We start from the raw sequence: 115,343 nt of genomic DNA, 5'->3' as shown, positions 1-115,343 counted from the left end.
GACAGCCGATCACCGCTTCCTTCTTCTCTTCCAGCGGCGGCTATACAGAGAACTCCGAAGAGTATTGGTCGCTGAAAATCCCATACCTGCGGAGCGTGCCTAGCCCATGGGACGCGGCGATCAATCCCAAAAACCGCGAGACCGTCGAGATGCCGCTAGCCCAGCTATACGGCAAGCTGGGGCAGAAGGTGCCAGAACCGGTGCAGACGGCATTGGCTGCCCTGAACGAAGGGGATAATCATGCAAAGAAGACAGCCGGGGCGGTGAAAGCGAAGGCGGCAGCGGAGCTAAACGCAGCCAAGTTATTCAAGACGCTTTCTTGGACCTCAGGACGCCGGGTCAAAGAGATTCGCATCGGCGAACAGGTCTACACCGGCCGCGAAGTCCGGGAGAAGTTGGACCTTCGTTCCAGTCAATTTACACTGGCGGTAAACGGAGATTCCGTGAAGATCACGACCTACGGTTATGGACACGGAGTTGGGATGAGTCAGTGGGGAGCCAACGGCATGGCGAAGGAAGGATATACGGCGACCCAAATTCTCAAACACTACTATACGGGGATCTCGTTTCAGCAGGCCTCTCATTTTATCAAGTAAACGCATGTAAAACGGCCATTCTCTTTTTCTGAAAAAAAAGTATAGAGCCGAAGTATAAAAGAGTTCGCCCCGGTAACACTGGTTACTGAGGTGATGAGCAAATGAATGAAAACCAGAAAAAAACAGGACACGAGGAATCTCCTAAAATTGGATTGGGAGAGCCGGTCAAACCGGTATCCGCGTGGAAGAGACTATTGTCGAAGAGATGGGTTTACCCGGCAGCGTATGTGGCGGCAGCGGCAATTATACTAACCTTAGTGTGGGTCTACCAGGATGCGAGCAACAAGCCTTTGGACTCGACCCCCGCCAGCGTGACCGACACTGTAAACTTGTCCGGCGAAGAGGAAGCCGCAACCGAGGAGGGAACGAAAGGGGAAGAAGCGACCGAAGTCATCGCCTCCTCCGAAGATCTCACTTGGCCGGTGGCGAATGTCGCCGATGTGGCCGTCGTGAAGCCGTTCTATGAGAAAGAGGGTTCAGCCGAGGAACATCAGGCCGCCCTGGTACAGTACAACGACACGTTTACGCCGAACACCGGAATCGACTTGGCTCGTGAGGACCGCAAGCCATTCGAGGTAACGGCCGCCATGAGCGGGAAAGTGACGCGGGTTGAAGAAGTGCCGCTGCTCGGGTATGTCGTGGAAATTACCCACGCCAACAACCTGAAGACCGTGTACGAAAGCTTGGGCGAAGTGAAAGTGAAGAAGGATGCCGAAGTGAAGCAAGGCGACACGATCGGCAGCGCCGGCCGTAACGAAATGGAGAAGGACCTCGACAACCATGTCCATTTCACGATTTACGAAAACGGCGAGCTGGTCAACCCGGCAACCGTACTTCCGAAAAACTAACGGTAACCCATCCATCCAACTTATGGGACTGCAAGCCGATCCGGACATCCGGATAGCTGCAGCAGACAAGCGGAGAGCGAAGAGCTCTCCGTTTTTTTCTGTTGGTGGGGTAATAGCGTTATTAAATCATCTTATTTCGCGGAAACTCAAGATGAACATGGGAATAGGGTAACTTTTTAACGTTATTCCTCAAAATTATGCTCATATCTACACTAACGAGCGAAATAAGGTGATCGAATAACGTTATTTCACGAGAGTAACTCAAAAGCGGTGTAATAAGGTGAATAAATAACTCTATTTCACCATTTTGCGAACTTGTCCAATCTACAACGGACTACCCGGGCATGCCTCATGTGAATCCGCCACTCCCTCCCGAGTTCCCTTCCAACCTCCGTCGTTCACGCAACAGATTTGAGCTTGTCCCGCCCTGCTGCACCTTCCCTCGAGGTGACCGAAGGTAAAATAAATGGCCTCGCCCAGGCTTGTCAGGCTTGGAAACAAAGAATATCTAGGCCCGCCCCTCATATAATGTACCAAACTATCTCGAGTTGAGGGAGGCGGGAGCGTGCACGATTACATCAAGGAACGGACGATAAAGATTGGGCGGTGCATCGTGGAGACACGGCACACCGTTCGAACCATCGCCAAGGAATTCGGCGTTTCCAAAAGCACGGTGCACAAGGATTTAACGGAACGTCTGCCGGAGATCAATCCGGATTTGGCGGATCAGGTTAAGCACATTCTCGAATATCACAAATCGATCAGACACCTGCGCGGCGGGGAAGCGACAAAGATCAAGTATAAGAAAAAAGGTCAATCCAAACGCGAGGTGATTAGCTCGGTCAATTAATGGGTAATTATTTAGTTCACCCGTCGAACGATTATCATTGTATCATTCCCCTAAAGTATGGTATTTTTAAATATGGTATAAGATGCGATATTTATGCGACTTATGTCGATCATCAAATTTCCGTGATTAAAAAATACGCTTTGGGGGATCGAATGATGGGCAAGGATATTGGGATTGATTTAGGCACGGCCAATGTGCTGATTCATGTAAAAGGAAAGGGAGTCGTTCTTGACGAACCTTCCGTTGTCGCGATTGACAGCGACGGAAGACGGGTGCTGGCCGTCGGTGAAGAAGCAAGACGGATGGTGGGCCGGACGCCCGGAAATATCACTGCAATTCGTCCCCTGAAGGACGGAGTCATTGCCGATTTTGAAATTACGGAAACGATGTTGAAATACTTCATTGATCGGGTGGGCGGCAGAAGCTGGTACAGCCACCCGAGAATTCTGATCTGCGCGCCGACGAACATTACCTCGGTGGAGCAGAAATCGATTCGCGAAGCCGCCGAACACAGCGGCGCCAAAGAAGTGTATCTGGAAGAAGAACCGAAAGCGGCCGCAATCGGAGCCGGCATGGATATTTTCGAACCGAGCGGCAACATGGTTGTCGACATCGGCGGCGGAACGACGGATGTGGCGGTGCTCTCCATGGGGGACATCGTCACGGCTTCGTCGCTTAAAGTCGCGGGGGACAAGTTTGATGCTGCCATTATTAAATACATTAAAACGAAGTACAAGCTATTGATTGGCGAACGGACCGCGGAAGATATCAAGATCGGGATCGGAACGGTGTACCCGAACGGACGGATAGCCGAGATGGATATCCGGGGCCGGGATATGGTGTCCGGGCTGCCACTGACCGTGACGATTACGGCAAACGAAATTCAAGAGGCCTTGGCCGATCCGGTATCCTCCATCGTCGCCACCGCCAAATCGGTGCTGGAGCGCACTCCGCCGGAATTGTCCGCCGACATTATCGATCGCGGCGTGATTTTGACCGGGGGAGGCGCTCTGCTGAACGGACTGGACGAGCTTCTCGCCGAAGAGCTTCGCGTACCGGTGCTGATCGCGGAAGATCCAATGCACTGCGTGGTGAAGGGAACGGGCATCATGCTCGACAATTTGGACAAGGTGCTAAGAAGAAAGTTCTAATCGTCCGATATAATAAGAAGGAATGTGTTGCCCGGTGAGTTAGGGCGTTGAATATATAGCGTTTGGAGGTAAGGCCATGCTAAGAGGTCTCTATACCGCGGCGTCCGGCATGATCGCCGAGCAGCGGCGGCATGATACGGTCACGCAGAATATCGCCAATCTCAATACACCGGGCTACAAATCGGTGAATACGGTGGCGCACTCTTTTCCTGAAATGTTAATTTCCCTGATGGGGGACAAGCAGTCGGGAGCCACTTCGCGTATCGGGAAGTTGGTAACCGGGGTGTTTGCAGAAGAGAGTATGCCGGCGTTTACGCAAGGGGATTTGAAGGAAACCGGGAATGGGACCGATTTTGCCTTGATCTCGCAGCTGAGCCTAACCGACCCGGCAACGGGCCAACCTTATGCTTTTGATGCTTCAGGTAAATTCGTCACGGAGGACGGCGAGGTGATTTATCAGCCTCAGGCTTTCTTTGCCGTAGAGGATAACGAAGGCAATGTGCGTTATACCCGGGACGGCAGCTTCTCCGTGAATACGGCGGGGGAACTCCGAACATCCAGCGGTTATCGGGTACTGGATAATGCGGGCAATCCGATCATCCTCAACCCCGGTTTATCCGTGGATACGCTGACCAGCGATGAAGCCGGGAATTTGACGGCGCTCGACAATACCGGTGCCCCAGTGAATCTGGGTGCTCTGGGACTTACGGTGGTCGAACAACCTTATCAACTGGTTCGGGAAGGCAACGGAGTCTACCGCGTCGCTGACGAAGAGGCGGCGGGCGTGCGCGAACTGGTTCAGGGTACGGATGTGGCAGGGGTACGCCAAGGCTACCTGGAGGTATCCAATGTGGATACTGCTCAATCGATGGTGGATTTGATGGCAGCCCAGCGGGCTTATGAATCCAATCAAAAAATGATCCAATATTACGATCGCAGTTTAGATAAAGCGGTGAACGAAGTCGGCCGCGTGTAAGGTAAGCGAATGGCTATAACAGGAGGTGCGGCATGAATAATACCATCATCAGCGCGATGGTTTCGATGAGCGGGATTCAGCAACGTCTGGACTTGCTTGCCGACAACATCGCGAATGTGGATACGGCAGGGTACAAACAGAAGCAAGCTAACTTCGAAGATACGTTGACCCGGGTACAACAGCAGACTTCCGATCTGAATTTGCCCGGCCGCGCCACGCCGTCCGGCTTCACTCTCGGCTTTGGTTCGAGAATGTCGCAGGTGACGGTGAATTATACTCAAGGCTCCATTAAAGAGACCGGAAATCCGACGGATTTGGCGATTGAAGGGAACGCGATGTTCAGCGTATTGACGCCGGATGGCGTTGTGGCTTATACCCGGGGCGGGGATTTTCACGTTCAGCCGGATCCGGCCGATGCCGGCGCCGCTTTTTTGGTGAATAAGCAAGGTTATGTTGTTTTGAACGCCGATGGGGATCCGATCACGTTCCCATCCGATGCAAAGATTAGTGTGGATGCGGAGGGAAATCTCCTTGCCACGAACGGGGAAGGAACGACCGAAGTAGGACGAATCGCTTTGCTGACGGCTGAACGGCCGGAGGTGTTGGTCCAGAAAGATGGCAACTTGTTTGTCCTGGCAGCGGGTGTTGATCCGGCTCAGGCTATGGTCGATACGATGAGCCTACCGCAGGATCAGCGGGCAAGCCTTCGCCAAGGGGCGCTCGAGGCTTCCAACGTGGATTTGACCGATGTAATGGCGGAAATGCTCCAGGTGCAGCGGGCCTATCAATTGACGGCTCGTGCGCTGACCTCCGGCGAAACGATGATGGGCTTGGCCAACAACTTGCGCGGATAGGTGGGAAGCTTCATGACTGAAGACAATCAACCGGTTGCCAAACGGCCCGCCTGGATCGTAATCCTGCGTATTGTGCTCGTGTTGCTCGTTCTCGTTGTAGCTCTGGCGGCAGGTACCGTCGTAGGTTACGTCGTTTTCGGCAAGCAGGATGCTTCGGATATCTGGAGCTGGTCGACGTGGCAGCATGTTTTCGATTTGGTGTTTGCTTCGTAAATGACGCATATATAATAGAAGAAACAGAACGAATTTAACAGAAATGTCCACAAACTCTCGGCTGACGGGAGTTTTCTTTTTGTATGCGAAAAATGTATAATGATGGGGGACTCTACGGCAATAGCAAGTCAAAAGGGCTTTATCCGTAAGCGACCGAGAGGTCATTTGCGGATAAGCCCCTTATCTTAACCTTCGCTTCTGCAGAGGCGAAGGATAACTACAGTGTGACCGGAAGCCTGCGTTTTTATTCAGCTTGAAGTGAACCGTGCAGGATCGGAACCTATGCGCTAAATCGAAAGGAGATTACATATGTTAAACACGAATGAAATCCAGGAGATTCTTCCACACCGTCCTCCGTTCTTGCTGGTGGACCGCATTATCGAGCTCGAGGAAGGCAAACGGGCTGTCGGCATCAAGAACGTGACGATCAATGAGCCTTTCTTTACCGGACATTTTCCCGGATATCCCGTCATGCCTGGCGTACTGATTACTGAAGCGTTGGCGCAGGTTGGGGCTGTGGCGATGTTACATGTGGAGGCGAATCGCGGCAAAATCGGCTTCTTGGCGGGTTTGGATGAATTCCGCTTCCGCGGCCAAGTGGTTCCGGGGGATACGCTGCGTCTGGAGGTCGAAATTACCCGCATGAAGGGTTCGATCGGCAAAGGCCATGCCATCGCCAAGGTGGACGATAAGATTGTCGCTGAGGGAGATATCATGTTCGCCTTGTCCTAAATGGGCTAAAGAGAATACTGAGGAGGAGAAACAACCAATGACTGAAATCAGCATGGCTGTACGAGAGAAGCTGGAAGGTTGGCTGCAAGACCCATCGATTGATGAAGCGACCAAACAAGAGTTACGCGATTTGGAAAATAACCCGGCCGAACTCGAAGACCGATTCTATCGGGATTTGGAGTTCGGTACGGGCGGTTTGCGTGGCGTGATCGGCGCCGGGAGCAACCGCATGAACCTTTATACGGTAGGCCGTGCTTCGCAGGGCTTTGCCGAATATATTCTGGAAGCGCATGCCGGCCAATCGGGGGCGCCTTCGGTCGTAATTGCGCATGATTGCCGTCACTTCTCGCCGGAGTTTGCGCTTGAGGCGGCTTTGGTGCTGGCCGGCAACGGGATTGTCGCAAAGCTGTTCCCTTCGCTTCGCCCAACGCCACAGTTGTCGTACTCCGTGCGTTCGCAGAAGGCTACCGGGGGCATCGTCGTTACGGCGAGTCACAATCCGCCGGAGTACAACGGCTACAAAGTATATAACTCGACGGGTGGACAGCTGGTACCGCATGAAGCGGAACAGGTCATTGCCCGGATTCAAGATATCGCCTCTTTTGCACAGGTCAAGCGGTTAAGCCGCGAGGAAGCGGAAGCGAAGGGGCTGCTCGTATGGCTGGGGGCCGCCGAAGATGAGGCGTTTGCGGAGACGGTGGCGAACACCAGCGTTAACCGCGAACTAATGGCATCCGGTGCGGCTAAGGACCTCGTGGTCGTCTTCACTCCGCTGCACGGAACAGGAAATCTTCCCGTTCGCAGCGCATTGGCGAAGATCGGGTTTACGCAAGTACACATCGTGAAGGAGCAGGAATTGCCGGATGGCGATTTTCCAACGGTGAAGTCTCCGAACCCGGAAGAACGGGAAGCCTTTACGATGGCAATCGAGCTGGGCAAGCAAGTGGGCGCTGATTTGCTAATCGGCACGGACCCCGATGCAGACCGGATGGGTGCGGTCGTGCGGACGCGAGATGGTGAATATGAAATCCTTACGGGTAACCAATCGGGCTCCTTACTCGTCCATTATGTATTAAGCCAATTGAAGGAGAGAGGAGCGCTACCGACCAACGGCGCGGTCGTCAAGACGATCGTAACCAGTGAATTCGGCGCCGCCATTGCCCGTCATTACGGAGCTACGGTGTTTAACACGCTGACCGGCTTCAAATATATCGGCGAGAAGATGAATGAGTTTGAAGCCTCCGGCAAATTTACTTATTTGTTCGGTTATGAGGAAAGCTACGGATATCTGGCGGGTAACTATGCGCGAGACAAGGATGCCGTCGTGGCTTCCACGCTGATCTGTGAAGCGGCTGCTTATTATAAACGCCAAGGCAAGACGTTGATCGACGTATTGGAAGAGCTGTACGGGCAATTCGGCTACTACCGCGAAGCGTTGGCATCCCGGACGTTAAAAGGGAAAGATGGTTTGGCTCAAATCGGCGCGCTGATGGAAGCGTTCCGCAGCAATTCGCCGCAAGAAGTCGGAGGCGTACGCGTATCCGAAGTGCTTGACTACTCGCTTGGACTTGACGGTTTGCCGAAGGAAAACGTTCTGAAGTTCTTGCTGGAGGATGGTTCGTGGTTCTGTCTGCGTCCATCGGGTACGGAGCCGAAGATCAAATTCTACTTTGGCGTGTGCGGGACTTCTACGGAAGACGCCAAGTCTCGATTGAATCGGATTCAGGACGATGTGCTGGCTCGCGTCGATAAGTAAACGGATTTTTTAAGTTTGGGGAAACAAATAACAGATGTGGATTGATGCATTTTTGAGGAGGTACCTTAGTGATTCGAAGTTGGCAGCGGTGGAATAACGCTTCCCGCAAATGGTTGTGGGTTTTGGTGATAGTCGGAATCCTGGCATCCGTGCCGGTGATCGCACAGCGGGTTCAAACGGAATCGTCCGCGAATAAGGTGGAGTTCGTCTTTAATTATCGAGGTTTGGTGGATATCGCTTCGTATCAGGCGGATCCGCAGGCGTATCTGGACGAACAGCTGGACCGGTTGAAGGAAGCCGGCGTAGGCACGATGGCGATGTTTGAAAGCACGCTCGACGAATTGTCGAAGACGCGTCGAATTATGGTGTTTAGTTCCGTGGAGGCTGCGAAGCTGAACGGGGCCGTCATTACGGAGAACGGGAATTACACGTACCTGGCTTTTACCAATGCGGAGAACGAAGCGCAGTTGAAGCCGATGATCGAAGCGGCGTTCCGCAAACTGGACGTGCCGGTGGCGAACTGGCAGTATCAGGATCAAGGAGGTCTCGTGATCGGCATGGGGATGGAGGAAGCGGTCATAAAGCCGTTGCCGCTGGATCCCATCGCGTTCGCTATGCTGCGGGAGAAGGGCTTTACGATTCTACCGCGGCTATCTGACAATATCCCTTATGATCAGGAAGAGATGGATCAGGAGCTGGCCCTTTTCGCCGAGAACGGGGTCACCCGCATTTTGTTCGATGGGGAAGCCGTTAAAGGCTATACGGATAACGAGTCGAAAAACAGCCTGCAGGGATTTGCCGATTCGCTGAAGAAACACGGCATTGGTATCGCGGCCATCGAAAACCTGAAGGCCCCGCAAAAAGGCTTCAACAAGCTGGCCTATTTGATCGACTATAATGTGGTGCGCCTGCACTCTTTAGCCGATACGGAAGCGACCCAGGAAAAGGCGACGCTGGCCGACCGGTTCGTGCTCGCTACCAAAGACCGGAATATCCGGATGGTGTATCTCAACGCATCCGCTTCTAAGGACTTGGCAAAAGCTGCGATTACGAATCCAATCGACAATTTGATCGGTTCGCTGCAAGCTCCTGGTAAGGCCATTGAGCGGATCGAAAACAATGGGTTCGAGTTGGGACAGGCAGAAGCCTTTTCGATTCATGACGCAAGCTGGCAAAAATACCTCAAAGCGTTGGTCGTTCTCGGAGGCGTAGCGTTTGTAGCGCTGCTGATTTCCATCTTCTTGCCATCGCTCACGCTAGCGGCTTTTGTGCTCGGATTGATCGGCTCGGCCGGACTTTACGTGCTGAAGCCGGTATTAATGGAGCAGGCACTGGCTCTGTTCGTCGCCATCAGTGCTCCGACGATCGCCATGATCCTGGCCATTCGCAAGGTGCAGGAACTGCAAGAGAAGCATTCCACCCTGCTGCCTGGCGGACGCCGGTTGACGCATACGATCGTGTTGTTTATTAAAACGTCATTACTATCGCTGACCGCCGTACCATTCGTCATCGCCCTGCTGAACAACATTACGTACAGTTTGGTGCTGAATCAGTTCCGCGGCGTAAGTTTGCTGCATCTGGGACCGATTTTGCTGATCGCGATCTACGTGTTCCTGTATCGGGGGAACTCGGTCTGGGAGGAATTGCGGAAATGGCTGAGCATGCCGATTACGGTATTATGGGTAGCCGTTGCTGCGGTGCTTGGGATTGCGGCTTTGTATTATTTATCCCGGACCGGCAATGCGGGAACGCTGCTGCCGGGCGAGGCGGCCTTCCGCTCCTTCCTGGAGAACGCCTTTGGCGTGCGGCCGCGGAATAAGGAATTTTTGCTGGCGCATCCTTTGTTTATTGTAGGTTTGTTCGCGGCCTTCCGCTATCGTTGGGCGATGTTCGCGATGATTATTGCGGTGATGGGCCAGCTGTCGATGGTCGACACGTTTGCGCATATTCACACTCCGGCAGTGCTTTCTCTGATTCGCGATGTACTCGGCTTGGGACTGGGACTGGTGATCGGTCTGATCGCCGTTCTGATTTGGCAAATCATTGAAAGGTGCTGGGATAAATGGTCGCCACGACTACTAAAACTTTAGTCCTGTCGGGGTATTATGGATTTCGCAACAGCGGGGACGAGGCGGTACTTCAATCCATCTTGCTGGCGCTTGAAGAGGAAGGGCTAACCACGGGCGTGGATATTAAGCCCATCGTGTTGTCGATGGATCCGGAATGGACGAGTCGGACGTACGGCGTGGAATCCGTTCACCGGATGAAACTTGGCGAGGTAAGGAAGGCTATAAAGAGCAGCGACGGTTTGATCAGCGGAGGCGGCAGCCTGCTGCAGGATGCCACGGGAATGAAGTCGATCCCGTATTATCTGGGTGTAATCAAGCTGGCGCAATGGTTCGGTAAGCCAACTTTCGTCTACGCCCAAGGCATCGGACCGGTGAACCGCAAGCTGTTCCGGCCGCTGATCGCTTCAGTGTTCCGGCGCTGCCACTATATTTCCGTGCGCGATGCGGAATCGGCGAGTTTGCTGCGGGACATGGGACTTCGCGGCAAGGACGCCGTTCAGGTCGTGCCTGACCCTGTCATGGGATTGGCGTTGTGGGAGCATGTCGCTGCGCCGGAGGGGAACGGCGGCGTTTCGGGCGAGTCCGCCTCGGAGCTGCCGGTGGTTGGCGTGTCGGTTCGCTTCTGGAACGAATCGCGAACCGAGCTGACGCAGCTGGCCGAGGGGCTCTCGTTGCTCTGCCGCCGCAAACCGGTGCATATCCGGTTCCTGCCTTTTCATTTCCCCGGTGACGACGAAGCTTCGCGCTTCGTGATGGAACGGCTGGGAAATGTGGCGGAACGCGGCTGTACCGTGAGCATCGCGTCAGAGACGGAGCACCCGCAGGATATGCTGCGGGAAGTGAGCCGGTGCAGCCTGCTGGTCGGCATGCGGCTGCACAGCTTGATCTACGCCGCCTCGCAGAACGTCCCGCTGCTCGGCGTCTCGTATGACCCGAAGATCGACCATTTCCTGGGTCGTATCGGAAGCGTCCCGGTCGGGACCACGGAGGAGCTGGATCCGCGGATTCTGGCCGCGGAAGGGGAGCGCCTCCTGCAGGAAGTCGGGACATGGCGCAAGAGCCACGCCGCGCAAATCGCGGACTTGAAGCGGGAAGCACGGGTGCCCGCGCGGCGGATCGTTGAATTTTTACGAAAGTGATGGGTGAACAGGTGATGACCAAGATCAAGGAAGGTATCCCGACGGTTTCGGTATTTGGCGTACCCGTCTGCAAATGGGGAATGAAAGACACAGTCGCTCATTTAACGAATGCGGTTGCGGACAAGGCGCCGCATCATGTGATAACGGCGAACCCGATCATGATGATGGCGGCCATCGAGAACCCGGAATACAAAGCGATGATGCAAACCGCTGAATTGATCGTAGCGGACGGAACAGGCCTGGTCTGGGCCGCGCAAAAAGGCGGCGATCCGGTTGCGGAACGCGTGCCGGGGTACGAGCTGCTGCTTGAATTAATGAAGCAAGGGGAACGCCGGGGCTGGAAGGTGTACTTGCTTGGCTCAGCGCCGGACGTTGTGAAGGAAACTGCCCGCCGGTTGGCGCTACAATATCCCGGTACGACGATTGCGGGATACCGCGACGGTTATTTTGGACCCGATCAAGACCAGGAGGTCATCGATGAGATCGTCAAAGCTGCGCCCGATCTGCTGTTTGTCGCCCGGGGGGCGGACACGCAGGAGCCTTGGATCGCGAAATACAAAGACGTCTTGCGCGTCCCTGTCATGATGGGGGTCGGCGGCAGCTTTGACGTCATTTCCGGACGCACCAAAAGAGCTCCCATGGCGTTCCGGAAGCTTCGACTGGAGTGGCTGTACCGGTTGCTAAAGGAACCTACCCGCTTCCGCAGAATGCTTGCGCTGCCGAAATTCGCCGTGCGCGTGCTGCGGGAGAAAGAAAACCTTACGAAAATGGGCTAAATGTCTCGATTTCCATGAATAACTGCGGTTTTTTGCACAAATACGGGGTTGGTGTTTCTCCTCATTCGGAGTATAATCATTCCGGTGCAGAACAATTGGAGGTCGAAATGTAATGTTGATGATTTATATCATCGGGTTCATCGTTTCACTTGGCTTGGCTTTGGGCCTAACGCCGCTCGTTAAGAAGTTTGCAATTAAGGTCGGTGCTGTGGACGTACCCAATGCGCGCAAAGTGCATACACGAATTATGCCGAGACTCGGTGGTTTAGGGATTTTCTTATCTTTTGTCATCACGTTTTTTCTGCTTCTCCCGTTCCTTCCGGACGTATTTTCGGTACGCGAGGTGAACTTCATCAAAGCTTTCCTGGTTGGCGGAACCATCACCGTGCTGCTGGGAGCTTTCGACGATCGCTTCGATTTACCGGCCAAACTTAAATTTGTCATTCAAATCGCAACGGCCTGCGTGGTCGTGTTCGTGTTCGATATACGTATTGAATTCGCCAATATTCCGTTCCACACGTATGCCGCAGTGGAGACCTGGGTGGCGATTCCGTTTACCATCCTGTGGATCGTTGGCGTAACGAACGCCATTAACCTGATCGACGGCTTGGACGGACTGGCTGCAGGGGTTTCCGCTATTGCTATCGGTACGATCGCCGTGATGTCGTTCCTGATGGGTAACGTGATGGTGGCGCTGCTCTGCTTGTTGCTCCTGGGCAGCATTATCGGATTCTTGTACTTCAATTTCCACCCGGCCAAAATCTTCATGGGCGACTCGGGCGCCCTGTTCCTGGGCTTCAGCTTAGCGCTGTTGTCGCTGCTCGGCTTTAAGCAGATCGCGATCGTGTCGTTCCTGACGCCGCTAATTCTGATCGGCGTGCCGCTCTCGGACACGATGTTCGCCATCGTCCGGCGCTGGATGCAGAAGAAGCCGATCTTCTCGCCGGACAAGGGTCACTTGCACCATTGCCTTCGCGAGCTTGGATTCAGCCACCGCCAGACGGTGCTGATCATTTACGGCATCGCCGCCTTCTTTGGCGTGCTGGCCGTCATCCAATCGTCGGCCGCGATGTACAACGCCAACTGGGTGACGTTCGTGGTCATCTGCGTCATGGTCTTCTTCCTGCAAATCGGCGCCGAGGTCATTGGCCTGATCGGCAAGACCAAACGCCCTGTGCTCGACTTCCTCGCCCGCTTGCGCATGAAGGCTGGTGCTGAACGCGGCACGAAGTAATAGCAACAAGTAAGCAACAGTACGAAATTATAGCATCCCTAAATGCAGGATGATTATGCATTTCTTGACTTGATGAGTGGACAACCCCTGATTGGCTTGGTGAAGCCGCAGGGGTTGTTTTTTTTGCATGCACGCCTGCCGCCTACCGTGGGGGATCTGACGTAACGGACACCAGAGCCGTTAATTGCACGGAAAAGCTTGGGTTTGAATTCTAACGGACCGAGGAGACCTTATTCCGGTCAAGTACGGTGTTTGCGCGTTAGAAAGAGCCGAATAAGGTCTCTGTAGTCCGTTAGAACGGGAAATGTCCGGGAAATCGGCGATTAAGGTCATTGGAGTCCGTTACACACCCAGAGAGGAATATCAATCCGCTTACCCCCGTCGAAAACGCCGAGGTTTTTTCTCGTCCCGCGATTTTCATTGGATTCTTCTTCATGTTTTCCTAAAATTCTTCCACTTTTCGACCGATAACATATGTAAGTGACGCTTTTGGGCAGTCCCTGCCGATCTTTGACGGGGACATCAACACACACTACACGACAAAGGAGAGATTAAATCCATGCAACGTTTTAGGAAGCCGTTTCTATGGCTGGCTTTGCTGTCTTTGATTGTTACGCTGATTCCAGTGGGGCTGACTTCCACGGCTTATGCAGCAACAACTTATTTTGCGCCGGATGATCGGGATATCCTGAAAACGGCGAACTACGAATTGAATGCCATTGGCAATGATGCAAACTTGAGAACGAAGGTTAAGGTGACGAATAGTCCAACCATAACGGTTTCGGGCGCATACTCCAAGGTTTCTGGCGACACCCTTAATGCTCAGGTAGATCTGTTGGCCTGGGACAACGCAAAAGCCACTTGGGTCGTTGACAAGGTCCATACAGCTCCAGGGATCGTCGCGAAGGACCCGGCTAACGAGAATCGGTTTATCGCTTCCAACCTGACCTTGTTCCCCGGGTTGAACCGGATTACCTTCAAAGGAACGTTTGGTAACGTGGAAGGCTCCGAGACCTTCTTCGTCTTGTATGATAAAATTCCTTATTACTCGAATTTGGCAATCTCGGGTAGCGGCTTCCTTTCGGATATCAGCTTGAATGAAGGGACGCGCGTTGTCGTGAAAAGCCCTCAGATTTCCTTGGTGGGGCAAGTCTTCAATACAACAAAAGCGACTGTAACGATCGACGGGAAGGAATTGTCGACGGACATTTATAACAATCAGTTATCCACTCCGGCCTTGAAACTATCACCCGGGTTGAATAAACTGACAATCAAATTCACGAACGGTTCCGACTCGATTGAAATCGCCCGTGACGTATATTACTTTACGGATACCAATCCGTTCATCGATCTCCATGTCGTGGACAAGAATAATAGCTCGAAGGCATATGACCTTTTGAAAACCATCCCGAGCTTGCGCGGCGGGACAGTTGACAATGATATTATCGTGCAAGTGATGGTTCCATTCAGTGCAGGCAATAAGGAATTTAAAGACGATTATGAAGTGTCCGTGGATGATACGGTTGTTGCCGCGGCCAACATTAAAATGCTGGCTCCAAACTTATACGATACCGCAGGAAACTTCGTGATTCCGACCGGAACGGCCGAAGAAGTAATTATCGAAGATTCTACGGGTCCGGTCTACCGGCTCGTTACGTTCCAGATCACTGGAGTACCGACCCAGAAAGAAGCCGACGGAACTACTACGAAAGCTACTCAGGCACCGAAGATTGATGTGAAATACGGAAAGTCGGTTACGACGGATACGCCTCCGGTCACGAAGTGGGCGTTTAGCACGTCTTATACACCAGTCTACCGGGTTTCCGACAAAACAACGATTAAGAGCATAAAGTATCTGCCGGATTATGTGGCTGGCGATGCAGGCAAGCTCGACAATCGAACCCAGCTTCCATTGGGGACTGTAGATAAAGGCGACTTTTATATTTTGGTTGAAACGGATGGCGGTATCGCCACTACGGATGCGTTGACAGGGAAATACTTGCCGCTTGGGACTAAAAACTTGACGATCTCGACTCCTGGGGTCCAAGCAACCTTGGGTGGAACTGCCGTTGCGAATACATTTATTTATCAAGTCACCGGCTTCGCAACAGGAAGTCAAACGGTACGTTTCGAGTACACGGGTAAGTCGAATCCTTTTGACGCCACGATCTCCTATTCCTCAGTTAGCGGGATATTGGTAGACAATCTGGTGGATGGTCAAACGTATTACTTCAATTCGAAAAACTCTGGGACCGGGAAAACGGATTTTGTGGTTTCCGGGGAATACTTCGGGTTCAAGGCGTCATCGGACGCTGAAATCACTACTCTGAACCCTGAGTATTTCGTGAACGGGATTAATGTGGGTAAGCTAACCACGGCCGAACAAGCCAACTTCGGTAAGGATACGACATTAGTCCAAAAAGGCGTACTGGGGAAAGCGGAATTCCCTAAATTTGATTTGTCATTGTATATATCGGCGAGCGGTCCGCTCGTTGCTGGTGAGAATACCATCGAGTTTAGAGGGCAGTATATCGATGCCGCCGGCAACCGGGTTCCGGTGTCCAAGAAGTTGCGCATTTATATTGTCGACGAGAATGTAGCGACGATCACGCAATTCCATCCGGGCAAAGTTCCTCAAACATCCGTAACCGGCGATATCCGGGCTCCGTTCCCGGCGCAGGACGACTTCCTTCTTCCGACTAGCACGACCGTGAAGGATGCTGTTGAAGAAGTGGTGGGGAAAATTACGCAGATTCCTACTGAATTTACGCCGAAGGATAATGGGACGTATACTACCAGTGAACTGAGTTACGATATGGTGATTCGCGGCAGCGGCGCAAGCAAAGTGAATTTGTATCTGGGTTCGCAATCGATCTTTTCGCTTGAAGTACCGAAAAGCCCACTTAAATTTACTGCGACGAACGGTTATTATCCTGCCGATACGAAGAAGTACTACTATGAAGTTGTCGGGAACAGCAACGATTTCTTGCTTCGGATCATGAACAACGTTCAGACGGATGCCAGCGGGAATGTAACTTATTTAGGCGACTTCCAATTTGAAAAAGATACGACGGGCACGCATGTGTACAACCTGGAGCTGATTAACGAAACAGGTGCCCGCACAAATCAGCGGGTAGAAGTGACTCGTGAAGCGGCGCCATATCGCCTGTTGGCACCTCAACCTACTGTTGGCGACCAGTATGTGGTGAACAAGAACTTCGTTCGCTTCGATATCGAAGCCGAAGGCGCAACGAAGGTCATCATCGGTAAGGAAGAGGCCACGCGCCGCACTGAACCGGATAAACAAAATCGTTTTGTTTACGATTATGTTGGTTTGAAGCCGGACAAATCGAACACGATTAAAATCCAGATCGTTCGGGGCAACGATACGATCGATGATAGCATCAATGTCTACTACACCAGCCAGGTTACTACCGATACGCAATTCATGGCTGAAAAGACGGCAACGAAATATTCCGTATTTAATAAACAATTAGAGTTGTCCTTCCCTAAAGGAACGATTATGAGATCGGCTACGGCGGCCGGAAATACTGTCGCCAAGTTCTATCCGGATACGAAGCTGTTGTTTGGTATCGCGGATCCGAAAGACGGGGTCGTTGAACGTAGGAATGATTACGGCATTTATTTCAATAACAACACCGAAATCAACGGCAACAATAACTTGTTGGATTCGCTAAAGAGCAATTTTACGTCGACCGTCGATACTTTTAACTTCACGCGGATCTCGAATATTTATTGGATCAGCGGCGGCGTAGGCGAATTAGGCGATAAAGGCACCACGGGTTATAAGTCAGCTACGAACGGCTTAGCACCCTACTCGGTCGAAGGGTTCTTCACGAAATTCGAACCGGAACGGAAAGTCGTCCCTTCGCAGCGCGGGACACTGGAACTGACTTATGACAGCAATGTCGTAGATGATGCAGGCACACTGGTCACGGTATTCAAATATACGGAGGTTGACGGTGTCGGAAGATGGACGAGAGTTCCTGGCGAAGTCGATACGAAATCCCATACGGTTTCGGTTCCTTTCGATGAATTTGGGTACTACGCGGTTTATAAACTGAACCGAAGCTTTACCGACATTACGAACCATCCGTGGGCGCGCAACATTCTGAACGGTTTGTATTCAAAAGGGATCATGGAATACCTTCGTTCTGACGCATTCGGCGCCGACGACCTGACCACGCGTGGTGAATTCGCCACCTTGCTTGTTAAGGGGTTGAGCTTGCCGTTGGTACCAGACGATCAGAAGCAAACGTTCTTCGATGTTCCTTATGGCGCGAAAACAACGACCTGGGATTACAGACATTTGGAGACCGCTGCGAGAGCTGGTATTATTACAGGCCGGACGGAAGGTTTCTTCTCCCCGAACATGACGATTACGCGTCAGGATGCTGCGGTCATGATTGCCAGAGCGCTCAAGTTGAAGCTGGCTCTGAACGATCAGAAGCTGAAGGATAGCATGGCCAAATCGTTCTTGGATGCAGGTAGAATCGATTACTACGCTCTGCCTGCTGTCCAAGCCGTAACGAAGGCCAAAATCATGTCCGGAAGCCCGGTCACTCTGCCGGGTGCAAAGAAAGCTTCCTATAACTTTAATCCGACCAGTGAAATGACCCGGGCGGAAGCCGGGAAAATCGCGGTTGAACTGTTGAAGAAGAGTACGAGTATCTTCCCGAAGACCTTTAGCTAATTGATCTTCGCCAAAGAAGCGGCCGGAGTCGATCCGGACCGCTTCTTTTTTTCCAATTACATCTTTTTGTAATTTCATGAGCTTTACGTTAAAATAAGCAGAGTAATAGACAATACGCAAAAGGGTGAACTTGAACAGATGAAACCGATCCTATCTAAACCGCAGTTGGGTTATTCGAAAGCAAAGCGCAAATTTGAGGATAGATCCAAAGTTTTAGAGAAGCGCATTGAAGAAACTGCGAAGCTGCAAGAAGTAACCCAGGAAGTCATGGAAGGACTAGTTATTGAAACGGGCTTCCATGATGCTTTCACCGAGCTGCGCGAAGCTGAGAATGAATTGATCGAGTGGTCTCATATCACCATGACGCATGAGAAGACATACAAGGACAACAAGCAAGCGATCGATGAAATGTATGAGAAACTGAATACCGATCCGCAAATGCGGGCTCGTATTATCCAATTGGCCATGAGAGTAAGATAACTTCAGAAGCCTATTGGTACGAGATTACCTATAAGGCGTCCCATTTAGGACGTCTTATTTGTCGTGTCCGAACATACAATGGAGATAGCGTGAAAATGGGAAAAGTTGCTTAATGACTGACATATTCCGGCATGATATACTAATTTCCGTCAGGCGGCAAGGGAGTCAAAAAGGCGTAACTAAGGGGAATCTTAGAAAAAGTTACAATCTCGCAATTTTTTTTAAAACCCCCGCAACTTTTTGAAACCTGCTGCGTTTAAGATGTAGAGCATTGACAATGGCGACCAAATTAGACATGGCAAGGTGTTCCTCATAGGGAAACTTGTCTATCTATTAGAAAAATTAGCTTTACGGCTCTAGGGACCCATTGTATAATGTTTAGGTAGGATTAGGAAACTAGTCTATTTCTACATTCTATCAAATGAATGAGGTTACAAGTTTCTGCAGTTTTGCTGCAGACCTAATTTATAGGAAACTTGCTCAAGCTCTGGAAAGGGGGTGCAATGGCTAATGAGTAACACGAGCTATTCATTTAAAGAAAACTCTCATGTGATAGTTAATCAAGGAGGAGAAAAAAAGGTTATGAAGAAAATTTTGTCCGTAGCTTTGTCTACAGCAATGGCATTCTCCATGTTTGCTTCCGTAGCATTCGGTGCTGATGCCAAATTGACTCCAGAGCAACAATTCAACACATTGAAAGAAGCAGGTATCGTATCTGGCTTCCCAGACGGCCTGTCCCACTTGGAAAAAACGTTGACTCGCGCTGAACTCGCGAAAATCATCGTTAACTCCCTGAGCTTGGAACCAGTTGACGCTACTTCTTACAACGATAAGAACTATGCGAACCACTGGGGCCGCACTTACATTGAAGCTGCTACACAAGCTGGCATCCTCAATGGTAAAGATGCAGCTAAGAAATTGTTCGATCCGAACGGCGCAGTAACTGTACAAGAACTGGCTAAAGTTCTGGTAACTGCTCTGAAACTGGAAGTTCCTGCTGACGCTAACAACACAGCATCCGCTTGGGCTAAAGGTTATGTAGCAGCAGCGGTTAACGCTGGTTACCTGGCTGACGGCATCAACTATCAAGCTCAAGCAACTCGCTCCCAAGCAGTTGTAGCAGCTTTCGCTATCTACGAAGCAGCTCAAGTTCCAACAGTTAAATCCTACAAAGTAGTTGACAGCAAGAACGTTGAGTTCACGCTCTCCAACGACGAAGTAGTGAAAGTGACGCTGGAAAAAGAATTGGAAGCTAACAAAGAAACTGAAGTTACTTTCAAAACAGCTGCTGGCGAAGAAGTTAAAGCTAAGATTACTTGGGTTGTAACAGCTGCTACGAAAGTAGAAAGCGTGTCTGCAGACAACCTGAAACAAATCACGGTTAAGTTCGACGGTGAAGTTGAAGAAGCTTCTGCTGAAAAAGTGGAAAACTACAAATTCACAAGAACTATTAAGTCTGCAGAATTGTCTTCCGATGGAAGAAGCGTTCTCTTGACATTGGACAAAGAATACTACACTGACGGTAACAAAATGGATAACCAAAAGGAAACCAAAATTACCGTTGATGGTGTAAGAAGCTCTGACAAAACAAGAACGCTGAAACAAGAAGTTAAATTCACTCCAATCGACGTTACTACTCCTACAGTTAAAGAAGTAGTAGGCCTTGGAACAAAAGCATTTAAAGTTGTATTCTCCGAGCCGGTTGATCGTGCAACTGCAATTACTACATCTAACTACAAAATCGATGGTAAAGTAATCGCTGGTTCTGTGGAATATGCATTCCCTAACACCGTCATCATTACTACTGAGTTGGCTACTGGTGCTCACAAGCTTGCAGTAAGCAATGTTCAAGACTTCTCTGGCTTGAAAGTAGTTCCTGTTGACAACGATTTTGAAGTAGCTGTTGACACTGAAGCTCCAACTGTGGTTTCTTCGAAATCTACAGATCTTCTGAAAGTTGAAGTTGAATTCAACGAGCCACTGAAATCTGTAGGCAAAGTATACAACGGCGTATCCTCTAAAACAGGTACAGTATCGTTGGATAAAGCTAGCAACAAAATTACGGTTACATTCACTAAAGCTAATGCTCTGAGTGTGAATGAGAATACTATCGTAATTGAAAGTGCTACAGACTACAGCGGTAACAGCGCTACTCGTGAAGTTAAAATCACTCCAACGCTGGATACAGTTCGTCCAGAAGTTGCTAGTGTAACTTCAGAACTTGACGCTACTGGCAACACTCATGTATTGAAAGTGAAATTCAGTGAAGCTGTTTCTTCTGCAGACAACAAGACTGGTGCAGACAGAAGTAACTACACTGTTAAGGACAAAAATGGTAAAGTTGTTGTTGGTAAAGGTTTGGACGGGAACGGCCATCCTGTAAGAGCTATTACTTTTAACTCTGATAACAACGAAGCTACTATTTCCCTTTCTGGAAAATTGGATGAAGGTACGTATACTTTGGAAGTAGCAGGCGTGCAAGACAACGCTTATGTTCCAAATACTATCCTGCCAGTATCCACAACTTTTGAAATTGGTAACACTGCAGTGTTCCAAGTTAATAAGTTCTGGGCTGAAGTACAATCTACAACTAGCACCAAACGTGATGTATACTTCTATGTAACATTCAGCAAACCGGTTGCAACTGAAGGGACTGGTAATGCATTGGATATTGCGAAGTATAACATCGACTGGAATGGTACTGCTACTGGTGGGTACGAAGCTCTTCCGACAGATGCTTATGTTGAACTTGTGACACCGGAAACTGTCAAAATCACTGTGCCTTACACTGATAAGGTAGTTGCACCTTCCACTGATCCTGCTGCAAACCAACCAATCCTTCGTGTTACATTGGTTGCTGATCAAGATGGCAACTTTGCTTACAAAGGAACTGGTTATGTGGGTGACTCCATCGTTGCACAATACAACAAAATTGGTGTAGTTGCTGCAGATGTTAAAGCAACTGCTACTGATAAATTGTCTGTTAAGTTTGCTGGTAAATTGACAAGCGTTGATGCAAACGACTTTGTAGTTGTTACTGCAACAGGTGCAACGTATTCCCTGGCTCTTGATGGAAACTACACTTATGACGGTGGTAACACCATCGTGAAATTTGCACTTCTTAACGATAAGAAGCTTTCCTCTAATCCAACAGCAGATAGCTTCACAATCAACACTGCTCCAGGTACAACTATTAGCACTCAAGATGCTTTTGGTGTGAAGGTTGATTCTGCAATTAGCGAGAACCTTGTTGACGAAATTAGACCGGAATCTGTTGATCAGGCTAATGGTGAAGAACTCAGACTTACTGGTACGGGTACATCTTACACTGCTATCGTTTCCTTCAATGAAGGTATTGCTGGTGTAAGTGGTACTAATGTCATTGATCTTACTGCAACTGGTGTAGACGTATCGAACGTAGCATACACAGTTGCTGGCACTGAAATTAGTGTAACCTTTGACACATCTGCACCACTTGCTCTTGATGCTGTAATCACAGTCTCGTTGAATGCAAGTAACGATAGCTCCAAAGTTATCAAAGATGCAAACGGAAATGCTGCTGTTAGCTTCACGCGCTCCGGCGTTGTTGACGACATCAACTAATTCCCTAAAAAAGCCCCTCTTATGAGGGGCTTTTTTTATATATAAAAATATATAGAAATATTAATCAAGTCTTAAGTCATCTTTCAGGAATCTATGTTAAACTTAGGAAAATTCCTTCTCGTGGCTGAGTTAGTAACCAAGAGATATGACAATATAGTAAAATTACGAAACATTCTGCTTTATTAAACGTTATAAGCTATAGAACTATTCTACATAGGAGGAAATAAATTGAGAAAAGTCTCAGTTACAGCTGCAGCACTAGGTGTGACATTGCTGGTAAGTGGTGCTCATGGAGCTCTGGCCGCCGCAAGTACAACAACTAAGACGACTAAAACAACAACACAACAAACTAAACCAGTTGTACATACTTTAGCTAATCTAAACCCGGTAAAGATTTCGGCGAAAAGTACGGTGCGCTTGACTGATGTTAATATTTTGAATCTTGACGAGGAAAGTATACTCACTTACACACTAACAGTCAAAAACGGTGATAATAAGACACTAGATTTATTGGATTATTGGTCAAAAGTGAAGACAACGAGTGGCACCACGTACAGTACATCATTGATGACCAAAGATAAGGAGAAAAAGAAGCTGTCAGCCGGCTCATCAACTACATTAACGTATGTAGCAAAAGTGGGAAAAAATATTAAGATTAGCAGCCTCTTATTTCAGGTAATTAAGTGGGATTTCAGTCAAGCCAATTATGAAAGCTTGAAAGGGCAGTTTAAAGTTCCCGCATCCTACATTACTTCAACACCTGCAGATCAATCCAAAACTTTACGTGTTTTTGATACGCCCGTGAAGACTATGATTAATCAAGTCGCAGCTTATACCTCGGGGGATTATAATTACGTTAGTGTGAACCTTGATTTGAAAAATATCGGGTACAAAATTTTCGAAGATCCTAAAGTAAAATTCGTAATTAAAGCAGCATCCGGTGCGAGTTATCCAATGTCAGTTGATTCTACTAGTACTGATTATAAAATCCAGCCCCAAGACAGCAAAACGTTAAATTTGATGACTTCCATACCCAAAAGCGTGAAATTATCGAATATGGAACTACAAATCGTTCAAGATGATGAAACATCAAAGTTAAGTTTGCCAATTGCGACAATGCAATTACCTAATGTAACGAATAAATCGCTTGCTATCGAGACAAATGTTGAAAAATTCATTCCACTTGGTACTGGGAAAATTGCTGTAAAACTGACGAGTGCTTCACTATTACAAAGCTTTGATGAACATGATCTATCCGTACGCTTGAATTTTAGAAATACTAGCGGTTCTACTATTAATATTCCTAAATATCAATTCGAAATTCAAACTTCGGATGGTTATCGGTTGCCTATTTCAACGCAAGTAATGGATAATTTAACTTTGCAACCACTTGAAGAACGTGTCTTGAATCTTAACGTAACTATTCCCGCAAATGTTAGTGCAACTAAGCCTCAATTATTTATGAGCTTGCCTGCTGTAGCAGATTCAAAAGAAACTTTTTCGTATCCTGTAGGCATCTTTGCGGTTCCTGAAGTTCAACCAAGCTCAAATATGATCGGTCAAACGCAGTTTGTTCAAACGAAAAATGGCATTTTAGGGGCTACTTTATCCTCAATTCAAAGATTGCCTTGGAGTGATGGAGATTTAGTATCCGCAAAGGTAACAATAAGAAATACAGGATTTAAAACCATCTTGTTGCCCGGAATGGCTGGGCAATTGAAAGTGGACTCTGCAAATATGACAAATGATACAAAGCTCATTTCAACACAAAGTATTGGCTTGTTGGGAGCAGGAATGGCAACGGATCTTTACGTTGTATCGAGAGTACCAAGTTATCTAGACTTTAGTCAACTTCAAGTATCCTTGCTTGAAAAGATCGGGGAGACAACGACATCTGAATGGGTACAATTCGGGCATGCGGGTGCAATACCTGAACTGCAATCAGTTGCTAAAGGTGATCCTTATAAAATCGATACACCTGATCGTCAAGAGGAACTGAAAGTGTTGCGTTCTTTGGTTTATAGCAGTTCCTCTTCTGATCTGATTTACACTGAATTAGAAGTTACAAACAATGAGAATCATCAAATAGATCTGTCCCAATTTACAGGGGCTTATCAAAGTTCAAATGGACAAAGTTATAAGGCAAGTGCTAGTCAAATTGAAACTTCTGCAGCACCCGATCAAAAAAGTATCGTTTCATTATGGGCTAGAATCCCCAAATCGATTTCTACAAGCGACATTAAACTTATCGTTGGTGAAGGAATTACTGATAATAAATTGACACCAATAAAAGGAGAGCCAAACGGTTATGTAAATGCTGCTGCATTGGAACTCGGAGGTACAACTTCTCCGACACTCTCGACGACTTTAGAAAACATGGATATGTTGCCCTACAAGCTAACTGTCAAAAATGCAAAAGCTTCACTTACCGGCTCCTCCTCAGTTCAACTATCGTTTGATTATACTCAAACACGGAACATGGACTATGCTATAGGTGAGTATGGTCATAAATATTTATTTGAGGTAATTGACTCGAGTGGGCATACATTTGAAAAAGAGTTTACTCCAGAAACGGACTTAAGAGTAACTAGCGGAGGAAGTGCAAGCTTTAGCATTAATGATATCATTTATGAAAATAAAAGGTCAGGAACCTTCCAACTTAATGTTTATGACCTGTTTGATGGTCATAAAGTTAAGTTGGGTAGTAAGAGTTTCTACTATACGACAGCATCGTTAGAGTAGCTTACCACAACAAGCCCAAATCCCCTCCGGATTTGGGCTTGTTCCTTTCTACCAAAACCTCTATCATAGACTGTAACAGAGTCATAGAGGAGGAACATGATGAAGACGGGTTGGAAAATAGCAACGGCCGTGGTATTGGTTGGCGGCAGTGTTTGGGCAGGTTCGCTGCTGAGTATGCAAGCGGAAGGTGCGGGAACGACGCCAGGTACTGCGGATGATCCGGTAGTTACCAAGAGTTATGTGGATCAGGCGATCCAACAGGCGATTGGTGGCGGGGGAAGTTCGACTGCGCCAAGCACACCTTCTACTGGAGGTTCTGGGGGCAGCAGCTCTAGCGAAGCTGGAATTCAAATCGTGGATGTCAAACCAGGGAAGATCCTTGTTGCTGCTGCAGGGGCGGAGTTTATTGTTCGTTCCGGGAAAGCCGTTATTTATAGCGCTGACTCCAATGGGGTAGCGGATCTCACAGATGGGAAGGATATACCGAATGGAGGCGCCGTGGCGAACAACCATTTGTTGTCTTTTCCTAGAGAGGGCCGGGGGATTCAAGTACAGGATGGGGATACCCACAATCTAACGGTCATGGTGCGGGGCGGATACCAAATTAAATAGTCAGCTTGTGGATTGGCATGATTGGGCAGAAGAGACAAACATTCCTGAGCGTAGCAAAGGAAGAGGGATGCCATACTACCTCTTGAAACCAACTTATCAGGAGGTGTCTGGAATCATGACAAGAAGCAATCGGAAGATCGTACCGGAGAGTCGTCAGGTGTTACAACAATGGAAATACGAAATCGCTGCTGAGTTTGGGTTGCCTGTAGGATATGGGGCAACAGGCGCAGCAGATACGGAATTCGCTGGAGAGCTTGGCGCTTTAGGTGGCGGGCAAAGCAGCGGCGGAAGCTGGGGACATCTGACATCCCGTGAAAACGGCTCCGTCGGCGGTGAAATCACAAAACGCTTGATCGCTCATGCGGAACGGAACTTTATTCTATAAGTGAAAAGTTCAAAAAGAAGGTTATCAGGACCGAGAAGGTTGGATGAAGTTAGGGACTGAGTAGCGGAGCGTAGACAGATCTACGTGAGCAACGCAAGGCCCGACTGATTTCAAGATTCGACGTCGAATTTACTTCAAGTGCTCTGCCTCGTCATGATAAGATGACTTTTTGAACAACCATTATAAATTATTCCACAAAAGCCATGAATTATTTTGACATGACTTGGCAAATGCGATACTATTTCCTTTGAGGATGCTAATCCAACCTTTTCCGATTTGGGAAAGGTTCATTTTTTGCTTGGGCTTTATATTGTATTGGATAGACAGGCTGCAGCCATACTATCCATGGGAGGTTGAAATTATGTCCGTACAAGGGCGACACCTGTTTACTTCCGAATCCGTAACCGAAGGGCACCCGGATAAAATTTGCGACCAAATTTCGGATGCGGTGCTTGATGCTTTTTTGACGAATGACCCTTATGCTCGAGTTGCTTGTGAAGTATCAGTAGCCACGGGCCTGGTGCTCGTGATCGGGGAGATCAGTACGAAATCCGAGTATGTCGATATTCCAGCCATCGTGCGCAAGACGGTCAAGGAGATCGGTTATACGCGTGCTAAATATGGTTTTGATTTCAATACCTGCGCGGTACTTACTTCGTTAAACGAGCAGTCGGCTGACATCGCGCAAGGCGTGAATGCCGCTCTGGAGCATCGGGATCCGGCTCAGGTCGATAAGGAAACCGAAAATATCGGGGCCGGCGATCAAGGCTTGATGTTCGGGTTTGCTACGAATGAAACGCCAGAACTGATGCCTCTTCCAATTGCACTTTCCCACCGGATCGCACGCCGTTTGTCTGAAGTGCGCAAGGACGGCACGTTGGAATATCTTCGTCCCGATGGCAAAACGCAGGTGACGATTGAATATGTTGACGGCAAGCCCAATCGAGTGGACACGATCGTCGTATCCACGCAGCATGCCGAAGAGATCAGTTTGGAGCAAATCCAAAAAGATATTAAGGAACAAGTGATCCTTCCCGTTGTTCCGGCCGAGTTGTTGGACGGGGATACGAAATATTTTATTAACCCAACGGGTCGATTCGTGATTGGCGGGCCTCAGGGAGATGCCGGTTTGACTGGACGTAAAATCATCGTCGATACGTATGGTGGTTACGCCCGTCATGGCGGGGGTGCCTTCTCGGGTAAGGACCCAACGAAGGTGGACCGTTCCGCAGCTTATGCCGCTCGTTATGTAGCGAAGAACCTGGTTGCTGCCGGATTGGCCGACAAGGTAGAAATCCAACTGGCGTACGCCATTGGGGTAGCGAATCCAGTTTCCATCAACGTGGATACGTATGGAACCGGTAAAGTATCGGAAGAGAAGCTGGTGGAGCTCGTTCGCGAGAACTTCGATCTTCGCCCGGCGGGAATCATTCGTATGTTGGATCTGCGCCGTCCGATTTATCAGCAAACCGCTGCTTACGGACATTTTGGACGTACGGACATCGACCTTCCTTGGGAAAGAGTGGACAAGGCGGAGGCGTTGAAGGTGCAAGCGGGACTTTAATTGTTGTATCATCATCTTAAAGGATACTCGAACTCACTTCGTGAGGGAGTATCCTTTTTTTGTTGCTCTGATTTCTAAACTCGAAGGGAAAATCTGCCGTTAATAGATATAGGTATGCGCTTCGTTGCCGATGAGGCTGACTTATATACAGAACTTGGCTTCAGGGAAGGGGAAAGTTACTAGACATGAAAAAGAGATCATCCGCAGTTATAGCTATCTTACTGGCGGCGAATTTATTCGGTGGTGCTTTAGCAGGAGCGGCTTCCGGCGTGACAACATCTTTTACGAATCTATCTTCAAAGACGGCGGTGGCTGCTTCGAGTATGATCGGAACGTCCACTGTCACCCCGGGGAATGGTGATCGAGGGGTTCCAATCAATACATCGATCAAACTCGAATTTGCTAAAAGGGTGACATTCACCTCTCAAGACATCACAATTACGGATACGGCTTCAGGTTTGCTTTATGACCAAATTCAATTGCGTCCGGCTACAGGGGTGAGTCAGGATTATCAAGAGCTGAATTTGACGCTGCCGCACACTCTAGCAAATGGCAAGGAATATAAGATCTCAATTCCGGCAGGAACGTTTATCGAAGTAGATGGGAATAATCCGCTTCCTATTATGGAATGGACGTTCACGACCGTATCCTCAAGTAATATCGCTCCAACGGCTGATACATTTACGCCGAATAATAAGAGCGAGCCATTGGCCGCAGGGAATCTGCTGACCTTGAGTGCCACGTTCAGTGAACCGATTGAGGCCGGCAGCGGGAGAATTCTGATCAATCGGGTTTCCGATAATAGAACGGTGGAGACGATTTCGGCCTCGTCCGTAACTCAACCGGATTCGCAAACGATACAATTCACGACAACGAAACTATCGGCTGGCGAACGATATTATGTCCTGATCGAAAATACGGCCTTTCGCGATTCCGATTGGACGCCGTATGCCGGTATCAATAACGCTAACCTGTGGACGTTCTCCGTTAAAGGAGCTCCTGTCACGGTTTCGCAATACGCGCCAACAGGAACCGGCATAAACCCGTCGGCAGCGTTACAGCTCAATTATAGCCGTAATGTGTATCCGGTTGGCGGCAACATCACGATTAAAACGGGAACGGTCGTGCAGCGTACGATCAACGTCACCTCTACGGAAGTGACCGGAGGCGACTCCGAAACGATCGTCATCCAGCCGACAGCGGCTCTCAACATGAATACAACATACACAGTAGAGGTTCCGGCGGGGGCATTTGCGGATAGCGACGGTAATCCGGCCCCGGCAGCCACTTGGTCATTTACGACGGGAACCACGACGTCGACGACGTTGGCCGTCAGTTCATTGTCTCCGGCCGATCGCAGCACGAATCATCCAGTAACGGGTAATTTGATTGCGACATTTAACCGGAGTATCGCACTGAATAATGCGTCCGGGATTAGCTTGTACAAGCAAGGAACTGCGACTTCTGTACCGGCGACCGTACAAGTGAACCCTTCGAACAACCGTCAGTTGATCATTGATCCGACGGGTAATTTGCAAGAAGGGGCGACCTATTATGTGAACATCGCTGCCGGTGCTATCGTGGATTTAGCGGCAGGAGGAACCTCCTTTGGGGGACTGACCGGGACGAGCAGCTGGACCTTCCAGACGGTTAGTGCGGATAATACCGCGCCGACCTTGCAAAGTGCAACGATGTACAGCAACTCAGTCATTCGTCTCCTTTACAATGAATCCCTGGACTCTTCGATTAGCTTGCTGACGTCCAGTTTCTCCGTCACCGTAAACGGTGAGACGCGCCGATTGAGCAATGCTTATGTCTCCGGCGACAGCGCCTACGTGACATTGGAAACTGGCGTAGCCGTCGGTCAGAAGGTGACCATCGCCTACACCGGAAACAGTGTCAGACCGATCCGGGATTTGGCGGGTAATGCAGCCGCTTCCTTTTCCAGCAGGGAAGTGACAAACGGCGTTGATTCGGTTCAGCCCAAACCTAAGGATGGTTATGTCTCCGGAAGTACGCTGGTCTTAAATTTCAGCGATACGTTGAAGAGCGTGTCGAGCTATGCTTATCAACAATTTTCAGTAACAGCCGATGGTTACTCTAAAGGTATTAACAGCATTTCTCAAAGCGGGACGACGGTAACCTTGTATCTTTCCGGTTCCGTATCCAATGGAGAAATTGTAAAAGTCTCCTATTCTCCAGGGTCTTACCCGCTGCAGGACTACCGGGGGCAGAACATTCCAAGCTTTTCCGATTACTTCGTAAGGAACTACAACGATACCCGTCCTCCCGAATTTACGGGGGTAGAGGGTTCGGGGAACAAGCTTGTACTGACATACAACGAAGCATTGCGTACGACGAGCATTCCGATGAAAAGTCAATTTTCGGTGCTTGTGAACAACTCGCCTGTTTACGTGACGAATGTAGAAATCGTAGGGAGTCAGGTTTACTTGACACTTGCCTCCTCATTTACGCAAACCCAAGCCGTGACGCTCTCTTATGTGTCCGGGGTAGGTGGTATTGCCGATTTGAATGGAAACTTAGCGGGATATATCAATCTGCAGCCAGTTACCTACAGTACCATTACGGAAGGCATTCGTTCCGCCATTGTACGCGGGGACACTCTCACGGTAACGTATAATACGTCACTCATGGCGTTGAGCTATATCCCAGTCAATCAGTTTTACGTAGCCGTCGATCAGACGGCACGTGGCCTGCAAAGTGCTTCGATCAGCGGGGATACTTTGACGCTGAAGCTGACTTCGGCGGTCACGCCAACGCAAGCCGTCAAGCTATCTTATATGACAGGGGCGGCGCCTTTATATGATTATCTGGGGAATATCCTAAAGAGCTATAGCGAAATGCCTGTTCAGAATTTGACGGGAACGGGAACCGGCACTCCAGGAACCGGGGGAGTGAACGGTCAGCCTTCCTATCTCACGACGTTAGCTGCTGCCGATTACGGCAAAGCTGGGTTCGTCCTGGGATCCGGTGCGGCTCAAGTTTCTGGGGCCAGCACGCAGCACGGCCAAATCGTGAATAAATACACCCTGGATAATGCGAAGCTGCAAGAGTCGTTCAAATATTTGGCTAATAACAACGTCAACAGTCGGATGTTGGTTTTCGAAGTGCCGTCCAGCGAGAAAGCGGCGCTCGTCGCGGCACCGATGGCCGGATTCATGGATCTGTACAATAGCGGAAAAACGGGTTCTTTTGCCGTAAAATATGGAAACGTGCTCTATGAAGTGCCGGTAGAGAAAATCCCGTATACTGAGCTTTCTCGCTCGTTAATGGCGGATATGCTGAATTCCGTTAACCTGCTGATCGAGTTGGAGACCGTTTCACGGAATCAGTTGCCTTCGGCAGGCGCTACAGGTAGCGTGACCTTAACCCCATTGGCCGACCCGGTTCAGGTTAGCGTGTCAGCCTTCAACACCTCGTCTCCACAAAACGATGTGGATGTCTCCCATAAGGGTCAAATCCACTATCGTTTATCAGGACAGGCATCGGTAGCGGACCAGGCCTCCTTAGTTAAATACGATGTGACCAATCGGACGATGGCCCATTTGCCTTCCAGCACGACCGGCAGCGGCGGGACGCTTTTGTTTGAAGGAACAACATCCGGCAATGCCTTGATTGGTCCGGCCATCGGTTATAGCTATTTCACGGATACGACCAAGCATTGGGCGAAAAACGATATCGCCGAGTTAACCAACAAGCTGATTGCGAGTCCAAGATTGTCCGGCTCCAACTTCGAACCCGACAAGAGTATTACCCGCGCGGAGTTCGCGGTGTTTATTGCGAAGGGGCTTGGCTTAGCAGGGGATGAGGCGAATGCCCGCCGCTTCCCGGACGTGTCGTCCGGAACGACGGCGGCATATATCGGGGCGGCGGCGAAGGCCGGGATCATTAACGGGAACGCCGATGGCACGTTTAAGCCGAATAGCAACATCACGCGGGAACAAATGGCGCTGATGATGGTACGGGCGATGGAATACGCCGGGTACGATACGTCGATGAACGGTGCAAGTACGGCGACGTTAACGAAGTTCAAAGATGCGGCGAAGATCCAATCCAAGGACACGGTGGCCAAAGCCGTGAAGGAAGGCATCATCCAAGGCGTGACGACGAATACGTTCCAGCCGCAAGGCAATGCGACGCGCGCACAGGCTGCGGTCATGCTGAAGCGTGTATTGGATAAACTGAACTACATTTAATCCACAACTTTTCCCGGCACTGGGGTGCTAAACCTGGTGTCGGGATTTTTTTGCACACAAGTTATCCACGGAATTCACATTATCCACAATGCACGACGTCTCCGATTGAGAGAAATGAAAAAAGTTATCCCTGTTTTCCACAGCTTTTATCCCCGGATTCCACATTATCCACAACGAAGATCTTCCGGAATTCAACGAATGGATACATTCCTTCAACAAAATTGCTATTTTTCGTAACTTTTCCGGCTAAAAGTAGTCTATTAATAAGAGGTTCCTAATAATAGAAGCACGTTAAAGAGGTAACTAAAGATGGGAGAGTTGTCTAACAAAATGGTAGTCAGAAGAGAGGAAACCGGAAGAAATCAAGCCGATACTGATGTGAAAGTGGTCGTGCGTCAAAACTCGAAATTGGCCCACCTGGTGGCAAAGAGCGGCAAAAGAATCGCCCTCGTCACGCTGGCGGGTTTGATATGGATTCAGCCTGTGATTGGCGTTGGGCCGATTGCAGGCCCGGCTTTAACCGCAGAAGCGGCAGCAAGCCAAACCGTTAAGCTTGGGGAAGAGATGATCACGTCCGGAGCCAAGCTCGTGAAATACGAGTACACGGTGACTCGGTCGGGTAAGCCAGTGAAAGTGCTGGCCGATGTGATCGAGGTGGATTTGGCGAACCCTTACGTCCAAATGGATGTGATGACTGGCAAAGGGGGGCAAGTAACGACCAGACAAAGCGTGGAAGGCATGGCCAAAGAAACGGGCGCCGTTGCCGGCGTGAACGGCGATTTCTTTGCGACTGCCGGCCAGGGCGTCCCGATGGGGGCGGCCGTCACGAAAGGAACCGTGGTCACCAGCCCGGCGCAGCTGCAGGGGATGTATGCTTTTGCCGTGCGGAATGACGGGACTCCGATGATCGACCGTTTTGGCTTCAATGGCACGGTATTCGCCGAGGACGGCTCGACGTTCCCGCTCACCGGGATCAACCAGGAATCCTATATGACAGAACCGGACAAAGCCTACAGCCATGTCAATAATATGTTCATTTATACCAGCGCGTGGAAAGCGGAGGAACGTCCGGCTGCCAGTGCGACAACGCCAACTGAGGTTTTGGTGCAAGGCGGCGTGGTTACGCAGATCTCCATCAAAGCGGCCATTCCGGGACCGGTGCCAGCTGACGGGTTTATTTTGCGTGCGCATGGTACGGCGGCCGATTATGTGGCTACGCACCTGCAGGTGGGTCAGCGCGTTGATGCGACCTATGAGCTGCGCTCTTTAACGGACGGGCAAACGGTGAATCCAGCAGACTTGAAAATGATGATTGGCGGACACACCCTGCTGGTCGACCAAGGTCAGGCATCGGCGTTTACCCGTTCGATTACGTCTATTAGCGGCGGCAGCGCCGTCGCACGGACGGCGGTGGGTTATTCCAAGGACGGGAAGACCGCCTATATCATTACCGCCGAGAAAAACAGCAACAGTACCGGCCTCACTCTAAAGGAGTTGCAAGGTTTCATGACGGGGATCGGCATCTGGAAAGGGATGAACCTGGACGGCGGCGGCTCCACGACGATGGTCACGCGTCCGTTAGCGGAAACGTCGGCGCAACTGACGTTTACGACGTCGAACGGATCGGCGGGGCAACGCGCGGTCGCCAACGGACTTGGCGTATTTACGAACGCTCCGCAGGGTACGCTGCTCGGCCTCAAAGTCAGCGGCGCTTCGACGCTGTTCATCAGCCAAACCGTACCTTACGCTTTGAAGGGATACGATACGTACTACAACCCGATCGATACGAGCGGCCTGCAAGCCTCCTGGCAAGCCAGCAACGGGAATTTGGTTTGGACCGAGGGCGGCTTTAAAGGCGTGAAGGCAGGGACTACCAAAATCACGGCCTCCAGCGGTCAAGCGAAAACTAGCATGGACGTGAAGGTGCTGGGGGGAACCGATCTGGAGAGCCTAACGGCGGGAACGACGTTCGCGCCGCTGCAAGCGGGTACCAGTGTCACGGTGGCCGTGACCGCGAAGCTCAAAGACGGACGCACCGTGGACGTTCCGGCGGAATCAGTGAAATGGGCGTTCAGCGGGATGAAAGCCAGCGTGCAAGGCGGCGTGTTGACCGTGCAGTCCGTCAACAACGGCGCGAAGTTCGCGTATGCGACGCCATCCTATGACGGCTTTACCGGAACTCCGGTCGTTCTGTCGGCTTCGACGGAAACGATCTGGGAAAGCTTCGAAAACATCGCTTACCCGATCTCCTTCACCGGCCTGCCGGCTGAAGCAACGGGAACGGTATCCATTGTGCAAGGGGATGGCGAGCGCGCGAATTCCAAAGTGCTGAAGCTCGATTACGACCTGACGGGCGGCAGCGGCAGTAAGTTTGCTTACGCACAAATCAACGGCACAAGCGGCAAAGCGATTCCGGACAACGCGACTACCCTGACGGTCGACGTGTTGGGAGATGCCAGCCTGAACTGGGTACGGGCGGAGTTGTCCGATGCCGATGGCAAGCCGGTTTACATCGACTTGGCTCGCCCGATGGACTTCACCGGTTGGAAGACGCTCACCGCCGATCTGACGGCAAGCAACATCAAGTTCCCGGCCAAGTTGAAGCGGCTGTATGTCGTCAACGTGGAGGAAGGGCAGGATGAACGTGCGCTGACGGGAAGTGTATCTTTTGACAACGTACGGTTCACGGCTCCTGCGGCCGGCGGCGGCAACTCCGACTTCCCGAGCGCAACAGCCGTGATGGTTCTTGGTCAGAAGTCGATGACGGTCAACGGGAAGAAGCAAGATCTAGAGGTTGCACCGCTGCTCAAAGACAACACGACGTACGTGCCGATCAAGTACGTGCTGGATGTGTTTGGCGGGAGCGCGGCTTGGAACGGCGCGGCTAAGAAAATCACCGTGACTCGCGGAGCCACGATTCTGGAGTTGACCGTCGGACAGAAGGCATTTTTGCTTAATGGGGTGTCTTCCAAAGCTGAGGTTTCTCCGATTATCGTTAACGGAAGGACTTTGGTCCCATTACGTTTGGTCTCCGAACAGCTTGGAATTGGCGTAAATTGGGAGAAGAAAACCAAATCCATTACCCTCGAATCATGATATGATTAGTCTGGGACTATTCGGACTAAGGAACGGAGAAGGATTGCGTGGATTTTCAAGCGGATGCCATAGATCGCGTTATTCATAATGCCGTAAATGTGTTAGAAAGCAGCAAGCTGCAGATCCTTGAGATACTAGACTCGGCCCGTAATGAGCTCAAAACGCTCAGCAACGAGCTGCAGAATGTCATGAAGGAAACAGCGGAAACGGTAGAGAAGGTCGACCAGCTCGAGGTAAACTACCGGAAATCTCGCATCCGGCTGACGGAAGTCAGCCGGGACTTCGTGCGTTACAATGAAGAGGACATCAAGCAAGCCTATGAAAAGGCAACCCAACTCCAGCTGGACCTGCTCATCTACCGCGAGAAGGAGATGTATCTGAAGGCCCGCCGCGACGAGCTGCAGAAGCGAGCGCGCAATGTGGAGAAATCGGTGGAGCGTGCCGAAACGATCAGTTCGCAGATGAGCGTCGTGCTGGAGTATTTTTCTGGCGAACTAGGACAAGTGACCCGGATTTTGGAATCCGCGAAGAATCGTCAGTTGATCGGATTGAAGATTATTTTGGCCCAGGAAGAAGAGCGAAAGCGCATTTCCCGGGAGATTCATGACGGTCCTGCCCAGCTTCTGGCGAATCTAGTGCTTAGGACGGAAATTGTAGAAAGAATGCTTGCTAAGCAGGAATTTAAGCTAGTGCAGGACGAAATAGTAGATTTGAAAGCGCAAGTTCGCTCGAGTCTGGAAGAGATGCGTAAGGTGATTTTTAACCTGCGACCAATGGCTTTGGATGATCTCGGATTGATCCCGACGCTGCGCAAGTATGTGCATGATTATGAAGAAAAGACGAAAATTAGGGCAACCTTCGAAACCCGGGGCAAGGAGCACCGGATGTCCTCTCCAATGGAGGCGGCGGTTTTCCGGCTGGTCCAAGAAGCGTTAACGAATGCGGCGAAGCATGCTTTTCCGACCTATGTTGGCGTCGAAATAACGTACCAGGCGCAAATGATCCGCATCGTGGTGACGGACAACGGGCTGGGCTTCAAGGTGGAGCAATTGGAACAGAAGACGAAAGAGCATACGCACTTTGGATTAATCGGCATGCGGGAGAGAGTGGAACTGCTCGAAGGTCGGATGGAAATTGAATCGGCCGCCAACTTGGGCACGAAAATCATCATTCATATCCCAACCAACTCAGATAAGAGAAAGGAGTACCAGGATGGATAGTCTTACTAGCGGAACCAGACAAGTGATTAAAGTTCTCTTGGCAGATGATCATCAGTTATTTCGTGAGGGTCTGAAGCGGATTTTGAATATGGAGGAAGATATCGAGGTCGTTGGCGAATGCGGGGACGGCACCCAGGTGCTGGAGAGCTGCTTGCAGCTTCATCCGGAAATCGTTCTGATGGATATTAACATGCCCCTGCTCAACGGCGTGGATGCTACAGCCGAGCTGCGCGAGGCGCTGCCCGATGTGAAGGTCATTATTTTATCGATCCATGATGATGAGAGTTACGTGTTTGAAACGCTGCGCAAAGGCGCTACGGGTTACCTTCTGAAGGACATGGAGGCGGAATCCCTGATTAATGCGATTCGGACGGTAGCGGAGGGCAATGCGTTCATTCATCCGAAGGTGACGGGCAAATTGATTCAACAACTTCGCCGGATGGAATACCTGAGCGAGACCGGAGCGATTGCGGAAGATACCGCGATCCGTGAAGCGGGCGTGAAATTCGTAGCCGGCGACGACAATCCACTGACCCGTCGGGAAGCTGAGGTGCTTCGTTTGATGGCGGAAGGCCGCAGCAACAAGATGATCGGCGAGCATTTGTTCATAAGTGAGAAGACGGTGAAGAACCATGTCAGCAGCATTTTGCAAAAAATGGATGTGGACGATCGCACCCAAGCGGTTATTAATGCGATTAAGTTTGGCTGGGTCACCCTGTAAGAAATTAATTTTGCATTAACGTCCCGCGGCCGTGTCCGGAGTGCTTCGCGGGATTAGGATCAAAGGGCTTTTGCTGCCCGAGGTTACCATATTATTCATGATCTTGAAAAGTGAGGCGGGTGCCTCGTTGGCGCATGAAACGCCTTACCCGGAAAACGGCACCAGCCAAATACATAGTTGGCGGAACCCCGGCCCTCGCGCCGATGCGCCTTGCCATGCGGTTCCATCCGTAGGAGCCCAGTAACCGACCTTTGTGCGGCGGCATATATTGTCGCTATAAGGGAGGGTTCGGAATATGACTTTTGGACCCTTCTCTAATGGGAGGTGGGTACGGTGGTTCCTTATATTGGCTGGATCTTGCTGAGCTACGGGATGGCCGCAGCGCTGGTGCATGTACTGCACAGTCTGTATCTGCAAGGGAAACGGAAGGATCAAGCGATTCATTATATTCTCGTCACGAGCAATCATGAGAATCAAATGGAATGGTACTTGCGGGCACTCTCCTGGTATGCACGGTTGCGCGGTTTACCTCTGAGGGTGACAGTACTCGACGAGAGCTCGCAGGATGACACGCTGGCGATCATGCGAAAGCTCGAATCGCAAGGCGAGATGGAGCTGACCGTGATCGGCTTGGCGGTGGTGCGGCAAGAGGATGTGGAAGCGCATGCGGCTTTGTTGAACGAAGAGACGCCTGTCTGCATCGATCTTCGCATCCCGCGGGAGGCGGACAAAATACCATATGTCCATGTGTAACACCCTTTCCGGGGCGAAGGGTTCCGGAGCTGATGACCGGCAGTGGATGCAGGAAGGACAACCGCATATGACTAGGCTGGCGCATAGCAATGCGCAGTGTAAAGTGTGAAGCACACTCTTGATGGCGATAAGCCGGGGAGTGTGCTTTTTTGCATTCTGGGGAGAAACGGAGGAGATGGAAAGAGGACATGGGAAAGGTAAAGCTGGCTGACTAGTGGAGGAGGAGTAATGGGTTCATAGTGATGGAGTAGCGGAGCGCTAAGAGGGGAGAGTGCTGTTTGCTTGAACAAGGTGGGAGAGCGGGGGCGGATGGAAGATGATGGAGCGGAGTAATGGGTCGTGCGAGAAGTTGGTTTGCGAGAGGAAAGTGAGAGTGAGGGGGAAGTTTGAGGGGGGTCAACGAGAGGTTACTGATGATTGCGGTTGAGGGGCAGAGAGTAATTAGAGAGTGGAAGAAGCCGGTGTATGAGGGGAAGGAGGGAGTGCGCGAGAGGAAGCTTACGTTGCGGTTGAGGGCAAGTGAGTAATGAGAGAGTGAAAGAAGTGGTAGGGGAGAAAGGTGGGAGTGAGCTGATGGGATTGAAGCTGAGGAGTAGGGGGTATCAGTATCCATCGGAGTTGTTGTTTTCTTCAAGTTCGCGTGTGTTGGCAGCTCTAACGGAACTCAGGGACGTTATTGCCTAGGAACGCGAGGATATGGATTGTAACGGAACGAGAAACCCTTATTTGTGCAGAACTTGGGTGATTTGCCTGCTTTATGGCCGAATAAGGTCTGTAGGTTCCGTTAGCTTGGGAAATAGCCGGGAAATTAGCGAATAAGGTCTCTCAGTTCCGTTACGATGGTTAACGCCTAAGTAGGCATGATGGAGGCCGTTATTGAGGTGTTTTAAAAGACAAGATGCGACATGAAGTGTGAGGATTTTGGGGAATCAGGTCGAAGAAAAGGGGCGAAATAAGAATTCCAAAAAACAAATATCAGAAAAAGAGGAATTATCTGATAATTGTTGAAATATGGATAATACTGCTAGATTTTGGGAGGAGAGTGGTAATGTGAGGGGGAGTTTATATGCGGTAAGATCCAAGTCAGGATGGGAGCTACGAGTAAGCTTGGATCTGAAGGTTGATTTGTCTTGGTGGATGGATAGGAATTCCGAATCTATTTATTTGTTATCCGACGGAATGCCGCTGGGGTGGGCTGTTGAGGTGAGGGATCACTTCAAGTTGTTGGACGAGATGGATCGTTGGTCCGATCGGCAATGGGATCAAATGTTGGTAAGAGAGCTGCAGGAGGAGTTGCGGATCGAGGCGAGGTTGATGAGTTCAGAGAAATCAAGAGATCTGGGGGAGTTGCTGAAGAGAAGTTCCTTGTTAGGCGAGCGTCGGGGTTGGTTGTGGAAGGAAGGCCGGTTGACGGAATTAGGGCGGGAGTTCACGGAGAAGGGGGCGTTTAAGATGGAGCGAAACATTTCGGGACCTATGTTGGTAGGGAAGCTTCCCGCAGACAAGGTTGGAAAAACGAGCGAGGTTGAAGCAGGCGAAACTAGCATGTGGGGCAGAGCGGGGGCGTGGGGCGAAGCCACGCCCCTAGTGGAAGCCGCGCAGCGCCTTGCGGCTGCGCTGGAGGGCCGCTCGCTGCTGGAAGCGGAGCTCCAGCAGCTGCTGGCGGAACGCCTGCCGGGCTTCGCCCCGGCCTGGCGTTCCGCCGTCCAGCACGCGCACCTGCAGGGGCGCGTGCAGCTCACGGCGGGCGTGGCCTCCGCCCGCCGCCGTGATGCGGGCCCGCGCTGGCGCCGGGCCCGGGCCCCACGCTGCCGGCGCTGCGGCAGCGAAGTGCATCGCCGCACGCCCTGCGGGTCGTGCGGCTCGCGCGGCTGCGCCTACTGCGAGGCGTGCCTCGCGCTCGGGCGCAGCCGCTCCTGCGCGCTGCTGCTGCGCGGCAGCAGCGCGGGGGCCGTGCCGCCGCCGGGGGCGGGAGGCGGCACAGCCGCGGGCCTGGCCCCCACCGGGTCCCTGCTGGACCGGTGGGGGCTGAGCCCCGCCCAGCGCAGCGCGGCGGGGCGCTGCGCTTCCTGGCGCAAGCGCAGGAAGCTCCTTTACCTGGCGGGGCCCGCAATAGACCCGCCCTTGTCCCAGCTCTGCGACGCTCGCACCCTATGGTTTCCCACCCGCCCCGCTTCCTACTCTGGGCCGTCACCGGCGCCGGCAAAACCGAGATGATCTTTCCCCTGTTGCGCTATGCACTGGACCGAGGGGGGCGGGTCTTGGTCGCCACGCCACGGCGCGACGTTGTGTTGGAGCTGGCGCCGCGGGTGGCGAAGGCTTTTCCCGATGAGCCCCTGGCCGTCCTGTATGGCGGGAGCCCGCAGCGCTGGGAGGATGCCCGGTTGATCCTAGCCACAACCCATCAGTTGTTGAGGTTCTATCATGCGTTTGATCTGGTCGTGATCGATGAGTTGGATGCGTTTCCGTACCATAATGATCCGATGCTTGGCTTCGCAGCAGAGGCCGCCTGCAAACCGAAAGGCCGTTTTATTTTCCTCTCTGCAACGCCTCCCGTACGCTTGCAAAAGGAGATCCGAGCCGGTCGTCTGCCGCACGCCAAAGTTCCGGCGCGGTATCACGGCAGTCCGCTGCCGGTCCCGGAACGGATCATAGCGGCAAACATTGAGCTTTGCCTGCGGCGTCATTCTCTACCCCCCGCACTGTTGCGCCCTCTCCGGCATTCGGAACAGCGCGGGGCACAGATTTTTATCTTCGTGACACGGATCCGCCAGATACCGGGTTTCTCCCAGCTCCTGCGTTCCTATTTTCCCGGTATCCGTATTGAGGGAACATCCTCCACGGATCCGGACCGGAACGAGAAAGTGTTGGCTTTCCGAGAAGGAAGGATTCGAATGTTGATTACTACGACGATTCTGGAGCGCGGCGTGACCGTGCCCAAAAGCGATGTATACATAGTAGACGCGGACAGCGACCTGTTCGATGAAGCTTCTTTGGTGCAAATGGCCGGAAGGGCCGGTCGTTCCAAGGATGATCCGAATGGGAAAGTCGTATTTGCTGCCCCGGCTTGGACCAAATCGCAGCGAGGCGCCATCCGGCAAATTCGGATGATGAACGCCGCTGCTTATAAAAACGGGTTTTTAAAGGTAAAGGAGGGTCAATAATATGATGAAGTCATCCCTGAGTGTTGCGAATCGCGGGCCACGGACGAGAGGCCGTAATTGGGATCGGGCTAAGGTTTCCCGGATTCCCCAGCAAAGTCCCTATGTACGGTCCGGCGGCAGGTTTTTCCCGGGTCAAGTGGATGGTGATGCGTTTGCCGAGAATAGGTACATCCCGAATCGAGCGCTACAGGGCGGGAGGTCTGTTTCAGCAAAAAAAAGGGGACAAACGGCGAATGGCGTCCATTCTGCGGATGATTTCTTATCAAATTCCTTGTCCTCGAGTATTTACAGCTTCTATGAGGGGAAAGGCTTTACCTGGACCCGCTTATTATCCCCGCTACATCAATTGCTGGCGCCACCCGCAATTCCCTGTTTGGCCTGTGGCAAGACGATTTCCGACCGCGTGCGGGGCTACCCGGAAATTTGCTTGTCCTGCTATATCTCGATTCCGTGGATCAAATGCCCTCGCTGCCGAATCTGCGGCCGACAAGTGGGCTGCCCGGACTGTACCCGTTCGGGTCAAGCTCCCCGCAGTTTTGTGATGAATCGGAGCGCTGTCGCCTACAGTCCGGCCATGCGCGAGTGGCTTGCGCAATACAAATACCGCGGCAATGAGGCGTACGGTGCTGTCCTGGCACGAATGACAGGAATGGCTTACCGGCGGATGATCAAAGAACTAGATGAAGCTGGCTATAGTGGCAACGGGCATGGCAACAACGGAACTCCCTTTCGTTTCCATGCCGTAACCGCCGTCCCGGTCAGCAACGACCGTATGCAGGAACGGGGGTTTAATCAAGCCGCCCGGTTGGCCTATGGGGCTGCGTCCGCAGGACAAATTCCCCTGTTGAACCTGCTGGAACGTTCCCGGCATACCGAAAAGCAAAGCTTCAAAACCCGCTGGGAACGCCTGCACGATCTGCATGATGTGTTCCAGCCTACAGCCCAGGCAGCGGACAAGTTGTTAGCAGCAGTAGATGCCGTGAAACGGAATCGGAGTAACCCCTCCGCTTGGTCGGTAACCTGGCTTCCTCAAGCTGTGAAGCCGGATCCTTTTTCCCGAATTTTGCCCGATTCTTCACCCGAACCGGTACGTCTGTTGCTGGTAGATGACGTATATACGACAGGGAGTACGCTGGAGGCCTGCTCCCGGGTACTGCATGAGATCTGCGAGCGAATCGGGCGACGCGCCGAAATTTATTGTTTGACTTGGGCCCGATCTTAACCTAATTTCTTACAAATTTCTGCAATTCTGTTGACAAAGATATAGACGAATCCCCCTCAAATAAGGTAATCTAGCATCAAATGATGATTTAGAGAAAGGACGTAAGAGCATGGGGTTGAATCTTGCGAATTGTCCACGTTGCGGAAGATTGTTTGCCAACAATTTCAGAGACATTTGTCCTTCTTGCATAAAAGAAATCGAAGATGAGTACGAGAAGTGCTTGAAGTTTTTGCGTGAGGAGAAGCTGGCTACGATTCAAGACGTCTCCGACGGTACGGGAGTTTCCATCCGACAAATCACCAAATTCATCAAGGAGGGGCGTATTTCGGTTGCCAACAACCCGAATATGATGTACCCCTGCGAGGTGTGCGGCGTGCTGATTCGGGACGGGAATATGTGCGATTCCTGCCGTAACCGGTTAACCCGTGATCTTGCGGCCGCTGCCAAGGATGAATCCGGGAAGAAGTCGGGTCCCGACGATAGAACCGGTAGCGGTGCTTATAGCGCCGTCGACAAATTCCGTAGTCCCAAATGACTAAAACCGTGATTCTTTGGCATAATATTCTCAAACATCCAATGCTTCGCTATTAAAAATGATTTCAAAGCCGCCGATAAACTTAGTAAAGATTATCGGCTTTTTCTATTTGGAAGGAAGGTGGAACCCATGAAAATTAATGAAACCGGACGGGTTGGAGCCATCAATAACTATCAACGCCAGGTTGAATCTCAACATAAAGATACAGGCAGCAAAGCTCGCCGTAAGGATGAAGTATCCATTTCGGCGGAAGCCAAGGAACTGCTGAAGGCGCAGGAGGTTGGATTTAATCCTGAGCGGGCTCAGCGGATCGAGGATTTGAAGACGCAAGTCTCCTCGGGAACTTATCACGTGGAAGCCGGCAAAATCGCTGACAAGCTTGCTCCGTACTTCAAGTCTTTTCTGAACGAGTAATAGGAGGCGGCTATGGCTATAAAACGACTGATTGATGCGTTGAATCAACTGGTTGATGTCCATCAAACCATGTTAGCGTCGGGACAGGCCAAGAAGGAAGCCATCATGAAGGACGACATCGAGTCCTTGATTCAAATCATGAATCAGGAGTCCCGGGTGATGAAGCGGATTGCCGCTTTGGAGGAAGAACGGGTTGCTGCCTGCCAAGTTTTTTTGCAGGAAAAGGGGATTAAGTCGGCGCTTAACTTGACTATTACGGAGCTGGCTCGGCTTGTTTTTGATCCCGAGGAGAAGAAGGCTCTATTGCATACTCAAGAAGCGTTATCCAAGACGCTGAATGAGTTAAAATTCATTAACGATTTGAATCAGAAGTTGATTGAGCAATCGCTCGCATTCGTCAATTATTCGATGGATTTGTTAGGGGCTTCGCCGATGCAGGAGGCAACCTACAAACCGCCGACAGATAAACCGACAGGCTCCAAGGGGCCGGGCTTTTTTGATGCTCGGGCTTAGCAGTAAGCCGACAAGGAGGAACTTATGACATCGACATTCCATTCGCTCGAAACCGCGAAGCGAAGCTTGTTTACACAGACGATGGCTCTAAATACAACCGGCCATAATATCGCGAACGCCAACACGGACGGTTATTCCCGACAAACGGTGAAAATGAGCGCGGCCCGTCCTTTGGAAGCTTACGGAATCAACCGTTCTGTAAATCCGGGGCAATTGGGTACCGGGGTGGAAGTCGTTTCGGTTGAACGGATCCGGGAACAGTTCTTGGATGAGCAATTCCGCAATGAAAATAAATCGCTTGGCGCTTGGAATATCCAATACGACACGCTCGATAAGCTGCAAACGATTATTAACGAGCCTTCCGATACTGGAATCAGCGCACTCGTAAATAATTTCTGGAAAGCATGGTCCGACTTGAGTAAGGACCCTGAGAACATCACGAACCGGAAAATCGTCAAGGAAACGACCCTCGCTCTGACGGATGCATTGAACCATACCAGCAAACAGCTTAGCGATTTGAATTCCGACTTGACGAACAACGTCGCAGTGAACGCGTCTGATATGAACTCGATCCTCTCTTCGATCGCTGACTTGAACCGGCAGATCACCCGGATCGAAAGCTTGGGCGATAAAGCTAACGACCTTCGGGACCAACGGGATTTGCTGACGGATCAACTGTCCAACTTGGTCAATGTCGAGGTGACCGAGCTTCCGGAAGGCTATCAGATTACCATGGGCGGACAAGTATTGGTTGCGGGTGAGAACCCGACGCCAATCACGGCTGACTTTTTGCAGAATGCCTATGCTGCGGGAACACTAAACAACGGCGAGATTTATGGGATGATCTATTCCCGCGACACCTATGTACGGGATTATCAGAGCCAGCTTGATCAATTTGCGAATACGTTGGTCAACGGGGATATTACCGTTACGATCCCGGCGGGGGCGATCCTACCGGAAGGTACGGTCATCGGGAATCAAACCTTCTCGGGACCTACCCGCACACTGGCTACAGACCTGACTGTGACCATTAAAGGCATTAACGCACTGCACAAGCTTGGCTACAGCGCGAATGATGGAGTTCCTGTCCCTGGTGGCGATTTCTTTGCAGCCAAAGACGGAGGGACGGCGATCACGGCCGGCAATATCACCATGAGTCAGGCGATTTTGGACGATCCCAGCTTGATTGCAACCTCACTGAGAACCACTGGTTCCGGCACCACGGAAACGGTGGTCAAAGGGAACAACGGTCTGGCGTTGATCATGGCCGATCTCAAGGACGTGAAGTTCACCTTCGGTGGCGGCCAAACGGCAACGTCCACGATTGACGACTACTTCAAGGCCATCGTTGGACAAGTCGGTGTACAAGCGAATGAAGCCAAACGACAAGCCGACAACGCGCTGATCCTAACCGACCAGGTGAACGCCAAACGCCAATCGGTCAGCGGCGTCTCCCTCGACGAGGAAATGTCGAACATGATGATGTTCCAGCACGCCTACTCCGCAGCCGCGCGCTTCATGACAACCTTCGACGAAGTATTGAACAAGCTGATTAACGGCACCGGTGTGGTAGGACGCTAAATGATATAAATGATTTTTGATAGTATTCAAGCCTAACATGTTTCGCAAGCTAAGGAGGTTGAATCAATGGCTTTACGCGTCACATCCAATATGATGAGCAACCAGGTGCTTCGCAACCTGAATCGCAACCTAAACAAAATGTCCGAACAGCAAAATCAGCTGTCCACCGGACGTAAAATCAATAAACCTTCCGACGATCCCGTCGGCGTAACCTACGCGCTCCGCTATCGTTCCGAGTTATCGGCGAACGACCAGTACAGCCGTAACGTCGACACGGCTTTGGGATGGCTGGATACGACGGATTCGGTGATGTCTCAGGCGGAAGACGTTATGAACCGGTTAAAGGAATTAGCCGTGCAGGCAAGCACAGGGACCAATCCACAAAGTGCTTTGGATAGTATCTCTTCGGAGTTTCAGGAATTAAAGAAGCAGCTCTCCGATTTGGGCAATACTCAGATTAATGGTAAGTTCATTTTCAATGGGCAAACCTATAATATTGAGCCATATGACTCTAACGATCCGGCTTCGGCTGAGACAGACTCTGGAGCCGTCGAGTATACCGTTGGCCAAGGGGTTACATTCCAAATAAATACATCAGGGAATGATTTTTTTGGTGAGAAGAATGGTACGGATAATGTATTCAGCATTATTGACCGTATGGTCACTGCGATGAGTACCAGCAGTTTTCCTGACATCGCCAAGGAAGTGGAGAATATCGATAACCGCATGAATAAGATGGTGTCGGTTCATTCTGAAACAGGCGCACGAACGAATCGTGTCGAACTGATGCAGACGCGACTTGAAAATGAAAACCTGGGATTGACTGAATTACAGTCTAAGACCGAAGATGCTGATATCGCAGAGCTTATGATCAAATCCAATGTGTCGTCTAATATTTACCAAGCCTCGTTGTCTGCAGGGGCCAAAATAATTACACCGACATTAGTTGATTTTCTTAAATAACTTAATAGTATCTAAAAAAGATGCAGTCTATAATGAAGCTGTGAACTTGAACGTTCATGGCTTTTTTATTACAAGGAGGATTATAAAGCAATGGATGCTCTGATGAAAAATGATTGGGATATAAACGAAGAAATGGTGTTTACCTTTAACAAAGGGATACCCGGATTTGAACAATATACGAAATTCTTTTTTATCAAGCATGATGATAGCTTCTATTTACTTCAATCGGTTGAAAACGAAGAACTCGCGTTTATAGTTACTAATCCCTTCATCTTCTATTCTGAATATGAGTTTGCACTATCAATGCAAGATCGAGAAGAGTTGCGAATTTCGGACCAAAGCGAAGTTGGTGTTTGTACTATTGTTACCTGGGGAGATGAACTCACTCAAATAACAACTAATTTGGTGGCGCCTCTCGTATTGAATATGAAGGAACGCCTTGGGAAACAGGTGGTGCTAGTGAACAGCAGTTATGCCACCAAACACCCGTTATTGAAGAAGAAGTCGTTGTTTGTGAAGGAGGATGGGCCTCGTGCTAGTGTTGAGCCGTAGGAAAGGCGAATCTATCATGATTTCAGATACGATCGAGATTGTTGTTTTAGAGACAGAAGGGGAAACCGTGAAACTGGGAATCAAAGCTCCGAAAAACGTGGAAATCCATCGTAAAGAAGTATACATGGCGATACAAGAAAGTAATAGGGAGGCCTCAAGCGATAAGGCGGCCCTTCTTCAGAAATTGGCGGGTTGGGAAGACGATAAGTAGAGAGTTTGTTTGCGGGGGAAGCTAGATGAAAATTGCTTATTTTATAATGGCTCATCATAAGCCTTCTTTATTGTTAAGGTTATTAAATGCAAACTACACTGAAGAAAATGTGTATCTTATTCATATTGATTCGGGTGCGGAGACGGAGATGCATGAATTAGTCCGTAATCTGAGTGAAAGTAACTCGAATATACGAATTCTACCCTCGCGGTATTTGTCATGGGGGGGATGGTCTTTAGTTCAGGCAGAATTAGATGCCATGAGCTATTTAATAAATTGGGATTCGGATTGGAGCTACTATATCAATTTAAGCGGACAAGACTTTCCTCTTGCAAAGCAAAGTGTTATTCATAATTTTCTATCGCGATCCAATGCAAACTATTTAACAGCAAGAGCGATAAACTTGGAACCAGCAAAGAAAAAGTATACTCAGTCATATTATAGGGTTGAGGATTGCGGAATGTTATTAAATATGGGAGATCGAAAACCATTTGAGGAGTACTTTGCTTCTCATATCACACCTTATTATGGATCCCAATGGAAAATGATTACACGTTCTTTTGCTGAGTACTGCACAACATCCCATCTCTCATTCGAAATGCAGGATTATTACAGGTATACTTTTATACCTGATGAGGCTTTCTTCCAGACTTTGTTGATGAACTGCGAGTTTAAGGATACCCATATTAATAATAACTATCGTTATTTTCAAATGCAGCGGTCTGAAGAGGTTTTCCTACGTCCTAGGATTGTTAACTCAAGCGACTGGCAGGCTTTATTCAAAAGCGAAGCCTTATTTGCCAGAAAATTTGATGACAGCGTGGATTCACAAATACTGTCGATGATTGAAATGGCCCTGGGTAATAAAATAGATTCGAAATTAAAAGAACTTTGAAAAAAAACGTTATCCCTATTAACTATTAATTTAGGACTTCCGATATAACATATAGAAAGGTTTGAAACGGGCGGCCGACCTTCGAACCTATCACCACATGGACGTGGGTTAATTTAAATTCAGGGAGGAAATATCTAATGATTATCAACCACAACATTCCAGCTTTGAACACACACCGCAACATGGGCTTGAACACAACAGCAACAAGCAAAAACATGGAGAAATTGTCTTCTGGTCTTCGCATCAACCGTGCTGCTGACGATGCTGCCGGCTTGTCCATCTCCGAATCGATGCGTGGTCAAATCCGCGGTCTGGAGCAAGCACAACGTAATGCTCAAGACGGTATCTCTTTCGTACAAACGGCTGAGGGCGCGATGAACGAAGTAAGCTCCATGCTGACTCGTATGAAAGAACTGAATGTTCAAAAATCGAGTGGAACTTACAGCTCCACAGATAAAGCGAACATCAATGAAGAACTGAAAGAACTTGGCGCACAAATCGACAACATCATGACAAAAACAACTTTCAACGGCATCAGCATTACGAAAGGTGCTACGATCACGGTTAATGATAAAGCGACAGGTTCGATCACAATCGGTACTATTGCTACTACTGGATTCAGTAGCTTGGGTTCCAGCAGTGGTCTTAGCGCTATTGAGACTGCAATCAAAAACGTATCCACTCAACGGGCTAAACTCGGTGCTGTACAAAACCGTCTGGAGTATACTTCCAACAACATCGGTACTGTTGTAGAAAACCTGACGGCTGCCGAATCCCGTGTCCGCGATACAGACATGGCAAAAGAAATGGTGGCACTGTCGAAAAACAACATCTTGCTGCAAGCTTCCCAATCGATGCTGGCACAAGCAAACTCTGCCCCACAAGGCGTATTGTCTGTTCTTCGTTAATCTTTACTCTTTCAAAAAAGAGGCCTTGTTTATCAAGGTCTCTTTTTCTATTTCTCTTAAAAAAGAGCCGGGATAATCCGATATAAACAATAACAACTAAGCGAACAGCAGCATAGACCGTTCCAATTTATAAAAGAGGAGGGGCAGCGGTGAGTAATAGAATTTCAGGGAATGGACCTGTATTCGGAACTAATGCTGGTATATCAAAAAACTTCAGTGATAACTCGGGGGATGCTGCCACGATAAGCCCAACAGTAAGTCAACCGAGTTTTTCACAAGAACAACAACAGGCCGTTGATCAATTGGAAAAGATGATACGAGCTGTACAAGGGCCGGAAAAATCATTTAAAATTTCAATTCACCAAGAAACACATACCATTATGGTTAAAGTATTCGATAAAGATTCAGGGGACTTGATTAGGGAAATCCCACAGGAGAAACTGTTGGACGTAGCAGCAAGCCTGATGGAATTAAATGGTCTGATTATAGACAAAAAGGCTTGAATAGGAGGGTAATGGTGCAATGAGAATTAGTGGATTATCTTCAGGGTTAGATATCGATGCAATAGTAAAACAGCTAATGACGGCACAAAGAGCTCCGTTAGATAAGCTGAATCAACAAAAGCAGCAAACGGAATGGAAAAGAGATGACTACAGAGAGATCAGCACTAAATTAGTTAGTTTTAATGAAAAGTTGTCTAGTCTAAGCTTAAGCAGCGCGATTGATGCGAAAAAAGCCACAGTTAGCGGTGCATCTGTCGTTACTGCTACGGGAACAGGAGCTGCTACTAATTCGGTCTACAACATTCAAGTGAAGAATATGGCTTCGGCCACTAATGTTATCTATCAGGGAACAGTAGGAGCCACGAAAATATCTGATATTTATAGCGGTTCCCAAACAAGTCTTACCATTGGTTCAGCAACAATTGATTTTTCGTCCAGTGACTCTATTGATTCTTTAGTAACTAAAATTAATAATAATAAAGATGCCGGGGTAACGGCAGTCTTTGATTCGACGACTGGGAAGTTGTCTCTTACAAGCAAAAAGACGGGTAATGATCCAATTGTTTTGGGGGGAGATTTCTTTACTGCAACGAATACGAAGTTGTCAACTTCTGGACAAACGCTTGGAGAAGATGCGACGGTCATTATTAATGGAATCGAAACCAAACAAGCCTCAAATCGGTTTACAGTAAACGGGGTGGAGTTTACAATAACTGGCGTGACCCCCACCGGGCAGTCCTCACAGGTCGAGGTTACACAGGATACCGATAAAATGGTAGACACCATAAAGAAATTCGTAGAGGCTTACAACGAATCGTTGGCACTGCTTAACAAGAAGACGGGGGAAGAACGGTATAGAACCTTCTTGCCGTTAACGAGTGAGCAGAAGGAAGCCATGACAGATGATGAAATTAAGCTCTGGGAAGAGAAAGCCCAAAGTGGCTTGCTTCGTAACGATTCGATATTGAGTAAAGCCGCTAGTGACATGAGAACAGCTTTGTTTGCCGATTTTACTCTTCCTAATGGAACAAAGATGAACTTAACACAATTAGGTATCACCTCAGGTTCCTACAGTGAAAAAGGGAAGCTCTATATCGATGAAACAAAACTGCGGGAGGCGATAGAGTCAAATCCTGAGGGAGTGCATGCTTTCTTTGGTCAAACGGATTCTTCGGCAACCGTGAGTAATAATGCCCGTAATGGTATCTTTAATAGAGTCAAGAAAATTAATACGGAAGCTCTTCAAAGCCTATATGATCGTGCTGGTACATCCAAATATAGTAGTGACTTGACTACAGCTTTTCTACCGGAAAGTGAAATTGGGAAACAACTAAGAGATTTCGATACCCGAATTAGCGACATGAACAGTAGGTTAGCGTTGATTGAAAATCGTTACTATAAACAATTCACTGCGATGGAAACGGCCATGAACAAATATAATAGCGTTTCTAGTAGTTTGTTTAGCTCATAAGAAAGGGAGTAGACAGAATTGATTAACTCACCTTACCAAAAGTACCAACAAACTCAACTACAAACTGCTCCACCTGCTCAACTGCTGCTAATGTTGTATGATGGAGCGATTCGTTTCATAAAAACGGGGATATCTGGTATTGAAGAGAGAGATTACGAAAGGACCAATACCCATTTATGCAAAGCCCAGGCTGTGATTCATGAGCTGATAGCTTCATTAAATCATGACTATCCTATAGCTAAGAATCTGTTGCAGATCTATGAATATATGCTTCATCGATTGATTACGGCCAATTTGAAAAAGGATACTGCACCTGCTCATGAAGTTCTGTCCTATTTGATCGAGTTGAGAGAAGCATGGGATACAGCGGCGAAATCTATTGCCGGTAGCCTAGAAAAGGGTACTGACCGTGGTTAAGGATTATATTCTACAATTAGAGGAATTAACGTTAAATGTAGTGAAAGAAATTGATCAGATTGGTTACGAAGAACTAGCCTTCTTTTCAGATCGAAGGGAAGAGTTGGCTAGTTTTATCCTTGAATCAAGGGAATCTCTTAACGATCAAGATAAGTATCGGCTTCAAAGCTTAAGACAGTATGATAAAGCGATTCTATCTCGTATGGAATATTTTAAAGTAGAGGCAAGCGATTGGTTGCTAAAACGAAAGAATATCAAGACTCAAGCCTCAGCCTATAATGTTGGCTACACCCCCGACAGCATGTTTTTTGATCATAAGAAATAACTTGAAGGGCTGACTCGAATGAAGCGACTAAGCGTTTGCATGATCGTTAAGGATGAAGAGAGGTTATTACCACGTTGTTTAGACAGCATACGTGGTTTAGCCGATGAAATTATTATCGTAGATACGGGTTCTACGGATAGAACCAAAGAAATTGCGACCGAGTATACGAACCAAGTGTTTGATTATACTTGGTCGAATGATTTTTCTGCAGCTCGAAATGAATCTATTCGCCATGCTACCGGTAAATGGATTTTAATCATGGATGCAGATGAATATTTATCAGTTGAAGATCATAATAAATGGTTAGCTTTCTTGAATCATGAGGAGCCTTTGGAGCATCTGGCTTATACTTTGCCAATCATTAATTTTACTGGGAGTAATGAATACGAGGATGAGATTAACACCTCGCCAGTAACTCGGCTATTCCCAAACTTTAAAGGGATTTATTTTGAACGACCCATCCACGAACAGTTGACCCGCGGATCCCAAGGTGAATTGTTCCATAAGAAGCTGGATTTGAATATATACCACACGGGCTACCAAAGTCTTCGTGTTGATGAGAAAAATAAGCATGAGCGAAATATGCGCATCTTTAGACAGATGCAACAAAATGGTGAATTGAGCCATTATGATTGGTTTACACTAGGTAATCAATATCGGTATGCCAAAGATGAGATCCAGGCGCTTGCTTGTTATGAGCGCGCGATCAAAGGAGCAACGGCGAATCTCGCCTGGTACACTCACTGCCTTGTTGGATTAATAACGTTGTACTACAAACAGAATAAGCTGGAACAGTCTTGGGAATGGACGGAATCGAAGTTATCCGAGTACCGTGACTATGCTGAATATCACGCTATCAGAGGCGTTCACTACGAAACAATGGGTTTCTTTGATGAAGCCATAGCTTGTTATTTGAGGGCTATAGAAACGGCTGAATTAAGAGCAAAAAGAAATCAGGAAATTTGGTTAGTGGATCCCATGTACAGCTTCGATATGCCAGTGCAGCAACTGATTGAGGTTTACTTCCGGAAAAACGATAACCAACAAGCTATTTATTGGCTTTCAAAACTGCTAAATAAGAATAAGAAAAACCCTCAAGTGCTACTAAAGCTAGTTGAATGGCTATGCCATAATGATACGCCAGAATCGGTAATTCGAATGTTGAATCAAACTTATGATTTAAGCGATCCTTCCGATGCAACTTTATTATTCAAAGTCTCCTTAGCCTTAGGTAGAGAAGAACTGGTGAATTATTACCAATCTTTTGTGAGTTTAAAAGAAGATGAGTCGATTGCTGATCGGATACGACTCTCTCTCATACAGCAAGATAGACAAGGATGGCAGAAAAGTGTTCAAGGGAACTATGAAATGGCCGAGGATAGTCCATTCTACGTGTGGCTGCAAGGCCTGATCGGGGCAATGGTGTGGGATGAGTATAATTTACTTGAACAGCTTGCTTTGAAACTTAAGGATAAGGATGTTCAACGGGTACATCGAGTTATCGTCCAAATCCTTCAGGATGATGAGATAACTGAGAAGGATCATCATGAAATCGATTCAGATCAATCGTTTATTATTGCAAGACAGTTGTTTTTGCTCAAGCGATACGAACAGTTCGATATCTTTGTAAAAAGGTTTCAAACTATGGAGCTAGTCAATCGGTTAGCCAATTACTTCTACAGTATTAATCTGATCCATTTGGCGATGGATTATTATTCTATATTGTTATCCCAAGAGGCCTTGAACTTCAACAGCTTGGAGAACCTAGGTTTATATCATGTGTATCAAAATTATCATGAGGAAGCTGTGGGATTCTTGGGTGCTGCTCTGCGAGAGCAACCTCAAGCAAGACACTTGTATTACTTTCTTATCAGTAATGCGGGACAGGAAGAAAAAGCTCAGTATATAGAGCTGTTTAAAACAGAGTTACCGAGCTTCACCACCATTTCGTTCGTCACCGATTTCGTGAAAAAACAAAGTCGTTCATAAATAATGAAGGGACTTCCTTTAGAGGGAGTCCCTTCATTATTAGAATCTTTGTAAGTTGGTTTTGATGGATGTCGTTGAGATATCAGGTGTTCTTGGAAGATAGACGACTTTGCATAAGGCACTTAAGTCATCGAATTTCCCTCGCCAGTCATCTCCCATTACGAACACATCGATATTATGTTGTTGTATATCCGTACTCTTTTGTTCCCAGGTGCACTCTGGTATGACGTGATCCACATATTTTATGGCTTCTAGCATCATCTTTCGCTCCTCATAGGAAAAGTAGGCCTGCTTATCCTTAATTGCATTAAAGTCATCTGTTGACAGGGCTACCGTTAAGTGATCGCCAAGCTCTTTGGCACGTTTTAGAAGAAGAATATGTCCATAATGCAAAAGATCAAAGGTTCCATAGGTGATTACCTTCTTCAAAGCAACAACCTCCTAGTTATCAGTGGATAAGGCTGCTATTCTTTCATCGAGAAGAGCGAGCAACTGCGACTTTGTTGTTTGTTGTCTAGCTCGAATATAATGTTGGAGTGCTGAATGATCATCGCCTAATGATTCATATACGTAGCCAAGATTATAGAGGAGGTCTTCATCCCAAGGGAAGAATTGATATCCTCTTTCAAAGGTTTGTATCGCTTCATGGGGATTTCCAGTTAATAAATGAAGCATTCCGTTCATCGCGAAAATATCAGAATCCGCTTCGTTGGACTCAAGATACTGATTTACTGCCTTGTTCGCTTCTGCTAAATGCCCCTGTTCAATCATCCCATTGATTTTTTGCTTAATTTGTTGTTGCATCTTTTTGTGGGCATGAAAGGTTTGCCTTCTCTCTAGGACAACGTTCAAGTGTTCCTTGATGTAGTCGTCGATCAACCCCCAAATACGTTCGGATGATTTATTATCCTGGTAGGAATGGCATAATTTCAGAATGGTGTGACGCTTGTCTGCATAATCATCTTGGCCGATCAGGACTTGATGAATGGCATGCTGTAGTTCCTCTTGTCTATATACCTTTGGGCCAGGTGTCCAGAAATCATAAGGTTCAAATAATAACCCGCGGTTTCCTTTATATTCTTCCAGATCAGTTGGCAAAAATATTATGGGGCGGTTTAGCAGTAAATAATCAATATACACCGATGAATAATCAGTAATCAAAAGATCTGCCGCACCTAGCACATCGTAAAGATCCATATTTGCATTGCCTAACATACCGTCGTTAAGAATAAGAATTTTCGAGGATTTCAACTCTTCTAGTTCTTTAGCAAAATAGGATTCTTCAAATGGGTGAAGTTTGATCACTAACGTAATTTGGCTCTGTTCTAGGAAATCCAGCAACTTCTTTTTTTCAAGCTCAGGAAGTCCGAATATATTACTAAAGTTTTTCGACCCTTCAATTTTATTGGGAGTCACTACGGACTTTCGGAAAGTCGGCATAAAGAAGGCAATTGTTTCTTTTTCAGCATCAAGTTGAGGATATAGAACCTTTAGTCTGGCATTGCTTTCACTCGAGAAGAGGGCATCATTCCGCGGTACACCAGTTATGCGGTATTGTCTGATGTTGGCGCCGTTACAAGCGTTCATCGCTGTATTATACAGCGGAGAGTAGGACATGATCATATCCATTTTCGCCCAATGCTTCTGAATGTCCTCATTCGCAGCCTGTTCTTGCTTGTCCATTTTGGCCATTCCCTTTAAAGGGAAGCCGTGCCACAGGTCGATATTGATTTTATCGTAAGGAGATAAATACTCGCCATGAGTTGTAATATACACGTCACTCTGATCGATATATCGGCTATGACGGAATTGTTCTTCTGTTAGTAGTTTGATATCGTATTTTGCTCTCAGCTCATCCGAAGCAGCATGGTATAAGTGATAGTTGTTTGATCCTGAAGAGGAGAGGTGGAATAGGGTGATTTTGATTTTATCTTGATTTATCATATGGAGGTCCTTTCTTTTCATGGATCAAAAGGTATATTTATATTATCGGAATACATGCGAGAGGTGTAAAGGAAAATGGCTTAATTCAATTTGGAAAACAATTCTTGCCTTATATTTAGGGAGAACTCTCTTTGAAAGACATTAATTAGCCGATAATATACATAAAAGATGGTTTGAATTGAGATTAACAGTATCGAACATGAGAGGGAGTCTCGCAATGCAAAAAACAAGCATTATCATTTCTTGCTCTTCTATGGATGTTGAATATACGAAGGCTTTAGTTGATAGCTTACGCCGATATACATTACGTGGTTCTTACCAATTGATTATTGTAGAACACGGAAATTCAACATCTGCAAGAAATTGGTTGATTGAACAAGTTGATATTCTTACATTATTTCATGAAGAAACATTAACTCAAGCTCAAGCATGGAATATTGGTTTCAATGCAGCTACTGGGGATAATGTTCTTTTTTTGCATAGTGATGTCTTGGTAACAGAAAACTGGCTATCTTATATGGTTCAATCTCTTTATCAGGATGAGGATATTGCTGGAGTAGGCCCTGTTACCAATTTTGCTGAGGGAGAGCAACAGATCCCAGTGCAATTTATGTCAATTGAGGAGTTGCTTTCGTTTGCTCGGGAAAACAGCCGACGTATTCAACAATCTCAAAAACTGACTCTATCTGATTTTTGTATGTTATTTAAACGGGAGGTAGTTGAGCAAATCGGCCCGTTTCAAGAACAATTATCCGGTATGGCACTAGGAATCGATTACTCATTGAGAATCATTCAGTCCGGACACAAGTTATTGCTTAATAAACATGTTTTCTTGTATCACTACGGTGAGAAAGATAATGACTTGATATCGAATAGTCGGGAATTCAGAAAAATCTGGAGATTTGAAATTATTGATACACAGGAATGTATAAATCTATTGCCCTTTTTGCCTGATTCGTACGAGAGTCCACTTCGGATTTTACATATTGGGAGCGGTTGTGGGGCGACTTTACTGAGTTTGAAACATAGTTATCCGCAAGCCGAATTATTTGGAGTTGAATGTAATAAGAAAGCCGCTTCAATAAATATTGAATTTGATAAATCGACAAAAAGCACAATTGAAGAACATCAATTTGAAGAGGATACTTTTGACTATATACTTATAAGCACTGTTAAGGATCCAATGGAAACACTGTCCGTCTGCGCTAACCTGTTGCATGCTGGCGGCCAAATAATCTTAGATTTTCCAAACGACAATCATTTTTCAACAATCCAAAGAATGCTTAAAAATGAACCGGTTTTATCAAGAGGAACTTCCGGATTTAACCTTCACGAAATGTCCCGTATTTTTGAAGAGGCTGGATTTGATGAACTCCACATTGACTACTTAAAGAAAGAGATGACATCCTCGGATCTACAATTCACGAGAGGATTAAGGTCTCTGGTGGATCATGAGCTTCCAGAACACTTTGATGTTACGAATTTTATAATAAGAGCAACCAAAAATGTTAATCCTGAGACACTGCATGAGAAGTTCAATAGGTTGTTTCAAGCCCCTTCGGATGAGATGTTAAATCAAATCCTACTTCATTCCACTCAGACTATTCTCAGCGCAGTTGATAGTTATAGCGGTCCGTCTCTTTTATTGCTGAATTATTTGGCTATCTCGAATTATGAAAGAAACCAGATGGATCAGGTACTTCCTTTTCTTAATAAAGCGTATGATATGGAGTCTAAAGATCCTACAACATTGCTTAACTTAGGAACTGTCTCTTATGGACTTGGAAGAGAAGAGGACGCGCTTCATTGGTTCAAAAAGCTTCCTGAAAAAAATGAACAAATCGAGAAATGGGTTTATGAGCTTGAGGAAGTGGTTTCTTTAAAGACAAACCCCAAAAAATGGTTGAAGTTTTTGATTCTCCGCGTTGAACATAATGTTCAACGTGAGGACTCTCTCAAAGAAATTGTAGAATTCATTAATAAGGACCAAAAGACTCGATTTAGCTTTATTGAAGAAATAATTATTCATGATATCATTGATAAATTGACTACCATAACACTTCTGATAAATGCATTTTATGAAAATCAAGACTTGGGGGAAGTTATAGCACTATTAGGTCTGTCTGAGAAGCATGGTGCTGACCCGAATGAAGTTTCGAAATTAACCAAAGCTATTAGACTCAATTATAGAACACTGTAAGGAAGTGAAAAAAGTGGGAGAGTTAAAGCCTAAAGTATCAGTGATCGTACCCATGTATAATGTGGAGGAATATTTGCAGGAAACCATTGAGTCTGTTTTATCGCAAACTCTACAAGAAATTGAAGTCATTTTGGTGGATGACCAATCATCAGATACCACTTATCAAATAGCTAGTCAGTTTGCTGCTTTGGATCAGCGGATCGTGTTAATTCAACTAACAGAGAATAAAGGTGTGTCTTCAGCAAGAAATGCAGGGTTGAGCAAGGCGCAAGGGCACTACATTTTTCTTATTGATGGTGATGATACAATCCCTGAAGATACACTTGAACTAATGTATTCAGCAGCTATTCAAAAAAGGGCGGATTTAGTCACAGGTATTTATCAACGCTTCGATAGTCGAGGATACAGTACTATGTCTTTTTTTGATCAATTTCCCGAATTAAGAAAAGAAGGTTATATAGATATTAATGAGCGATCTGAGTTTCTATATTCAGTTTACTGTTGGGGGAAACTCTACAGGCGAGATATCGTTGAAAAGATGAAGTTTTCAGAGAATTTATCGTTTGCGGAGGATCATGTATTTACAATAGAAGCTATTTTGCGATCAGAAAATATTTATAATTTGGCAAACGTAGTTTATAACTACAGAAATAGAGATAGAGAAACTGAGTCGGTTACACAAAAAATTTACAGAGATCCGATGAATAACTTATTAAACTTAATAAGTGCCATTACCGCTGTAAAGGGGATATTCGGTAAAAAGTCGCCTGATAGCGAGAATCTGTTCGCCACGTATTTTACTAGAGTTATACACTGGAATGTTTGGGCATCAGTAAGTAATGGACTCCTCTCGTTGAATACGTCGAACCGGATACAGACTATAGTGATATTTATAGATTGGTTAGGGCATTTAGATAAAGCGGTATACGTAACCAATAAAGAGGATTTCCAGTTACTTAGTTATAGAATAAAAAAGATCATGGACGTTCTTGACATTAGGACAATCCAAAAGTGCAAGGAAGCCATTGCATTAATAGAACAATCTTTAAGTAATACAAATATGCAATCTCTGAAAACAGGAGAAACAAATGATAGATAAATTAAGATACGAAGAACTTAATAAGAGGATGTACCGTCTCAAAACTGTTAAAGAACAGCCGCTAATTAATTCTGATAATTTTACCGTGACTCATGTAGTTTATGTAATGGAAACTGTTAAAGTATGCGGTGGCGTGAAAATTATCCTTCAGCATGCAGAGAAACTTGTTGAGAGAGGTATAAAAGTAACTTTAGTTGCACATTTTCCGATGCCAACTTGGTTTTCTGTTAAGGCAGATTTTATTCAAGTTCCTTTTGGTATAGAACTAGCGGCAGGCATACCAGAGTGCGATCTAATAATTGCAAATTATTATAAACATATCCATTCTTGCATAGAGACAGGATTAGCGCCTGTTGTTTATTTTGAACAGGGTGATTACCATCTTTTTGAATTCGAGAATTTGGATTCTAGAACTAAGGCTTTTGTTTTTAGACAATTTCAATTGCCTAAGTTTATCCTTACTGTGACCCATCAGGCTGCGGGATTCATAAAACATCATTTCGGCAGAGATGCTGATGTTATCCCTATCGCCATAGATCAAAAAGTATTCAATACAAAAGTCATTCCGTATGAATATAGTAAACCGTATATTCTGATGATGGGATTAGAGGGGACATTCAAATGTATCGAGGATATTATTGAAGCGGTTTCTACTTTGAATGATAAAGGTATGGATTTAGATATTCTGTGGATTACTCCGGAACAGCCAAAGCATGATGATAGTTACTACAAGAATGTTATCCGAATATTTGTTAATCCTCCACAATCTCAAATAGCAAGTTTATATAGAGGGGCACGATTGTTTGTCTCTGCCTCCCAGTATGAATCATTTTCACTCCCTGTACTTGAAGCAATGTCCTGCTATTGCCCTGTAGTTACTACTGGTAACGCCGGGGTACTAGAATATGCCCAAGATAGTTATAATACTTTAATTGCTAACATCAATGATCCCAAGGACTTAGCGTTAAAAATAGAACGTGTATTAACTGACACCAGATTATCGGAAACGATACGAGAACACGGTTTAGTGACTTCTCAACAATTTTCTTGGGATGAAACTATGAACAGACTCGTTGATTATTACAATGAGTGTAGTGGATATACAGTAATTAATAAATCGAGGCTGGAAGATTGGGATTTATTGGTTTCTGATAAGAAGTTTGTGAACCCTCAAGAATACAATAGGTTAATATCATTAATACTTAACTGTGAGGCTGATTATATTCAACTCCCCCATCTAAATCAACTGATTGAGGGACATCAAGTAGCGATATGGCAAACCGTCGCCATAAGAAAAGAACGGAGCAACAATAAAATTGAGCGCTTTCTTATTTATGTTCATGGGGATCGAAAAGTGCCCTCTGTTTATGAACAAGCGTATGAATATTTCATGAGTGGATCTTTTGACTATGCCTTTAAGTTATTTACTAATCTATTCAAATTAGAAGAAGATAATTTAGAGAGAGCAGTTTATGCAAAATGGATGATATTATGTTTAATTGGTTTGGGGAAAGTAATAGATGCGGAGAAGTTAGCACATGATTTTTTAGAAGCTTACTATGATTTAACGGATGTATATTATTTGCTTAACTATATTCACTTTGTTCAATTTGGTAATACACATTCGGATTATGAGAACATCATATCAGTTATTGGTGAAGCTACCGCCTATCCTGAGTTTCTATATTTTGGTTCTAACTAATGGATGAAAGTAGGAGAAAAAGTGCCCAACACTGAAGTTGTTACAAGTATAGTTATATTAACTCTTAACAAACTTGAATATACGATGGACTGTATTCAAAGCATTAGAGAGTTTACTAGTAATATACAGTATGAAATTATTGTTGTTGATAATGGATCTACAGATGGGACTAGAGAATGGTTACTAACCCAAAATGATATTATAACAATTCTTAATGATAAGAATGTCGGCTTTCCCAGTGGTTGTAATCAAGGAATTGAGATAGCCAAAGGAACAACTGTAATGATATTGAATAATGATGTGATTGTAACGGAAAACTGGTTAGCCAATCTTCTGAATTGTCTGTATAGTTCGGAGGAAATTGGTGCGGTTGGACCTGTTACTAACAGTGCATCTTATTATCAGGCGGTTCCAGCAAATTATTCAACCATTATTGAAATGCATAATTTCGCTAAAGAATATCATGAAGCAAATAAAGGTGAATGGGAGCAAAGGTTAAAACTAATAGGGTTTTGTATGCTAATAAAAAAAGAAGTCATAAATAAGATTGGCATGCTAGATGAAGTGTTTACTCCAGGACACTATGAAGATGATGATTATTCATACCGCATGATGCAAGCGGGGTTTAAGTTAATGCTCTGTAAGGATGTTTTTATTCATCACTATGGACATATCACGTTTAATGATCAAGGGACACCTTCAAGTCCTATTATTATAGCTAATCGTGAGAAATTTAGTAATAAATGGGGATTTGACTCTATATACTCTTCTTATATTCGTGGAGATGTAATAAGTTTGATCAATACAGAGGATAAAGATGCACGCATAAAGGTTCTCGAGATAGGATGCGCTTGTGGCGGAACATTGCTTGGAATAAAAAATAAGTATAGGAATGCTGAACTTTATGGGATTGAACTAAATCCAAACTCTGCAGCAATAGCGTCGTTGTTTGCAACTGTAAGTGCTTCAAATATTGAGAAGGAGATGGATTTTGAAGAGGAATTTTTCGACTATATTATTTTTCCTGATGTTTTAGAACATTTAGTTGAACCATGGCTTGTTCTTGCCAATATGAAAAAGTATCTCAAACCAAATGGGAAAGTACTTTCGAGCATACCTAATATCATGCATCATTCAGTAATAAGAGGACTTCTTAACGGAAGATGGGAGTATGAGGATGCAGGTCTCCTGGATCGGACGCATCTTCGTTTTTTTACTGCTTTTGAAATTAAAAAAATGTTTGAAAATGCTGGGTATCAAAAGATAGAGTTTAGTACTAATATGCCCGCGACTTCAACTGAAGATGAGGCTTTTATTGATGGTATAAGTCGGCTGGGGAATCCGGAACTAGCAACTCAATATAGAGTGTATCAGTATTTGGTTAGAGCAGTTAAGGACGACAATTATAATTTACTATATTCACTGATCGCTTCTATTGATCAAAAATTGGATTATAAAAATGAACTTAGTAGTATTATTAATTTCGTTGCGACTAATCAAATTACATGTGCTGATATTATTCAGGTTATTAACGAACGCTCGATGAATAAGCAAGATAGCTTGAATTTATTGGCTTGTGTTTTTTATGAAGAGGGACTTCATGATCATGTCTTGCCACTACTTTCGCACTCCTTGTCTATTGATGATACCCATAGGGATACATTGTTCAATCTAGGGTATTTTCTCTACAAAGCAAATGCTGTTGATTTAGCAATAAATTATCTTCAACAAATTGAAGAAAAGGATAATACAGCAAAAGAATTATTGGATTTATTATCAAGAAGTTAAGCGGGGTTATTAAATGAACAAGAAAAAAATATTTTCAATAAGTATGATCAAAAATGAAGCGGATATCATAGAATCATTTGTCAGATATAATGCCAATATTTTTGATGGTATGGTTATTTTGGATAATGGAAGCACAGATAACACTTTAAATATTTTAAATAGCCTTATTCAAGAGGGTTATTCATTACAAGTTCTTCATGATGATACTGTCCAATATAATCAGGATGTGAAAACGAACAAGTTATTAAAATATACTTTTGATATGTATAACCCTGACATTATAATGCCGCTCGATGCTGATGAATTTGTTGTATGCAATCAAATGGTGAATCCACGTGTTTTCATGGAAAAGCTCGATCCTGATAAAGTTCATTATATACGTTGGAAGACTTATGTTCCTAATCAGGAAGATAATACAGAAGAGTTGTTTATTCCCAAAAGGATAAGACACGTTAGAGAAGACAAGCTTGACACGTTCTACAAAGTTATAATAACGAAAGAAGTAATTAATTCCTTTAAAATAGAACTTACAATGGGCAATCATGATGTAAGGGTCGGCACAAATATAATTATCCCCCCCGAAGCTCTTAAGCATGATGTGTTGCGGTTAGCTCACTTTCCAGTGAGGTCGCTTGATCAAATTGTTTCAAAATCAATAGTCGGCTGGTCAAACTATCTAAGTACACCTGACCGAGGGAAGGCTTCTGGAAAACAATGGGAGGATCTTTATGTAAAGTTTAAGGAAAATCATAATATAAATTATTCTGATTTAATTGATATCGGAAAGAATTACGCTGTTTTTACTGAGGTTGAAGAAATAAGCAGCGAGTATGATATTTTGGATACTTCCTTTTGCTCGAGGATTGATATTAAATATACATCAAAAAAAGAGATTAACATCTTCAAAAATATATTGAATAACTATGAGAATATAATTGATAAGTATGTAACTATATTAAGAGATAGTAGTAGTGCCATGGAATATCAGAAATATTTAAAGGTAAACCAATACATTCAAAATATAAATGATCAGCTAAGTATGAGCGAGTCTTTAGAAGGAATTAAGTTTCTAGTGGCCCATGGAGATGTTGATAGTAAGATTATTATCAGATGTATAGAGAATTTACCTAACAATAAGCATGCTGTTTATAATTTAGTAGCACAACATTTCTTTAACTCCGGACTGACCGACTATATTATTCCCTTACTTTATCAATCATTGAAAATCAATAATAGGGACACAGATACATTGTATAACCTAGGATATGTTTTATATAGGTTTGGTGAATACAAGCAGGCGATTTCCTACCTGGAGCAAATCGATAATAAAGATGACGATGTTAAAAATCTCATTAATGATATTTTAGTCAATTTATAATTATAGTTTATTGTTAATGGGACAATGGAGTTGTTTTCGGAAAAGGAGGGGAATTATGAATAGTGGAGATCAAAATATAGAACAAATAAAGTTAAGGATAAAGACAGATATATATTCATTAATTGAAAGGGGATTTTATAGTGAAGCACTTAATACATTATCTGAATATAATAAAGCGGTAATTGATGATCCGGATTCATTTGTTTTGGAAGGGATAATTTATTACTCAATGAAAGAACAAGAAAAGGCACTTGCTGCAATCCAAAATGGGTTGAGAAGATATCCTTTTCATAAAGAACTTAGATTTAACTTAGCTTTTCTTTTTGAGGAAAGGGGATATATAGAACAGGCTGCTTATTTCTATTACCTTGCTTTACTGACTGATACTGATAATGAGTGGAGTAATAATGTTAATGAAAGAATAAAAAATCTTTCTCAAAAAATTGGGGAAAACTATAGTGATCTTGTAACCTCTTGGCAACAGCAATTCCCTAAAATAAGTGTCATTATCCCGGCATATAATCAAAAAGTATATCTAAAGCAAACAATAGATAGTTTATTAGAGCAATCTTACCCTAATGTTGAAGTGATTGTAGCAGATGATTGTTCAACTGATGGAACAGATCAGATGATGAGTGAGTATTCGGAAAACTCCAAGATAGTTTATAAACGTAATGAGGTTAATTTAGGCCCAGGAAACAATGGCAGCCATGCTTTTTACCATTATGCTGACGGTAAATATGTACTAATTATTAATCATGACGACTATCTGATAGATCCTCACTATTTTTTTAAGGCTATTCTCTTGATGGAGGAAAATCCAGACCTATCCATGGTAAGTGCAAACGTTAAGCGACTTGAAGTGCAGACTGGCAACTTAACAAATGTTGAAAATATTATCATGGAACCGACCATCAATGGGGAGAATTATTTTTTGAAGTATGAGACGAGGGATTATCCGCATTTATATATTCTTTCAACAATATTTAAAAGAGAAAATGCGACTCGGATGGATTGTCATACTGAAAAAACCAAGTGTAGAGATCTATTCATTATACTAAAGCTAATGTTAACTGGTGACGTGGGCTTTATTAATGACTACGTTGGGGTTTATCGGGTTCATCCAGGAAGTATCTCATTTAGTTTACCCCCTGAGTTTGATTATCCAACAATAAACGAGTTGGAGAAATTGAGGGACGTAGCTTATGAAAAATTGTCGTCTAAAGAAAAACTTAACGGCTGGTTAGAAGATCGTGTTTATAGATATCTTAGATGGAGACTCCAGATGTTAGTGTCTCAAGATGACTATACGGGTATTCAAAACATAATAGTACTATCCTCTAAATATTATCCCGAAATATGTAATCTTTTACTACAAAATATAGTTCATGGAAGATTGTAGTGTGAATATCAGTGAATATTATATTGTCGATTCAAACCTACTTTATTACTTATTAATATTAGACTTATAAAAAGGATGTGGGTTAAATGGGATGGATTAAAAAGGGGTTAATATTTTCTGTAGATAAAATCTCGGATTGGTCTTATAGTCATTGTCATAAGCCAACTCCTTTATTGATTGATAATCAAACGCTTAGGGTATATTTTGGTGTTCGAGATAAGAATAGAATAACAAGAACAACATTCGTGGATATAGATATCACTGACATTAATCAATTCATAGTTAAATCCTTTAATGACCAACCAATAATTAATCCAGGTAAAATAGGGGCATTTGACGATTCAGGTGCTAATGTTTGTTCAGTTGAAAGAGTTGGTGGATTACTATATATGTATTACATTGGTTGGAATCCTAGTACGACGGTTCATACAAGAAACTCAATTGGATTAGCTATAAGTGAAGATAATGGTTCAAGCTTCTATAAACCATATGATGGACCTATATTAGATAGAAATAAAGAAGAACCTTATTATACGGGAGCTGTTGATGTTAAACGGTACAACGATTCATGGATAATGTACTATACATCCGGAACAAGATGGAGCATTGTTAATGGGAAACCCGAGATTTGTTACCATATTAAGTATGCTACATCAGATAATGGGATCGATTGGGTCCGAAATAATACTGATAGTATAATACCAGAACATGAGTATGAAGCAATTGCACGTCCATCTGTGGTAATCGAAAATGATGTAATGAAAATGTGGTACAGCAAGAGAAGCATTAACGGATTTAGGGACAATCCTGTTAACGGTTATAGAGGGGGCTATGCTGAATCTTATGATGGGGGGATCAGGTGGATAAGGCAGGATCATAAATTTGGTTTGGATACTTCTGAAAGTGGATGGGACTCTGAGGCTATAGCATACCCATATGTAATTAAAATAAGAAATAAATATGTGATGTTGTATAATGGGAATGGCTTTGGAAAATCAGGATTTGGATATGCTGTATATGAACCATAATGAGTCTTGTGTTAGGGAGATGAAAATTATAGAACAACCAGGGTTAATTATCTTTTCCGGATTTAATCAACGAGCAATTATTGCCTTTTGTAGAGTCTTGAAGAAATATAATGTTAATTTCTACATTATTGCACTTTCTCTCGATGATGAAATATTTTTAAGTGAGTACAGTAAGCATGTGGTGGGTGTAAGAAAACATAAAAAACTTAACCTTACAGATATGCTAAAAGAAATTGATAATGTTTTGAAAATTAGCAGTAATTCAAGACATTTTATTTTACCCAGCTCTGAAGCGCTTAATCGATTTTTGTTAGAGAATAGGCGCGATTTTGAGGAAAAGAAATGTTTTATTTCTTTAGTAGAGAAAAACTTGTATTATAGACTTTCTGACAAATATTCATTTGGTGAATTATGTAAAAAATTCGATATTAGTGTACCAAATGAAATTGAAGTACCTAAGAGATATCCAGTAGTCATAAAGCCTAAAAGATATGAAACCACTGATGGAGATGTTATTGCTCCCTTATTAATTCAGGAAGAAAGTGAGTTTGTAAAATTTTTTAATCATCACAATCGATCTGACTTCTATGTTCAGGAATATATTTCAGGGGATTCTTACTATTTAATGTATTATATTTCAAAAAGCCATGGATCACTATCCTTTTCGCAACAAAATCTAGTTCAACAAGGCGGAGGGAAATCAATTATCGCTGCAAGTCCAGCAGATATTCATAATCAACAAATTGGATTGAAATTTTTAGAACTCTTCTCCAGCCTTAACTTTCATGGATTAATTATGGTTGAGGTTAGAAATAGTAAAGATGAGTATGTGATGATTGAAGCCAATCCACGTTTATGGGGACCTTCACAATTATTTGTTGATGCTAATGTGCCCTTTTTTGAAATGTACTTAAAGGATTTAGGCTTTAATATCCATATTGACGATATGAAAATCAGTAATGAAGTATATTACTTTTGGCTAGGTGGTTTCTTGAACTCGATGAAAGAGGAAAACATTACCTTCCATAGCATAAAAGAAGAGGATTTTTTAGACGACATTTCAAAGTTTTCCTCTAATGATATATATCTAAGAAGGGATACTTTTCATATTGCTTTAAAAGAATTAATTAAAGTCGGACAATAAAAAAGGTGAGCATTATGAACTTAAAAGAAAAATTGCAGGAACTTTACAATAATGAATCCAAACATTATAGGTATCAAAATATACCTAAATTCGTACAAAAAGAACTAGGTTATTATGAAAAAATTGATGAAAGTTGGAGGGGGGATTCTGCTAGGTATGAGTATATAATGCATAAACTGACTGATATTAATTTTTCGAGTATGGCAGACATTGGGGCTAATACAGGTTTTTTTACATTAAGCCTTGCAGATAAAATGAAGAAGAAGAAATTTACAGCGTTTGAACCTAATGAAAGCCAAAGCATTTTTATCGAAACAGTAAAAAACTATTTTGATTTAGATAATATACTGGTCCTAAATAGAAGTGTAGGACTATTGGACTTAAAGGAGATCGACTTTTACGATTGTGTGCTATTATTAAACGTTCTCCATCATGCCGGTGTGGATTTTGACTTGGATCTGGTGAGGGATAACTTAACAGAGTTTAAAAAGTATTTTATTGAATATATGGGTGAGTTAAGGATGAAAGCAAAGCTTGCCATTTTTCAATTGGGGTATAATTGGGGAGGAAATAAACTAAAGCCGATAATTCCCACGAATTCAATTGTGGAAATGTTATTTTATCAGGTAGATGCCGTTATAGATGCAGGATGGAAGCTAAAAGATATAGCTCTTTTCACTAGAAAAAGTACGGATTCTATAGGTGCCTATATAGATTTACCGCGGGATATAATTCAAAAAATTGCTCTACGTGATACCGATATTATAGATGAATTAACCGATATTGTGGAGAATCTTGGTGTGGCTTATTTTAGCGAGTTCTACAAACGTCCTATGATTGTTTTAGAAAATCCAGATTGGGATTAATAGAACTTTATTTTTGCAGGAGCTTCTCCGTTAATAGGATTTTGGATAATCGGCAAGTAAGGAACCCTCTATTAAGAGAGTTCCTTTTTGCTAGTTGTGTATGGTTTTAATGTCGTCCAGTGCTTGATTATGAAGTCTCCTACTCGATTTCTAATTTAGTATCAATAAGGAGTTTATTGAGTAGCAACGACATTTTTGTCGCTCCCTTTTTATTAAGATGATCGCTGTCAGCAAAATCATTAAGATTAAATAGGGAACTAGTTGATAAATCCAAAAAGGTAATGTCAAAATCTTTCTGTAATTCTTCCAACACCTGATAAATAGTATCTTTTAGGCTTGAATCAATAAAATTATTATAGTAAAGAGTGGTAGGATATATAATAACGATTGGTTTTACTTTATTGCGCTCTAAGAAGCTCAAATAGTCTCTCAAGATTTGTCTGTTTTCATTTATGGTTTTAGAATGAATTTGTTTGTTGTGTCGCAAAGCCCTTTCTTTACCCAACCATTCAATGGGGAAATTCTCACATGGATTATCCCAATATGATTGTTTAATTTGAGGAGAAGGATCGATGAAATTCAATGATTCTAAAAATGAGTCAATAATCTTTTGATTAAAAGGTGATGGAATATTGAAATACTTTTCTATAGTATCGATTCTTATTGTTTTATCATTTTTTCTGGAAAGTGAGTAGTGATGAGAATCTTGAAGTAGAGGATAATAAATCTCATCTATTAAAGAAACCTGATTTTTTGAGAGAGACAGATCATAACCCATAGAGAATTGAGATAACCCAATAAGGCAGTACTTTATATTTTGATTTGACCGTATCGCTTCTTTAGCCAGTAAATAGTCATAGTATAGATCTTGAGATATTCCGCATAACTTAATAGTTTTTTTCCACATCAATTCTGTATCAAGTCCATGCACCGCATGAGAAGTTCCAGTAGTTATAATCTCAACATTCTTTTCAGTTTTTGCTGTTTTAAGATTCGTATAGAGTAAACTATAATAATAATATTTTTCAAAAATTGTTCGATAGGTTTGAGCATATTCGCTGGCTATCCGGTATAAATTTACAATTTTCGACTCCCCAAATTGCTCTATTAATAATTTCTCTTCTTGTTCGGTAATATCATCAGCGATAACTAAATAATCAAATAATGTAGGATTAACAGAGCTACATTCAAAAATAGGCAAATTAGCTAAGTGTGTATCTGACAATGAAACTTTTGAATAAGAACAGTAACCCACAACATTATAAAGCGTTTCTTCAAATAGAGAAGTTATTAATTTTGAACGGTAATTCACTCCCAAAATTACGATATTATGTCTTAGCTCTTGTTTTACAGTCTCGAGCCATAAAGGGAATACTTCATAAAATTCTTCTCCAATATATTTTTTAGCTTGTTCAATATTATTACTGTTGTAAGAAGTAACAATTAGGAAAAGAACATTCTCTAAATTGGAAAAAACCATTTCGACGTTTTCATTTATGTTTCTTTGGCTTATATTTTTCTTAGTAAATAGAAACCCATCAATAAAACTATTGATTCTATTTTCAATAAATTGACCATTACCTTGTATTGCAGTGAATATTTCTTCCATTAAAGCAAGTAACTGTTGTAATTCTTCGTTTATATTCACTATATTCCTCTCCTTTAGCTTTCTCGCCTAAATAAATATCGGTGGAGTGCATAAAATGTTTAATGGTTTTGAAAAAGGTGGTTTTTATGAAATGAGCAAAGTTTCTAAACTTTCGTACTTTATTGAAGATTTCTTTTAGCCGATAATAACCTTATAGGTAAATTAACCTGATGTAAATATGTAGATCTTTTCCGGAATTAGTATAAATACACCTTGAATCGAGGCTCTCTATTGTGATAAATGTAACTAAAACATATTTGCCTGATCGTGAGAAGTATAAAAAATATGTTGATGATATCTTTGATTCAGGATGGTTGACCAACAATGGGAAGATGGTTCAAAAGCTACAAGGTGACTTGGAACAATATTTAGGGGTTAAGAATCTCCTGTTGGTATCGAATGGTACCTTAGCTTTGCAGGTTGCTTATAAGATTCTCGATCTAAAGGGCGAGATAATTACTACACCTTACTCATTTGTGGCGACCACGAGTTCTATAGTTTGGGAAGGATTGACTCCAAAATTTGTTGATATTGATGAGCAAACACTTTGTTTGAATCCTCAAAATATAGAGGACTTAATAACTGAGAATACGAGCGCAATCGTGGCGACACATGTGTATGGTAACGTGTGTGATGTTGAGAAAATACAGGAGATTGCCGACAGCAAAAATCTTAGGGTCATTTATGACGCAGCGCATGCTTTTGGAGTTAAGTATAAAGATCAGAGTGTATTGAATTACGGAGACATATCGATTTTAAGTTTCCACAGTACAAAAGTATTTCACACCATTGAGGGTGGGGCACTGATAATTCCAGATGATAATCTTTTTAATAAAGCTAAGAAAATGATTAACTTTGGAATTGAGGGGCCTGAGGTCATTTCGGAATTGGGGATAAACGCTAAAATGAATGAATTTCAAGCTGCCATGGGTCTCTGCATGCTGGATGATATTGATGAAATCATAAAGAAACGGCAGGATGTATTTAATTCTTACCTTGAGGCTTTTTATATGGAACCTAATGTTAAGGTGCTTAGTTTTCCCGAAAATTCCTCTCAGAATTATAGTTACTTCCCCGTCATATTCCAAACGGAGAGTTTGCTCAAAAGGGTGATAGAACGACTGCACCAAATTGATGTTAACCCCCGCAGATATTTCTATCCGTCCTTGGACACTTTGGATTATGTCGAAAGTGATTTTAAGGAAATTTCGAATAGTATATCCGATAGAGTATTGTGTCTACCGTTATACGATTCTCTTAGCTCTATTGATCAAAGAAGAATAATTCACACTATCAAAGAAGCTATATATTAAATGCCTGAATTACTTGAGATTATATAATTAGAGATGGGTTGAGGAAGTTATGGAGCCTACTGTTTCTTTGGTAATGATCACAAAAAATGAAGAGGCCGTACTTCGTCGGTGTCTCGATAGTGCGGCTAGGTACGTGGATGAGATCGTAATCGTTGATACGGGATCCGCTGATAAGACGAAAGATATAGCCCGGGAGTATGGTGCCCGGGTGTTTGATTTTGAGTGGATCCAGGACTTCTCAGCTGCCCGCAACTTTGCTATGTCTAAGGCAAATAGTGACTGGTGTTTGGTCTTGGATGCAGATGAGTATATTACGAACGATTGCGGAGAAGCCTTACGTGAATTCATTCGTTCAAAACCTGCTATCGGCAAGGTGAAGAGGATCGACAAATTCCGGGCAGTGGACGGCGACAATTTCGAGCAGATCTACATTTCGAGACTTTTTCCGTCGTCCTGCAGATATGCCGGAAGGATTCATGAACAGGTCGAATCGAGTCTCCCTAGAAATAAAGTTGATATCGAAATTATGCATGATGGATATTATGGACAGACAAAAAGCGACAGGAACATCCCGATTTTGCAAAGTGTCATAGCAGAAAATCCCTTGGATCCTTACTACCACTATCAAATTGCTAAAGAGTACCGGGGACTTGAGAAGCATTCCTTAAGTTATGAGCATCTACAAACGGCCTATGGCTTAATGCATCGTACGGAAGGATACGCTCCAAGCATCATCGTTAATTACTTATATGCAATGATCGCCTCGGGGGAATTGGAAAATGGTCTCGATGTTATTGAGAGAGAACGCGAGTTTCTGTGGGAATACCCCGATTTCTTTTTTACCGCAGGGTTGTATCTGCTGGAGCTTATTTCAAGTGATCCAGATCGATTCGGCGAGTTGCTTCCTTTGATTGAAAGGTACTACCAGCGAGCTCTTGAAATTGGCGATAGTGATTTAGAGGGGAGCGTGCTGGGTACCGGGAGCTTTGCGGCATACCATAACTTGGGTGTTTTTTACGAGGTAACAGGTGATAGTAGCGAAGCAGTGCAGTCCTATAAGAAAGCGGCTTCGATGAATTATCAACCTTCTATTGCACGATTGGAGCAATTAATAAATGAGTCCTGACTTTTTGTAAATGATTGTTTCACGCCCCTCCCTTCCCGGTTAATAAGGTTTAACTGTGATTAGTCTCATACAATGGTGTCTGACTATATTCCGACAAATCTTTACAAAATTCTTACAGTAAAACCTTTTCCTTGGTAATTGACACTGGATAAGTTCGGGTGGTATAGTCAGACATGTGAGGCTTGGTTACAAGGATCACACTCTTATTTGATAACGAAGGGAATGTTAGTGCATGCAAGGTAAAGTAAAATGGTTCAACGCAGAAAAAGGCTACGGTTTCATCGAAACTGAAGAAGGCGGCGACGTATTCGTACACTTCTCCGCGATCCAAACTGAAGGCTTCAAAACGCTGGAAGAAGGCCAATCCGTCGAGTTCGAAATCGTTGAAGGCGCTCGTGGTCCACAAGCCGCTAACGTAATCAAACTGTAATCATCCGGCACAGCCGACCTACATATGAACGGTACGATGGTTAACAATTGAAGATTCGCTAGCAAACACCCCGGGGGAACCCGGGGTTTTCTTATGCATTCATATCACAAACAAACGAGGTGACCCCCTTGCACAACCTTCAACCCTGGCTGCGCTGGCTGCCGGCGATCGCGATGATGGCGATCCTGTTTGGGTTCTCGTCTCAATCGTATCAGGAGCAGTCCCTAGTGCACGATATCGAAAAAAACACCTCCGATCAATCGATCGCCGACTGGTTCGGCGGGATCCGGTTTAGCTACGGCGGGCATGAAATCAGCGTGGATAGCGTGGGCGGGGCAAGCTTCATCGAGTTCTTCATCCGCAAGGCGGCGCATTTTGGCAGCTATGCCCTGCTGGCTGCTCTACTCGTTTACGCCATGGGCGGGAATGCACGGAATAACGGCGGACGGCTGTACGTCTACGCGATTCTGATCGCGTTCCTCTACGCCTGCACGGACGAGCTGCATCAGAGCTTTACTCCGGGACGGACGGCGATGGTGCAGGATGTGGTATTGGATACGATCGGGGCGGCGTGCGGCGTTGCGTTCACGATTTTGTTGAATCGCTGGCGGGGAGCCGGTAAACGCCGCCGAGCCTGACCGCACGGGACATTTGCTGAACTGCAAGCATTTTTTATTGATGCCGGGGTGCTTTACGACCCCTTAACACTTTTTACTTTGCCTTTACGCCATGGTATAATGAAGGTGCAAAGCAAAGGAGGAGTGCCCTATGAATTTTAGTATTCGAGGACAGCAGATTGAAGTGACTGAGGCCTTGCGTGACTACGTAGACAAGAAGCTCAGCCGGCTTGACAAGTACTTTGATGCACCCCCCACCTCAGACGGTACTGTCACATTAAGTGTGGTACGAGGTTTGCACGCGGTCGAGGTTACGATTCCTCTGATCGGCGTTGTGCTTCGCGCGGAGGACCGCAGCGACGACATGTACGCATCCATGGATGCTGTTGTGGACAAGCTTGAACGTCAGATCCGCAAGCACAAAACGAAAATCAACCGTAAGCTGCGTCAGAAAGGCGCCAAGAACAGCCTTTTTGTAGAAGGCGCGACTGCAGGCTCCGTGGCGTTGGATGAAAGCGATGATGAGCTGGAAGTGGTCCGTACGAAACGCTTTACCTTGAAGCCGATGGACGTCGAGGAAGCGATTTTGCAAATGAATATGGTAGGACACAACTTCTTCGTTTTCTCAAACATCGACACCAAGGAAGTCAACGTCGTCTACAAACGGAATGACGGCAAATACGGTTTGATTGAACAGGATTAACTCCCAACGGATCGTACATTGATGACGATTGGTTGAACCAGGTGGTAATTCCTGTGATCCTAACGCAAAGGAAACGAGCCTTATCCGCCCGCGGATAGGGCTCTTTATTCGTATACAAAGGCGCTTTACCGCAGTGCAGACGTGATGGGGCGTGTTGCGGCATGCCTTACAAACTGTTACAATTTAGGCAAATCATCTGTTTATGCGTGAAAGGGGTAAATCATGCTGGGAATAGTAAAAAAGATTTTTGGCGACACGAACGAACGTGATGTCAAACGTCTTATGAAGACGGTAGATTATATTAATACATTGGAGCCGCAATTTGAGGCACTTTCGGACGAGCAGTTGCAGGCGAAAACCGCCGAGTTCCGGGAACGGATCGAGAAGGGCGAAACGCTGGATGATCTGCTGCCGGAAGCTTTTGCCACGGTACGGGAAGCTTCCAAGCGTACGCTGGGTATGCGTCACTTCGACGTGCAGTTGGTCGGGGGGATGGCGCTTCATGAAGGTAGAATTGCTGAGATGAAAACCGGTGAAGGGAAAACGCTGGTCGGAACCCTGCCGGTTTATTTGAATGCGCTCCTGGGGAAAGGCGTTCATGTCGTTACCGTCAACGACTATTTGGCACAACGCGATAGCCAGCAGATGGGGCAGATTTACAACTTCCTCGGCATGACGGTTGGGGTGAACCTGAACGGTATGGAGCATGAGCAGAAGCAAGAAGCTTATGCTTGCGACATCACGTACGGGACGAACAACGAATTCGGGTTCGACTACCTTCGTGATAACATGGTGCTTTACAAAGAACAGATGGTACAGCGGCCGTTATATTTTTGTATCATTGACGAAGTGGACTCCATTCTCATCGATGAAGCGCGGACGCCGCTCATTATTTCCGGCCAAGCTCAGAAATCGACCGAGCTGTATTATGCAGCTGACCGGTTCGTAAAGACCCTGACGCCGGAAGAAGATTACACCGTAGACATTAAAGTTAAGGCCGTTTCGCTGACCGAAAAAGGGGTCGCCAAAGCGGAACGCGTCTTCGGCATTGATAACCTGTATGACCATAAACACGTTACGCTGAACCACCACGTAGTGCAGGCGCTCAAAGCGAACGTCATCATGCGCCGCGACGTGGATTACGTCGTGACGGAAGACGAAGTGCTGATCGTCGACGAATTCACCGGCCGGATCATGCAAGGCCGCCGTTACAGCGACGGTTTACACCAGGCCATTGAAGCCAAAGAAGGCATCGAGGTTCAGAACGAGAGCATGACGCTGGCCACGATCACCTTCCAGAACTACTTCCGGATGTACCGCAAGCTTGCCGGGATGACCGGTACGGCGAAGACGGAGGAAGAGGAATTCAAGAAAATCTACGGCCTCGAAGTGCTGCAGGTGCCGACCAACCGGCCGAACCAGCGCCAGGATATGGCGGACGTCGTCTATAAGAGCGTCGACGGTAAGTTCAAGGCAGTCGTAGAAGAAATCGTAGAACGTTATAAGAAAAATCAACCGGTGCTCGTCGGTACGATCTCCATCGAGAACTCCGAGCGCGTATCGGAAATGCTGAAACGCAAAGGCGTTCAGCATAAAGTGTTGAACGCAAAATATCACGCGGAAGAAGCCGAAATCATCTCCCGCGCCGGGGAACCGGGCTCCGTGACCATCGCCACCAACATGGCGGGCCGCGGTACCGACATTTTGCTTGGGGAAGGCGTGGCCGATTTAGGCGGCCTGCATATCATAGGTACCGAGCGCCATGAATCGCGCCGGATCGATAACCAGCTTCGCGGCCGTGCCGGCCGTCAGGGCGACCCGGGTTCCACGCAATTCTACCTGTCGCTGGGCGACGAACTGATGAAGCGGTTTGGTGCGGATAACGTGCTGAACATGATGGACCGCCTTGGCTTCGAGGAGGACCAACCGATCGAGAGCAAGATGATCACCCGCGCGATCGAATCCGCGCAAAAACGCGTCGAAGGCAATAACTTCGACGTACGTAAAGTCGTCCTGCAGTATGACGACGTAATGAACCAACAGCGCGAGATTATCTACAAACAGCGCCGTGAGCTGCTGGAATCGGATAACATCAAGCAGATCATTCTCGATATGATCAAGCCGGTTATCGAGCGGGTTGTTGAAGCGCATACCGCTGACGAACTGCCAGAGAACTGGGAACTGCAAGAAGTTGCCGATTACGTGAACAGCAAGCTGCTGGACGAAGGCTCCGTAACCAAAGACGATCTTTGGGGCAAAGAACCTAATGAGATGGTCGAGTATGTTTTTGAGCGTGTATTGGCTAAATACGATACCCGTGAAGAAGCCATCGGTCCGGAAATGGTTCGTGAATTCGAGAAAGTTATCGCCCTCCGCTCCGTAGACAGCAAGTGGATGGACCATATCGATGCGATGGATCAACTGCGTCAAGGGATTCATCTTCGGGCTTACGGCGGTACCGATCCGTTGCGCGAATATCAATTTGAAGGTTACGAGATGTTTAACGCGATGATCGCCAGCATCCAGGAAGAGGTTGCGACTTACATCATGAAAGCACAGGTCGAATCGAACCAGGAACGTCAAGCGGTTGTGGATGAGGACAAAATCTCCACAAGCGGCGAACCGGCTGAGAAACGTCCGGTCAAACGCGGCGACACCATCGGACGTAACGACCTCTGTCCGTGCGGCAGCGGGAAGAAGTACAAACACTGCCACGGCCAAAACGCTTAAAAGGTCATCTTTTGATCGCAAAGTAAATTGCAAGGCCTGAAGCAAGATTCAGCGGGTGGCCTGGGAATCCCCGGGTCGCCCGTTTTTGCCCGTTTGGGCTGCGAATTCGAAGAAAGAAAGGGGATCCAACGTATGATCGATCCAAACGTGAAACAGGACATGCGCGAAATCGCGAAGAAATTAACCAACCTTAGGGGGTCTCTTTGACTTAGATCTGAAGCAAGAGATGATCGCCAACTATGAGGAAAAAATGGCGGCGCCCGACTTCTGGGACGACAATGATAAAGCCCAAGGTCTCATCGCCGAGATGAATGCGGTGAAGTCCTCCGTGGACCAGTACACGGCGTTGCAGAACGAATACGACGAGCTGGAAATGATGGCCGAGCTCGCCGACGAGGAAGGCGACGAATCGTTGGCTGCGGAGATCGGCAGCTCCGTCACCTCGCTTGTGAAGAAGCTGGAGGAGTTTGAACTCCAACTGCTGCTCAACCAGCCCTACGACAAAATGAACGCGATTCTCGAGCTGCATCCCGGCGCCGGCGGCACCGAGTCCCAAGATTGGGGCCAAATGCTGCTGCGGATGTACACCCGCTGGGCGGAGAAACGCGGCTTCAAAGTCGAAACGCTGGACTACCTGCCGGGCGACGAAGCCGGGATCAAGAGCGTTACGCTGTTGATCAAGGGCTACAACGCCTACGGCTACTTGAAGGCGGAGAAAGGCGTGCACCGCCTGGTGCGGATCTCGCCGTTCGACGCTTCCGGACGCCGGCATACGTCCTTCGTCTCCTGCGACGTTGTGCCGGAGATTAGCGATGACGTAGAAATCGACATTCGCACGGAAGATTTGAAGATCGACACGTACCGCGCTAGCGGCGCGGGCGGTCAGCACATCAACACGACCGACTCGGCGGTGCGGATTACGCACATTCCGACGGGGATCGTCGTGACGTGCCAGAACGAACGCTCGCAGATCAAGAACCGCGAACGGGCGATGACGATGCTCCGCTCCAAGCTGTACGAACGCAAGATCGAGGAGCAGCAACGCGAGCTGGACGAGATCCGCGGCGAGCAATCGGATATCGCCTGGGGCAGCCAGATCCGCTCGTACGTTTTCCACCCGTACAGCATGGTTAAGGATCACCGGACTTCCGTGGAGACGGGTAACGTCGGCGCGGTGATGGACGGGGATCTGGACGCTTTTATCGACGGTTATCTGCGTAGCCAGATTAAGACGGAGAGCTAATCGGCGGGAGCACCCAACGCATCCCACATGTAAGGAGGGGCAGGAATGCCGCCGAAAGTTCGTAAACGCCGATTACAAGAATATATTCCGGTCACCGGGCCGGTTCGCCACACGCTGGACACGGTGATGATTATCGTAGGTTCGTTAATTACGGCCTTGGCATTCAATCTGTTTCTGGTGCCCAGCAATATTGCCTCGGGCGGGGTATCGGGGATCTCGATCATCGTTCAATCGCTTTTAAACATCGAGCCGGCCTACACCCAGTGGGCTTTGAACATTCCGCTGTTTATCGCAGGTTACCTGCTGCTCGGGCGCGATTATTCCATCCGTTCCTTGCTCGGCACCGTGGTGTTGCCTTTCTTCGTCTTTTTGACGCGAGATATGCCCGTTCCAACGACGGACCCGCTGCTAGCTTCCTTATATGGAGGCATCGGCGTAGGGCTTGGTTTGGGGATCGTGTTCCGGGGCCGGGGATCCACCGGCGGGTTGTCCACCCTGGCGCAAATTATCCAAAAATACAGCGGCCTCAGCCTCTCCGTCTGCGTCGTGATGATGGACGGAATCGTGATCGCGTTGGCAGGATTTCTGCTATCCCCGGAAAAAGCGCTGTACGCCCTGATTGGCCTGTATATCACAGGCAAAATCATCGACGCCATTGAGATGGGCTTCAATTATACGAAGGTCGCTTACATCATTGCGGAGCGGACGGAGGAGATTTCGCAGGCGGTGTTGACCCACCTGGACCGAGGACTCACCAAGCTGGACGGTCGCGGCGGTTACACCGGGGATGCGCGGACCGTGTTGATGGTCGTCGTCGGGCAAAGCGAAGTGACGCGGCTGAAGACGCTGGTGCAGACGCTGGATCCGACCGCTTTTGTGATCATTACAAATGCTCATGAGGTGTTAGGCGAAGGGTTCAAGAGAGTGCAGGGCGAGTAACATCGCCTCACCAAGGGGAGTCTCTTTATCGCTTCTTTGCACCATTATCCCTTTTGATAAGGGGAACTGGACGGACTGCACGGAGTTTAAACAAGCCGGGTTTGTCGGTCGACCCAGAGATCTGATCGAACGGGATAATCATGCAAGGTCCCCGCACAGTAAGTCCTATACCTCTCGAACAATGGAAAAAACCGTCCGAAGAAGCTCGGACGGTTTTTTTTATAGCAAGTCGTCGTAGATCGAGGACTCGTTTTTTTGCGGATACTTTACGCCTCGTTCCCAGACCAACTCAAACGACTCGAACTGGTGGCCGGGCGGAATTGCAGGGCCCAACGGGCCAAACACCCGCTCCACGCTCCAGATTTGCGATTCATGGGCGGCCAGTGCTTGGCGTTTGGCTTCCCAGCGATTACCGGCTTCCACGCGCAATACGCTGGAATGATCCGAAGAATACGATCCCAATTGGTTATAGTACAGCTTCTGTACGGAAGGCGCTTGGCCGCCAAACACGACCTCATTCACGGCATGATGGATCACGATATGATCCGGATGTCCGGATAGGCCATCCTCTGGAAACGTGACCACCACCTCGACCTGATGCCGTTGCAAAAAGTCGGCGATCTTCGCTTGCAGCATAGCCGGGTCTGCCTCCTTCAGCTTACCGTCGGGCAGCCCTAACTGCTCAACGACAGAGATGCCCAGGATCGCTGCAGCTTTGTCCAATTCCTTGTCTCTTCGGGCAGCCAGCTGTTCGCGTGTCATTTCTCCTAAATGCCCGGTTTTACCGGCGTCTCCCCTAGTCGCCGTCAGCAGGACGGCGGTGCCCCCCTCATCGGCGATTTGCCGGATTAGATAAGAACAGCCAAATGTCTCATCATCGGGATGAGCGTATACGAATGCGATGGTTTTACCGGTCGTCATGTTGCATCTCCTCCTTCATCTGCGGTCTATAAGGACTCCCTCTTACTATACTTGATTCGGGCCCTGCAATAAAAGCCGGCGATGGGAAGCCTGACATGGGAGGGAATTTTTTTGCGAGAGTTGTTGTATTTATATAAGTTCAGCCGTATAATAATACATATTTACTTCGGAATAATGCATATTGTTGATTTCATAGGCTTATCCATCGGGAGAGAAAGCGAGGTAAACGTCGTGAATGGGGAAAAAGTAAAAGTAGCCATCGTCGGTTCCACGGGGTATGGGGGCGTGGAGCTGATTCGTTTTTTATGGGGACATCCGCATGCCGAGATCGTGTCGGTCATATCCGTCTCCAGCGCCGGAGAGCCATTGACGGACGGATTCCCGCATTTATCGGAGATTATCGTTCAACCGTTGGACGGCTTGAATCCGGAGGAGCTTGCGGCGAAGGTCGATGTAGTGTTTACCGCAACGCCGTCCGGGGTCAGCGCTAAGCTGGTGCCCCAACTGCTTGAGGCGGGGCTGAAGGTGATTGACTTGTCCGGCGATTTTCGGCTCAAAGACGGCCGTGAATACGAGGCTTGGTATAAACACGAAGCCCCAGCGGATGAATGGCTTACCCAGGCCGTGTACGGCCTAGCCGAAATTTATGGTGACGAGGTGAAGGGCAAGGAGCTGGTCTCCAACCCGGGCTGCTATCCAACCGCAACGCTTCTCGGCTTGATCCCGGCGCTGAGCGCAGGCTGGATTGATTCGTCGAGTATCATCATCGATGCCAAGTCTGGCGTGTCCGGTGCGGGCCGGGGCATGAATTTGACAAACCACTACGCGGAAATCAATGAAAATATGAAAGTGTATAAAGTGAACAAACATCAGCATATCCCCGAGATCGAGCAAACTTTAGGCCATATCGCCGGTGAGCCGGTGACGGTGACGTTCACGACGCATTTGGTGCCGATGACGCGGGGGATTATGTGCACCATGTACGCCCAGCTCAAGGGTGCTTATACGGAGGAAGATTTGGTTCAGCTTTATCGTCAGTATTACGAAGGGCGTCCGTTCGTCCGAATCCGAGACAAAGGTAAATGGCCGGCGACCAAAGAAGTGTTCGGCTCCAACTATTGCGACATTGGCTTTGCGGCGGATGAGCGCACGGGACGGCTGACGATCGTGTCCGTGATCGACAATCTGGTCAAGGGGGCTGCGGGTCAGGCGATTCAGAACCTGAACCTGATGATGGGCTGGGAGGAAACGACCGGTTTGAAGCTGACGCCAGTTTATCCATAGGTTTATTCAACTTATACAGGCTTTTGAAAGGAGTTCGTCATGGGAGTGGTTAGTTTATTTCGTACAGCGCCGGAGGGGAGTATCACGTCGCCCAAAGGGTTCCAGGCTGGCGGGCTGCATTGCGGCCTGAAAAAGACGACGCGCAACGATCTCGGCGCGATCCTCTGCGAGGTGCCGGCGGTGGCCGCGGCCGTTTATACGACGAACGTATTCCAGGCCGCGCCTTTGAAAGTGACGCGTGAGAGCGTCGCGTCGGGGGGGCGGCGGCTGCGGGCCGTCGTCGTGAACAGCGGCAACGCCAACGCGTGCACGGGCGCGCAGGGCGAAGCCGACGCGTACGCGATGCGCGCCGCGGCGGCGGAAGCGTTTGGGCTCGGCGAGGACGAAGTCGCCGTAGCCTCCACCGGCGTCATCGGCGAGCTGTTGCCGATGGATCGGGTTCACGCCGGCATCGTGGGTTTGCCGGCGGCTTTGGCGGCGAACGGCGAGGGGGCCGAGCAGTTCTGCCAAGCGATTCTGACCACGGACCTCGTGAAGAAAGAGGTATGCGTGAAGCTTGACGTGGACGGCCGCGAGGTGACGATCGCCGGGGCCGCTAAAGGTTCGGGGATGATTCACCCGAACATGGCTACGATGTTGGCGTTCGTCACGACCGACGCCGCCATTGAGCCGCAGGCGCTGCAAAGTTTGCTCGGGCAGACGACCGACGTGACGTTTAACATGATCACGGTCGACGGCGATACGAGTACGAACGACATGCTGCTGGCGATGGCCAGCGGGCTGGCCGGCAACCGGGAGCTGTCGACCGGGCATGCCGATTGGGATGCGTTCGCTGCCGCGTTCCGCCACGTCTGCGAGACGCTGGCGAAAGCGATCGCCCGCGACGGCGAAGGCGCAACGCGCCTCGTGGAAGTGACGGTCCGCGGCGCTGTGACCGACAACTCCGCTCGCACAATCGCCAAGACGATCGTCGGCTCAAGCCTTGTGAAGTCGGCGGTGTTTGGCGCCGACGCCAACTGGGGTCGCATCATCGCTGCGGTCGGCCGCGCTGGCGAGCCGGTCAACCCGGAGACGGTGGACATCAAGCTGGGCGACATCGTCGTCCTGGAAGGCTCACGCCCAATTCGTTTCGATGAGGAAGAGGCGCTTGCCTATCTGAAAGGCGACAGCGTGGCCATCTCCGTCGATCTGCATAACGGCACAGGCGAAGCGACCGCCTGGGGCTGTGACCTGACTTATGACTATGTCCGCATCAATGCGGCTTATCGAACCTAACGACTTCATCAGATAAATCATTAACCAGATGAGATAAACTCCGACTCCGGAAAGGAGACAACCAAGCAATGTTTGTGATGAAATGTGGCGGCAGCACGCTCGCGGAGCTGCCGAATTCTTTTTTTGCCGACCTTGTGCAACTGCAGAAGGACGGAGTAAAGCCGGTCATCGTGCACGGCGGCGGACCCGCAATTTCGGAGAACCTGGGCAAGCTGGGAATCGAGAGCAAGTTCGTCGGCGGACTGCGTTATACGACCGAGGAAGTGCTGGATGTCGTGGAAATGGTGTTGGCAGGCAGTATCAACAAAACGATCGTCCGCCGCATCAACCAAAACGGCGGAAAAGCGCTGGGCTTGTCCGGCGTGGACGGTGGTTTGCTGCAGGCAAGACCCGTCGCGAACCACAAAGAGGTTGGGCTCGTCGGCGACGTGACGGACGTCAATGCCGAATTGATTGGCGGCGTGCTTGACCTCGGCTATATCCCTGTCATTGCCCCCGTCGGCATCGATGCCAACGGCGCGCAGCGCTATAACATCAACGCGGATACAGCCGCGGGTGCTGTCGCTTCCGCACTTGGCGTTTCACGAATGATCGTTGTAACGGACGTGCCGGGGATTTTGAAAATGACAGGTACCGAAAGAAAGGTACTTGATTCGATTACCGTACAGCAAATCGAAGATATGATCTCCACCGGAGAAATTTACGGCGGTATGATCCCGAAGGTGCGGGCTGCGGTGGCCTGCATCAGCGGCAGTGTGAAGGAAGCCGTCATTGTAGGCGGCAGCGAACCTGGCGTACTCGGCAAAGTGCTGTCCGGCGAACGCATCGGGACCCGAATTGTACGCATGGCGTAGCGAATTGGTGGGCACAGGGTTATATTAATAATTAATCATGAAGAAGATGGGAGTGGAAGATACGATGGCGCAAAGCGATCTGAAAGATGCCGCAACGGTTTCGGCAGCCGCCGCGGAAGGGAGCAACCCCAGCGCGTTGTTTCCAAGTTATGCTCGGTACCCGATTCATTTGGTCAAAGGAAAAGGCAGCTGGCTGTGGGACGACAAGGGGAACCGCTACCTCGATTTCATGAGCGGCCTTGCGGTCGCCAACCTGGGGCATGCCCCGGAGAAGGTAGCGGCTAAGGTCAAGGCGCAGCTGGATGAGCTATGGCATGTGAGCAACCTTTTCCACATCCCGCAGCAGGAAGCTGCAGCGCGGAAGCTGACGGAGATCAGCTGTGCGGACGTCGTCTTCTTCTGCAACAGCGGTGCCGAAGCGAACGAAGCGGCGATCAAGCTGGCGCGGCGCTACCATCAGAAGGTCAAAGGGACGAACCGCTACGAGATCATTACATTCGAGCAGTCCTTCCATGGCCGGACGCTGGCCACGCTGACCGCCACCGGCCAGCAAAAGGTGAAGGACGGCTACCTGCCGCTCCCTGAAGGGTTTAAGACCGTGCCTCTGCATGACATCCCGGCATTGAAAGCGGCGATCGGCCCGCAAACGGCGGCGGTCATGTTGGAGATGGTGCAGGCCGAAGGAGGCGTGTATCCGGTCGAGCCGGCGTTCGTGCAGGAGCTGGCCGAGCTGTGCAAGGCACAAGGCCTGCTACTGATCATTGACGAGGTGCAAACCGGCATGGGACGTACGGGCGCTTGGTTTGCGCATCAGCATTACGGCATCGAGCCGGATATTTTCACCTCGGCCAAAGGGATTGCCAGCGGCTTGCCGGCCGGGGCGATGCTGGCCAAGGAATATTTGCGCGAGGCGTTTCCTCCGGGCAGCCACGCTTCAACGTTTGGCGGGAACCCCGTCGTAACGTCGGCGATCATCGCGACACTGGAGACGATGCAGGAGGAGCGCATTCCGGAGCATGCCGCGGAGATGGGCGACTACTTGGTGGGTCTCCTGAAGGAGACGTTTAAGGGGGAGTCGTTTGTCAAAGAGGTGCGCGGTAAAGGCTTGCTAATCGGCATCGAATGCGCCGGCCCCGTTGGCGACATTGTCCTGCTCGGGCAAAAACACGGGCTGCTGTTCGTCACCGCCGGCCCGGATGTGATCCGCCTGCTGCCAAACCTCAAGGTGTCGAAGGAAGAGATTGACCAGGCCGTAGCGATCTTGGCCGAGGTTATCGCTGCTTATTTAGCCAAGGAGGGAAACTGAACCCATGACATTGCTGGAACCATCGAAACGCAGCAGCATGAATCTCAGCGGCCGCGATTTTATAGAACTAACGGATTACACAACCGAAGAGATCCATTATCTGATTGATTTGGCTATCGAGCTGAAGCGCAAGCAGAAGAATGGCGAAGAGTATCAACCGTTGAAAGGGAAAACCGTCGGTTTGATTTTTGAAAAATCGTCGACGCGGACGCGGGTGTCTTTTGAAGTGGGGACGTATCAGCTGGGGGGACACGCTCTTTTTCTCAGCAAAAACGATATCCAGCTCGGACGCGGCGAAACGATCGCCGATACGGCGGGTGTCATGTCGCGTTACCTGGACGGGATCATGATCCGAACCTTCGGTCATGATAAGGTGGTTGATCTGGCCCGTTATGCGACTGTACCGGTTATCAACGGCTTAAGCGATTTGGCGCACCCGTGCCAGGTGCTGGCTGACTATCAGACGCTATACGAATATAAAGGCACGCTGCAAGGACTCAAGCTCGCCTACATCGGCGACGGCAACAACATGGCACACTCGCTGATGATCGGCGGAGCGAAGCTTGGCGTACATGTATCGGTTGCCAGCCCGGAAGGGTATGAACCGGACCCGCAAATCGTGGCGGACGCGCAAGAAATCGCCAAAGCGACGGGGGCGGTTATAGAAGTGGTTCGCGATCCGAAGGCAGCGGTTCAAGACGCGGACGCCATTTACACGGATGTTTGGGCGAGCATGGGCTTCGAGGAGGAACAGAAGGCACGCGAAGTTGCCTTCCGGGATTACCAGGTCGACGAACAGCTGGCGCGGCATGCGAAACCGGATTATGTCTTTATGCACTGCCTGCCGGCCCACCGGGGCGAGGAAGTGAGCGAAGGTGTGATCGACGGCGAGCATTCGATTATTTTTGACCAAGCGGAGAACCGGCTGCACGCGCAAAAAGCGCTGATGGCCGCATTGATGGGATAATTATTCGGGGAGGACTAGGAATCATGGCAAAGGAAAAAATCGTACTGGCGTACTCCGGAGGCTTGGATACGTCGGTAATCCTAAAGTGGTTAAAAGAGACTTATGATGCGGAAATCATCGCGTTTACGGCGGATATCGGCCAGAAGGAGGAACTCGATGGACTTGAGGCGAAGGCGCTAGCGACCGGGGCTTCCAAAGTCTATATCGACGACCTTCGCGACGAATTTGCCAAGGACTTCATCTATCCGATGTTCCAGTCGGGCGCTTTGTATGAAGGTCAATATTTGCTGGGCACCAGTATCGCCCGCCCGCTGATCGCGAAGCGGATGGTGGAGATCGCCCGCGCGGAAGGCGCAACGGCCATCGCTCATGGCGCGACCGGCAAAGGCAACGACCAGGTGCGCTTCGAGCTGGCTGCGGCTGCTTTGGCGCCGGAGATCCGCGTCATCGCCCCTTGGCGGCTGAGCGAGTTCCGCGACCGGTTCCCGGGACGGGCGGAAATGATCGCTTATGCCGAAGCGAACGGCATCCCGGTTACGGCCTCAGCGGCGAAGCCGTATTCGATGGACCGTAACCTGCTGCATATCAGCTATGAAAGTGGCGTGCTGGAGGATCCATGGTTCGACGCGTCCGCGCCGGAGAACAAAGACATGTTCCTGCTTAGCGCATCGCCGGAGGATGCGCCGGATCAGCCAGAATATCTGGAGTTGGAGTTCGAGCAAGGCAACTGCGTTGCGCTGAACGGTGATCGGTTGAATCCACTCGCGGTGATGGAGAAGCTGAACGAGCTGGGCGGCAAGCACGGCATCGGCCGCGTCGACATGGTCGAGAACCGCTTCGTCGGCATGAAGAGTCGCGGGGTCTATGAGACGCCGGGCGGGACGATCCTGTTCACGGCCCATCGCAAAATGGAGTCGCTGACGATGGACCGCGAGGTCATGAACCTGCGCGACAGCCTGATCACCCGCTACAGCACGCTCGTCTACAACGGCTTCTGGTTTGCGCCGGAACGTCTGGCGCTGCAGGCGCTGGTGACGGAGAGCCAGAAGAACGTGACAGGTACGGTGCGCGTGAAGCTGTACAAAGGCAACATCATCGCCGCTGGCGTGAAGAGCCCGGTCAGCTTGTACAACCCGGACATCGCCACGATGGAGGCTGATCCGACGCAGGCGTACGACCAAGGCGACGCCACGGGCTTCATCCATCTGAACGCGCTCCGGCTGAAAGTCGGCACGGGTGTGGCGCAGAATAGCGGCAAGTAAGCGAAAGCAAGTTTCGAATTTCGAGCTTCGAGTTTCTTAAATCTATTCGAAAAATCGAATACAATTCGCCGGTACCCGGTGTTTGGACCTTCATGTGCATGAAATTTCGTATATAATGGTGCATTATGCGAGGCTTAGGCGGGAATCTGTATGATTTTTCGAATAGAATCTATAATTTCGGACGTTTGCGAGGAAATGTACTCGAAAAATCGAATATATTTCTTCGGGTTGACGGATAACAAGCAAGTTTCGAGTTAAGGAGTGGGTCAGGTGAGCAAGCTGTGGGGTGGTCGCTTTACGAAGCAGACCAACCGTTTAGTTGAGGAATATACCGCCTCCATCGGGTTTGATAAAGCGCTGGCGGAGGAGGATGTGCAGGGGAGTCTCGCGCATGTCACCATGCTAGGCAAATGCGGGATTTTGCCGGAAGAGGACGTCGAGAAGATTAAGGAAGGCCTGCATCAGGTTCTGCTCAAAATCCGCCGCGGCGAGCTGGAATATTCCGTGTCGGACGAAGACATCCATATGAACATCGAGAAGCAGTTGATCGACGAGGTCGGTTCGGTCGGCGGGAAGCTGCACACCGGACGCAGCCGCAATGACCAGGTGGCTACGGATATGCACCTCTACCTGCGTAAGCGGGTGGTGGAGTTCGTGGGCCTACTGCAAGAGCTGCAGGAGGCGCTGCTAGGACAAGCCAAAGCCAATCTCGATACGATTGTGCCGGGGTACACCCATCTGCAGCGGGCGCAACCGATCCTGTTCGCCCATCATCTGCTGGCGTATGTGTCCATGTTCCAGCGCGACATCGAACGCTTGCAGGACAGCTACAAGCGGATCAATGTACTGCCGCTGGGCGCGGGAGCGTTAGCGGGAACGACGTTCCCGATCGATCGCCATTTCGTGGCCGAGCAGCTGCATTTTGATGGCGTGTATGAGAACAGTCTCGATGCGGTTAGCGACCGCGACTTTATCGTTGAGTTCCTTGCCGACGCTTCCATTCTGATGATGCATCTCTCGCGCCTCAGCGAGGAGCTGGTCCTATGGAGCAGCACGGAGTTTCGCTTCATCGAGCTGGACGATGCCTTTTGCACCGGTAGCAGCATTATGCCGCAGAAGAAAAACCCGGATGTGCCGGAGCTGGTTCGCGGCAAAACGGGGCGTGTGTACGGTAACCTGATGGGGTTGTTGACCGTGCTGAAGTCACTGCCGCTGGCGTACAACAAGGACATGCAAGAAGACAAGGAAGGCATGTTCGATACGGTCGCTACCCTGCAGGGAGCGTTGCAGCTCTTTGCGCCGATGATCGCCACGATGAAGGTGAACAAGGAGCGGATGCGCGAGGCGGTGAATCAGGACTTCTCCAACGCGACCGACATCGCCGACTTCCTGGCGAACAAGGGTCTGCCTTTCCGCCAGGCGCACGAGGTCATCGGCAAAACCGTGCTGTATTGCATCCAGAACGGCAAATATTTGCTGGACCTGACGCTGGAGGAATTCAAGCGGTTTTCGCCGCTGTTCGACGACAGCATCTATGCGGTGCTGCAGCCGGAGAGCGTCGTGAATGCCCGTAACGTTTACGGCGGGACGGCGACTCCTCAAGTCACGGCGGCGATCGAACGTGCAGAAAGTAAGTTGGAAGCAGGTCGTGCGTGGACTCAAGAATACGCGGAAAAAAGTAAATAAGCGAAGGACCTCACGGTGAGGTCTTGTGCCCTATCAGAAACAGCCACGCCCTCGGGCGAACGGCTGTTTTTTTGTGTTCAGCCGACGGTGTTTGGTCCAGTTGGAAGACTGTGTTCATAGTTTGAAATTTATCAGGAAACCACAAGAAATTTCACGAAATATGACGAAAATTTCTGAAAATAACTAAAGATATGGTCGCAATTTGTCGAAATAAAGGTTAGATTGATCACTGCCAACGCGGAAAATCTATTGTATGAACGCTGAATAAATCAGAATTGGTTGACATCCCGGTACAGTCTTTTTGCAGTTGATCGACCCCTGGCATACAGCAAGAGCCGACAGGATGTCCATTAAAATAAAAGGAGATAACAAAGCATGAAGCAACTGTTTACAAGGATTCGGAAATTGGTGGAAGTCAGGACGCTACGTAACCGGCTGTTGATTATATTTGCTGTACTGCTGGTCGTACCCAACCTGGTGATCTCTTACACGAGCTATAATCGGGCCAGTAAGCAATTGCATGAGAAAATGGACGCCAGCACGCAATCGAATGTGAACCTGCTCAACGATTCGATCACGCAGATCGTGGAGGCAGAGGTTCGAAATGTAGAGCAATTGGTCCAGCAAATTGAATCGGCCCAGGTGGATTCCCATTCCCCCGAGCTGCGGGCATTAATCGATTTGTTCGTAGAGAAACACCCGGAACTCGAAATTATGGTTGTCGGGAATCAGAACGGAGCCTGGATGAAAGCCCCTGATCCCGGCAAGCAGGATTATGACCCTCGGGAGCGGGATTGGTACAAAGCCTCGTTGGAAAGACCAGAGGAGACGGTCATTATCGATCCGTTCATATCCGCAACGACCGGAAATTACAACCTGTATATCAGCCGTGCGCTGAAGGACCATCAAGGAGCGATCACGGTCGCCCTAGACCTTGCGAATTTGAACCAGGATGTTAGTGCCATTCGCTTGGGAGAACACGGATTTGTCTATATCGTGGACCGCACGAACAAGTTTGTCACGCACCCAACTAGCGCGGTCGGCGAAGAGGCCGTCGGTGATCACCTTTCTCAAATTCATGCGGCAGAATCGGGCTACATGAATTATATCGACCCGGTATCCGGGACGGAGGAAAGCGCGTTTTTTACGACAAATAAGTTGACGGGTTTCAAAATCGTAGGAGTTCTGGATGTGCAGGAATTCAGTGACGCGTCGTTGCCGATTATGTGGACCTCCCTGATTGTTCTGGCTGTCTCCTTAGTGGTTGCCGGTGTTCTGTTGTTCATCGTCATCCTTAACATCACGCGTCCAATCGAGCAGTTGAACCGTTCGGCTAAACGAGTTAGTGAAGGTTACTTGAACGAGGATGTAAGCACAAAGCGGAAGGATGAAATCGGACAATTGGCCGCGAACTACAACGGGATGCTGGCCTCCTTGCGGCAAATGGTGCAGGAGATGTCCGAAACCGCAAGCCAACTCGCTGCCTCCAGCGAAGAACTAACCGCGGGAACGGAACAGAATGCCAAGGCGGTGGAATATGTCGCCGAGCTGGTTCAGAACGCTTCCGATCAGGCGGAGAAACAAGCCTCCACTTCGGCGGAAAGTGCCGGTACGATGGATGAAATGTCTCAGGGTATCCGGAAAATCGCTGAAGCGTCCGGCATGATCGTCGAGTCTTCGATTCAGACAGTAGGGGATGTTCGGGAGGGGAGCGAGAGGGTAAATCTCGTCGGCTTGCAGATGGAAGAAATCCGCAGATCGACGTTGGAATCGGCGGAGCTGATGCAGCAAATGAATGAGCTCAGCGGGCAGGTTGCCGGGATGAGCAGCGCGATCACGGAGATCGCCAATCAAACCAACCTGCTGGCGCTTAATGCGGCGATTGAAGCTGCGCGTGCCGGTGAAGAGGGACGCGGCTTCGCGGTTGTTGCGGGTGAGGTGCGTAAACTGGCGGAACAGTCAGGATCGACGGCGGAAATGATTCGACAGCACATAGCACGGATGACTGAATTGACCGGCAAGGCTTATGAAATGATGGATCGCAAAGTGAGTGCCAATGTTGAGCGGGGGATGTCGGTGACCGAGGAAGCGCAAACGGCATTCCAGGCGATCGAACGTTCCACGCAGCGCATCTCGGAGCAGATTCACGAGGTGTCTGCCATAACGCAGCAAATGTCGGCTAGTGCCGATGAAATTGCGCACTCTGTCGAACAGATCGCCGCAACCTCGGCCAGCAGCATGGAGAGCTTCCAAGGCGTAACAGCTGCGACCGAAGAACAACTGGCTTCCATGGAGGAAATCTCCTCCGCTTCGGATGGCTTGGCACGGATGGCAGCGGATATGCATGCCCAGATCGACCGGTTTAAGTTATAACTTATAGAGGCATTTCTAGCCCCCTGAGCCATTAACATTGGCGAAGGGGGCTATTTCTTTAGCTCAATTTCCACCTTGGGCCGGGGATGTAAATCCGCCTCGAGACGGATGGAGGTCGCAGGGAAGTCGATTAAGATGAATAGCAGCAACGCTCTTGCTCGGTATCCGCTCATGTCCGCTTTACAACGTAACAATGTTATGTTACGTTGTTGGAGCGAGAAAGGAGCATGACAATGAGTGAGGAATTGATCTCCAAGAAGGAATTGCTTGATCTGACGGGCATTTCGTACGGGCAGTTGTATCGCTGGAAGCGCAAGAACCTGATCCCGGAGCAGTGGTTTATCCGCAAGTCGTCTTTTACGGGACAGGAGACGTTTTTTCCAAGGGAGAAAATCCTGCAGCGTATCGACCGAATTCTGGGCATGAAGGACGATTTATCGCTGGATGCATTGGCGGACGTCTTTTCACCGAGTCCGGGGGATATTCGTCTGAGCGCAGGTGACTTGCTCGACCGAAACATTGTTACGTCAACATCTTTGAATTTATATATCGAGACCATAGGGTCGGCCGAGAGGAAGTCGCTGTTTACCTTTGACCGAATTTTGACCGTTTACGTGCTCGACAAGCTGCTGCAAAGCGGAGATATTTCGCTGGAGGAAGGGCGTTTACTGGTTCAGACACTGGAAGAATATTTACCTGGCTTGGCCGGTCAGGAATGCGGCGTTCGTCTCACTCGTAAAATGGGGGTGGCTGCTTTTATCCTAGTGCCGGGGGATGCCGAGCTTTATATGGACCGCAGCGTTAGGATGGTGGCCCGTCTTTCACTGGCGCGCTGCACGGAGGAATTGAAACTATTGGTGAGCGGGAGTGAAGGGTAATGGCGGAACGAAGCGTCAAGGATTTGAAAATCAACGGGGTGGGTCAGGCGTACGGCGGCGCGTATCGAAAAATACAGGCTGAAGGGATTGCTACGTTGAACGGAGATGTCACCTGCGAGTCTTTGGGGGCTAACGGGACGCTGAAGATCAAAGGGACGATCGACGCGGGCGAGTTTCGGCTGAACGGTACCGGCTCATCGGAAGAGTCACTGCGAGGCGGAAGGTTCGAGCTGGACGGGATGTTTAAAGTCGGCCGGGACGTACGGTTCTCTCGGTTATATGTCCGGGGGATCCTCAAGGTCGGAGGTTCCGTTACCGGGGAGACGGCCAAAGTGGATGGCGCCTTAAGGCTGGAAAGCAGCGCCGAGTTCGAGGAAGCCGAGGTTTACGGTCAGCTTCAGGTTGGCGGCATGCTGAATGCCGGACGCTTGACGATCGACCTGGAAGGCCCTAGCCACGCCAAAGAGATCGGTGGGGAGTCCATCGTCGTGCGGCAGCGCAAGGGCAAACGGCTGCTAGACTATCTGTCCCCGCTGCGAGCCTCCCGGTTAACGGCAGGCGTGATCGAGGGGGACGACATTCAACTGGAAGGCACCAAGGCGGATGTGGTCCGTGGCAATTCGGTCGTGATCGGACCGGGCTGCGAGATTGGCCTTGTGGAATATAAGGAACGTTATGAGGTTTCGCCGCAGGCCTCGGTGGGACGCGCAGAACAGAAATAAATCGATGATGAAACAGGAGGGAACGGGGATGGCCGTACAAGTACAGAATGACCGTGACCGCAGTGCCGATTTGAAAATTGTCGGCAACGGGACGTCAAACGGCGGAGTGTTCAATAAGATCAAAATCGTCGGCGAAGGCGATATCAACGGGGATGTCGATTGCCGAACCCTGACCTGCACGGGAACGCTGGAGGTCGACGGCGGTTTACGTGTCGGGACGGTGAAGGCCACGGGCACAATCGTTGTGTCCGGTCCGATGGGCGGTGAAGAACTGAACTTGACCGGTAATTTAAGTGTCCGGGGCGGTCTGCAAGCTGACAAAGCTCGGCTCAACGGGGAGATCCGTATCGATGGCGGCATCACCGGCGAGGACATCGGCTTGTATGGGAGCTGCGAGTTGACGGGCGACTGCCAAGCTGAGCGTTTACGCCTAAAAGGAGCCATCCAATCTCAAGGGACGATCAATGCCGAGCGCGTTGAAATCGCGATGTTCGGCCGTAGTCAGACGAGTGAAATCGTCGGCGGGCAGATCCGCATCGCCCCGCATCCGACATGGAAGTGGGTGGCGCTATTCAAGTCCTGGGGGACGCCGGGAATGCAGGCAAGCATCATCGAAGGCGATGTTATTCGTTTGGAAAATACCGTAGCCGATATCGTGCGCGGCGGGGACGTCTCGATTGGTCCCGGCTGCCGGATCCGGCTCGTGGAATATACAAAACACTATCATCAGGACCCGCACGCGGAAGTGGGGGAACACCTGAACGTTTGGAGGAACGAGGGATGAACGCGCAACAAAACAGCCGTCTCGGCTTCGTGGTCGCCGGTCTGCTGCTCGGCATTTTAATGGCCGCGATGGATAATACCATCGTGTCCACCGCAATGGCAACCATCGTATCCGAGCTGGGCGGCCTGGACAAATACGTCTGGGTCACCTCGGCGTACATGGTCGCCGAAATGGCGGCGATGCCGATCTTTGGTAAGCTGTCCGACATGTATGGGCGCAAACGATTTTTTGTCTTTGGTATTGCTATGTTTTTGCTGGGATCCGTGTTATGCGGTACGGCTGACACCATCGTGCAGCTTAGCATCTACCGCGCGATCCAGGGGATCGGGGGCGGGGCGTTGATGCCGATCGCGTTTGCCATCGTGTTTGACGTATTCCCGGTGGAAAAACGCGGCGCCATGGGGGGGCTATTCGGCGCGGTATTTGGGATCTCCAGCCTTGCAGGCCCCCTGCTTGGCGCCTTTATCACCGACCATCTGAACTGGCGTTGGAATTTCTACATCAATATTCCGCTTGGCATCCTCGCGCTGTTCCTGATTCTGGCCTTTTATCGGGAATCGGCCGTCCATGCCAAACAGCGTATCGATTGGTGGGGCGCATTGACCTTGATCGGCTCGATCGTCGCCCTGATGTTTGCGCTGGAGCTGGGCGGGCAGCTGTACGCCTGGGATTCCGGACAGATTCTGGGACTGTTCGCGGCCTTTGCCGTGCTGTTTACCACCTTCCTGTTAGTCGAACGGAAGGCGGAGGAGCCGATTATTTCCTTCGGGATGTTCCGCAAACGTCTGTTTGCCAGCAGTAACCTGGCCGGATTGTTTTACGGCGCTGCGTTTATCGCTGCTTCCGTGTATATTCCTTTGTTTGTGCAAGGGGTAACAGGCGGTACGGCAACTAATTCCGGCTTAATCTTGCTGCCGATGACGCTGAGTTCCGTGGTCGCTTCCCAAGTTGGGGGCTTCCTCGTGCAGCGCACCAGCTTCCGTAACGTCATGGTGTTGTCGGCGATCATCTTTATGGCAGGGATTGCTTTGCTCGCGACGATCACGCCGGACACAACCAAAACTCTGCTGTCGATCTATATGGCGATTGCGGGATTTGGCGTCGGGTTCTCGTTCTCCGTGCTGGGGATGTCCGCGATTCAAGATTTCGGACCTTCGCAACGGGGAGCGGCCAGCTCAACCATGTCATTCATTCGCTCGCTTGGGATGACGGTGGGAATTACCGTGTTCGGGATTGTGCAACGCAACCTATTTGCGAACCGGTTAAGCGAATCGCTGTCCGCTATGGGCGGCGGGGCGGAAGGATTACCATCCATGGACGATCCTCGGACGCTGCTCGCCTCCGAAGCGCGCAAGGCGATTCCGGCTCCTGTTCTGGAGCAGATTGTGGGCGGCCTGTCGACGTCGATCACGACGATGTTTTGGTGGACGCTAGTGCCGGCTGTGCTGGCGTTGATCACGGTGTGCTTTATGGGCAACGCCAAAATGATGGGGTATGGGCCGGGAGCCGCTATCGTACAAGAAGCTAAGCCGGCGGCCTCTAAGTAATCTTTTCCGGAAACAAGGGATTAAAAGAAACATTTGACATCACTCTATGAAATATGGATAATCAATAGTTCATCCTAGCAAGTTAAGAAGTAATGAGGTGTTTAGAAGATGAGTCATAATTCACAGGCTTTACCCGCTTCCGGCAGTTTGTTCCGGAACCGGTTCTACCAGACGATCCTAATCTCCAACCTGTTTTTGCAGATCGGGATCTGGGTCCGTAACTTTGCGATTCTGATGTTCGTAACAGATCAGACCAACAACGATCCGCTTGCGATCTCGCTGATTTCTGTCGTCGAATTTGCACCGATTTTTGTGTTCTCCTTCATCGGCGGAGCGTTCGCCGACCGGTGGAAGCCGAAGCGGACGATGATCTGGTGCGACTTCCTGTCCGCGATCTCGGTATTCGCCGTGCTGTTGACCTTGCTGTATGAATCGTGGGAAGCGGTCTATTTTGCGACCTTCATTTCGGCGATTCTGTCGCAGTTCTCGCAGCCATCGGTGATGAAGCTGTTCAAGCAGCATGTTCATCCGGAGAAGGTGCAACAGGGAATGGCGTTGTTCCAGTCGCTGGTAGCCATTTTCATGGTCATTGGGCCGTCGCTGGGGATATTCTCTTACCACCAATTTGGGATCTACGTGTCGATTGGCGTTATGGGCGTGGCGTTCCTGATCTCCGCTTTGGTACTGTTCCGGCTTCCGGCGGATGAGGAGCAAGAGGCAAAGCGCGAGCAAACCGGAAATATCCGCAAAGAACTGGCGGACGGCTTCCGGTATGTATGGCGTAGCCCCGTATTGAAAGTGCTGGGCGCGACGTTCGCGATCGCTGGCTTCTCCGTCGGGATCATCCAGACGCTGGGGTTGTTCGTCGTCACCGAACGGTTGGGCCAGCCTAAGGAATTCCTACAATTTCTTCTGGCGGTTAACGGTGTAGCGATGTTGATTGGCGGCGGTGCAATTATGGGCTTGGCCAAAAAAGTTCCCCCCCAAGTCCTGCTTGCCTTCGGGATGGCGATTAGCGCCGTCTGTATCGTAGGCATGGGGCTGTCGACCAGTGTTCCGTTAACCCTGGTGCTGCAGTTCCTGAACGGTCTGACGTTCCCTTGCATCCAGATCGGGATCAACACGATGATCCTGCAATGGACGGAACAGTCTTATGTAGGCCGGGTCAACGGTGTATTGAGTCCGATGTTCATGGGGATGATGGTCATCATGATGTCGTTGTCCGGCGTGCTGAAGACCATCTTCCCGCTCGTCGGGATTTACGCTGTATCCGGCATCATCATGTTGCTAGGTGCGATGATTCTGGTGCCGATCTTCAAACATAAGCCGGCGCTGCAGCAACAGCCGCAGTTAGGCGAACAGCCTACGAGCTGAGGTTTGGAGGTAAAGAAAAGCTGTCCTTCGGAGGTCCTGTAATTGTAATAGGGGCCCCGTCCGGGACAGCTTTTTTTGCGTTGGGATGAGGTGAAGGTGGTGGGGCGGAATGTTGCAGAAAGTGCAACATTCGGACAACCGACAGGGCCGCGGGGACGGGTAATCGGTCGGTTTACGGTCTGCGCCTATGCGGCGTCGACATATCCTTTGCGGCCGGCGGCGTAGCCGAACAGGGCGGTTAAGATCGATACTCCGGTAATCACGGCAAGCGGAGTATCCCAGCTACCGCTAAAGTCGTGGAGATAGCCGAACAGCGTAGGCCCGAACGCGGCAAGTACATAACCGACCGATTGCGCCATACCCGACAGGGCGCTGGCCTGCTCCGTCGTCCGTGAGCGAAGCGAGAAGAAGACGATCGCAAGGCCGAAGGTTGAGCCGGAGCCGATCCCGAGCAAGAGGATGAAGAGAGCGGCCAGCGAGACCGGCCCTGCCCAGATGCCGCCAAAGCCGATCACGCATAAGGCGGCGGTGGCGGCGGTCAGCCATTTCTGGCTGTTGGACCGCGCGGCGAGCAGCGGCATCAAGAACGAACCGGCCATACTGATCAGTTGCATGAGCGACAGCATCCAACCGGCTTGTTCGGCGCTCATTCCGCGCTCCTGCAGGATATCCGGCAGCCAGGAGATACTGACGTAAAACAGGATCGACTGGAAGCCCATAAACATCGTCACCAGCCAAGCGACCGGAGAGCGCCATATGCGGAAGCGTGTGCCGGTGGCTTCGCCTTGGGTCGATGGGCGGCTCGCCGGGTCGGTGGCCACTCCCACCTCTGAGATGCGGGAGTGGCTTGCGCCCGTGGTCTGGCCGTTGCGCCCGGATGCTTTGTCAAGCCGTGGGAGCAATGGTAGCCAGACGAGGGCGCTGACCGCTGTCAACGCAACCCAAATGGTTAACGCGCCGCGCCACCCGAGCGGGCCTTGGGATAGCGGCACGCTGATCCCGGAGGAGATCGCCGCCCAGAAGGTCAGGCACGTGGTGAACAGGCTGGTCATCAGCCCGACTTGTTGCGGGAAATCGCGTTTGATCAGGCCGGGCAACAGCACGTTGCCGATGGCGATGGCGATGCCGATTAGCGCGGTACCGGCAAATAACGCGGTCACTGACGGCAGCGAACGGACGAGAATACCGCCGGTCATCAGGATCATGCTGAAGAATAACGTTCGCTCGATGCCGAACTTCGCGGACAAGCCCGGCGCAGCCAACGCAAACACTGCGAAGGCGATCAGCGGGAGCGTCGTCAGCATACCCGACAGCGTGTGCGACAAGCCCGTGGCCGCTTCGATCTCGCCGATGATGGCGCCAACCCCGGTGATAGGGGACCGCAAGGCGGCGGCGGTTAGCAGAACCGCGGTGACCAGCAACCAAACGGAGGCGCCGCGTTCCCGAGGCAAGGCGGGGACGATCGTTTTATTCATATGAAAGGAAGCCTCCTTCGCTCTGTTACTCTAGTTTAGAGATTTGAATGGTTATTTTATGCAGTGAATTGATCGCTGACTTGACGAGATACGTCAGACGCAGTTCAGTATACTTCAAGTTACTTTGTGCGGCAACTCAGACGTCAGCGCGGAGAACTACAGCTATTTACGAGTAAACTAACTAATGGAGAAGTGGAAAGATTTCGCAGGCTTGTGGTAGAATGGGACATAGAACAAGTAACCTAGTCGTGAAGCACACGCCTTTTGTTGTCGGATGAAATATCCGTCGACGAAAGGCGTTTTTATTTTCTACGGGGAGGTTAATGAGATGGGGTTTCAGGAGACGTATGCATTGTGGCTCAGCGATCATTTGAGTCATCGGGAAGGCGAGAGGGAACGGAGGCTGCGGGAGGGCCATGGGCACGCAGAGAAGGCTTTTGTCGAAAAAGTGTGGTGGCCCGCCTTCGGGCATTTTCGCCATCTTCATCCCGAATATGAGGTGACGGACTTTAAAGATGGGATGCGCTATCTCGACTTTGCTTACCTTCGCTCGGGAGTACAACTGGCGATCGAAATCGACGGGTTTGGCCCTCACTTACGAAACATCAGCCGTGACCGCTTCTCGGACCAATGTCGGCGGCAAAACGACCTGATTCTGGATGGTTGGAAAGTGCTGCGCTTTACCTACGATGACGTCAGCGACAACCCTCGCTACTGCCAACAGACACTGCAGCAGTTTATGGGAAGGTGGTTGGGAGAGGGGGAGACTTTATTTCAGGCTAACTACCATGAGAAGGAGCTAATTCGTCTGTTCCTACGAGTGGGTAGACCCTTAACACCGGGGGATATTTGCTTGACGATGGGAGTGGAGAACAAAACGGCGCGCAAATGGCTGCGGCAATTGTCGGAGAAACGGTGGATCCAACCCGCTAGCGGAAGCGTACGAGTACGTTCTTATCAGCTTTCACTCGACGCCAAACGGCTTATCTTGTAACTTGGGAAGAAATAGCGCCGTTTTATGGTCTTATTTGACTCGCCAAGACAATTTCCGGGGAAATAACGGTAAAAAATGTCCTTATTACAGGCGGAAAGTCGCGAACGTCGCGAGTATTGACTTCAAATCGTAAAATAACGCCATAATATTCCCTTATTTCGGTAAGGAGGTGTGAATTTGGCGAAATAGCGCCCTTTTTTACCGTTATAACGGGCGATCAGTGGGTTAATGGGTGGGGGGGGCGAGTGCCCCCCCCTAGAAATTCGGACCGTTCACGCCGTCCTCTAAAAGTTGTTTGGGAGGGCGCTCCGACGGCGTGCCCTCGGGACGACCGCTCCTATTGCTATTGTTGGAGTTGCCGCCGCCTGCCGCGCCACCCTTAGTATCGCGCACGGCGATCACTGTCGGCTGAGCCGGGTACGTGTCCTTGGAGAGCAGCATGCGGTCGACCGTGCGGCCGTTCACCATTTTGATCCGATACGTTTCAACGACATACCCCTGTTTCCCGCGTACGAGCACCTGACGGCTTCCGGCTGGGAGGGAGGCATTCGCCACAAATTTGTTTGGTGGAGGGATGATCTCCGTCGTACGGGATTCGAGCGAGTAGCTGACGTTTTCCGGGATATCGCCGAACAGTTTAACGGTGAGTTGGCGATTTTCCACCGTGGCGCGGATTAAGAGATGGTGCCCAGAGGTGTTCTTGAAGCGGAAGTTAATGTAGCCTTTAGCGAACGTCGCGTCCTGCCCCTTAGGCAAATAGCTGACCGGCAGGGAATGGTTCCGCCGCTCCACGATCGACAGCCCGGCACGAACTGCCGCATTGTAGAGGGTGCTCGACACCTGACAGATCCCGCCCCCGACCCCGGGCACTAGCCTGCCCCCAAATATAACCGGGGCTTCTTGGAACCCAAACGTCTTCTCGGCATATTCGATCGCTTCGCCATAATCGAAAATCTCGCCCGGGGCCAGCACAGTCCCATCGATGCTGCGGGCCGCTGAGTCGACGTTATGTACCCGTCCGACCCCGCTGGTCCGCAGACTGGTGGAGAATTGGACGATTTTGCGGCGGATTCCTTCCTTTTTGAGTAGATCCACGGTGATCTTGGGCTGCACGGTTTTCAGCGGCACGGTAAATCGCATTGTGGGAAGCTGGCTCGACAACGATAATGCCTCCTGTGTCGGCATCGGTTTACGCCATGAATGACTTTCCAATCGGCGCACTTCCTCCCCGAGCCGCGTCGGTACGATCTCCAACAAGCGGTTCCAATCGATGCGTTTCACAGCGGTTCCCGGCTGGTAACGGATCTGATCGTCCGTAGTGATCGTCCGCACGGCATTGACCGGAGAGCCAAACTGGGATTTTTCCCATTCAGGGGTAAACACCGTTTGCAGCTTCCGAGGATCAAAAGTTATGGTAAGCATCCACTGTCGATCAAAATTCCTTCTTGTCTGGAGTCGCTCCCATAAAGATCCCTCCCCCAGCCGACGTACCTCCTCCCTAAACGGTTCCGCTCCAAACGTAACCCCTGCCTCCACCCAAGTCATCGTTTTCACACTGCCGTCCACCGTAAACACTACTTGCTTTCGGCTCAATGCGGCGATTTCCTGGTCGAGCAGTTGCAAGGCTTCCGCCCGATGGCGTCGGCTCAACTCCAATCCGGCCACAAGGGTACCTGACGGCAAGCTGTCCTGCGAGACATATAAAGTTAACGCTCCCCAAAACGCCGTGCCGAGGAGGCCGACACAGAGGAAGATCACTGCCAAATGTTTCTTTTTCATAACCGGCTCCTTTATCTAAAGACCTATATTTAATAGAAAAGAACGTTGTACAACCATATGTATGATCAAAATGTCGGAAACTTTCGGGTACTCAAGAGGTAACATCTTTGTTACAATAAAAATCGGACTTCAAGGAAATTACTCAGGTTTTAAAGGATTTGGCAGGAACATGTCGAATGTAAAAAAGGGTCATCTATAGAACGGAATCATAGATCTAGGACGTGATTAAGTGATAGAAATGCAGGATGTCTGGAAGACGTATCCGAATGGAACCCACGCCCTTAAAGGCGTTTCGATCAAAATCGACCGTAATGAATTCGTGTATTTAGTTGGTCCCTCCGGTGCAGGGAAATCGACCTTCATGAAACTAATTTACCGGGAAGAAGTGCCTACCAAAGGGCAAATTTCCGTCAATGGCTTTAACATTGGCAAGCTCAAACCTCGCAAAATTCCCTATGTGCGCCGAAATATCGGGGTTATTTTTCAGGATTTTCGGCTGCTTCCGAAGCTGTCGGCCTACGAGAATGTCGCCTTTGCTTTGGAGGTCATCGAAGCCCCCAAGAAGATCATCAAGAAACGCGTGATGGAAGTGCTCGACCTCGTCGGGCTGAAAAATAAAGCCAACCGCGATCCTTCCCAACTTTCCGGCGGAGAGCAGCAACGTGTGGCGATCGCCCGGGCGATCGTGAATAATCCGTCCGTCATTATTGCGGACGAGCCCACGGGGAACCTCGATCCCGAGACCTCCTGGGGGATCATGCAGCTGTTGGATGAAATCAATTTCCGCGGAACTACCATCGTTATGGCTACCCACAACAAAGAGATTGTGAACACGATGCGCAAACGCGTCATCGCGATCGAACACGGCAATATCGTGCGAGACCAGCTGAGAGGGGAATACGGTTATGAATATTAGCACCTTCTTGCGGCATTTGCGGGAGGGCGCGAAGAGCGTGTTCCGTAACGGCTGGATGTCGGTGGCGTCCGTGACCTCGATTATCGTTTCGCTGCTGATCTTAGGCGTGTTTACCCTGCTTGTGCTAAATGTCAATTCGTTTGCCGATGAGGCGGACAGCCAGGTGCAGATCAAGGCCTATCTGAACACAAATGTGACCGAAGCTGTACGCGATCAGGTATATAACGATATTGGCTCGATGGAAGAAGTCAGCAAAGTCACGCTGATCCCCAAGGCCGAAGGCTTGAAGGATTTCCGGGAAAAGCTTGGCGAGGAAGGCAAGGACTTGTTGGAGGGTTACGATGAAACGACGAACCCGATCCCTGATACGTTCGAAGTGCAGGTCATCGAGCCGACGACCGCGCCTTATGTAGCAAGCAAAATTACCGCGCTGAACGATAAGTACGAGGAGAAGCCGATCTATAAAGTCAATTACGGACAAGGCACGGTGGAGAAATTATTCAAAATCACCCGGGCGATCCGCAATATCGGCTTTGCCTTTGTGGCAGGCCTAGGGCTGATGGCGATGTTCCTCATCTCCAATACGATCCGTGTTACGATTTTGGCCCGCCGCCGTGAGATCGGTATCATGAAGCTGGTCGGCGCGACGAACACCTTTATTCGGTGGCCGTTTTTCGTGGAAGGCGCAATGATCGGTTTGATCGGTTCCCTGATCACCGTTGGCGTGTTGTTCTTCGGTTACAACGAACTGGTATCCTCGGTGAAAGCCGACGTCACCCTGGCCCTTCAGTTGGTTCCGTTAAGCGAGATCGGCCTGGAATTGGGCGGATTACTCGTTGGGCTGGGATTCTTGATCGGGGTTTGGGGAAGTACGATGTCGATCCGGAAGTTTCTGAAGGTATAGTGTATCGCGATCAAAAGCTGAACTTAATAAATTTAATGAGGTTAAAAATCCGGCTTTTCAGCGCCAAGAAGGTTGGATGAAGCTAGGGAGTGAGTAGCGGAGCGTAGCTGGAGGCTACGTGAGCAACTGAAATGTTTCCGAAGGAAACATGGCTTCGGAAGCATCAGCTTGGACTGGGTGAATTCAAGATTCGACGTCGAGTTGCTTCGGAGAATTACATCGCGCTCAAAAGCCGTATTTTTAACTACCTTATACGAAGGATGGGGAAACAAAGTTGAAGAAATGGATAACCACGATCACCGTTGTCGCATTAGCCGCTTTCATTTTCCAACCTACCGAAGGCTTCGCCAAAACGAAAACCATCAGCCAGATCGACAAAGAGCTGAAGCAGCTTCAGGAGCAGGCCAAACAGGCCAAAAAGCAACAAGAAAATGCCGCGAATCAGAAGCAAGAAGCGCAGCATTACGTTAATAAAAACACCAATTACCTGAAACAATTGATGGGGCAGATCGAGGTTGTCAGCAACGAGTTGACCCAAATTTCGCTAGACATTGATAAAACCGAGCAAGACTTGCGGACGACCGCGGAAAAATTGGACCAGACCCAGGCTCGGATCGAGGAACGCTCGCATTTGCTCGATACCCGTGTCCGGCTGATGTATACGGATGGCGTCGTTTCCTATTTGGACGTGCTGCTGTCCTCCACTAGCTTTACTGATTTTCTGGAACGGGCAGACTCCTTGCAGGCGATAGCCAACCAGGACCATGTACTTTTGGATGAGCACAAACGGGACAAGGAACTGATCGTGCAGCAGCAACAACAGTTGAAGCAGGACTATGCAAAAGTGAAGCAGCTTTACGCGGATGCCGAATCCCGCAAGAGCGATTTGGAATCTAAAGAGAACGAGAAGCAGCACCTGATCGCGAAATACAACGCCGACATTGAACAATCCGAAGACATTAGCGAAGAGCAGGAAGCGCTCCTCATTGAACTGGCAACGAAACGGGCCGCTTTGGAGCAAGAGAAGAACAAGCTGAAGGCGGCTCAGGTTTATAAATATAAAAAGAGTTCTAACGGTTCGGGCGGATTCAAAGGCAACGGCGGTTCGTTCGGTCTGCCGGTGGACGGCGCACGAATTTCTTCCGGATATGGTACGCGGATCCACCCGATTACCGGCGTGAAGAAGAAACATACCGGCGTGGATTTCGCGGCCTCCCAAGGTACGGATATCCATGCGGCTGAGGACGGCGTCGTCATCGTTGCAGAATGGTGGAGCGGTTACGGGAATACGGTGATCATCGACCACGGCGACAACGTGTGGACGCTCTACGGCCATATCCGCAACGGCGGAATTAAAGTAGAAAAAGGCGAGCAAGTCAAGAAAGGCGAAAAAATCGCCGAAGTGGGAAGCACCGGCAACTCGACCGGCCCGCATTGCCACTTTGAAGTCCGGATTAACGGAAACCCGGTAGACCCAATGCCTTATTTGTAATAAAATAGCTTTAGTGTTCGAGCGAAAACGGATACCGCCTCTTTTGGGGCAAGGGTCCGTTTTCCCCGTTTGATCAAGGTTATTAGTTGGTTCTTAGCACCGAGAAGGTTGGATGAAGCTAGAGACTGAGTAGCGGAGCGTTCGTAGGCTACGTGAGCAGCGGAAGGCTCGGCTGAATTCAAGATTCGACGTCGAAATGACCCCAATGAAGTTACATCGTGCTAAGGAGCCAATTTGAAAACAACCTTATATTGTAAATATTTCTCATGGGCGGGACATATACTATGGGACGTTCAAAATCGGACGGGCCGGTAGGACCCGGCACGTTGTTTAGATGAGAGTTATTAAATTGGGTTATTAGCACCAATTTGATAACAACTATTTTTCAGAGGCGGTGATCTAGGATGTTTAAAGGTCGTACGGTAACCCTGCTCGTTGTCGCAGCCATGCTGGTCAGCAGCTTGTTGACATTAACGCTGACAGGGGAATGGAGCTTTGCCGGTACGGGACCGCTGCGCAGCGGAAATTTTGCCGACACGGCCGGCACCGGCTCGAAGCAAAACATCAAAAAAATCGAGACGGCGCTGCAGCTCGTCCAGAAAAACTACGTCGAAGACGTGGATACGAACAAATTGATTGATGGCGCGATTGACGGAATGATGAATGCATTGGAGGATCCATTCTCCTCTTACATGGCGCCTGATACGGCGCAGCAATTTTCGGAGCAGATTGAGGGTTCTTTTACCGGAATTGGGGCAGAGGTCTCCATGGAGAACGGGAATGTAGTCGTCGTGTCCCCGATCAAAGGCTCTCCAGCGGAAAAGGCAGGCATTCAGCCGAAGGATATCCTGCTGTCGGTAAACGGCGAATCGTTCGAGGGATTGAGCTTGAATGAAGCAGTGGCCAAAATTCGCGGCCCGAAAGGCACAACAGCCACGGTTAAGGTCAAACGGGCTGGAAATGCCAGCACGCTGGAATTTAAAATCGTTCGTGACGACATCGCCCTGGAGACCGTATATGCGGAGATGAAGGAAGGAAAGGTCGGAGTCATCGAGGTTACCGAGTTCTCCTTGAATACGGCCGATCGTTTCAAAAAAGAGCTGGCTGCCTTAGAAAAACAAGGCATGAAGGGTCTGGTAATCGACGTTCGGAACAACCCGGGCGGGGTGCTTGACGTCGTCGAAGCGATGTCCGAGGTGTTCGTGCCGAAGGGCAAAGCCATCGTTCAAATCGAAGATAAGTACAAACGCCGGCAACAGTCGGTTTCCAAAGGAAGCGGCAAATCCTATCCGATCGTTGTCGTCACTAATAAGGGCAGCGCAAGCGCCTCGGAGATCCTAGCCGGAGCGTTGCAGGAGTCCGCGGGAGCGAAGCTGGTTGGCGAAGCCACCTATGGTAAAGGTACAGTGCAATCGAGCTATAGCCAGGAGATGGGGGACGGCAGCCTGCTGAAAATCACCATCGCCAAGTGGCTGACGCCAAACGGCGAATGGATTCACAAGAAGGGGATCAAGCCGGATATTGCGGTGTCTCAACCGGACTATTTTACGGTAGCCCCAATCAATAAAGAAAAAACGTACAAATACGATATGCTCGGCGAAGATATCAAAAGCGCCCAAACGATGCTGGATGGACTCGGATACGCTCCGGGCCGGAAGGACGGTTACTTCGATAAAAATACCGAGAAGGCGTTGAAGAAATTCCAGTCCGACCAAAAGCTCACGGTGAACGGCGTACTGGATGCGAAAACAGCCGAGGCGCTGGAGAGCAGCGTCATTAAACAAATCCGCGATCCGAAAAACGATGCGCAGTTAAATCGCGCACTCGAGGTTGTACGGAAGGAAATCACCTCATAATTGTCGAATCCCTTAGAGGGCTGAAATCCGGCCCTCTTTTTTTCTGATTAGCGGAAGTGTATAAGTTAACATAAAGGAGCGTGAGTACCTCTTGGATCTCATTCTGGAAGGATTATGGAGTCTGGCGGAAGCAGGGGTGCAGCTGTTGCTGCAGCCGTTTTACTATATTTCGATCATCGTCGTCCTGCTGATCTATCGCAGGCAGGTTGTGCTGGAACGCCGTCTGTTCCATGTTCGCCTGCACAGCTGGGGCTTGCAGACTTGGCGTACCGTTCTTGCCGGCTTGTTGGCGGGTCTGGCGGTTTCCGTCGTCTTCGTATTCCTGGGAATGAATCTGACGATGGAGGGGATCCTCTGCCTCTGGGCGGTTACGATCGTGCTGATGCTGTTCCGCATACGCTATTTATGCCTGGCCTATTCCGTGGGTATACTCGGGTTATTTCAGTTCGGGTTGAATTTGTTCCCGGGATTTGCGGGCAGCGGCTTCGTGGGCGACGTCGTGCGTATCGTCCGAGAGCTGGACATCCCGGCGCTGCTCTGTCTTGTTGGGCTGCTGCATCTAGTTGAGGGCATGCTGGTACGGTGGCAGGGCGCGTCGTTTGCCGGACCGTTGTTTTACGAAGGGAAGCGGGGCAAGCTGATCGGCGGGTACCAAATGCAAAGCTTGTGGCCGGTGCCGTTATTCCTGCTTATTCCGGCTCAAACCACGGGCGGGGTGCTGCCGTGGACGCCGTTGTTCGGCGGGGATGCTTGGCAAGGCGGCTTTGGATTGATGGCGCTGCCGATTGTGCTTGGATTCTCGGAGATGACGATGGGGCTGCTGCCAAAAGACAAAGCCCGCATCTCGTCCGGCCGGCTGTTGGGTTACGGCGCGGTCATCACGGTATTGGCGCTGTTAACGGCGTGGTGGAGCCCGCTGCTGCCGGTAGCCGCACTCGCGGCGTTTGTGCTGCACGAAGCGCTGATTTGGCTGAGCCGTTTCGAAGAGCAGCAACGCAGCCCGTTGTTCGTCCATCCGCAGGGGGGACTGAAGGTGCTTGCGGTGCTGCCGGGCAGTCCGGCGGAAGAGCTTGGGATCCGGGCTGGCGAGTCGATCGTGAAGGTCAACGGCGTGCCGGTGCCAACCAAGGAGGATCTGCATGCAGCGCTGCGGATCAACCCGGCTTTTTGCAAGCTGGAGGTGCTGAATCTCGCGGGCGAGAGTAAATTCCTCCAGCGCGCCATCTACGCCGGTGATCACCACCAGCTCGGCGCGATCCTCGCGCCGGATGAGCTGGCGCCGGCGGCGGTAAGGCTGCAGCCACTATCGCTGCTGCAGCTGCTGCGCCCGCGCACGAGCGCCCGCGCGGTGCGTGGCGCTCGGGGCGCCACGCCCGCACCGCAGCGCGAAGCGCGGGCGGGCGGCGGTGCGCCGGCGGCGGCCGATGGGCCGGCCGCCGAGGCGTAGGGCGCGCGCGGGCCAGGGGCACCCTACGCCTCGCCGCAGCGCGGATAACAAAACCCGCCTGGGAGGTTTTTCTCCCCGGCGGGTTTTTGGTTGCTTAACGGACCTAGATGCCGCTATTTACATGGGATACGCAGCTATGGGGGATTTAACGGACCCAGATGCTCTTATTTGACTAGATTCCGGTCTAACTATGCCATTTTACCTGAAATAAGGGCTCCTCAGTCCGTTAGAGCGGGAAATGATGTGGGAAATAGCAAATAAGGTCACTGGGGTCCGTTAGAACCTGGGTCGGGAGTGCGAGAAAATGCGAGAAAATGCGGGAAAGTGCGGGGATTTCCAAGACCCTAACGAGCAAGACGATAAGTCCGATAACGACTCGTTCCGCTGGCAACAACTAGTTGCTGTTTGTGAGCCAACCCATGCAAAATACGTCTGGCGTGACGGTCCGTAATCCGTAAATGCTCCGACAGCTCGAGTGGGCTAAAGGGCCGTACTGTCCGCCGTGCAAATCGTACCGTTTCTGCCTCCAGCCAATCCAAGTCGGGTTGTATCGCTGTAGTCATAAACCTTCCGATAAACGACAAGACCAACTGCTGACATTGCTTCGGCTCCTCCACGATAGACAAATAAGCGATGGGGAGTAACGTCCAGCCATCTAACGCCAGTAAGCTGTGCCGCCAGCATAAATCCTTGAAACGCCGTACGTCCAGATCTCTTGCATGGGGGCCGTAGCCCTGAATTTCAATAGCCCCTTTCACCGATCCTGATCCAGGGAGATAGGCGAGGTCCAAGTATCGGTAACCGTTGTTGAAGTCCCGCACCTCCCATTCCGCGTATAAGAAATCGAATTGACCTACGGCAGGGTACCAGACGAGTCGCAAAAATTCCATGGTGCCGTGTCCCAATCCCTTTTTGAGGAGCTCCAACCGTCTAGGGTTCTTCTCTTCCTCCATTTGGCGTGCCATCCACGCATTAAAGGCTTGAACAAATTTCATTCCAACTCATCCTTCCTGCATCTGTGAAAACAAAAACGCCGCCCCGATCCCATTCCACCCCACTATGGGTCGAAGGATCAAGACGGCGTGTGCTTCACGGCCTGTTTGAGCATAGTTTATCGCTTTTAGTGTCTGCTGGCAATGGTTCAGTAGGCTGTTCCTTACCAATTGTTACTGCTAACGGACCGAGTGGCCCTTATTTAGTCCGTAAACATCAGTTGTAGATTTTAACGGATCCCAGAGACGTTATATGGTGCAAATTCGAGCATTAGCGCCGATGAACTAGCCAATAAGGCTTCTTCAGTCCGTTAGCTGGGGAAATAGGCCGGGAAATAGCGAATAACGTCACTGAGGTCCGTTAGAGCTAGGTTCGCGGAAAGGGCCCGGGCCATCGGCGCGGATACACACCCGACGACTCGCCCCCTACTTCTGCAACTGCCGTAACACCGTGATCTCCACCCGGCGGTTCTTCTGGCGGCCTTCGGGGGTGTCGTTGTCCGCGGCGGGGCGGGTATCGGCGTAACCGGCATATTGGAAGTGCTGCGGGTCCAGCTTCTCCTTGTCCACGAAAAACCGCAGCACCGACAGCGCTCTTGCCCCCGACAGCTCCCAGTTGTCCTTAAATTCCGACGCATACACGATCGGCAGGCTATCGGTATGGCCTTCAATACTGATCACGGTATTGAGCTGCCGGAACAAGCTGGCCAGCTTGGCTAGCGTCTTGGCCGAACCGCTCTTCAGATCGGCTTGTCCGGTGTCGAACAGGAACCGGTCGCTTAACGTGATCGAGATGCCTTTCGGCAAGTCGGTCACGCGGATTTGATCCTCAAGTGAGTTGTCCTTGACATAAGCCTCGATCAGCTTCATCAAATTCGCGAGTTCTTCCTCCTGTTTGCGAAAAGCAAGCTCCCGCTCCGTCAACGGCCCTTGACCGGTACTGTCCGCTTGCCCCGTTGTGCCTTTTCCCTCGCCTTGCTTGCTGCCGTTATCGGCTGAAGCCGGCGGATTCTTGTGGTTGTACCTTCCCTCCGTCCCGGTAATCCCGCTGCCCAACTCCAGGATGGAATCCCCGCCTTTGAACGTCTGCTGGAGGGAGGAGGTCACGACTTCATATTTTTCCACGTCTAAACGGCTCATGGCATACATCATCACGAAAAAAATCAACAACAACGTAATTAAATCCGCATAGGTAATCAACCAGCGGTCCTTCGTTTCGTTGCGCTCCGCACGGCGTCCGCGCCTGCGGGGTTCTCGCGGCGAACGTTCCGGCCCCGTGTTCTTGCCTGATTTACTACTCGGCCTCATCGCTCATTCTCCTCAGAGCTGCGAATGCGGGAGCCGATTTCGAATCCAGCCGGTTTCTCCGGTTCGCTGTCAGGCAGAAGCCGTGTGGTTTCCGCGGTAAAAGACTCCAGCTTCCGCCGCACGAGCAAAGGATGGTCGCCGTTTTGGATCGACAAAATCCCTTCGAGCATCATATCCATCCGATCGATCTCGTCATCGCAGCGCGCTTTGATTTTGGAGGCGATCGGAAGGAAGATCAGGTTGGCACTGGCCACCCCGTATAACGTCGCCGTAAAAGCAAGTGCGATCGATGGCCCCAGCGCGGTCGGTTCGGACAAGCTGCCGAGTACGTGGATGAGCCCCATTACGGTGCCGATAATCCCCATCGTTGGAGCGTACCCGCCGGCCGATTCGAATATTTTGGCGTAGCCGTCATATTTTTTCGATACAGCATCGATTTCTAGCTCCATGATTTGCCGCACCATCGCGCGGTCTGTACCATCCACCACAAGCTGAATGCCTTCGCGCAGAAAAGGATCCCGATGCTCAGCAGCCTTTTTTTCCAAGGCCAATACGCCTTCGCGGCGAGAGATCGATGACATCCCGACAATATCTTCGATTACGTCATCCTGTGCAGGAGATTTGCTCATAAACGCCAGCGCCAACGCCTTCGGCACCGTACGCAGCTTGGCGACGGGGAAGCTGATCAACACTGCGGCGAAGGTGCCGCCAAACACGATCAAAGCGGCGGTAATCTGCAGCAAACCACCCAATTGACCGCCTTCCAGCATAAATCCGCCAACCAAGGCGGCTAGTCCGACAATGATGCCTATCAGCGTTGCAATATCCATGGATTGTGTACAACTCCTATTCTCGACTTACCGTTTGCATCTATAGGATGAAAAAGGTATAATACATGGGAACACCCATTCCTATTTTGATAAATTTAGGAAGGACTCGAAGGCTAAGCTTGGTTTATTCATCGGAATGATGACGATCCTAGTTTAGATGAAGAAACGAACATCTTGAGGAAACCTCTCATGCATAGATAGAACGAATACCGGAGACGCCTCTAGTATTCCATTTTAGACGATAGGGTGATGTTGGACAATGAGTGAAATCGTGGTTAGCGACAATAAATTCGAGCTGATCTCCGAATATACGCCACAAGGGGACCAACCGGAGGCGGTTCGACAACTGGTGGAGGGTACACTCGCTGGAAAGAAGCACCAGACGTTACTCGGGGCGACCGGGACAGGAAAGACGTTTACGATCGCTCATACGATCGCGAAGCTCGGACGGCCCACCCTCGTCATCGCGCATAACAAGACTTTAGCGGCGCAGCTGGCCAGCGAGTTTCGCGAATTTTTCCCCAATAACTCGGTTGACTACTTCGTTAGTTACTACGACTACTACCAGCCGGAAGCCTACATTCCTTCCTCCGACACCTATATCGAGAAAGATTCCAGCATTAATGAAGAAATCGATAAATTACGTCACTCGGCGACGAGCTCGTTGTTTGAGCGGCGGGATGTTATCATCGTGGCGAGCGTGTCGTGTATTTACGGTCTCGGTTCCCCGATGGAGTATCGCAATTTGGTACTGTCGCTGCGGGTAGGGATGGAAAAGCCGCGCAATCAGATTTTGAGCCGGCTGGTGGATATCCAATATCAACGGAACGATTTGAACTTTGTGCGCGGTACGTTTCGGGTTCGCGGCGACGTGCTGGAAATCTTTCCGGCCTCCCGGGGCGAGCAGGCGGTGCGCGTGGAGTTTTTTGGCGACGAGATTGAGCGGATCACGGAAATCGATGTGTTGACCGGAGAGTTAGTCGGCGAACGCGATCACATCGCGATATTCCCAGCGTCTCACTTCGTTACTCAAGAAGAGACGATGAAGGTCGCCATCACGAACATCGAACGTGAACTGGAAGAACGGCTGGAGGTATTCCGTGCGCAGGGGAAACTGCTGGAAGCCCAGAGGCTGGAGCAGCGGACGCGCTACGACATCGAAATGATGAAGGAGGTCGGCTTCTGCTCCGGGATCGAGAACTATTCGGGACCGTTAACTTTCCGGGAGCGGGGGGCGACGCCGTATACGTTGATGGATTATTTTCCGGATGATATGCTGATCGTCATCGACGAATCCCACGTTACGCTGCCGCAAATCCGAGCGATGTACAATGGTGACCAGGCGCGTAAAAATGTGCTGGTGGACCACGGTTTCCGTCTGCCATCCGCGTTGGATAACCGCCCGCTGCGGTTCGAGGAGTTCGAGGAGAAAGCGACGCAGCTGATCTATGTATCGGCTACGCCGGGTCCCTATGAGTTGGAGCATTGCCCTACGATGGTGCAACAGATCATCCGTCCGACGGGTCTGCTGGATCCAATTATCGAGGTACGGCCGACCAAGGGACAGATCGACGATTTGATCGGGGAAATCCGCGACCGTATCGCTAAAGATGAACGCGTACTGGTAACAACACTGACCAAGAAGATGTCGGAGGATTTGACCGATTACCTGAAGGAAGTCGGCATCAAAGTCAGGTATCTCCATTCCGATATCAAAACGTTGGAACGGATGACGATCTTGCGCGACCTGCGGCTGGGGACGTTCCATGTACTGATTGGGATCAACCTGCTGCGGGAAGGTCTTGACTTGCCGGAGGTGTCGCTGGTGGCGATTTTGGACGCCGACAAGGAAGGTTTCCTGCGCTCGGAGCGATCGCTGATCCAGACCATTGGTCGGGCCGCGCGGAACTCGGACGGCCGAGTGCTAATGTACGGCGACTCGATCACGGAGTCGATGGATCGGGCGATCAAGGAGACCGAACGGCGGCGCAGCATTCAGATCGCTTACAACGAGGAGCACGGTATCACGCCGCAGACGATTCGCAAGAAGGTCCGCGACGTGATCGAGGCGACCAAGGTGGCGGAGAGCAAAGCCGATTATCTGGCCGACGCCAAAGGCAAGATGTCCAAACGCGACCGCGAAGCGATGATCGGCCGTCTGGAAGTCGAGATGAAGGAAGCGGCCAAGAACCTGCAATTCGAGCGCGCCGCGGAGCTGCGTGACGCGATTTTGGAGTTGCGGGCTGAGTGATGGCTGACAGAGTGCAACCCCTCTAAATGGGGGTGACTATAGGCCGCGAGCCGGTTGCTGTAGGTAGCATCGTTGACCGGATTCGAGCGGGGAAGGCCGGCCTTGATCGCTAGGACCGGATCCTGCCGTCGCCGTCTTCCGCTGTTGTTGCCTTCGACCAGGGGGCGCGAACCATTGTAAAGGAACTGAGCGACCTTATTAGCTCTAAGAACTACCGTTTTTCATTCTAACGGAACGAGGAGACGCTATTTACTCGAGAATGACCGTATACGCAGAGATATATGCCCAATAAGGTCTCTGTGTTCCGTTAAACCGGGAAATATCCGGGAAATGATCGAATAACGTCTCTACGTTCCGTTAGGTTAATTTCATAGTTTAGGAATCGGGTTATCAGCACCGAAAAGGTTGGATGAAGGAGAGAGGGAGTAGCGGAGCGTAGGCAGACCTACGTGAGCAACGGAGTGACCGACTGAATTCAAGATTCGATGCCGAATACGCTCCTACGAATAACATCGTGATGGGAAGTTGGTTTGAAAAAGTTCAATCAAGTTTAAAAATCGGGTTATCAGCACCGAAAAGGTTGGATGAAGGAGAGAGGGAGTAGCGGAGCGTAGGCAGACCTACGTGAGCAACGGAGCGACCGACTGAATTCAAGATTCGACGCCGAATACGCTCCTACGAATAACATCGTGATGGGAAGTTGGTTTGAAAAAGTTCAATCAAAGTTTAAAAATCGGGTTATCAGCACCGAGAAGGTTGGATGAAGGAGAGAGGGAGTAGCGGAGCGTAGACAGATCTACGTGAGCAACGGAGCGACCGACTGAATTCAAGATTCGACGTCGAATAGCTCCTACGAATAACATCGTGATGGGAAGCCGATTTTTAAACATCATCTAAAAAAGGGAGATGAAGTTGTTGGGTAGTGAGAGTATCGTCATTAAAGGCGCCAGAGCGCATAATTTGAAAAACATAGATATCACGATACCGCGCGACAAGTTTGTCGTGCTTACGGGGCTGAGCGGCTCCGGCAAGTCCTCGCTTGCTTTTGATACCATTTATGCGGAGGGACAACGTCGTTACGTTGAGTCGCTATCCGCGTATGCGCGGCAGTTCTTGGGGCAAATGGATAAGCCGGACGTGGATTCGATCGAAGGATTGTCCCCGGCCATTTCCATCGACCAGAAAACGACAAGTCGTAACCCCCGTTCAACGGTGGGTACGGTCACGGAAATTTATGACTATCTCCGTCTCTTGTTTGCTCGGATTGGCCATCCGCACTGTCCGGAGCACGGCATTGAGATCACGTCGCAGACCGTAGAGCAAATGGTTGATCGCATTATGCAATATCCGGAACGGACGAGATTGCAGATTCTAGCTCCGGTGATTTCCGGCAAAAAGGGTGAGCACAAAAGCTTATTCAGTGAAATCGCCAAACAAGGTTTCGTTCGGGTTCGGGTGGATGGCGAACAACGCGACTTGTCGGAGGATATTGAACTCGAGAAGAATAAGAAGCACACGATCGAGGTCATCGTCGACCGGATTGTCGTGAAGGAAGATGCGCGCAGCCGCCTAGCGGATTCCATCGAAACCGCGCTTAAGATGTCCGGCGGACAAATCCTCGTCGATATAATCGGCCAAGAGGAGCTTCGCTTTAGCTCCAACTATGCTTGCCCGATTTGCGGGTTTAGCATGGAGGAGCTGTCGCCGCGGATGTTTTCGTTCAACAGCCCGTTTGGGGCTTGTCCGGAGTGTGATGGACTTGGCGTGAAGATGATCATCGATAAGGACTTGCTAGTCTCCAATCCGTCCAAATCCATTGAGGAGGGCGCTTTTGAAGCGTGGGCGGGTGGCACCTCCAACTACTATCCACAGTTTTTGAGATCGGTTTGCGAGCATTTTCATATTCCGCAAAATGTTCCGGTTTCCGAGCTAACGGCGGAGCAGATGGACAAGCTGCTGTATGGAACCGGCGATACGAAGGTTCGGTTCCGTTATGAGAATGACTTCGGTATGAGTAGAGATGCCTATGTGACATTTGAAGGGGTCATTCCAAACCTGGAACGGCGTTATCGCGATACCGCTTCGGAGGGCATTCGTGAGTTCATTGAGGAGTTTATGGGCTCTAAACCTTGCAGTACCTGTCATGGTGATCGGTTGAAGAAGGAAGTCCTCGCAGTCACGGTCAACAACCAAAACATCGCGCACGTGACGTCCTTGTCGATTGGCGATGCAAGAGAGTTTTTTGATAAACTGGAGCTCACGGAAAAGGAAAAATCCATCGCCAATCTGATCTTGAAGGAAATCAATAGTCGGCTCGGGTTCTTGGTGAACGTTGGTCTGGAATACCTGACGCTCAGCCGGGCGGCTGGCACGTTATCCGGCGGCGAAGCGCAGCGTATCCGGCTGGCTACGCAGATCGGATCCAGTCTGATGGGCGTCCTGTATATCCTTGACGAACCGAGCATCGGGCTGCACCAACGGGACAACGATAAGTTGATTTCCACACTGAACCACATGCGTGACCTCGGCAACACGTTGATTGTCGTTGAACACGATGAAGATACGATGCTGGCAGCGGATCATATTATCGATATCGGACCTGGAGCCGGTATCCACGGCGGCCAAGTGATCTCGCAAGGTACACCGCAGGAAGTCATGGATGACCCACGTTCCCTGACTGGCCAGTATTTAAGTGGCAAGAAGTTTATTCCGGTGCCGGCATCGCGGCGCAAACCGGACGGCCGCTGGTTGGAGGTCAAAGGGGCCAAGGAGAACAATCTGAAGAACATCAATGTGAAATTCCCGATCGGCGTATTTTCGGCAGTGACCGGGGTGTCTGGTTCCGGCAAGTCGACCCTCGTCAACGAAATCTTGTATAAAACATTGGCTCGTGATTTAAATCGAGCGAGAGTACGTCCGGGGCAATACAAGGAGATCAAAGGGCTTGATCATGTGGATAAGGTCGTCGATATCGACCAATCTCCAATCGGTCGTACGCCACGTTCCAATCCGGCAACGTACACCGGGGTGTTCGACGACATTCGCGATCTGTTCTCCCAAACGACCGAAGCGAAGGTGCGCGGCTATAAGAAAGGACGCTTCAGCTTCAACATCAAAGGCGGCCGCTGCGAAGCTTGCAAAGGGGACGGGATCATCAAGATTGAAATGCATTTCCTGCCCGACGTGTACGTTCCTTGTGAAGTCTGCAAAGGCAAACGGTATAACCGGGAGACGTTGGAAGTGAAGTATAAGAACAAGAGTATTGCCGACGTGCTCGAGATGACGATCGAGGATGCCACGGACTTCTTCCAAAACATTCCGAAGATTCATCGTAAGCTGCAAACGCTGCTGGACGTTGGTTTGGGTTACGTCACCCTGGGGCAACCGGCTACAACGTTGTCCGGCGGGGAAGCCCAACGTGTGAAGCTGGCCTCGGAGTTATATCGCCGCAGTACAGGCAAAACGATCTACATCCTTGATGAACCAACGACCGGATTACATGTCGATGATATCGATCGTTTGCTTAACGTACTTCATCGCTTGGTTGATTCCGGTGAAACGGTCCTTGTCATTGAGCATAACTTGGACGTGATCAAGACGGC

Annotated in this window: 87 protein-coding genes and 1 pseudogene (2 of these 88 only partly in view); 79 read left to right on the top strand and 9 right to left on the bottom strand. The window is 49.0% G+C overall.

The genetic code is table 11. The features are described 5' to 3' along the window. From spoIID to MKZ15_RS21165, 41 genes and pseudogenes are all read left to right on the top strand, one after another. Positions 1-596, top strand: the 3' portion of a protein-coding gene (spoIID, locus tag MKZ15_RS21365; RefSeq protein ID WP_339817991.1) for a stage II sporulation protein D. The gene continues 574 nt to the left of window position 1, outside the view; the window shows 596 of its 1,170 coding nt (coding positions 575-1,170); its start codon lies beyond the left edge, outside the window; its stop codon occupies positions 594-596. 101 nt (positions 597-697) lie between these two features. Continuing rightward, positions 698-1,444 (top strand): M23 family metallopeptidase, encoded by a 747-nt coding sequence (locus tag MKZ15_RS21360; RefSeq protein ID WP_155607674.1) that lies wholly within the window; start codon positions 698-700, stop codon positions 1,442-1,444. Between the two features lie 565 nt (positions 1,445-2,009). Then, entirely contained in the window at positions 2,010-2,294 is a 285-nt protein-coding gene (spoIIID, locus tag MKZ15_RS21355) for a sporulation transcriptional regulator SpoIIID (RefSeq protein ID WP_009223751.1), read from the top strand. 152 nt (positions 2,295-2,446) lie between these two features. Further along, complete coding sequence (locus MKZ15_RS21350; RefSeq protein ID WP_155607675.1) at positions 2,447-3,445, top strand: rod shape-determining protein; 999 nt, start codon at positions 2,447-2,449, stop codon at positions 3,443-3,445. Between the two features lie 76 nt (positions 3,446-3,521). After that, positions 3,522-4,421: a flagellar hook-basal body protein gene (locus MKZ15_RS21345; protein WP_213622206.1), complete on the top strand. Its 900-nt coding sequence runs from the start codon at positions 3,522-3,524 to the stop codon at positions 4,419-4,421. 32 nt (positions 4,422-4,453) lie between these two features. Then, on the top strand, positions 4,454-5,275 hold the full coding sequence (locus MKZ15_RS21340; RefSeq protein ID WP_339817988.1) for a flagellar hook-basal body protein: 822 nt from the start codon (positions 4,454-4,456) through the stop codon (positions 5,273-5,275). Between the two features lie 12 nt (positions 5,276-5,287). After that, complete coding sequence (locus tag MKZ15_RS21335; RefSeq protein WP_155607678.1) at positions 5,288-5,488, top strand: DNA-directed RNA polymerase subunit beta; 201 nt, start codon at positions 5,288-5,290, stop codon at positions 5,486-5,488. A gap of 309 nt (positions 5,489-5,797) precedes the next feature. Continuing rightward, the gene (gene fabZ, locus MKZ15_RS21330) at positions 5,798-6,220 is read left to right on the top strand and encodes a 3-hydroxyacyl-ACP dehydratase FabZ (protein WP_155607679.1); all 423 of its coding nucleotides are present in this window, start codon (positions 5,798-5,800) and stop codon (positions 6,218-6,220) included. A gap of 37 nt (positions 6,221-6,257) precedes the next feature. Continuing rightward, entirely contained in the window at positions 6,258-7,976 is a 1,719-nt protein-coding gene (locus tag MKZ15_RS21325) for a phospho-sugar mutase (protein WP_339817986.1), read from the top strand. A gap of 68 nt (positions 7,977-8,044) precedes the next feature. Further along, complete coding sequence (locus MKZ15_RS21320) at positions 8,045-10,066, top strand: DUF5693 family protein (protein ID WP_339817984.1); 2,022 nt, start codon at positions 8,045-8,047, stop codon at positions 10,064-10,066. After that, a complete protein-coding gene (gene csaB, locus MKZ15_RS21315) occupies positions 10,039-11,184 on the top strand; it encodes a polysaccharide pyruvyl transferase CsaB (protein WP_339817982.1) in 1,146 nt (381 codons plus the stop codon). The genes MKZ15_RS21320 and csaB overlap by 28 nt, the downstream gene beginning before the upstream one ends. A gap of 14 nt (positions 11,185-11,198) precedes the next feature. Then, positions 11,199-11,960 (top strand): WecB/TagA/CpsF family glycosyltransferase, encoded by a 762-nt coding sequence (locus MKZ15_RS21310; protein WP_339817980.1) that lies wholly within the window; start codon positions 11,199-11,201, stop codon positions 11,958-11,960. A 112-nt stretch (positions 11,961-12,072) separates the two neighbouring features. Beyond that, positions 12,073-13,194 carry an MraY family glycosyltransferase gene (locus MKZ15_RS21305; protein ID WP_155607683.1) on the top strand — a complete coding sequence of 374 codons (1,122 nt, stop codon included), beginning with the start codon at positions 12,073-12,075 and terminating at the stop codon, positions 13,192-13,194. Positions 13,195-13,753: 559 nt separating this feature from the next. Next, positions 13,754-17,908 (top strand): S-layer homology domain-containing protein, encoded by a 4,155-nt coding sequence (locus tag MKZ15_RS21300; protein WP_339817978.1) that lies wholly within the window; start codon positions 13,754-13,756, stop codon positions 17,906-17,908. 138 nt (positions 17,909-18,046) lie between these two features. After that, positions 18,047-18,388: a hypothetical protein gene (locus tag MKZ15_RS21295; protein WP_213622199.1), complete on the top strand. Its 342-nt coding sequence runs from the start codon at positions 18,047-18,049 to the stop codon at positions 18,386-18,388. A 510-nt stretch (positions 18,389-18,898) separates the two neighbouring features. Further along, positions 18,899-21,991, top strand: a complete 3,093-nt coding sequence (locus MKZ15_RS21290) for an Ig-like domain-containing protein (RefSeq protein ID WP_339817974.1) — start codon at positions 18,899-18,901, stop codon at positions 21,989-21,991. A 228-nt stretch (positions 21,992-22,219) separates the two neighbouring features. After that, on the top strand, positions 22,220-24,733 hold the full coding sequence (locus MKZ15_RS21285; RefSeq protein ID WP_339817972.1) for a hypothetical protein: 2,514 nt from the start codon (positions 22,220-22,222) through the stop codon (positions 24,731-24,733). A 99-nt stretch (positions 24,734-24,832) separates the two neighbouring features. Next, a complete protein-coding gene (locus MKZ15_RS21280) occupies positions 24,833-25,345 on the top strand; it encodes a hypothetical protein (protein WP_339817970.1) in 513 nt (170 codons plus the stop codon). A 115-nt stretch (positions 25,346-25,460) separates the two neighbouring features. Then, a complete protein-coding gene (locus tag MKZ15_RS21275; protein ID WP_339817969.1) occupies positions 25,461-25,730 on the top strand; it encodes an alpha/beta-type small acid-soluble spore protein in 270 nt (89 codons plus the stop codon). 361 nt (positions 25,731-26,091) lie between these two features. Beyond that, on the top strand, positions 26,092-27,294 hold the full coding sequence (gene metK / locus MKZ15_RS21270) for a methionine adenosyltransferase (protein WP_213622194.1): 1,203 nt from the start codon (positions 26,092-26,094) through the stop codon (positions 27,292-27,294). A gap of 185 nt (positions 27,295-27,479) precedes the next feature. Continuing rightward, positions 27,480-31,511, top strand: coding sequence for an Ig-like domain-containing protein (locus tag MKZ15_RS21265; protein ID WP_339817967.1), 4,032 nt, complete (start codon positions 27,480-27,482; stop codon positions 31,509-31,511). Between the two features lie 309 nt (positions 31,512-31,820). Then, positions 31,821-34,607, top strand: a complete 2,787-nt coding sequence (locus tag MKZ15_RS21260; RefSeq protein WP_339817965.1) for a stalk domain-containing protein — start codon at positions 31,821-31,823, stop codon at positions 34,605-34,607. 47 nt (positions 34,608-34,654) lie between these two features. Next, positions 34,655-35,827, top strand: coding sequence for a sensor histidine kinase (locus MKZ15_RS21255; RefSeq protein ID WP_193417134.1), 1,173 nt, complete (start codon positions 34,655-34,657; stop codon positions 35,825-35,827). Beyond that, on the top strand, positions 35,820-36,548 hold the full coding sequence (locus MKZ15_RS21250; RefSeq protein ID WP_059041692.1) for a response regulator transcription factor: 729 nt from the start codon (positions 35,820-35,822) through the stop codon (positions 36,546-36,548). Before MKZ15_RS21255 ends, MKZ15_RS21250 begins: the two co-directional genes overlap by 8 nt. Before the next feature lie 333 nt (positions 36,549-36,881). Next, positions 36,882-37,301 (top strand): hypothetical protein, encoded by a 420-nt coding sequence (locus tag MKZ15_RS21245; protein ID WP_339817960.1) that lies wholly within the window; start codon positions 36,882-36,884, stop codon positions 37,299-37,301. A gap of 1,011 nt (positions 37,302-38,312) precedes the next feature. Next, a pseudogene (locus MKZ15_RS21240) lies at positions 38,313-40,465 on the top strand (helicase-related protein). Between the two features lies 1 nt (position 40,466). Further along, on the top strand, positions 40,467-41,687 hold the full coding sequence (locus tag MKZ15_RS21235; protein WP_339817958.1) for a hypothetical protein: 1,221 nt from the start codon (positions 40,467-40,469) through the stop codon (positions 41,685-41,687). A 115-nt stretch (positions 41,688-41,802) separates the two neighbouring features. After that, positions 41,803-42,222: a TIGR03826 family flagellar region protein gene (locus tag MKZ15_RS21230; RefSeq protein WP_155608238.1), complete on the top strand. Its 420-nt coding sequence runs from the start codon at positions 41,803-41,805 to the stop codon at positions 42,220-42,222. Between the two features lie 129 nt (positions 42,223-42,351). Continuing rightward, entirely contained in the window at positions 42,352-42,636 is a 285-nt protein-coding gene (flgM, locus tag MKZ15_RS21225; RefSeq protein ID WP_193418026.1) for a flagellar biosynthesis anti-sigma factor FlgM, read from the top strand. A gap of 12 nt (positions 42,637-42,648) precedes the next feature. Then, positions 42,649-43,149 (top strand): flagellar protein FlgN, encoded by a 501-nt coding sequence (locus MKZ15_RS21220; protein ID WP_193418024.1) that lies wholly within the window; start codon positions 42,649-42,651, stop codon positions 43,147-43,149. Positions 43,150-43,173: 24 nt separating this feature from the next. Beyond that, a complete protein-coding gene (gene flgK / locus MKZ15_RS21215) occupies positions 43,174-44,730 on the top strand; it encodes a flagellar hook-associated protein FlgK (RefSeq protein WP_193418022.1) in 1,557 nt (518 codons plus the stop codon). 66 nt (positions 44,731-44,796) lie between these two features. Beyond that, complete coding sequence (gene flgL / locus MKZ15_RS21210) at positions 44,797-45,693, top strand: flagellar hook-associated protein FlgL (protein ID WP_339817955.1); 897 nt, start codon at positions 44,797-44,799, stop codon at positions 45,691-45,693. A gap of 90 nt (positions 45,694-45,783) precedes the next feature. Continuing rightward, positions 45,784-46,245, top strand: a complete 462-nt coding sequence (gene fliW, locus MKZ15_RS21205) for a flagellar assembly protein FliW (RefSeq protein WP_339817953.1) — start codon at positions 45,784-45,786, stop codon at positions 46,243-46,245. After that, positions 46,226-46,456 carry a carbon storage regulator CsrA gene (gene csrA / locus MKZ15_RS21200; protein WP_339817950.1) on the top strand — a complete coding sequence of 77 codons (231 nt, stop codon included), beginning with the start codon at positions 46,226-46,228 and terminating at the stop codon, positions 46,454-46,456. The genes fliW and csrA overlap by 20 nt, the downstream gene beginning before the upstream one ends. A 25-nt stretch (positions 46,457-46,481) precedes the next feature. After that, positions 46,482-47,351, top strand: coding sequence for a beta-1,6-N-acetylglucosaminyltransferase (locus MKZ15_RS21195; protein WP_339817948.1), 870 nt, complete (start codon positions 46,482-46,484; stop codon positions 47,349-47,351). Between the two features lie 137 nt (positions 47,352-47,488). Then, entirely contained in the window at positions 47,489-48,259 is a 771-nt protein-coding gene (locus MKZ15_RS21190; protein ID WP_339817946.1) for a flagellin, read from the top strand. 149 nt (positions 48,260-48,408) lie between these two features. After that, entirely contained in the window at positions 48,409-48,762 is a 354-nt protein-coding gene (locus MKZ15_RS21185) for a flagellar protein FlaG (protein ID WP_339817944.1), read from the top strand. A 19-nt stretch (positions 48,763-48,781) separates the two neighbouring features. Next, on the top strand, positions 48,782-50,233 hold the full coding sequence (gene fliD / locus MKZ15_RS21180) for a flagellar filament capping protein FliD (RefSeq protein ID WP_339817942.1): 1,452 nt from the start codon (positions 48,782-48,784) through the stop codon (positions 50,231-50,233). An 18-nt stretch (positions 50,234-50,251) separates the two neighbouring features. Further along, positions 50,252-50,650, top strand: coding sequence for a flagellar export chaperone FliS (gene fliS / locus MKZ15_RS21175; protein WP_339817940.1), 399 nt, complete (start codon positions 50,252-50,254; stop codon positions 50,648-50,650). Further along, positions 50,643-50,975: a hypothetical protein gene (locus tag MKZ15_RS21170; protein ID WP_339817937.1), complete on the top strand. Its 333-nt coding sequence runs from the start codon at positions 50,643-50,645 to the stop codon at positions 50,973-50,975. Before fliS ends, MKZ15_RS21170 begins: the two co-directional genes overlap by 8 nt. Positions 50,976-50,993: 18 nt before the next feature. Continuing rightward, positions 50,994-52,964, top strand: a complete 1,971-nt coding sequence (locus MKZ15_RS21165) for a glycosyltransferase (RefSeq protein WP_339817934.1) — start codon at positions 50,994-50,996, stop codon at positions 52,962-52,964. A gap of 39 nt (positions 52,965-53,003) precedes the next feature. On the opposite strand, the gene tagD is transcribed toward MKZ15_RS21165, so the two are convergent. Beyond that, the gene (gene tagD / locus MKZ15_RS21160; RefSeq protein WP_339817932.1) at positions 53,004-53,393 is read right to left on the bottom strand and encodes a glycerol-3-phosphate cytidylyltransferase; all 390 of its coding nucleotides are present in this window, start codon (positions 53,391-53,393) and stop codon (positions 53,004-53,006) included. Between the two features lie 12 nt (positions 53,394-53,405). Next, positions 53,406-54,908, bottom strand: a complete 1,503-nt coding sequence (locus MKZ15_RS21155; protein ID WP_339817931.1) for a CDP-glycerol glycerophosphotransferase family protein — start codon at positions 54,906-54,908, stop codon at positions 53,406-53,408. Between the two features lie 217 nt (positions 54,909-55,125). Here MKZ15_RS21155 and MKZ15_RS21150 point away from each other — a divergent pair, with 217 nt between their 5' ends. The 9 genes from MKZ15_RS21150 to MKZ15_RS21110 all read left to right on the top strand — a co-directional run bounded on the left by MKZ15_RS21150 (position 55,126) and on the right by MKZ15_RS21110 (position 67,515). After that, complete coding sequence (locus MKZ15_RS21150) at positions 55,126-57,108, top strand: glycosyltransferase (RefSeq protein WP_339817929.1); 1,983 nt, start codon at positions 55,126-55,128, stop codon at positions 57,106-57,108. Positions 57,109-57,121: 13 nt separating this feature from the next. Next, a complete protein-coding gene (locus MKZ15_RS21145) occupies positions 57,122-58,207 on the top strand; it encodes a glycosyltransferase family 2 protein (protein WP_339817926.1) in 1,086 nt (361 codons plus the stop codon). Continuing rightward, positions 58,197-59,909, top strand: coding sequence for a glycosyltransferase family 4 protein (locus tag MKZ15_RS21140; RefSeq protein ID WP_339817924.1), 1,713 nt, complete (start codon positions 58,197-58,199; stop codon positions 59,907-59,909). Before MKZ15_RS21145 ends, MKZ15_RS21140 begins: the two co-directional genes overlap by 11 nt. A gap of 3 nt (positions 59,910-59,912) precedes the next feature. Continuing rightward, positions 59,913-61,697, top strand: coding sequence for a glycosyltransferase (locus MKZ15_RS21135; RefSeq protein ID WP_339817922.1), 1,785 nt, complete (start codon positions 59,913-59,915; stop codon positions 61,695-61,697). A gap of 13 nt (positions 61,698-61,710) precedes the next feature. Continuing rightward, on the top strand, positions 61,711-63,075 hold the full coding sequence (locus MKZ15_RS21130; protein WP_339817919.1) for a glycosyltransferase family 2 protein: 1,365 nt from the start codon (positions 61,711-61,713) through the stop codon (positions 63,073-63,075). Positions 63,076-63,130: 55 nt separating this feature from the next. Next, positions 63,131-64,477 carry a glycosyltransferase family 2 protein gene (locus MKZ15_RS21125; RefSeq protein ID WP_339817917.1) on the top strand — a complete coding sequence of 449 codons (1,347 nt, stop codon included), beginning with the start codon at positions 63,131-63,133 and terminating at the stop codon, positions 64,475-64,477. Between the two features lie 86 nt (positions 64,478-64,563). Then, a complete protein-coding gene (locus tag MKZ15_RS21120; protein ID WP_339817915.1) occupies positions 64,564-65,505 on the top strand; it encodes a hypothetical protein in 942 nt (313 codons plus the stop codon). Further along, positions 65,453-66,649: a hypothetical protein gene (locus tag MKZ15_RS21115; RefSeq protein ID WP_339817912.1), complete on the top strand. Its 1,197-nt coding sequence runs from the start codon at positions 65,453-65,455 to the stop codon at positions 66,647-66,649. The genes MKZ15_RS21120 and MKZ15_RS21115 overlap by 53 nt, the downstream gene beginning before the upstream one ends. Before the next feature lie 14 nt (positions 66,650-66,663). After that, entirely contained in the window at positions 66,664-67,515 is an 852-nt protein-coding gene (locus tag MKZ15_RS21110) for a class I SAM-dependent methyltransferase (protein WP_339817910.1), read from the top strand. A 139-nt stretch (positions 67,516-67,654) separates the two neighbouring features. On the opposite strand, the gene MKZ15_RS21105 is transcribed toward MKZ15_RS21110, so the two are convergent. After that, positions 67,655-69,163 carry a hypothetical protein gene (locus tag MKZ15_RS21105; RefSeq protein WP_339817908.1) on the bottom strand — a complete coding sequence of 503 codons (1,509 nt, stop codon included), beginning with the start codon at positions 69,161-69,163 and terminating at the stop codon, positions 67,655-67,657. Between the two features lie 233 nt (positions 69,164-69,396). On the opposite strand from MKZ15_RS21105, the gene MKZ15_RS21100 reads away from it, so the two are divergent. The 8 genes from MKZ15_RS21100 (at position 69,397) to MKZ15_RS21065 (ending at position 78,264) form a co-directional block, all read left to right on the top strand. Next, the gene (locus tag MKZ15_RS21100) at positions 69,397-70,476 is read left to right on the top strand and encodes a DegT/DnrJ/EryC1/StrS family aminotransferase (protein WP_339817904.1); all 1,080 of its coding nucleotides are present in this window, start codon (positions 69,397-69,399) and stop codon (positions 70,474-70,476) included. 49 nt (positions 70,477-70,525) lie between these two features. Beyond that, positions 70,526-71,602, top strand: coding sequence for a glycosyltransferase (locus MKZ15_RS21095; protein ID WP_339817901.1), 1,077 nt, complete (start codon positions 70,526-70,528; stop codon positions 71,600-71,602). Positions 71,603-71,834: 232 nt separating this feature from the next. Beyond that, entirely contained in the window at positions 71,835-72,032 is a 198-nt protein-coding gene (locus MKZ15_RS21090; RefSeq protein ID WP_114497214.1) for a cold shock domain-containing protein, read from the top strand. 128 nt (positions 72,033-72,160) lie between these two features. Beyond that, a complete protein-coding gene (locus tag MKZ15_RS21085; RefSeq protein WP_339817898.1) occupies positions 72,161-72,670 on the top strand; it encodes a VanZ family protein in 510 nt (169 codons plus the stop codon). A 130-nt stretch (positions 72,671-72,800) separates the two neighbouring features. Further along, positions 72,801-73,352 carry a ribosome-associated translation inhibitor RaiA gene (gene raiA / locus MKZ15_RS21080; RefSeq protein ID WP_155608215.1) on the top strand — a complete coding sequence of 184 codons (552 nt, stop codon included), beginning with the start codon at positions 72,801-72,803 and terminating at the stop codon, positions 73,350-73,352. Between the two features lie 222 nt (positions 73,353-73,574). Then, the gene (secA, locus tag MKZ15_RS21075; protein WP_155608214.1) at positions 73,575-76,082 is read left to right on the top strand and encodes a preprotein translocase subunit SecA; all 2,508 of its coding nucleotides are present in this window, start codon (positions 73,575-73,577) and stop codon (positions 76,080-76,082) included. Between the two features lie 132 nt (positions 76,083-76,214). Next, a protein-coding gene (gene prfB / locus MKZ15_RS21070; RefSeq protein WP_155608213.1) for a peptide chain release factor 2 occupies positions 76,215-77,325 on the top strand; the annotation gives its coding sequence in 2 pieces (ribosomal slippage) (positions 76,215-76,286 and positions 76,288-77,325; 1,110 coding nt in all). Between the two features lie 45 nt (positions 77,326-77,370). Next, entirely contained in the window at positions 77,371-78,264 is an 894-nt protein-coding gene (locus MKZ15_RS21065) for a YitT family protein (protein WP_339817895.1), read from the top strand. Positions 78,265-78,483: 219 nt separating this feature from the next. Here the strand turns inward: MKZ15_RS21065 and MKZ15_RS21060 are convergent, their stop codons facing one another. Continuing rightward, complete coding sequence (locus tag MKZ15_RS21060; RefSeq protein WP_339817894.1) at positions 78,484-79,185, bottom strand: PIG-L family deacetylase; 702 nt, start codon at positions 79,183-79,185, stop codon at positions 78,484-78,486. A 231-nt stretch (positions 79,186-79,416) separates the two neighbouring features. Between MKZ15_RS21060 and argC the strand changes: the two genes are divergently transcribed. From argC to MKZ15_RS20995, 13 genes are all read left to right on the top strand, one after another. Beyond that, entirely contained in the window at positions 79,417-80,469 is a 1,053-nt protein-coding gene (argC, locus tag MKZ15_RS21055; protein ID WP_339817892.1) for an N-acetyl-gamma-glutamyl-phosphate reductase, read from the top strand. 39 nt (positions 80,470-80,508) lie between these two features. Further along, positions 80,509-81,744: a bifunctional glutamate N-acetyltransferase/amino-acid acetyltransferase ArgJ gene (gene argJ, locus MKZ15_RS21050; RefSeq protein WP_339817888.1), complete on the top strand. Its 1,236-nt coding sequence runs from the start codon at positions 80,509-80,511 to the stop codon at positions 81,742-81,744. Positions 81,745-81,812: 68 nt separating this feature from the next. After that, positions 81,813-82,598, top strand: a complete 786-nt coding sequence (argB, locus tag MKZ15_RS21045) for an acetylglutamate kinase (RefSeq protein ID WP_155608209.1) — start codon at positions 81,813-81,815, stop codon at positions 82,596-82,598. A 64-nt stretch (positions 82,599-82,662) separates the two neighbouring features. Next, complete coding sequence (locus MKZ15_RS21040; RefSeq protein WP_339817885.1) at positions 82,663-83,904, top strand: acetylornithine transaminase; 1,242 nt, start codon at positions 82,663-82,665, stop codon at positions 83,902-83,904. 4 nt (positions 83,905-83,908) lie between these two features. Next, entirely contained in the window at positions 83,909-84,871 is a 963-nt protein-coding gene (argF, locus tag MKZ15_RS21035; RefSeq protein ID WP_155608207.1) for an ornithine carbamoyltransferase, read from the top strand. 23 nt (positions 84,872-84,894) lie between these two features. Beyond that, positions 84,895-86,133, top strand: coding sequence for an argininosuccinate synthase (locus MKZ15_RS21030; protein WP_155608206.1), 1,239 nt, complete (start codon positions 84,895-84,897; stop codon positions 86,131-86,133). 270 nt (positions 86,134-86,403) lie between these two features. Then, entirely contained in the window at positions 86,404-87,819 is a 1,416-nt protein-coding gene (gene argH / locus MKZ15_RS21025; protein WP_339817881.1) for an argininosuccinate lyase, read from the top strand. A gap of 375 nt (positions 87,820-88,194) precedes the next feature. Continuing rightward, positions 88,195-90,192 (top strand): methyl-accepting chemotaxis protein, encoded by a 1,998-nt coding sequence (locus MKZ15_RS21020; RefSeq protein ID WP_339817878.1) that lies wholly within the window; start codon positions 88,195-88,197, stop codon positions 90,190-90,192. A 233-nt stretch (positions 90,193-90,425) separates the two neighbouring features. Further along, the gene (locus MKZ15_RS21015; RefSeq protein ID WP_339817875.1) at positions 90,426-91,070 is read left to right on the top strand and encodes a YhbD family protein; all 645 of its coding nucleotides are present in this window, start codon (positions 90,426-90,428) and stop codon (positions 91,068-91,070) included. Continuing rightward, positions 91,070-91,792 (top strand): hypothetical protein, encoded by a 723-nt coding sequence (locus MKZ15_RS21010; protein ID WP_339817873.1) that lies wholly within the window; start codon positions 91,070-91,072, stop codon positions 91,790-91,792. The genes MKZ15_RS21015 and MKZ15_RS21010 overlap by 1 nt, the downstream gene beginning before the upstream one ends. Before the next feature lie 28 nt (positions 91,793-91,820). Beyond that, positions 91,821-92,576, top strand: coding sequence for a polymer-forming cytoskeletal protein (locus MKZ15_RS21005; RefSeq protein ID WP_339817870.1), 756 nt, complete (start codon positions 91,821-91,823; stop codon positions 92,574-92,576). Continuing rightward, positions 92,573-94,123 carry a DHA2 family efflux MFS transporter permease subunit gene (locus MKZ15_RS21000; RefSeq protein WP_213622157.1) on the top strand — a complete coding sequence of 517 codons (1,551 nt, stop codon included), beginning with the start codon at positions 92,573-92,575 and terminating at the stop codon, positions 94,121-94,123. The genes MKZ15_RS21005 and MKZ15_RS21000 overlap by 4 nt, the downstream gene beginning before the upstream one ends. 108 nt (positions 94,124-94,231) lie before the next feature. Continuing rightward, positions 94,232-95,497 carry an MFS transporter gene (locus MKZ15_RS20995; protein WP_155608199.1) on the top strand — a complete coding sequence of 422 codons (1,266 nt, stop codon included), beginning with the start codon at positions 94,232-94,234 and terminating at the stop codon, positions 95,495-95,497. Positions 95,498-95,682: 185 nt separating this feature from the next. Here the strand turns inward: MKZ15_RS20995 and MKZ15_RS20990 are convergent, their stop codons facing one another. Next, on the bottom strand, positions 95,683-96,972 hold the full coding sequence (locus MKZ15_RS20990; RefSeq protein WP_339817864.1) for an MFS transporter: 1,290 nt from the start codon (positions 96,970-96,972) through the stop codon (positions 95,683-95,685). A gap of 328 nt (positions 96,973-97,300) precedes the next feature. On the opposite strand from MKZ15_RS20990, the gene MKZ15_RS20985 reads away from it, so the two are divergent. Beyond that, positions 97,301-97,966, top strand: coding sequence for a DNA-binding response regulator (locus MKZ15_RS20985; protein ID WP_339817863.1), 666 nt, complete (start codon positions 97,301-97,303; stop codon positions 97,964-97,966). A gap of 255 nt (positions 97,967-98,221) precedes the next feature. On the opposite strand, the gene MKZ15_RS20980 is transcribed toward MKZ15_RS20985, so the two are convergent. Beyond that, positions 98,222-99,745 (bottom strand): VanW family protein, encoded by a 1,524-nt coding sequence (locus MKZ15_RS20980; protein ID WP_339817861.1) that lies wholly within the window; start codon positions 99,743-99,745, stop codon positions 98,222-98,224. A gap of 229 nt (positions 99,746-99,974) precedes the next feature. Here MKZ15_RS20980 and ftsE point away from each other — a divergent pair, with 229 nt between their 5' ends. From ftsE to MKZ15_RS20955, 5 genes are all read left to right on the top strand, one after another. Beyond that, entirely contained in the window at positions 99,975-100,661 is a 687-nt protein-coding gene (gene ftsE / locus MKZ15_RS20975; protein ID WP_193417900.1) for a cell division ATP-binding protein FtsE, read from the top strand. After that, positions 100,651-101,565, top strand: coding sequence for a permease-like cell division protein FtsX (ftsX, locus tag MKZ15_RS20970; RefSeq protein WP_155608195.1), 915 nt, complete (start codon positions 100,651-100,653; stop codon positions 101,563-101,565). The genes ftsE and ftsX overlap by 11 nt, the downstream gene beginning before the upstream one ends. 274 nt (positions 101,566-101,839) lie before the next feature. Beyond that, positions 101,840-103,057, top strand: a complete 1,218-nt coding sequence (locus MKZ15_RS20965; RefSeq protein ID WP_339817858.1) for a peptidoglycan DD-metalloendopeptidase family protein — start codon at positions 101,840-101,842, stop codon at positions 103,055-103,057. Positions 103,058-103,461: 404 nt separating this feature from the next. After that, the gene (locus MKZ15_RS20960) at positions 103,462-104,913 is read left to right on the top strand and encodes a S41 family peptidase (RefSeq protein ID WP_339817857.1); all 1,452 of its coding nucleotides are present in this window, start codon (positions 103,462-103,464) and stop codon (positions 104,911-104,913) included. A 91-nt stretch (positions 104,914-105,004) separates the two neighbouring features. Next, positions 105,005-106,360: a PDZ domain-containing protein gene (locus MKZ15_RS20955; protein WP_339817855.1), complete on the top strand. Its 1,356-nt coding sequence runs from the start codon at positions 105,005-105,007 to the stop codon at positions 106,358-106,360. A 344-nt stretch (positions 106,361-106,704) separates the two neighbouring features. On the opposite strand, the gene MKZ15_RS20950 is transcribed toward MKZ15_RS20955, so the two are convergent. From MKZ15_RS20950 to MKZ15_RS20940, 3 genes are all read right to left on the bottom strand, one after another. Further along, positions 106,705-107,355: a transcriptional regulator gene (locus MKZ15_RS20950; protein WP_339817853.1), complete on the bottom strand. Its 651-nt coding sequence runs from the start codon at positions 107,353-107,355 to the stop codon at positions 106,705-106,707. 423 nt (positions 107,356-107,778) lie between these two features. After that, positions 107,779-108,660, bottom strand: a complete 882-nt coding sequence (locus tag MKZ15_RS20945; RefSeq protein WP_213622149.1) for a flagellar motor protein MotB — start codon at positions 108,658-108,660, stop codon at positions 107,779-107,781. Continuing rightward, complete coding sequence (locus MKZ15_RS20940; protein WP_339817850.1) at positions 108,657-109,490, bottom strand: flagellar motor protein; 834 nt, start codon at positions 109,488-109,490, stop codon at positions 108,657-108,659. Before MKZ15_RS20940 ends, MKZ15_RS20945 begins: the two co-directional genes overlap by 4 nt. Before the next feature lie 259 nt (positions 109,491-109,749). Between MKZ15_RS20940 and uvrB the strand changes: the two genes are divergently transcribed. Next, positions 109,750-111,741: an excinuclease ABC subunit UvrB gene (uvrB, locus tag MKZ15_RS20935; RefSeq protein ID WP_339817848.1), complete on the top strand. Its 1,992-nt coding sequence runs from the start codon at positions 109,750-109,752 to the stop codon at positions 111,739-111,741. A 915-nt stretch (positions 111,742-112,656) separates the two neighbouring features. Further along, on the top strand, positions 112,657-115,343 hold the 5' portion of the coding sequence (gene uvrA / locus MKZ15_RS20930) for an excinuclease ABC subunit UvrA (protein WP_339817846.1). It continues 193 nt past the right edge of the window; 2,687 of the gene's 2,880 nt are visible here — the first part of the coding sequence; it begins with the start codon at positions 112,657-112,659; its stop codon lies off the right edge, out of view.

The organism is Paenibacillus sp. FSL R7-0216, assembly GCF_037969915.1.
Taxonomy (GTDB): domain Bacteria; phylum Bacillota; class Bacilli; order Paenibacillales; family Paenibacillaceae; genus Fontibacillus; species Fontibacillus rhizolycopersici.
Note: the sequence above shows the minus strand (reverse complement) of the source record. Positions and strands in the feature narration are given on the sequence as shown.

What these genes read in the sequence shown, in the direction of transcription:
- MKZ15_RS21360 (WP_155607674.1), top strand. Translation starts at nt 698, where the DNA reads ATGAATGAAAACCAGAAAAAAACAGGACACGAGGAATCTCCTAAAATT.
- MKZ15_RS21350 (WP_155607675.1), top strand. Translation starts at nt 2,447, where the DNA reads ATGATGGGCAAGGATATTGGGATTGATTTAGGCACGGCCAATGTGCTG.
- MKZ15_RS21345 (WP_213622206.1), top strand. Translation starts at nt 3,522, where the DNA reads ATGCTAAGAGGTCTCTATACCGCGGCGTCCGGCATGATCGCCGAGCAG.
- MKZ15_RS21340 (WP_339817988.1), top strand. Translation starts at nt 4,454, where the DNA reads ATGAATAATACCATCATCAGCGCGATGGTTTCGATGAGCGGGATTCAG.
- MKZ15_RS21335 (WP_155607678.1), top strand. Translation starts at nt 5,288, where the DNA reads ATGACTGAAGACAATCAACCGGTTGCCAAACGGCCCGCCTGGATCGTA.
- fabZ (WP_155607679.1), top strand. Translation starts at nt 5,798, where the DNA reads ATGTTAAACACGAATGAAATCCAGGAGATTCTTCCACACCGTCCTCCG.
- MKZ15_RS21325 (WP_339817986.1), top strand. Translation starts at nt 6,258, where the DNA reads ATGACTGAAATCAGCATGGCTGTACGAGAGAAGCTGGAAGGTTGGCTG.
- csaB (WP_339817982.1), top strand. Translation starts at nt 10,039, where the DNA reads ATGGTCGCCACGACTACTAAAACTTTAGTCCTGTCGGGGTATTATGGA.
- MKZ15_RS21310 (WP_339817980.1), top strand. Translation starts at nt 11,199, where the DNA reads ATGACCAAGATCAAGGAAGGTATCCCGACGGTTTCGGTATTTGGCGTA.
- MKZ15_RS21305 (WP_155607683.1), top strand. Translation starts at nt 12,073, where the DNA reads ATGTTGATGATTTATATCATCGGGTTCATCGTTTCACTTGGCTTGGCT.
- MKZ15_RS21300 (WP_339817978.1), top strand. Translation starts at nt 13,754, where the DNA reads ATGCAACGTTTTAGGAAGCCGTTTCTATGGCTGGCTTTGCTGTCTTTG.
- MKZ15_RS21295 (WP_213622199.1), top strand. Translation starts at nt 18,047, where the DNA reads ATGAAACCGATCCTATCTAAACCGCAGTTGGGTTATTCGAAAGCAAAG.
- MKZ15_RS21290 (WP_339817974.1), top strand. Translation starts at nt 18,899, where the DNA reads ATGAGTAACACGAGCTATTCATTTAAAGAAAACTCTCATGTGATAGTT.
- MKZ15_RS21280 (WP_339817970.1), top strand. Translation starts at nt 24,833, where the DNA reads ATGAAGACGGGTTGGAAAATAGCAACGGCCGTGGTATTGGTTGGCGGC.
- MKZ15_RS21275 (WP_339817969.1), top strand. Translation starts at nt 25,461, where the DNA reads ATGACAAGAAGCAATCGGAAGATCGTACCGGAGAGTCGTCAGGTGTTA.
- metK (WP_213622194.1), top strand. Translation starts at nt 26,092, where the DNA reads ATGTCCGTACAAGGGCGACACCTGTTTACTTCCGAATCCGTAACCGAA.
- MKZ15_RS21265 (WP_339817967.1), top strand. Translation starts at nt 27,480, where the DNA reads ATGAAAAAGAGATCATCCGCAGTTATAGCTATCTTACTGGCGGCGAAT.
- MKZ15_RS21260 (WP_339817965.1), top strand. Translation starts at nt 31,821, where the DNA reads ATGGGAGAGTTGTCTAACAAAATGGTAGTCAGAAGAGAGGAAACCGGA.
- MKZ15_RS21250 (WP_059041692.1), top strand. Translation starts at nt 35,820, where the DNA reads ATGGATAGTCTTACTAGCGGAACCAGACAAGTGATTAAAGTTCTCTTG.
- MKZ15_RS21235 (WP_339817958.1), top strand. Translation starts at nt 40,467, where the DNA reads ATGATGAAGTCATCCCTGAGTGTTGCGAATCGCGGGCCACGGACGAGA.
- flgM (WP_193418026.1), top strand. Translation starts at nt 42,352, where the DNA reads ATGAAAATTAATGAAACCGGACGGGTTGGAGCCATCAATAACTATCAA.
- MKZ15_RS21220 (WP_193418024.1), top strand. Translation starts at nt 42,649, where the DNA reads ATGGCTATAAAACGACTGATTGATGCGTTGAATCAACTGGTTGATGTC.
- flgK (WP_193418022.1), top strand. Translation starts at nt 43,174, where the DNA reads ATGACATCGACATTCCATTCGCTCGAAACCGCGAAGCGAAGCTTGTTT.
- flgL (WP_339817955.1), top strand. Translation starts at nt 44,797, where the DNA reads ATGGCTTTACGCGTCACATCCAATATGATGAGCAACCAGGTGCTTCGC.
- fliW (WP_339817953.1), top strand. Translation starts at nt 45,784, where the DNA reads ATGGATGCTCTGATGAAAAATGATTGGGATATAAACGAAGAAATGGTG.
- MKZ15_RS21195 (WP_339817948.1), top strand. Translation starts at nt 46,482, where the DNA reads ATGAAAATTGCTTATTTTATAATGGCTCATCATAAGCCTTCTTTATTG.
- MKZ15_RS21190 (WP_339817946.1), top strand. Translation starts at nt 47,489, where the DNA reads ATGATTATCAACCACAACATTCCAGCTTTGAACACACACCGCAACATG.
- fliD (WP_339817942.1), top strand. Translation starts at nt 48,782, where the DNA reads ATGAGAATTAGTGGATTATCTTCAGGGTTAGATATCGATGCAATAGTA.
- MKZ15_RS21165 (WP_339817934.1), top strand. Translation starts at nt 50,994, where the DNA reads ATGAAGCGACTAAGCGTTTGCATGATCGTTAAGGATGAAGAGAGGTTA.
- MKZ15_RS21155 (WP_339817931.1), bottom strand. Translation starts at nt 54,908, where the DNA reads ATGATAAATCAAGATAAAATCAAAATCACCCTATTCCACCTCTCCTCT.
- MKZ15_RS21150 (WP_339817929.1), top strand. Translation starts at nt 55,126, where the DNA reads ATGCAAAAAACAAGCATTATCATTTCTTGCTCTTCTATGGATGTTGAA.
- MKZ15_RS21140 (WP_339817924.1), top strand. Translation starts at nt 58,197, where the DNA reads ATGATAGATAAATTAAGATACGAAGAACTTAATAAGAGGATGTACCGT.
- MKZ15_RS21135 (WP_339817922.1), top strand. Translation starts at nt 59,913, where the DNA reads ATGAAAGTAGGAGAAAAAGTGCCCAACACTGAAGTTGTTACAAGTATA.
- MKZ15_RS21130 (WP_339817919.1), top strand. Translation starts at nt 61,711, where the DNA reads ATGAACAAGAAAAAAATATTTTCAATAAGTATGATCAAAAATGAAGCG.
- MKZ15_RS21125 (WP_339817917.1), top strand. Translation starts at nt 63,131, where the DNA reads ATGAATAGTGGAGATCAAAATATAGAACAAATAAAGTTAAGGATAAAG.
- MKZ15_RS21120 (WP_339817915.1), top strand. Translation starts at nt 64,564, where the DNA reads ATGGGATGGATTAAAAAGGGGTTAATATTTTCTGTAGATAAAATCTCG.
- MKZ15_RS21115 (WP_339817912.1), top strand. Translation starts at nt 65,453, where the DNA reads ATGGGAATGGCTTTGGAAAATCAGGATTTGGATATGCTGTATATGAAC.
- MKZ15_RS21110 (WP_339817910.1), top strand. Translation starts at nt 66,664, where the DNA reads ATGAACTTAAAAGAAAAATTGCAGGAACTTTACAATAATGAATCCAAA.
- MKZ15_RS21095 (WP_339817901.1), top strand. Translation starts at nt 70,526, where the DNA reads ATGGAGCCTACTGTTTCTTTGGTAATGATCACAAAAAATGAAGAGGCC.
- MKZ15_RS21090 (WP_114497214.1), top strand. Translation starts at nt 71,835, where the DNA reads ATGCAAGGTAAAGTAAAATGGTTCAACGCAGAAAAAGGCTACGGTTTC.
- raiA (WP_155608215.1), top strand. Translation starts at nt 72,801, where the DNA reads ATGAATTTTAGTATTCGAGGACAGCAGATTGAAGTGACTGAGGCCTTG.
- secA (WP_155608214.1), top strand. Translation starts at nt 73,575, where the DNA reads ATGCTGGGAATAGTAAAAAAGATTTTTGGCGACACGAACGAACGTGAT.
- MKZ15_RS21065 (WP_339817895.1), top strand. Translation starts at nt 77,371, where the DNA reads ATGCCGCCGAAAGTTCGTAAACGCCGATTACAAGAATATATTCCGGTC.
- MKZ15_RS21060 (WP_339817894.1), bottom strand. Translation starts at nt 79,185, where the DNA reads ATGACGACCGGTAAAACCATCGCATTCGTATACGCTCATCCCGATGAT.
- argJ (WP_339817888.1), top strand. Translation starts at nt 80,509, where the DNA reads ATGGGAGTGGTTAGTTTATTTCGTACAGCGCCGGAGGGGAGTATCACG.
- argB (WP_155608209.1), top strand. Translation starts at nt 81,813, where the DNA reads ATGTTTGTGATGAAATGTGGCGGCAGCACGCTCGCGGAGCTGCCGAAT.
- MKZ15_RS21040 (WP_339817885.1), top strand. Translation starts at nt 82,663, where the DNA reads ATGGCGCAAAGCGATCTGAAAGATGCCGCAACGGTTTCGGCAGCCGCC.
- argF (WP_155608207.1), top strand. Translation starts at nt 83,909, where the DNA reads ATGACATTGCTGGAACCATCGAAACGCAGCAGCATGAATCTCAGCGGC.
- MKZ15_RS21030 (WP_155608206.1), top strand. Translation starts at nt 84,895, where the DNA reads ATGGCAAAGGAAAAAATCGTACTGGCGTACTCCGGAGGCTTGGATACG.
- MKZ15_RS21020 (WP_339817878.1), top strand. Translation starts at nt 88,195, where the DNA reads ATGAAGCAACTGTTTACAAGGATTCGGAAATTGGTGGAAGTCAGGACG.
- MKZ15_RS21015 (WP_339817875.1), top strand. Translation starts at nt 90,426, where the DNA reads ATGAGTGAGGAATTGATCTCCAAGAAGGAATTGCTTGATCTGACGGGC.
- MKZ15_RS21010 (WP_339817873.1), top strand. Translation starts at nt 91,070, where the DNA reads ATGGCGGAACGAAGCGTCAAGGATTTGAAAATCAACGGGGTGGGTCAG.
- MKZ15_RS21005 (WP_339817870.1), top strand. Translation starts at nt 91,821, where the DNA reads ATGGCCGTACAAGTACAGAATGACCGTGACCGCAGTGCCGATTTGAAA.
- MKZ15_RS21000 (WP_213622157.1), top strand. Translation starts at nt 92,573, where the DNA reads ATGAACGCGCAACAAAACAGCCGTCTCGGCTTCGTGGTCGCCGGTCTG.
- MKZ15_RS20995 (WP_155608199.1), top strand. Translation starts at nt 94,232, where the DNA reads ATGAGTCATAATTCACAGGCTTTACCCGCTTCCGGCAGTTTGTTCCGG.
- MKZ15_RS20990 (WP_339817864.1), bottom strand. Translation starts at nt 96,972, where the DNA reads ATGAATAAAACGATCGTCCCCGCCTTGCCTCGGGAACGCGGCGCCTCC.
- MKZ15_RS20985 (WP_339817863.1), top strand. Translation starts at nt 97,301, where the DNA reads ATGGGGTTTCAGGAGACGTATGCATTGTGGCTCAGCGATCATTTGAGT.
- MKZ15_RS20980 (WP_339817861.1), bottom strand. Translation starts at nt 99,745, where the DNA reads ATGAAAAAGAAACATTTGGCAGTGATCTTCCTCTGTGTCGGCCTCCTC.
- ftsX (WP_155608195.1), top strand. Translation starts at nt 100,651, where the DNA reads ATGAATATTAGCACCTTCTTGCGGCATTTGCGGGAGGGCGCGAAGAGC.
- MKZ15_RS20960 (WP_339817857.1), top strand. Translation starts at nt 103,462, where the DNA reads ATGTTTAAAGGTCGTACGGTAACCCTGCTCGTTGTCGCAGCCATGCTG.
- MKZ15_RS20950 (WP_339817853.1), bottom strand. Translation starts at nt 107,355, where the DNA reads ATGAAATTTGTTCAAGCCTTTAATGCGTGGATGGCACGCCAAATGGAG.
- MKZ15_RS20945 (WP_213622149.1), bottom strand. Translation starts at nt 108,660, where the DNA reads ATGAGGCCGAGTAGTAAATCAGGCAAGAACACGGGGCCGGAACGTTCG.
- MKZ15_RS20940 (WP_339817850.1), bottom strand. Translation starts at nt 109,490, where the DNA reads ATGGATATTGCAACGCTGATAGGCATCATTGTCGGACTAGCCGCCTTG.
- uvrB (WP_339817848.1), top strand. Translation starts at nt 109,750, where the DNA reads ATGAGTGAAATCGTGGTTAGCGACAATAAATTCGAGCTGATCTCCGAA.